This window comes from Actinosynnema sp. NPDC020468, from assembly GCF_040642015.1.
Classification (GTDB): Bacteria; Actinomycetota; Actinomycetes; order Mycobacteriales; family Pseudonocardiaceae; genus Actinosynnema.
Map to the genome: position 1 here is coordinate 57,672 of NZ_JBFAEO010000010.1, position 110,455 is coordinate 168,126.

Here is a 110,455-nt window from a genome sequence, read left to right on the forward strand (position 1 = left end):
TTCGAACCCGCCGAGGACGCGTGCCTGCCCCGGCTCGTGCCGGAGGAGCAGCTCGCGACGGCCGTGGCGATGAACACCGCCCGCTCGTCGCTGGGTCAGATGGTCGGCACCACGGTGGGCGGCATCCTCTACGCGCTGAACCGCTGGCTGCCATTCCTGCTGGACCTGCTGTCGCACTGCGTCGCGTTCGTCGCGCTGCTGTTCCTGCGCGTGCCGCCGGCGCCGCGGCGGGTGGAGCGGCAGCACTTCGTGGTGGAGATCGTCGAGGGCCTGCGCTGGGCGTGGCAGCGCCGCGAGATCCGCGTGACGTCGGCTTGCGCGGTGGTGCTCAACCTCTTCTTCAGCGCGTTCTACCTGGTGGTGCTCGTGCTGGCGAAGAGCCGGGGCATCTCGGCGGCGGAGATCGGCGTGATGGCGTCGATGCTCGGCGTCGGCGGTGTCCTCGGCGCCCTGGTCGCACCCCGGCTGCACCGCGCGATGGGTCCGCACCGCTCCATCGCGGCGGTCTTCTGGGGGTTGACCGCGTTGACCCCGGTGGCCCTGGTCATCGACAACGGCTACCTGATGGGCGGCCTGTTCGCGGCGATGACGTTCCTCGCGCCCACCGCGAACACCACCATCGCCACCCACCAACTCCTCCTGACCCCGGACGAGCTCCGCGGCCGCCTCAGCGGCGTGCTCGCGGTCGTCGTCGGTCTGGCGGGCGCGGTCGGCCCGGCCCTGGGGGGCCTGCTGACCGAATCCCTGTCCCCCGCGCACGCCGTCCTGGTGTGCGCGGCGGGAATCGCACTGGTCACGGCGTACGTCACGGTCAGCCCGACGTTGCGCCACTACGCACGAGAGGACACCCCATGAGGGACGACATCACCTACCAGGTCCTGGTCAACGACGAGGGCCAGTACTCGCTGTGGCCCGCGCACCACGACGTGCCCGCCGGGTGGAGCGCGGACGGGACGACCGGGACCAAGGACGAGTGCTCCGCCCATGTCGACCGCGTGTGGACCGACATGCGGCCCAAGTCCCTCCGCGACGCCATGTCGTAGCGGGGTCGGGCACCCGGCCGCGCCGCCCCGACGGCGCGGCCGGGACTGGTGTCCGGGTGGGCAGCCGTGGTGGGCTGGGGCTGTTTGGTGCGGTTCGGGTGGGCTCGGCGGTGCGGGTGGGCTCGGCGGTGCGGGTGACCGCTTGTCCAATAGAGAAGTAGGTAATAAGGTACTGCTTCACTATGAGTGACCTCGATGAATCCGGACACCTGTACGCACCCGCCGTCCGCGCGGCGATGGCGCACTTCACCCACGACGGCGACACCGGCAGGTTGGAGGCGGCGGCGGCCCTGCGGACGGCCACCGCGGCGGTGGAGCGGTTGCGGGCCAAGGGCGCGCACAGCAGGGGCTTGAGCTCGGGCGCGTTGGACCTGCTCGTCCGGCTCAGCGTGGTGGGCCCCGAGGGGCTGCCGATCGGTGGGCTCGCGGTGATCGCCGGCGTCAGCCCGCGCAACGCCACCGGGCTCGTCGACACGCTCGAGAAGGCCGAGTTGGTGGAGCGGCGGGCCGATCCCGACGACCGGCGGTCGGTGCGGGCGGTCATCACGCGGCTGGGTCGGGGCTGGGTCGACGCGTTCCGCACACCGTCCCAGGTGGCGATGGGCGCGCTGTTCCGCGACTTCACCGACGAGGAGGTCGTGCTGCTGCGGCACCTGTGCCTGAAGCTCGCGGACAACGCCGACGCGCTGCCCGTCCACGGGCGCGACCCCGACTCGCCGCCCGACCGCGGCTAGAGCACGACGTCGCGTCCCGTCGCGCCGGAGCGGAGCAGCGCGCTGCCCACCCGGGCGTTGCGGCGGGACTCGGCGGCGGTGATCCGGGGTTGCGCCCCGGTGCGGACGGCCTCGGCGAAACCGAGCGCCTGCCGTTCGTAGGCGTCGACGGCCGGCAGCACCTCGTCCCGCGCGCCGTCCGGGCCCAGCACGGTCAACCGCGCGTCGTCGGCGTCCCGCGCCCACGCGTCGTGCACCACGATCGTCCCCAGGGTGCCCTGCACCTCGTAGCCCGACCGCGGGCCGTGGTCCAGGCTGTAGTCGAGCACCGCGATCCGACCACCACCGAAGTCCATAGTGGACACGACGCTCGTGTCCACGACGGCGCCGGCCCGGCGGTGCTCGAGCGCGCGCACCGACAGCGGCTCCCGACCGAACAGCCACATCGCCACGTCGAACGCGTAGCAGCCCACGTCCCACGTCGCGCCGCCGCCCAGCGCCGGGTCGAACCTGATGTCGGCGCCGTCCGGCGCGACGAACGCGAACGAGGCGCGGACCAGGCGCGGCGAGCCGATCTCCCCCGACGCGATGATCTCCGCCACCCGCTCCTGCTGCGGGTGGAAGCGGTACCAGAACGCCTCCATGACGGTGCGGGAGCCGGCGGCCGCGTCCACGAGGTCGCAGTCCGCCTCGGTCAGCGCCATCGGCTTCTCGACCAGGACGTGCTTGCCCGCCTCCAGCGCGCGGACGGTCCACGGCACGTGCAGGGAGTTCGGCAGGGTGATGTACACCGCGTCGACGTCCGGGTCGGCGAGCAGCGCGTCGAACCCGTCGTGCGCGCGGGCGCCGAACTCCGCGGCGAGCGCCGACACCACGTCGAGCCGACCCGACCGACCGGCCATCGCGACCACCCGGTTGCCCTCGGCCCGGTGCAGGGCGGGCGACACCCTCGTGCTGATGAACGCCGTCGCACCCAGCACGCCCCACCGCAGTTCGTCCACGCCGGGCAGCCTACGCAGCCCGATCCGGCCGGTCCGGCGCGCTCGGGAGCCGGACGATCCGACCCCTCGCCGAGCGGTTCACGAGCGATCAGCGAGACTTGAGCACATGACCGACGCGCCCGACGACGACAGGACCAGCTTCGCCGACCTCGGGCTTCGCCCCGAGTTGTTGCGGGCGCTCTCCGGACTCGGCTACGAAGAACCCACTCCCATCCAGCGTGAAGCCATCCCCCCGCTCACCGAAGGACGCGACCTGCTCGGCCAGGCGGCCACCGGAACCGGCAAGACCGCCGCCTTCGCGCTGCCCGTCCTCGAACGCATGGCCGACGGCAAGCGGACCGAGAAGGCGCCCTTCGCGCTCGTCCTCGTGCCCACCCGCGAACTGGCCGTGCAGGTGTCCGAGGCCGTCCACCGCTACGGCCGCGAACTGGGCGCCCGGGTGCTCCCGATCTACGGCGGCCAGCCGATCGGGCGACAGCTGCGCGTGCTCGAGCAGGGCGTGGACGTGGTCGTCGCGACGCCCGGCCGGGCCATCGACCACCTCAACCGCGGCACGCTGAGCCTGGACCACCTCAAGATCGTGGTCCTGGACGAGGCGGACGAGATGCTCGACATGGGCTTCGCCGAGGACATCGACGCGATCCTCAACGACGCGCCCGAAGAGCGCCAGACCGTGCTGTTCTCGGCCACCATGCCGCCGCGGATCAACCGGTTGGCCAACCAGCACCTCACCGAGCCGGTGCGGATCACCATCGGCCGCGAGCAGACCGAGCCCGGCGAGGCGCCGCGCGTGCGGCAGAGCGCGTACGTGGTGCCGCGGGCGCACAAGCCCGCCGCGCTGGGTCGCGTGCTCGACGTGGAGGCGCCGACGGCCGCGATCGTGTTCTGCCGGACCCGGGACGAGGTGGACCAGCTCACCGAGACGCTCAACGGGCGCGGGTACCGGGCCGAGTCGCTGCACGGCGGCATCAGCCAGGAGCAGCGGGACCGGGTGATGACCCGGTTGCGCAACGGCACCGCGGACCTGCTCGTGGCGACCGACGTGGCGGCGCGCGGCTTGGACGTGGAGCAGCTCACCCACGTGGTGAACTACAACGTGCCGTCCGCGCCCGAGTCGTACGTGCACCGGATCGGGCGGGTCGGCCGGGCCGGGCGCGAGGGTGTCGCGATCACGCTGGCCGAGCCGCGTGAGCACGGGATGCTCAAGACCATCGAGCGGGTCACCAAGCAGCGGATCCAGGTCGAGAAGGTACCGACGATCGCGGACCTGCGGGCGCGGAAGTTGGAGCTCACCAGGGCGGCGTTGCACGAGAGCCTGCTGGAGGACGAGTTCGAGGGGTTCCGCGTGGTCGTGGAAACCCTGGCCGACGAGTTCGACGTCATGGAGATCGCGTTGGCCGCGGTCAAGCTCGCCCACGAGGCGACCGGGGCGGCGTCGGACGAAGAGGAGATCCCGGAGGTTCAGCCTCGGCCCGAGCGGCGGGACGGGGCGCCTCGGCGGGAGCGGCGGCCTCGTCCGCCGTCGGTCGGGATGACCCGGTTGTTCGTGGGGGCCGGGCGTAGTGCGGGGATTCGGCCTCAGGACCTGGTCGGGGCCATTGCCGGGGAGGCCCGGTTGAACGGGCGGGAGATCGGGGCGATCGAGATCGCCGATCGGTTCTCGTTGGTGGAGGTGCCCGAGGCTTCGGCTACGCAGGTGATCGCCTCGTTGCGGGGGGCGACCATCAAGGGGCGGAAGGTCACCATTCGGCGGGAGCGGGACGATCCTCGTTGATGGGTGTTGCGTGCTCTCGTGAGTGGGTGCTGTTTAGGGCGTAAAAGCGTCCTCGCCGGACGGGCAGCGCCTCCGGGGGTTAGGGCGTCGTGTTCTCCCCGTATGGCCTGCCTGAGGCAACCACATGCGTCAAGGGGGCCGTTGGTGAGATTGGCCGGCGGTAGCGCTGAATGTGCCCCCTTGACACATGCGGTTGGGCTTCGCCCAGGCCATACGGGGAGAACACGAGGCCCCTTGCTGGTCGGGCGCGACCGGGGCGGGGTGCGCCTAGAGTGCTGTGATGGGTGATCCGCTGCACGCTCGGGATGATGTGGTCGAGGCGTTGGCCATGGTCAATCGGGCTGCGCGTCCTTATTTGGACGCGTTGCCGCATTTGTCGGTGCGGGATCGTGGTGCCGAGTACTTGTTGGCGGAGTTGGGTGGGGCGCTTCCCGAGGACGGGGACGGGACTGTTGTCGCCGTTGCCGATTTGCTTCGGGTGGGGACTCGGGCCGGGACTCGGACTTCCGGGCCTCGGTTCTTCCACTTCGTGGTGGGTGGGGCCACTCCTGCCGCTCAGGCTGGGGACTGGGTTGTCTCCCTGCTCGACCAGGCTGGTGGGTTGTGGTTGACCAGTCCCTTTGCCGCTCGGGCCGAGACCGTCGTGTTGGGGTGGCTCAAGGAGCTCGTGGGGTTGCCCTCCTCGTTCGGTGGGGTGTTGACGCCCAGTGCGACGTTCGCCAACCTGACCGGGCTCGCCTGTGCTCGGGAGTGGTGGGCCGGGCGGCACGGGGTGGATGTGACCGCGGACGGGCTGGTCGGGTTGCCTCGGATGCCCGTGTTCTCCAGTGGGTACGTGCACGCCAGTTGTCGGAAGGCGTTGCAGGTTCTGGGGATGGGGCGGGATTGCGTGGTCACGTTCAGTCGGGACGACGCGGGGCGGGTTGATCTTCGGGCGTTGGACCGGGCGTTGGGTGAGGTCGGTGGGCCCGCCGTGGTGATCGCGAACGCGGGTGAGGTCAACGGTGGGGATTTCGACCCCGTGGAGGAGATGGCCGATCTCGCCGAGAAGCACGGGGCGTGGTTGCACGTCGACGGGGCGTTCGGGTTGTTCGCCGCGTTGTCGCCGGAGACCTCGCACCTGACGCGGGGTGTGGAGCGGGCGGACTCGGTGGCGGCGGACGGGCACAAGTGGCTCAACGTGCCCTATGAGAGCGGGTTCGCCTTCGTCAAGGAGCGGGAGCGGTTGGGGCGGGCGTTCGGGGCGTGGAACGCGGCCTACCTGCCCGCGCCGGACGACGAGTTCGTCAACTACAACAACCTCGGGCCCGAGTCGTCGCGGCGGGCTCGGGCGTTGCCGATCTGGGCGACGTTGCGCGCCTACGGGCGGTCCGGGCACCGGGCCATGGTCGAGCGGCACCGGGAGTTGGCGCTGCACCTGGGCGGCATCGTGGAGCGGGCGCCGGAGTTGGAGTTGTTGGCCCCGGTCAACCTGTTCATCGTCTGCTTCCGGTACGCGCCGCCGGGTGTGCCGGAGTCCGAACTGGACGAGGTGAACCGGCGGTTGGGCGCGGCGATCATCGAGGACGCGCGGGTGTACGTCGGCACCACGGTGTACCGGGGGCGGGTCGCGTTGCGGCCGGCCATCGTGAACTGGCAGACCACGCGGGAGGACGTCGAGCTGCTCGCCTCGGTGGTGCGCGAACTCGGGGCGGAGTTGTTGTCGCCGTAGGATCGCGGGCGTGCGCAACGCCATCACCGACGTGCCGGGAGTGCTGGTCGGACACGCGACCCGGGTCGGCTCGGGCGCGTTGACCGGCACCACGGTCGTGCTGTTCCCGCCGGAGACGCTGTCCACTGTGGACGTCCGGGGTGGAGGGCCCGCGACCCGGGACACCGCGGCGCTCGACCCCCGGTACGGCGGGCGGGTGGTGCCGGCGGTCGTGCTGACCGGTGGCAGCGCCTACGGGCTCGCGGCGGCGGACGGGGTGGCGGGCGAGGTCGGCGGGCTGGTGCCGGCGGCGGCGTTGTTCGACCTGGGGCGGGGCGGGGACTTCCGGTGCCGGCCCGACGCCTCCACCGGGGTCGAGGCGGTGCGCAACGCCGGGGTCCACGTGGCGCAGGGCAACGTCGGCGCCGGAACGGGCGCGCTGAACGGGGCGCTCAAAGGCGGCATCGGCACGGCCTCCGCCGACCTCGGGGGTGGGGTGGTGGTCGGCGCGGTGGCGGCGCTCAACGCGGCCGGGTCGAGCGTGGACGTGGCGCTCGGCCTTCCGCACGGCGCGGCGTGGGGGCTGCCGGGCGAGTTCCCGACCCCGCGCGGTGACGACCTGGTGGCCGCGGCGGAACGGCTGCGGCACTACACGCCGCCGTTCAACACGGTGATCGGGGTCGTGGCGACCACCGCGCGGGTGCCGAGCCTGTACGCGGTGGCCGCCGCCGGGCAGGACGGGTTGGGGGTGGCCGTGCGGCCCGCGCACGGGCTCACCGAAGGCGACACGGTGTTCGCCGCGTCCACCGGCACCCACGAGGCCGACCCGGGCGCGGTCGTCGCGGCGGCCCGGGCGGTGTTCGCCCGGGCGTTGGCGCACGCGCTGTTCCACGCCGCGCCGGTGACCACGCCGTGGGGCGCCTTCACCACCTACCGCGAGCTGTACCCGAGGACCGCCGCCGGCTACTTCCGCGAGGGTGGTTCAGACGGGCCGTGACGGGCCCCGGACGCGGTCGCGATGGGGCACGGACACGTAGGCGGCCAGGTTCAGCACGCCGCCGGTGGTGGTGTCCACCTCGCGGGCGAAGGCCGTGACGCCGTCGTCCACCCGGTTCATCAGCCACGCCAGCAGGACCACGACCACGTCGGCCAGGATGCGGACCTGCGGTGGCATCGCCTCGCGGCGGCCCGCGGTCACCGCGCTCGCGAAGTCGGTCATGCCGCGTTCGGTCAGCTCCGGCGGGCCGGTCTCGATCGCGCGGCGCATCGAGTCCACCACCAGCGGCACCAGCGACTGCCACACCGCGGGCCGGGCGGTTTCGCAGATCAGGCCACCGCACAGCGCGGTCGTCCACAGCGCCTCCGGGTCCGACGCGCGCACCGCGCCCACCGCGAGCCGGGGCAACAACTCCGCGCCCAGCGCCCACTCGCCGTGCGCCACGGCGGTTTCCACCGCGTGCCGGTGGTGCTCCAACGCGGCCGGGTGCTCGCGGCGCAGCGTCAGCACGAGGCCGAGGTCCTCGTGCGCGGCGGCCACCTCCGCCGGCACGTGCAGGCGTTCGGCCAGCGCCAGGGCGACCCGGCCGTAGTGCAGCGCCGTCTCGTGGTCGCCGCGGTCGCGGTGGCACCAGCCGAGCAGCCGTACCGCCTCGAGTTCGGCGTGCTCGTCCTTCACCTCCCGGTACAGCTCCAGCGCCTCGACGGCGGCCGAGATCGCGGCGTCCAGGTCGCCCGCGTTCCGGTGCCCGCCCGCCTCGTCCAGCGTGAACCTCGCCTGCCGCGCGCGGTCGCCGAGTTCCGCGGCCAGGTCGTGGCCCTCGGCGGCGTAGCGCACGACGCCCTCGTGGTCGTCGGATCTCCGACTCAAGCCACCCAGCACGTCGATCGCCTCCAGCAGGTCGGACCGGTCACCTCTCACGCGGTACGCGTCGTGCGCCTCGCGCGCCGCCGCGGCGGCCCGCTCCGGCTCGCCCCGCTCGTCCCACAGCCGGGCCACGCGCAGCAGCACGCCCGCGCGGTCCCGACACGCGTCCCCGTACTCCGCGCAGCGCTCCAGGTCGCGCAGGGCGGACACGTGGTCCCCGCGTGCCTCGTGGTGCAGGCCGGTCAGCTCGAAGCGCCGGGCCCACCGCCGGTCGCGCTCGCCGGCGGGCAGGTCCAGGCCGGGCAGCGCCGCGTCGACCCGGTCCACCAGCGCGCCCGGCTCCGGCGCGAGCGCCAACTCCTCGAGCAGCACGTCGACGTAGGCGGCCGAGCCGGTGACGTCGCCGGTCTCGGCGACCGCGCGCAACGCGGCCACGTCCCGGTGCAGCACCTCCGCCAGGCCGTCCGGGCAGTCGCGGGCGGCGGCGGCCAGCAGCGCGCACCCGGCCAGCGCCGCCCCGGGGTCGCCCGCGGGCGCCCGCCTCGGGTCGAGCCGTGCGGTGACCGTGCCGACGTAGACGTACGAGCGGGCGATCCCGCCGGGCGTGCCGGTGCTCACGACGGCGTGCGCGACCGGCTCGCCCTCGGCGGTGAGCCGGTGCACGACGGCGCGGGCGAAGTCGGCGGCGAGGTCGGCCGGGATCGACCACAGCGACCCGACGTAACCGCGCGCGCCGGCCCGCAGGAAGCGGCGGCCGGCGTCCGTCCACGACGGACCGGTGTTGTCGAACACCAGCGCGCGCCGGGTCAGGTCCTCCGGCTCGAACGGCACTTCGTGCTCGGTGAGCAGCAGCAGGTCCACCGGTAGCCGTTCGACGAGCGCGCGGAGCGTCCCGGTGGTCGCGTGCCCGCCGGTGAGCACCACGCGGTGGTGGGCCGGGTCGGCCGCCGGGAAGGCGCCGGTGGCCAGCGCGACGCGGAACCCGGCCGACCGCGGGCCGACCTCGCCGCGCAACTCGGTCAGCACGGTCCGGACCGCCTCGCCCACGACGTGACCGATCGGTTTGCGCGCCCACGTGCGCACGAACGGGTAGGGCAGCCCGGTGGTGAACGCGGTGAGCGCGCGCTCGCCGACCGCCACTACCGCCTCGGCGGGCACCTGCGCGGTCACCACCGCCTCCACCGCGGTGAACGGGTCGTGACCGCCGGTGGACAGGTAGCGCCACAGCGCCTCCACGACGCCGACGCCCTTGACCGCGTCACCGATCGCGCCCGCCGCGGCGGCCACCCGTTCCTGTTCCTCGGCGACCACCCGGCGCACCTCGGTCAGGTCCGGCTTCGGTGTCACGACCAGCCGCGCGCCCCGGTGGTGCGCGTACAGGGCCGCCACCAGCACGTCCACGTCGCCGGTGTCCTCGACCAGCACCGCCTCGGCGCCCGCCGGCACCGGCGGCTCGACCGGCTCGGCGCCCGCCACCACGCGCAGCGCGGACCCGGCGCGCAGAGCGGTGAACAGCGCGGTGGCCGGGTCGAAGTCGGACGGCACCTCCAGCACCCGCGCGCGCTCGCCCGGTCGCAACGCCTCCCACGCGACCGCGGTCAGGTCGGCCGGGTCGACGTCGACCAGCGACACCCGCTCGGCGAGGCCGAGATCCGGCCCGTCGGCCAGGTGCACGGCGCGGCGCGCGCCGAGCGCGGCCAGCAGATCCGCGGTGTCCGCGTCGGTGACGACCGGGGTGAACCGGTCCGCGGGCAGGCACGACAGCACGACGGCGGCGGCGCGGACCTGGTCCGGCCGGCACACCACGACGGTGTCCGCGACCGGCGGGCGGAGGACCTCCAGCACCAGGTCGGACTCGCCGACGGGCAGGTCGACGCACGCTCCGTCGGCCACCACGACCACCCGTTCGGTGCCGGAGACCGTCAGCCGCGCCCCGCCGGGCAGGTCGAACTCGACGCCGTCGGGCGTGACCTCACCGGGCGCCTCGACCGCCAGCAGCCACCGGGCGGGCGCGGGCAGGTCGAACCGGAACCCGAGCACCGCGCCGTCCGGGCGCTGCGCCACGACCGGCTCGCGCGCGTCGACGTCGGCGGTCAGGTGCTCGGCGAGGGCGATCGGCGGCGTGCCGCGCCCGTCGACCAGCACGGCGCGCAGCAGGCCCGCCTCGAAGCGGAACCGGATTCCGTGCGGGGCACCGAGGTCCACTGGCTCACAACCCTTGCAGGAACAGGACTGGGTACGCACCGGGGAGGTGGTGGCCAGCCGAATTTACGCGACCGGAGCCCGTTGTGAAGGCGGTCGTTGCCAAACCGTGGACGAATCCTCGACGCCGGTTCGGGCCGGCGGCGGGTCAGACCGGGCGGGGCTGCCCCGGCTGGTCGACGGAGTCGGACCTGGCGGCCGGGTTCCAGCGCGTGCGACGGTGCCGCCCGGCGCACTGCACCTGGTCCCGGCCGAGGCGTTTGGCCTGGTAGAGGGCGGAGTCGGCGGCGGCGAGCAGACCTTCCAACGTGTCCTCCTCGACGTCGGGCCACACCGCGGCGCCGATGCTCACGGTCAGCCCGCGCACCTGCGCCCCCGCGTCGGTCTCGAACGCGACCTCGTGCACCTGGCGGCGCATCCGCTCGGCGATGGCCACCGCCTCGAGGTGCTCGACCGACGGCAGCAGCACGGCGAACTCCTCGCCGCCGAACCGGCCGAGCGTGTCGCCCCGGCGCACGGCCGAGGCCAGCGCGCCCGCGATGCGCTTGAGCACCGCGTCGCCGACCTGGTGGCCGTGGGTGTCGTTGATGTCCTTGAAGTGGTCCACGTCGATCATGAACAGGCCGACCGAAGCGCCGGCCGGCTGCTGCCGGGTCCGCTGCAACTCGAGCCGGGCCTGGAGGTGCCACGCCTCGGCGTTGAGCAGCCCGGTCTTGGCGTCCGTGCGCGCGGCGAGTTCGAGCTGGTGGATGAGCACGGTGCGGTGCAGCGCGACGGCCGCGACCACCATCGGCACCGCGAAGCCGGGCCACCAGGCGACCGCGAGGGCGACGAAGCAGCCCAGCGCGAGCTGACCGGCTTCCAACAGGTTGTCCGGGCCGCTGCCCAGCGCGTCCTTGACGTTGCGCGGGCGGACCGTGAGCAGGATGACCGTGCCGACGAGCGCGGTGTTGACCGTCCACTGCGCGAGGCCCGCGCCGGTGAGGCCGACCAGGTCCAGCCAACCCTCCGGGCGGTGGTCCTGGAGGTGCCCGCGCAACCCGGTGAGACCGGCGACGGTGTTCGCGGCCAGCGCGGCGAGCACCATCATCGACGTGGTGAACACGCACCGGTGGGGCGGGCGGGAGGCGTCCCAGCGGCCGACGACCCACCAGCGGTGCACGTAGACGAACACGACCAGCGCGACCGCGAGGGTCGGCGGCAGCACGAGCGCGCCCGCCAGGATCCAGATGCTGCACAGGTCGACGTGCGGCAGGTGGCTGTGGTCGCGGCGGATCCGCTCGATCCAGCGGGAGCAGTGCAGGTGCAGCGCCGCGCACCCGGCGAGGACGCCGAAGGCGACCCAGGAGCCGGTGGTGAAGCGCCCCTCGAAGGTGAGCCCGGTGGCGAGCAGGGCCAGCAGGTCCACGGCCAGGACGTAGGCCAGGGCACGGGGCGGCAGGGACCATAGTGCCCAGCGCCGATCACCCGACGACGCTGACCGCGCTCTGCCCATGTTCCCTCGCGCCCTGATCAGACCCGGACCGCACACGCTCCCGGACGGAGCGTCACAGTAATTGTGACCTGGGTGGATGTCAGCCGCTAGCGGGGTGACGCTAACCACCGGAGGTGATCGCTGTGCGCGACAAGATCTGGTGACCACCCTACCGAACGGGTCATTCCGGACGTACGGGGAGGTGTGACGATTATGCGCGACAAGATCTGGTGATCCCCACCCCCGAACCGCCACCGGCGACCACGAGGGAGGTGGGCGGCGTGCGCGACAAGATCTGGTGAGCCGACCCGTCCCGCGACCGTCCGCGACGACGAGGGAGGTGCGCCGCCATGCGCGACAAGATCTGGTGACACCCGCCGACGGCGAGGTGCTCCACAGTGGACGACCAGGCACAGCCGACCCCCGACACGCGGCCGGCGGGCCGCGGCGACCCGACTCCCGCGGCCCCGCCACCGCGACGCCGACGCGCCCGGATCCGGCGCCGCGGTCACCCGCGACCCGCTCGGGCCCGCCCGGTCCACGGCGGCCGGAACGGCCTCACACCTCGGTCCGCCACCACGCCACCGACACCAGCGCGGCCAGCACCACCCCGACCACGCCGGCCACCGCGACGGCCGTGCCGGCGGAACCGACCAGCGTCGCCAGCAGACCACCGCCCGCCACCCCGACACCCTGCGCCGCCACCAGCCCGCTGCGCGCGAACCCGAGCGCCTGCCCGCGGCGTTCGTCCGGCACCAGCCGCACGAACGTGGCGCCCGCCGTGACCTGGTACGCGCTGAACACCCCGCTCACCGCGAGCAGCGCCACGGCGCCCACCAGACCGGGCCGCAGCCAGTACGCGGCCAGGGGCAGCGCGGTCGCCACCGCCAGCAGCCCCAGCAGCCGCACCCGGCGGTCGGTCGGCAACCACCGCAGCAGCACGGCGCCCAGCACCATCCCCGCCGGGTCCGCCGCGAGCAGCAACCCGACACCGGCCACGCCGAACCCGACCTCGGCCGAGAACGGCGCGGCCAGCCCCTCGGGCACCACCGTGAACAGCGCCAACCACCCCAGCGCCACCAGCAGCCGCAACCGCCGGTCCCGCCACACCAGCACGGCGCCGGCCGCGATCCGGGTCCGCGTCCGCTCCCGGCCACCCGCCGCCGGCCGGTGCGCCAGCCCGAACCGCAGCAGCACCGCCGACACCAGGAACGTCGCCGCGTCCGCGGCCAGCGCGCCGGACGTGCCGAGCCACGCCACCGCGAACCCGCCGCCCGCGAACCCGAGCAGCAGCCCGGTCTGGTGGGTGATCAGGTGCGCGGACTGCCCGGCCTCGTACCGGTCGCCCAGCACGGTCGGCAGCAGCGCGCCCTGCGCGGCCGAGAACGGTGCCTCGGCCAGCTGCGCCACCACGAGCAGCGCGGCGACCAGCGGCAGCGGCACGCCCGGCACCGCCATCACGCCCAGCAGCACCGCGCGCACCACGTCCGAGGCGACGAGCACCGCGCGCCGGGGGAACCGGTCGGCCAACCCGGACAGCAGCACGCCGGACACCAGCGCGGGCAGCAACGTCAGCGCGTAGGTCAGGGCCGTCCACGCGGCCGACCCGGTCCGCTGGAACACCAGCACCGACAACGCGACCCGGGCCAACTGGTCCCCGACGGTGGACAGCGCCGCGGCCGCCCACAGCACCCGGAACTCGGGCACGGCGAACGCCGCCCGGAACCCCGTACCCATGCGCCTCCGATGAGCGTCCCGGACCGTGAGCCCGTCACCGTACAAGCAACGCCCGGCTCCGGTAGGCCCGTTCAGCCGCGCAGGAGTGCCACCACTTCGGCCGGTGCCGACTCCAGCGATCCCGCGTCGTAGGGCGGCTTCGGGTCGTACTCCAGCATCAGCTGCACCGCCATCGCCACCTGGTCGCCCCACAGCAGTCCGGCGAGCGTCAGCCCCATGTCGATGCCCGCCGACACGCCCGCGCCGGTGACCACCCGGCCGACCCGCACCACCCGCTCGGTGCTCACCACCGCGCCCAGCCGCGCCAGGTCCTCGCGCGCCGCCCAGTGCGTGGTGGCCTCGACCCCGTCGAGGATGCCCGCGGCGGCGAGCAGCGTGGACCCCGTGCAGACCGACGTGGTCCACGTCGTGGTCGGGTGCACCTCGCGCAACCAGGCCGCGACGACGCCCTCCGCCAGCACACCGGTCCAGTCGCCGCTGCCCGGCACCACGACCACGTCGGCCCGGCGCAGCCGCGCGAACGTGGTGGTGGGCACCAGGGTCAACCCCGCGTCGGTCACCACCGGGTCGAGCGAGGCGGCCACGAAGTGCGCCGTCACGTCGGGCCGGTGCGCCAGCACCTCGTACGGCCCGACCAGGTCGAGCGCCGTCATCCTCGGGTACAGCACGAACGCGATGTCCACAGTGGACTCCCCCTTCACCCGCTACGCCGCACCGGTGGTGCGGAACCTCTCCCGGTACCCGCCGGGCGCGACGCCCAGCACCCTCAGGAACGCCCGCCGCAACGTCTCCGACGACCCGAAACCACAGCGCCGCGCCACCGAGTCCAGCGCCTCGTCACCCGCTTCGAGCAGGGTCGCGGCGGCCTCCACCCGGGCGCGTTCGACGTGCCGCGCGGGCGACGTGCCGACCTTCGCGGTGAACAGCCGGCCGAAGTGCCGGGTGCTCATCGAGGCGTGCCGCGCCATCGTCTCCACGGTCCAGGTCGCGGCGGGGTCGACGGCGATCGCGTCGAGCACCGCGCGCAACCCCACCTCGCGGACCGGCCGGACCGCCGCGCGCACGCTGAACTGGGACTGGCCGCCGGGCCGTTGCAGGAACACGACCATCCACCGGGCGACGAGCCTGGCCAGCGCGGCGTCGTGGTCCCGCTCGACCAGCGCCAGCGCCAGGTCGATGCCCGCCGTGACGCCGGCGGAGGTGACCACCCGGCCGTCGCGCACGAAGATCGCGTCCGGCACCACCTCGACGTCGGGGTGCCGCGCGGCCAACTCCGCGCAGTACGCCCAGTGCGTCGTCGCCCGCACGCCCGCCAGCAGCCCGGCCTCCGCGAGCACGAACGCGCCGGTGCAGACGGACGTGACGCGGCGCGCGTCGGCGGCCAACCGGCGCAGGTTCGCCACCAGCACCTCGTCGCGCGCCGCCGCGAACGAGCCCGTGCCGCCGACCACCACCAGCGTGTCCACCGACCCTTTCACCTCGCGCAGGTCCACGCCCTCCAACCGCACGCCGCTCGCGGTGAACCCGCCGCCCACCCCGGCGACCCGCACCCGGTACCCGCCGCGCAGCCGACGCGCGCCCTCGAACACGTCGACCGGACCCGCCACGTCGGTCAGCGTCGCGTCCGGGTACCCGACGACCAGCACTTCGCGTTCCACACCGCCACCCTCCCGCCGCCACGACGTGGCCGCAACGACGCGGGACCCTCGATTCCGGCCGCGCTACGGTCGACGGGTGCTGAGGATGGAGATCGACGGCGCCGCGCCGGACGCCGAGTCGATGCTGCGCGGCAGGTTGGGCAACTACGGCCACTTCACCGCGATGCAGGTGCGCGGTGGCCGGGTGCGCGGGCCGCACGCGCACCTCGACCGGCTGGCGACCGGCCAGCGCGAGCTGTACGACGCCGAACTCGACCGGGACCTGGTGCGCCGGCACGTCGCGCACGCGCTGGAGGGCATCGCGGACGCGTCGGTGCGCGTGGTGTTCTTCGGCCTCGACGAGCCGCGGCTGATGGTGTCGGTGGACGAGCCCTACACCCGGCTCGACCCGCCCCAGGCGCTCATGCCGGTGGACTACGCGCGGCCTGCCGCGCACCTCAAGCACCTGGGCGGGTTCGGCCAGGTGTGGCACGCGCGCCGGGCCGGGCGGGCCGGGTACGACGACGCGCTGCTCACCACGTCCGACGGCGTGGTGGTGGAGAGCTCCATCGCCAACATCGCGTTCCTGGACGACACGGGCGTCGTGTGGGCGGAGGCCGACTGGCTGCACGGCACGACCATGCGCCTGTTGGAGGAGAACCACCCGTCCCGGCGCGCGGTCGTGCGACTGGCGGACCTGCGCTCCTACCGGGCCGCGTTCCTGGCCAACTCGCGCGGCATCGCGCCGGTGTCGCGGATCGGCGACGTGGAGTTCGCCGTCGACCCGCTCGCCGACGTCCGCGCCGCGTACGACGCGGTGCCCTGGGAGGAGTTCTAGACCGCGGGCGGGCGGTCCTCGTACGGCGTGGACAGCACCACGGTGGTCCGGGTGGACACGTTCGCCACCTCGCGGATCTGCCGGAGCAGCTCCTCCAGCGCGGTCGGCGAGGCCACCCGGACGCGGAGGACGTACGAGGCGTCCCCCGCGACCGAGTAGCACGCCTCGATCTGCGGCAGGTGCTCGAGCCGCTTGGGGTAGTCGTCCGGAGCCGCCGGGTCGATCGGGGTGAGCGAGATGAACGCGGTGAGCGGCAACCCGATCTCGTCGCCGTCCAGCCGCGCGGCGTAGCCCCGCAGGACGCCGCGCTGCTCCAGCCTGCGCACCCGCTGGTGCACGGCCGACACGCTCAGACCCACCCGTTCGGCGAGGTCGGTGAAACTGCACCGGCCGTCGGCGGCCAGCTCGCGCAGGATCGCCCGGTCGATCGGCTCCAGAGTCGTCACGCGGGGAGCACCACCAGCTCGTGAGGTCGGTTGTTGAACGATTCCACGCCCGTCTCGGTCGCGACCACGATGTCCTCGATGCGGGCGCCCCACCGGCCGGGCAGGTAGATGCCCGGCTCGACGCTGAACGCCATGCCCGGCTCCAGCGGCAGGTCGTTGCCCGCGACGATGTAGGGCTCCTCGTGCACGTCGAGCCCGATGCCGTGGCCGGTGCGGTGCACGAAGTACTCGCCGAACCCGGCGTCCGCGATCACCTCGCGCGCGACCGCGTCCACCTCCTCGCAGGTCACCCCGGGGCGGACGGCGTCGACGGCGGCCCGCTGCGCGGCCTGGAGCACCGCGTAGGTCTCCGCCACGTCGGCGTCCTTCGGCTCGCCCAGCACGTAGGTGCGGGTGGAGTCGGAGTTGTAGCCCTCGGCGACCGGGCCGCCGATGTCCACCACGACCACCTCGCCGGCCCCGATCACCCGGTCGGACAGGGCGTGGTGCGGCGACGCGCCGTTCGGGCCGGAGCCGACGACGACGAACGCGACCTCCTCGTGCCCCTCGGCGAGGATGGCGGCGGCGATGTCCGCACCCACCTCGGCCTCGGTGCGCCCGACCTTGAGCCACTCGCCGATCCGGGCGTGCACCCGGTCGATCGCGGCGCCCGCCTTGCGCAGCCCCTCGATCTCGGCCGCGTCCTTGCGCATCCGCAGCTCGCGCAGCACGGGACCGGCCAGCACCTGCTCGCCGCCGATCGCGTCGCGCAGCGCCAGGGTGTGCAGCGCGGCCGTCATGTCCGACACGGCGATCCGGTCGGTGCCCTTCAACGCGCGCTTGACCAGCGCGTACGGGTCCTCGCCGTCCACCCAGGCGGCAACCTCGACACCGAGGTCGTCGGTCGGGATGGCCGCGTAGCCGGGCTGTTCCAGCTTGGGCACCACGAGCACCGGGGTGCCGCCGACGGGCAGCACCAGGCAGGTGAGCCGCTCGTAGGAGGAACCGCCGGCGCCGATCAGGTACCGGAGGTCCGAGCCGGGTGAGATCAACAGGGCGTCCACACCGGCGACGGCGGCCGCGGCGGTGGCCCGGTCCAGCCGCGCGCGGAGCGCGTCCACGTCAAGGGGTCCAACACGGGTCGACATGACCACTGAGCCTAGTCGTGCGGTCGGGCGGAGCGGAGCACCGAGGTGGCGAGCGTGCCGGCACGCTGATGTCGGTGGCTTCTGGCAAGCTTCGCGGCGTGAGTGGCCCACTGGTCCTGATGGACGCCGCAAGCCTGTACTTCCGCGCCTTCTACGCCCTGCCCGAGTCGATGACCGCGCCCGACGGCACACCGGTCAACGCGGTGCGCGGGTTCGTGGACACGATCACCAAGGTCGTCACCGACCGCGGCGCGGGCCGGGTGGTCGCGTGCCTGGACGCGGACTGGCGGCCGGAGTTCCGGGTCAAGGCGCTCCCCTCGTACAAGGCGCACCGCGTCGCGGCCGAGGCCGTCGAGGGCGAGGAGGACGTGCCGGACACGCTCACCCCGCAGGTCCCGATCATCCTCGACGTGCTGGACGCGGTCGGCATCGCCACCGCCGAGGCGGCGGGCTACGAGGCGGACGACGTGATCGGCACGCTGGCCCACCGCGAGGCCACCGACCCGGTCGAGGTGATCACCGGCGACCGCGACCTGTTCCAGGTGGTCCGCGACGAGCCGACCCCGGTGAAGGTGCTGTACCTGGGCCGCGGCTGGGCGAAGGCGGAACTGCTCGGCCCGGCCGAGTTGGCGGTGAAGTACGCGCTGCCGGCGGAGTCCACCGGCGCGGCGTACGCGGGCATGGCGGTGCTGCGCGGCGACCCGTCGGACGGGCTGCCGGGCGTGGCGGGCATCGGCGAGAAGACGGCCGCGAAGCTGCTGACCGAGTTCGGCTCGCTGGAGGCCGTGCTGGCCGCGGTGCACGACGGCCGCGACCGCAAGCTCACCACCCGCAACCGCAAGGCGCTGCTGGAGGCGGCCGACTACCTGGCCGTGGCGCCGACCGTGGTGAACGTGGCGGTCGACGCCCCGATCGTCCAGGACCGCCCGGACCCGGTACCCGCCGCGCCGGTGGACCCGGCCAGGGTCGCCGACCTGACCGCCCGCTGGGGTCTGGGCAGTTCGCTGCCCCGCCTGCTGACGGCCCTGGAGCGCCGCGTCCCCTGACCGACCGACGGGGTCACCCGCCCACGCCGTGCCTCCCCACCAGCAGGTGGGGTCACTCGACCACCCGGCCGAGGAACGCCGTGACCTTGCCCAGGGTCCGGTCGATCAGGTCCTCGAGCGGGAGCGACTCGTGGATCCGGCTGCCGGGCCCGGCGTCCTTCTTGCCGCGCAGGTACAGCGGGCACGCGAGGTCGGCGCAGATGTAGACGCCCACCGAGTTGCCCTGCTGCCCGCTGCGGCCCGCCTTGCGCGCGGTCATCAGCGAGACGCCGTCACCCCGGTGCGTGGTGAGGCACAGCGAGCACATGCTGCGTCGCGTCGCGCCCACGCCCGGCGTCGCCAACCGCAGCGCCACGCCCACGAGCCGACCGGCCACGGGTGCGACCAGGTAGGCGCGCTGCGGCGCGGACGGGTCGCGCCAGCCGAGGAAGTCCAGGTCGTCCCACGGCCGCTCGGCCAGGTCGCCCGGCACGTTCAGCCGTTTCGCCTCGCCCTTGGTGCAGTTGACGAAGGACGCGCGGATGTCCGACTCGGTCAGCGGTTCCATGGGAAGAAGGTGACACCACCGAGCCCACCGGCGCAACTCATTAGCTGCTAGCCTAGGGCTCCTAGGCTGGAGGCGAGATGGTCCGCGAGAAGGTGACCGTCGAACGCCTGACCCGCGCGGCGGCCGAGATGGCCGACGAGGTCGGCTTCGACAACGTGACCGTGTCGGCGCTGGCACGGGCGTTCGGCGTGAAGGACGCGAGCCTGTACTCGCACCTGGGCAACGTGCACGAGCTGCGGGTCCGGGTCGCGGTGCTGGCGCTGACCGAACTCGCGGACCGGGTCGCCGACGCGCTGGCCGGCCGGGCGGGCAAGGACGCCCTGGTCGCGTTCGCCGACGCCTACCGCGACTACGCGAAGGCCCACCCGGGCCGCTACACGGCCCTGCGCGTCGACCTGACCCCGGGCACCCCCGCCACCGCGGCTGCCCGCCGCCACTCGGACCTGACCAGGGCCATCCTGCGCGGCTACCACCTGCCCGAACCGGCCGCCACCGACGCGATCCGCCTCCTGCACAGCACGTTCCACGGCTACGTGACCCTGGAGCAGTCCGGCGGCTTCGGCCACCACCCGCGCGACGCCGACACCTCGTGGTCCCGGGTCCTCGACGTCCTCGACACCGCGCTGCGGCACTGGCCGCCGGACTGAGCCCTCAGAAGAACGTGCCGCTCCACGGGATCTCGGCCGAGCGGAACAGGTCGTCCGCGACCGCGAGCGCGGCCGGGTCCACGACGTCCAGGTGACCGGTCGTGGCCAGCGCCGAGAAGGTCACGTCGCCCAGGTACGCCGCGCTGAGCACCGGCACGTCCACCACCAGCTGCGGTTCGTCGGCGGTGCGCTCGACACCGTCCGCCGTCACCGCGTAGGAGCCCTCGTTCTCCGCCAGGACGCCATCCCGCACGCCCAGCACCACCCGACCGGCACCCTCGTGGACGCGGGCGGACAGCGCGGTCGGCACGTCCAGCAGCCGCAGCCAGGTCTCGTCCTCCACGCCCTCCGTCACCACCGCGCGGCGGTCGACCAGCAGCCACTCCAAGGGCTCGTCCAACGGCCGGCCGGGCGCCACCACCTCGTCCACCAGGTCCACGCCCAGCAGGAACGTCCACAGGTCGGCCCACGCCTCCGGGGTGCTCGCCCACAGGTCGTGCACGGTCATCCGGGTCGGTCGCGAGCCCGGTCCGCCGAACTCGCCCGGCGCCACGCGGTACACCGCGTAGCCGTCGTCGCCGTCCGGACCGCGGCGCACCGCGACCTTCAGCTCCTCGTCGGTGCCCACCTGCCGGCTCAGCGACAGCGCCCACCAGCCGTCCCACCGACCGTTCGTGCCCGGCCGGCCGGGTGACACCCGGTCGAACAGCGACCGGGCCGTCGTGACACCGTCCGCACCCGGCACCAGCCGGATCCGACCCGACGGCGCGAGCCTGGGCCTGGCCTTCGCGCGGTCCACCCGCACCGTCCGGTACCGGGTCGCCACGCCGTAGCCGTACCGGCCGTAGATCGCGGTCTCCGACGCGCGCAGGGTCGCCGCCACGTCGCCGGACTCGACCATCGCGCGCAACTGGGCGCGCTTCAACGCGCTCAGCACCCCGCGCCGCGTCCAGTCCGCGCGCACGCCGACCCGGCTCACCGCCGCCATCGGCACCACCGCGCCGCCCGGCACGGCCAGCGAGGACGGGAACGACATCACGGTGCCCACCAAGTCGTCGTCCACGAACGCGCCCAGCGTGCGGCCGGGCAGGTAGGACGTCGCGGCGAACGCCCACGCCTCGTCCGTCGAGGGTTGGTGGTGGAGGGTTCCCCGGAACAGCGTGTGCGCCGCGCGGTAGTGGGACTCGTCGAGAACGCGGATGTCGTGGTCGGTCACACCCGGCATCCTGCCTCCCGATCGCTCGCCGCGCTAACGAGTTCGGGGGCGAAAGGACGAACAGCCGCCCCCGATCGCCGGGGGCGGCTGTCGCGAACCGGGAGGTCGATCAGCCCGCGGGCTGCCCGACCTCGTACTCACCGTCGGCCGTCTTCACGGTGATCTTGACCTTCTTGTCCTTGCCGGCGACCTTCGCGGTGCACTCGAACGTCGTGTTCGGCTTGACCTCGCGGTCCGCCGGGCACGTCGCGCTCTCCACGTCGGAGATCTTGTAGTCGTCGGTCAGGATCCGCACGACGCCCTTCTGGACCTCGGCGTTGTCGAACACCTTCTTCTTGAGGAACCCGGGCGTGACGAAACCCGTGATGCCGAACGCCGCCACCACCAGCACGACCAGCGCCACGACCACCCAGACCACCGCGCCCGACTTCTTCGCGGGCGGCTGCTGGCCGTACGGGTTGGGTTGGCCGTAGGGGTTCTGGTGCTGCCCGTACGGGTTGGGCTGCTGCCCGTACTGGCCCGGCTGCGGCTGCTGGCCCCACTGCTGGGCCGGATCCGGCTGGCCGTAGGGGTTCTGCTGCGGCGCGGGCTGCTGCTGCTGGGTCGGGTCGTACCCGCCCGGGTACTGCTGGGTGTACTGCTGCGGCTGCGGGGGCTGCTGGCCCCACTGCGGCTGCTGGGGCTGCTGCTGCGACGGATCCGGCTGCCCGTAGGGATTGGGCTGCTGAGCGGGGAAACCACCCGACGGCGTGCCGGGGTACCCACCACCGTAGGGCTGCTGGCCCCACTGCGGCTGCGGGTCGTTCCCTCCGGACGGTCCGTACGGACTGGTCATGCTCGGCCTCCGACGGCTCGTGTCTGGAAAAGGTTCGTTCAAGGCTTGCGGGCGCGATCAAACCACAGGTGTGCCGAGCGTACCCAGCCACCCCGCAAAGCTTTCTCAAACGGTGGCCATGGCCACCACACCGCGCCGCAGGGCGTCCACCGCCTTGCGCGCCGTCGCGCCGACCGGGTCCCCGCCGCCGACCACGTCCCGGATCTGGTCCAGGAAGTCGATCACCTGGCGGCACCACCGGACGAAGTCGCCCGCGCCCAGCTCGGTGCCGTTCTCCTCGGCCGACGACAGCACCTTCTCCAACGACTCGCCGCGCGCCCACCGGTACACCGCCCAGGCGAAACCCGGGTCGGGCTGACGGGTGCGGTCGAGCTTGTGCCTGCGCTCGTCCTCCTCCAGTTCGGCCCACAGCCGCGCGGTCGCCGTCATCGCGTCCGCGACCTTGCCCGGGGGCAGCCGCGACTCGAGCGGACCGTCCCGCCGCGCCTCGTACACCAGCGCCGACACCACCGCCGCCAACTCGGCCGCGTCCAAACCCTTCCACACCCCGTGCCGGAGGCACTCGGCGGCCAGCAGGTCGGACTCGCTGTAGAGCCGGGTCAGCCGGCGACCGTGCTCGGTGACCTCCTCGCCCGGACCGCGCTCCTCCTCGTGCAGGTACCCGCGTTCGCGCAGCAGGCCGCGGATCCGGTCGAACTCCCGGGCCAGCGAGTGCGTGGTGGCCGCGACCTTGCGCTCCAACTGCTCGGTCTCGGCCAGCAGCCGGTGGTACCGCTCGCCCCACCGGGCGTGGTCCTCGCGCTTCTCGCACGCGTGGCACGGGTGCGAGCGAAGCGCCCGCCGCAACGTCGCCAGCTCCGCGTCGTCGTCGGCCGTCGACCGCCGCCTTCGCGCCTGCGGCGCCACGATCCCCGTGTTGCGCACGGTCGACGCCAGGTCCCGCCGCGACTTGGGCGATCGCACGTCGACCTGCTTGGGCAGCCGCACGTGACCCAGCACCTCCACCGGCACCGGGAAGTCCGCCGCGGACAACCGGCCCGACCAGCGGTCCTCGGTCACCACCAGCGGACGGGCCTCGCCCAGCGGCTCCAGGCCGGGGTCGATCACCACGGCCAGGCCGGACCGGCGACCCGACGGCACCGCGATCACGTCGCCCTTGCGCAACCGCTCCAGCGAGGCCGCCGTCTCCGCGCGGGTGGCCGACGAGTTCTGCCGCGCCAGCGCCTTCTCCCGCTCACCGACCCGGCGGCGCAGCGACGCGTACTCCGTGAAGTCGCCGAGGTGGCACGTCATCGCCTCGGCGTACCCGTCCAGCGCCTCGCGGTTGCGCTCGATCCGCCGCGCCAGGCCCACCACCGACCGGTCGGCCTGGAACTGCGCGAACGACTGCTCCAGGATGTCCCGCGCCGCCGCCGCGCCCAGCTGGTGCACCAGGTTGACGGCCATGTTGTAGCCCGGCCGGAACGAGGACCGCAGCGGGTAGGTGCGGGTGGACGCCAGCCCGCCGACCGCCTTCGGGTCGACGCCCGGCTGCCACACGACGACCGCGTGCCCCTCGACGTCGATGCCCCGCCGCCCGGCGCGCCCGGTGAGCTGGGTGTACTCGCCCGGCGTGAGGTCGACGTGCGCCTCGCCGTTGTACTTGACCAGCTTCTCCAGCACGACCGTCCGCGCCGGCATGTTGATGCCCAGCGCCAGCGTCTCGGTCGCGAACACGACCCGCACCAGACCCCGGACGAACAGCTCCTCCACGGTCTCCTTGAACGCGGGCAGCAACCCGGCGTGGTGCGCCGCGATCCCCCGTTCGAGAGCCTCCCGCCACTCCCAGTAGCCGAGCACCATCAGGTCCGCCTGCGGCAGGTCCCGCGTCTTGGACTCGACGACCGCCCGGATCTCGTCGATCTCGTCCGGCGTGGTCAGCCGCAGCCCGGCGCGCACGCACTGGAGCACCGCCGCGTCGCACCCGGCGCGGCTGAACACGAAGTCGATCGCGGGCAGCAGGCCCGCGCCGTCCAGCCGCTGCACGATGTCCACCCGCGACGGCGGCTTGAACCCGGACCCGCGCGGCGGTCGGCCACCGGCGCGGTTGCCCCGACCCCGGCTCCACGGCACGTGGAACCGCTGGAGGTCGTCGGTGTGCCGCAACAACTGCGGGTTGATCCGGTTGTGCCCGTCCGGACCGTCGCCCGCGAACAGGTCGAGCATCCGGCCGCCGGCCATCATGTGCTGCCACAGCGGCACGGGCCGGTGCTCGTCCACGACCACCGTGGTGTCGCCGCGCACCTCCACCAGCCACTCGCCGAACTCCTCGGCGTTGCTGACCGTCGCGGACAGCCCGATCAGCCGCACCGACTCCGGCAGGTGCAGGATGACCTCCTCCCACACCGGCCCGCGGAACCGGTCGGCGAGGTAGTGGATCTCGTCCATCACCACGTACGCGAGGCTGCCCAGCGTGGACGAGCCCGCGTAGAGCATGTTGCGCAGCACCTCGGTCGTCATCACGACCACCGGCGCGCCGCCGTTGACCGACGTGTCGCCGGTCAGCAGGCCGACCTTGTCAGCGCCGTACCGCGCGACGAGGTCCGCGAACTTCTGGTTCGAGAGCGCCTTGATGGGCGTGGTGTAGAAGCACTTGCGACCCTCCGAGAGAGCGAGGTGGACGGCGAACTCGCCGACGACGGTCTTGCCCGCGCCGGTGGGCGCGCACACGAGCACGCCGTGCCCGTCCTCCAGCGCCTCGCAGGCGCGCCGCTGGAACGGGTCGAGCTCGAAGGACAGCACCGAGAGGAAATCGGTCAGCTTGGGCCGGGTGGAGCCGCGGCGGAAGTCCGCGTAGGCGTCGGCCGGGGACCGCGAAGCGCTTGACACCCTTCCAGGCTGTCACATCGGTACGACAAAAGTGGGTCCAAATAGCGCCGGTCGCCCGCGGACCCTAGCCCGACGAGGTCACCGCGAGCAGCGCGCCGGCCTCGCAGGACGCGCCCACGGGCACCTCGCGCATCCGCTCGCCGTCGGCGTAGCCCACCCAGGAGGGCCCGGACAGCCGGACCTCCCGGGCCCGGAACGTGTGCACGGCGGGGTGGTCCACGTGCCTGCCGGTGCGCAACGTGGGCAGCATCCGGACCAGCGCCCGCCGCGGCGCGGCCGCCACCACCGTGACGTCGAACAACCCGTCCGCGACCTCGGCGTCCGGGCACACCGGGATGCCGCCGCCGTAACTGGTCGTGTTGCCGACCGCGACCAACAGCGCGTCCAACTCGAGCACCCGGTCCTCGGTTTCCACCACCAGCCGCTCGGGGCGCAACGCGGCCAGCTCGGCGAGGATCGCCAGGTCGTAGCGCCGCGGCCCGGCCGGCCAGCGCATCGCGTTGGCCCTCTCGTTGACCGCCGAGTCGAACCCCGCGCACAGCACGGTGGCGAACCACCGCCCGTCGTCCAGCCGACCCAGGTCGAACGGCCGCCGGACGCCGGCGCGCAACGCGGCCACCACGTCGTCCACCGACCGCACCCCGAAGGCGCCGGCCAGGTCGTTGCCGGTCCCGGCGGGCACCACGGCCAGCGCGGTCGACGTGCCGGCGCACGCCTGGACACCCAGGTGCGCGCCACCGTCGCCCCCGAGCACGACCAGCACGTCGACACCGTCCGCCACGGCCCGTCGCGCCAGCGCCGCGGTCCCCTCGGCGGAGGGCGCGACGAGCAACTCCAACGAGTCCACGACCTCCCGGAGGCGCGCGGCGACCGTGCCCGCGATCCTGGCGGCACGCCCCTTGCCCGACGTCGGGCAGACCAGCAGTGCCGCTCGGGTCATGTGGCGTCGTCGTAGTTCACGCGCTCGCGCGGCGTCTCGACCGGCCGGGCCTCGGGCCTGGTCACGGTCGGCGGCTCCTCGATCGAGGACGGCGTGTAGTCGAACGGCGCGGCCTCGTCGTCGTCCAGGTCGTCCAGGCCTTCGGCCTTGCGCCGGCGCGCGACGCGCTTGTCGTGCACCCGGGACACCTGGATCGCCAGTTCGAACAGCAGCGTCAGCGCCACGGCCAGCGCCACCATCGAGATCGGGTCGGTGCCGGGCGTCGCGATCGCGGCGAAGATGAACAGCGCGAAGATGATGCCGCGCCGCCACTTGGCCAGCGTCTCGTAGCTCACGATGTTGGCCTGGTTGAGCATCACCACGATCAGCGGCAACTCGAAGCTGACCCCGAAGATGAGCAGCAGGGCGAGCACGAAGTCGATGTAGTCGCCGCCGGAGAGCGCGGTGAGGAACTGGTTGTCACCGAAGCCCACCAGCACCGTGAGCCCCTGGGGCACCACGTAGAACGCCAGCGCCGCGCCGACCGCGAACAGCACCGAGGCGCAACCGACGAACGTGAGCGCGAACCGCCGCTCCCGCGCGTAGAGGCCGGGCGCGATGAAGCGCCAGACCTGGAACAGCCACAGCGGCGCGGTCAGCGCCATGCCCGCCGCCGCGCCCACCTTCAGCTGGATCATGAAGGCTTCGAACGGCTTGGTCTGGAGCAGTTGGCACTCGCCGTTCTGGGTCAACCGGTCGGTGACCGGGATGCCGCAGTACGGCGAGATGACGATCTGGCCCAGGCTCGGCAGACCGAAGAACCTGGTCTGGAACCAGAAGAAGCCGAAGATCGCGCCGATGGCGATGAACAGCATCGCCCACCCCAGCCGGTGCCGGAGGTCGTAGAGGTGGTCCTTCAGCGACATGGTGCCGTCGGGGTTGCCCCGACGGCTCGTCAGCTTGCGGCGCTCCTGGCGCTGCGCCCACCACCGGACGGGAGTAGCCCCCACCGCGCGGACCGTCCTTCGGGCTAGTCGGGACTAGTTCTTGTTCTGGATGTTCTGCGAGGTCTGCTCGATCGGCGGCGCGACCTGCGGCTGCTGCTGGACGGGCTGCTGCACCGGCGGCTGCTGGTACTGCGGCTGCTGGTACTGCTGCTGGGCCGGCGGCAACTGCTGCACGGGCTGCTGCTGCGGCGTGGTGTGCTGCGGCGCCTGCTGGTCGTCCTCGTCGCGCAGGCCCTTGGTCTCGGCCTTGAGGATCTTGGCCGACTTGCCCAGCGAGCGCGCCATGTCGGGCAGCTTCTTCGCGCCGAAGAGCAAAATGATCACCACGGCGATGATGATCAGCTCGGTTGCTCCGAGGTTACCCACGGTGGTCCTCCTGTCTCCCCCGGTCCGTCGATGGTACGCGGGGCTTGCCCTGACGGGCCGGTTGCGGACGCCGTTCGGCGAAGGCGACTCCCAGCGCGGCGGACCGCGCCTTGAGCAGCCCCACGCCGTCGCCGACCTGGTCGCCAACCAGGGTGGTGGCGGCGCGGAAGCGGCGCAAGGCTCCGATGACCCGGAGCGACACCGCCGTGAGCGCGGTCACCCCCACCAGAACCACCACCGCGATCGGCAAGTACGGCACATGCCCACCGTACTTGGCCTATGTGTGGAGAAGGTGATCCGCCCGGCGCAACGCGGCCTCCGCCCGGCGGGCGACCTCGGCCACCAGATCGGCCGGTTGCTCCACGTGGACCTCGCCGCCCAGCCCCAAAAGGAGGCGCACGACCCACGCCGTGTCGGCGTAGCGCATGAGCACCCGCGCGCGCCCCTCGCCGAGCTCGGTGAGCCCGTCCACCGGGTAGTACTCGGCGACCCAGCGGGCGTCCGGTTCGAGCACCAGCACGGCCGTGCGCTGCGACGGATCGGGTTGGAACAATCCCTCGGACGTGTCGGTCGGCGTGGCGTGCGGCGGCGGGCTGGCGGCCTCGGCGAGCACGTCGACCCCGTCGATCCGGTCGAGCCGGAACAACCGCACGTCGTCGGCGGCCCGGCACCAGGCCTCCAGGTACGACCGGCCCTCGACCAGCAGCATCCGCATCGGGTCGACCACCCGATCGGTGACCTCGTCCCGTGACGGCGTGTAGTAGCGCAGCCGCAGCGCCCGGCCCCGGCGCACACCGTCGGACACCGCGTCGCGCACCCGCGCCGTCTCCGGCGCCTCGCGCATGGCGAGCCCGACCGCGACGCCCGCCGGCTGGGCCTGACCCACGGCGGCCTCGATCTTCGCGACCGCCCGCTGCACGGCCGCCTTGTCCGCCACGCCGGGGGTGCCCGCCAGCGCGCGCAGCGCCACGAGCAGCGCCGTCGCCTCGGCCGCGGTCAGCCGGAGCGGCCGGGACATGCCCGCGTCGAACGTGACGGTGACCGTCTCGCCCTCGAAGGACAGGTCGATCAGGTCGCCGGGTCCGTAGCCTGGCAGCCCGCACATCCAGAGCAGCTCGAGGTCCTTGCGCAACTGCTTGGGCGACACCTCGAAGTCCGCGGCCGCCTCCACGATCGGGATGCCCGGCCGGGCGAGCAGGTAGGGCACCAGGGCGAGCAGCCTCGGCAGCCGTTCGGTCGACCCGTTCACGCCCTGACCCCCGTACCGCGCAACGCCCCGAGCAGCTTCTCGCGCACCGTCTTCGCCAACACCTCGGGCTCCAGCACCACGACGTCCGCGCCGAAGCCCGCGATCCAGGTGGCCGCCGAGTCCGGGAACCGCAGGTCGACCTCCAGCACGTCGCCGAGCTCGCCGTCGAACTCCTGCCTGCCGGTGACCCGCGCCCGGCGGCGCAACCCCTGGCCCCGGCCCTGCGCGACCCACAGCTTCGCGGTCGCGGGCGGCTGGTCCGCAGCGGGCTGGCTGCGCGCGACGAAGCTCAGCAGGTCGACCTGCTCGGGCCGCCGCACCTCGCCCGCCCGGCCGGCGGCCCGGACCGCGCCGACGATCCGGGACAGCCGGAAGCAGCGCGGCGCGTTGCGGTCGCGGTCGTGCCCGACGAGGTACCAGCGACCACGCCAGGCCACCACACCCCACGGCTCGACGGTCCGACCGCGCACCTCGACGGGCACCGGGCGGCGGTAGTCGAACTCGACCACGCGACCCTCCTGCACGGCCGCGAGCAGCGGCGGGAACGCCGGTTCGCTGGTGCGCACCTTGGGCTCCACCCCGACGTGCACGTCCTGGTCGACGTCGACGCCCGCCGCCCGCAGCTTGATCAGCGCGCCGTGCGCGGCGCCGGTGAGCTGCGGCGAGTCCCACAGCCGGGCCGCCAGGGCGACGGCCGCGGCCTCGTCGGGCTCCAGGTCGATGTCGCCCAGCTCGTAGTCGCGCCGGGCGATCCGGTATCCGTCGGTGGCGTCGAACGCGCCCGTCCGACCCACCTCCAGCGGCACGCCGAGGTCGCGCAGCTCGGTCTTGTCGCGTTCGAACATGCGGAAGAACGCCTCGTCCGTTGCTGCGTCGGCATAGCCGGGGACGATGACGCGGATGCGCTCGGCGGTCAGGTACTGGCGGGTCGACAGCAGGCACAGCACCAGGTTGACGAGCCGTTCGGCACGTGCGGTGGCCACCCCGAAACCCTAACCCCGAACGAACACCACATGACGCCTCCCCCACCACGAACTCGGGAGAATGGTCCATCCACCCGCGTTCCCGGCGGGTCGGCGCTACCCGCGCTCCTCGGCCAGCATCCCGTCGGGCAGCCCCGGCACCTCGACCCGGTGCCAGATCGGCCGCCAGTCCGGCACCTCGTGGAACCGGCGCAGCTCGCCGACGCCCGAGAGCCAGCCCGCCCAGGCGCTGAACGGCGGCGTGCCCTCGTCGAACCCGCTCTGCACGAAGGTCAGCCGGGTGCCGCCCGCCGAGTCCTCCAGCTCCCAGGTGGACACCATGCCGTGCCAGTCCACGGTCATCGACCGACCGGGCTCGTAGGCCAGCACCTTCGCGGGCTCCGGGTTGTTCTCCAGGCCGCCCATCGCCACCCGGCCGCCGACCCACGCCTCGATGTCGATCTTCGCGCCGAACCACCGCTCGTACACCTCGGGCTCCACCAGCGAGGCGGCCACCGCCGCCGGCGGCGCGGCGATCAGCACGGACCCGCTCATGTCGGCCGTGACGTAGTCGACCTTCGGGGTGAGCGGGCGGCCCTCGACGTGGTCGACCAGGTTCGTCAGCGACAGCGCCCAGAACGTGTACAGCCAGCCGCGCACGTCCTCCTCGCCCACCGCCGCGAGCCACCCCGGGAAGTGGCTCTGCGACAGCGCCACCACGGTGAGGCCGTCCTCCTCGACCCACTCGACCGACACGGTGGTCCGCTCGCCGCCGATCTCCCAGCCGAACCGCAGCGACCGGTCGTCCCGGTGCTCCAGCGTCTGGCGCGGCGCGTCGCCCTGCGGCGTGTGCCGTCCCCAGAACGCGAACTCGCCCTCGGACACCGTCGCGTGCTCGGCCAGCCAGGTCGACACCTCCTCCGCCGAGGCGAAGGCGCGGCGCACCCGGTCGGCGGGCGCGGACGTGCGCACGCGCAACGTCACCGTCTCATTCATCCTGTTCCTCCTGATGTGGGTAGCAGGCCACGGCCAGCCGGAACGCGTCGCCCGACGCGCCCCCGTACCGGCCGAAGAGGTCCTGAAGGGTCGTGCGCAACTCGGCGAAGAACTCGGCCCGCCGCTCGGGGTCCACCCGGATCTCGCCGGACACGCCGAGCGACGGCAGTTCGGGCCGCGTCCGGTCCAGGCCCGCGATGTCCGACTGCACCTGTTCGACCAGGTCGAGCAGGTAGCCCAGGCTCAACTCGTCCTGTGCCCGGCGCAGTCCGAGCCGGCCGACCAGGGCGGGCGACAGCCAGTAGGCCCGTGCCGTCGCCTGGTACACGCCCTCGGTCAGCGCGCGCACCCGGCGCTGGTCGACCTGGGTCGCCAACCCGGCTTCGACCAGCCGTTTCACGTGGTAGTGGACCCGCTGCGGGGTCTGCTCCAGCGCCGCCGCCACCTCGGTGCACGACCGCGGCTCGGCGAGTTGCCGCAGCACCTCGATCCGCTGCGGCTTGAGCAGTGCCTCGGCCTGCTCGATCTGCTCCAGGTAGATGACGTCTCTCATCGCAAAAACCACCTTGAACGTACAAAACTTCTTTGTCAATAGGGCACGCACCGTCCACGCACGACCACTCCGCGCACTAGTCCCTGGTCAGCACCCCGACCCGACCGCGCTCACCGGACGCCCAGCACACCGACGGGCAGTCCACGGTGTCGAAGCCGTCCGTCGACAGCGACCGCCACGTCCGCCCGCCGTCCCGGCTCAGGTCGGTGCCCGCCGTGCCGACCGCCACCACCGACGACCCGAGCCACGCCGCCCCGGACCGGTACCCCGCCGGGCCCTTCGCCGCCCGCCACGACCGACCGCCGTCCGCCGTCAGCGCCAGGTTCGCCACCGCGCCGGTCGGGTCCGCGTAGTCGCCGCCGATCGCGATCCCCCGCCGCGGCGACCGGAACGCCACCGCGAACACGCCCGCCGACGCCGAGCTGAACAGCGGCGTCGACTCGGCCGACCAGTGCCGCCCGCCGTCCCGCGACCGCAGCACGCGCGCCGTGGCGCCGCCGCCGGTCGCGATCCACGCGTCCGCCGGTCCCGCCGTCGCCACGCACTGCCCGCTCGCCGCGAACGAGAACTCGCCCTCCAGCGCGGGCGGGAGGTCCTCGGCCGGCACCTGCCGCCACGTGCGACCGCCGTCCGCGGTGGTCAGCACCCGGAACGCGCCGGCGACCGGGTCGCTCACCGCCAGGCCGCGGAACCGGTCGAAGAACGCCACGCAGTCGTAGAACGCGGCCGGGTCGGTGTTCTGGAACGCGAGCGACCAGGTCCGGCCGCCGTCCGCGGTCCGGTAGATCCGCGAGTCCGCGCCCGGCCCGATGGACAGCACCACGGCGCGCCGCGCGTCGAACGCCTCGACGTCCCGGAAGTCCAGCGCGGTCGTGCCGGGCGGGGCGACGGACGACCACGTGCGTCCGCCGTCCTCGGTCCGCAGCACGGTGCCACCACTGCCGCTCACCCACGCGACCCGGTCGTCTACGGCGGACAGGCCGCGCAACTGCGCGGTGACGCCGGTCGGTTTCAACGCCCAGGAGGGTGACGCCTGGGCGGGCGAGGCCGCGAGCAGGGATCCCAGCACGGCCACAACGACGAGAAGGCTCCTCATGAGGTGTGAGCCTCACGAGGAGCCTTCCCGCGGAACACCGCTAGAGGGAGGAGATCAGGCGCTCCACCCGTTCGTCCACCGCGCGGAACGGGTCCTTGCACAGCACGGTGCGCTGCGCCTGGTCGTTCAGCTTGAGGTGGACCCAGTCGACGGTGAAGTCCCGGCCCGCGGCCTGGGCGGCGGCGATGAAGTCGCCGCGCAGCTTCGCCCGGGTGGTCTGCGGCGGGGTGTCCTTGGCGGCCTCGATCTCGCCGTCGTCGGTCACCCGGTCGACCTGGCCCTTGCGCTGGAGCAGGTCGAAGATGCCGCGGCCCCGCCGGATGTCGTGGTAGGCGAGGTCGAGCTGCGCGATGCGCGGGTTGGACAGGTCCATGTCGTGCTTGGCCTGGTAGCGCTCCATCAGCCGGTGCTTGATGGCCCAGTCGATCTCGCGGTCGATCTTGGACAGGTCCTCCGCCTCGATCGCGTCGAGCGTGCGACCCCACAGCTCGAGCACCCGCTCGGCCATCGGGTCCGGCGCGCGCTTGGCCACGTGCTCCACGGCGCGCTCGTAGTACTCCCGCTGGATGTCCAGCGCGGAGGCCTCCTTGCCGCCCGCGAGGCGCACCGTGCGCCGCCCGGTCAGGTCGTGGCTGATCTCGCGGATCGCGCGGATCGGGTTGTCCAGGCTGAAGTCGCGGAACTGGACGCCCTGCTCGATCATCTCGAGCACCAGGTTGGCGCTGCCCACCTTGAGCAGCGTGGTCACCTCGGACATGTTCGAGTCGCCGACGATGACGTGGAGCCTGCGGTAGCGCTCGGCGTCGGCGTGCGGCTCGTCGCGGGTGTTGATGATGGGCCGCGACCGGGTGGTGGCGCTCGACACGCCCTCCCAGATGTGCTCGGCCCGCTGCGAGAGGCAGAAGACCGCTCCGCGCGGCGTCTGGAGCACCTTGCCCGCGCCGCAGATGAGCTGCCTGGTCACCAGGAACGGCAGCAGGACGTCGGCGATGCGGGAGAACTCGCCCGCCCTCGCGACCAGGTAGTTCTCGTGGCAACCGTAGGAGTTGCCCGCGGAGTCGGTGTTGTTCTTGAACAGGAAGATGTCCCCGCCGATGCCCTCGTCGGCCAGTCGGCGCTCGGCGTCGACCAGGAGGTCTTCCAGGATCCGCTCGCCCGCCTTGTCGTGGGTGACGAGCTGGGCGAGGTCGTCGCACTCCGCCGTGGCGTACTCGGGGTGCGACCCCACGTCCAAGTAGAGCCGTGAGCCGTTGCGCAGGAACACGTTCGAGGAACGGCCCCACGACACGACCCGGCGGAACAGATAACGCGCGACCTCATCCGGGGACAGCCTGCGCTGCCCGTGGAAGGTGCAGGTCACCCCGAACTCAGTCTCAATGCCGAAGATCCGCCGCTGCATCCCTCAACAGTAGGCGCATCCGGAGCTTCGTCCAGTGATCCAATCGGGCGGCGCGTTGTTTTCGCGGATAACGTTCCAGTGTGCTCCGACGAGTGAACGGCGTTGACGAAGCCCTGATGAGGCGGTCGGGCAGACTGCACCCCTCGCCCCTGGACCAGGGCATGAAGCGGTTGTCCAAGATCGCGAACCACAGCGTGCTGTGGTTCCTGGTGGCGGGCGTGCTGGCGACCAGGAAGGGCCGAACCCGGCGGGCCGCGCTGCGCGGTGTGGTCGCGATCGCGGGTGCCAGCACGAGCGCCAACCTGATCGGCAAAACCCTGTTCCCCCGCCGCCGACCTGCGGCGGAGCTGCTCCCGATGGCCCGACGGCTGACCAGGCGACCCACGTCGTCCTCGTTCCCGTCCGGGCACTCCGCGTCGGCCGCGGCGTTCACCACGGCGGTGGCGATGGAGTCGCCGAAGGCCGCGATGGTGATCGCGCCGGTGGCCGCGGCGGTGGCCTACTCGCGGGTGCACACGGGCGTGCACTGGCCGTCCGACGTGGCGGCGGGCGCGCTCGCGGGCGTCGGTGCCGGCCTGCTCACCCGGCGGTGGTGGCCTCTCGGCCGGGACGAGCCCGCGTCGGCGCGCGAGCACGCGTCGCTGGAGGCGCTGGTCGACGGCGAGGGCCTGGTCGTGGTGGTCAACCCGGGTTCGGGCCTGGGCGACGACGACCCGTCGGCGCGGATCTCCGAGGAGTGGCCGAAGGCCGTGGTGGTGGGCATCGACCAGCTCGACACGGTGCTGGAGGAGCACTCGCCGCGCGCGCTGGGCGTCGCCGGCGGTGACGGCTCGGTGGCCGCGGTCGCGTCGCTGGCGGCCACCCACCGGCTGCCGCTCGTGCTGATCCCGGCGGGCACGCTCAACCACTTCGCCCGCGACGTGGGCGTCACCGGGTTGGACGACACCGCCCGGGCGGTCGCGGACGGTGACGGCGTGCTGGTCGACCTGGCCGAGGTGTTCGTGGACGGCGAGGGTCCGCGCTGGTTCGTCAACACCGCGAGCCTGGGCGGCTACCCGGACATGGTCCGGGTGCGTGAACGCCTCCAGGACCGGTTCGGCAAGTGGCCGGCGGCGGCGATCGCGATGGCCAGGGTGCTCGCGACCTCCCGGCCGCTGCGGGTGGAGCTGAACGGCGAGCCGCACGAGGTGTGGATGCTGTTCGTCGGCAACGGCCCGTACCGGCCGAAGGGGTTCGCCCCGACCATGCGCCCGGCGCTGGACGCGGGGCTGATGGACGTGCGCTACATCCGGGCCGACACCCGGCTGTCCCGCTCGCGGTTCTTCCTGGGCGCGCTGCTCGGGTCGCTGCACCGGTCGCGCACGTACCGGCACATGGAGACCAAGCGGCTGCACGTGAAGGTGCACGGCGGACCGGTCGCGATTGCCACGGACGGCGAGGTGGGTCCGAGCGGCACCGACTTCGCCTTCCACGCCCGTCCCGCCGCGCTGGGGATCTACCGGCCGTGACCGTACGACTGCGTTCCCTCCGACCGGGTGACCTCGGCTGGGTGGTGCAACGTCACGGTGTGCGCTACGCCGAGGAGAGCGGCTTCGACCAGACGTTCGAGGCGCTGACCGCCCGCGTGGTGGCGGACTACGTCCGGGACCACGTGCCCGGCGACGACGCGTGGATCGCCGAGCTCGACGGCGAGCCGGTGGGCTCGGTGTTCTGCGTGCGGGTCGACGAGAGCACCGCGAAGCTGCGGCTGCTGCTGGTGGAACCGGCGGCACGCGGCCTGGGCGTCGGACGGGCGCTGGTGGACGAGTGCGTGCGCTCGGCCCGCGCGGCCGGGTACCGGCGGCTGGCGCTGTGGACGGTCGCGGACCAGGTGGCGGCCCGCCGGATCTACCGACGGGCCGGGTTCGTGCGGCTGGACGAGACGCCGCAGCGGCTGTTCGGGCGCGACGTGGTCGGCGAGAACTGGGAGTTGACGCTCTAGCTTCGCCCCGACCGGGGTCGACGGTGTCGAACACCGGCACACCGAGACCGTCGGCCGGCGTTTGCCGGCGTCACGATGGTCGAACGCCGGCATGCCGAGGCCGTCCGCCGAGGTCTGGTGCGTCGCCTACGGCGTCGCGCGGGCGAGCTTCGCGGGCGTGCCGGTGGCGTCCGCGCCAGGCGGCCGGCAGGGCAAGCCGGCCCACCCGGCCCGAGGCCGCGGGCAGCCTCACCGGGCGAGGTACCCGTCCACCGTGGTCAGGAGGCGCCGCCGTCGCGGGCGATCAATCCGTCACGGCAGCCGTACGGGGCGACGTACCGGCCTACCACCGCGGCGTGGTGCCACCGGCCGGGACCCACCGCGATCGTCTGCGAGCCCTGCCGACCGGAGTCCCGGCCCACGACCGTCCCGACCGGAGTGCCGACCCACGACCGTGTCGTGCCCCCGTCCGGCGCACCGAACCGCGACCACGACACAAGGCTCCCGGGGCACACCCCGGGAGCCCGCGTCGTCGTGGACTACTTCTCGTCGTCGTTCGGCGGGAGGTTCACGTCCGTCACCGGCTTCGCCGCCTCCGGCTCGCCCGCGGGCGCGGGCTCGTCGCCGGGGAGCAGCGGGACCAGCGCCGCGCCCAGGATCCGGCGGAACGCGCGGCGGGGGCGGTCGCGTTCGAGCACCGCCACCTCCAGCTTCGCCGAGTCGAGCAGCTCGGGCTTGCCGTTGCCGGTGCTGGTGCTGCCGGCGCTCAGCGCCTTCACCGCCACCTTCACCGCCGCCGCCAGGTCGAGACCCTCCGCGTACGCGTCCTTCAACGCGGTCGCGGTGGCTTCGGCCTGACCACCCATCACGGCGTGCTGCGGCTCCTCCACGATCGAGCCGTCGTAGGTCAGCCGGTAAAGCGTGTCCTGCTCCGGGGTGTGGCCGACCTCGGCCACGCAGATCTCCACCTCCAGCGGCTTGATCTGCTCGGTGAAGATCGAGCCGAGGGTTTGCGCGTACACGTTGGCCAGCGAACGGCCCGTGACGTCGCGCGGGTCGTTCTGGTAGCCGCGGATGTCGGCGAACCGGATGCCCGCCTGCCGCAGGTTCTCGAACTCGCTGTACCGGCCGACGGCCGCGAACCCGATCTTGTCGTAGATCTCCGAGACCTTGTGCAGGGTGCTCGACGGGTTCTCGGCCACGAACAGCACACCGTCGGCGTACCGGAGCACGACGACGCTGCGACCGCGCGCGATGCCCTTGCGGGCGTACTCCGAGCGGTCGCGGAGCACCTGCTCGGGTGAGGCGTACAACGGCATCGTCACGGGTGCGGCTCCTGGGGGACGAGGCGGATGGGGATCGGCACGGCTCAGCCCGCCGGACGGGACCGGCGGCTCTCGACGACGGCTTGCGCCAACGCCTCGGTCCGCTCCTCGGACACGTGCGCCGCGCCCTCGGCCGCGGTGATCGTGACCACGACGGGGTAGATGCGCCGGATGACGTCCGGACCGCCGGTGGCGGAGTCGTCGTCGGCCGCGTCGTACAGCGCCTCGATGGCCGTGCGGGTCGCCGCCTCGGCGTCCGCGTCCGGGTCGTAGAGCTTCTTCAGCGCCGACTTGGCGTACGGCGAGCCGGAGCCCACCGCCTGGTAGCCCAGCGTCTCCTCGAACCGGCCGCCGGTGACGTCGTAGGACACGATCCGCCCCGCTCGGTCCGGGTCGGGCGCGTCGGTGTCGAACCCGGCGAACAGGGGCACGACCGCGAGGCCGGCCAGCGCGGCGTCGAGGTTGCCCTTGATCATCGCGGAGAGCCGGTTCGCCTTGCCGTCCAGGGACAGCGAGACGCCCTCGATCTTCTCGTAGTGCCGGAGTTCGACCGCGTAGAGCCGGACGATCTCGATGGCGATGCCGGCCGTGCCCGCGATGCCCACCGCCGAGTAGTCGTCGGTGATGAACACCTTCTTCATGTCGCGCTGGGCGATCACGTGGCCCATGGTCGCGCGCCGGTCGCCCGCGATCACGACGCCGCCCTTGAACGTCAGCGCGACGATCGTGGTGCCGTGCGGAGCCTGCACCACGGCGCCCTCCGGGAAGTGGCGCGAGGAGGGCAGCAGTTCGGGTGCCTGGGCGCGGAGGAAGTCGGTGAACGACGACGACCCCGGCCTGAGGTAGGCCGGGGGCAGCGACGCGGCCGGGTAGTGCCCGGTCGAGCTGTGGTCCATGTGTTGGTTCGTCTCCTGTCCCGCCGTCGGCCTACTGGCCGCCCTTTTGCACGTACGCGCGGACGAAGTCCTCGGCGTTCTCCTCCAGCACGTCGTCGATCTCGTCGAGGATCGCGTCGACGTCCTCGCCGAGCTTCTCCCGGCGTTCCTGGCCGGCCGCCGCCGCGCCGTCGCCGTTGTCGTCGCCGTCACCGCCGCCTTGGCGCTGAACCTGTTCCTGGGCCATGTCGACCTCCCGGTCCTGGGGTCCTGCCTGCTCAACAGTACCCATGGGGTACGACATTCTGCGCCTGCCACTCGGGGAGAGTTGATCAGCCCCTGGTCAGCGCCTCCACCAGTTGCTCGGCGGTCTCCGAGGCCTCCAGCAGCGCCCCGACGTGCGCCTTCGTCCCGCGCAGCGGCTCCAGGGTGGGGATCCGCACCAGCGACTCGCGGCCCAGGTCGAAGATCACCGAGTCCCACGACGCGGCGGCCACCGACGAGGCGTACCGCTCCAGGCACCGGCCGCGGAAGTACGCCCGGGTGTCCTCCGGCGGCGCGAGCACGGCGGCGCGCACCTCCTCCTCGCTGACCAGCCGCTTCATCGAGCCGCGGGCCACCAGGCGGTTGTACAGGCCCTTGTCCAGCCGCACGTCGGAGTACTGGAGGTCGACCAGCGACAGCCGCGGCGAGCCCCACTGCAACCCGTCACGGCGGCGGTAGCCCTCCAGCAGCCGCAGCTTGGCCACCCAGTCCAGCCGGTCGGCGCACTCGTCCGGGTCGCGGGAGAGCGCGTCCAGGACCTCGCCCCACACCCGCAGCACGTCGCGGTCGCCGTAGCCCTCCTGCTCCACGAACTGCGACGCGCGCTCGTAGTAGGCGTACTGGAGGTCCAAACCGGTGAACTTGCGCCCGCCGGTCAGCTCGACCTTCGTCTTGAGCGTCGGGTCGTGGCTGATCTGGTGCACCGCGCGCACCGGCTCCAGCAGCCGCAGGTCGTCGAACCGGCGGCCGGCCTCGATCATGTCCAGGACCAGCGACGTGGTGCCGACCTTGAGGAACGTCGAGTACTCGGCCAGGTTCGCGTCGCCGATGATCACGTGCAGCCGGCGGTACTTGTCCGCGTCGGCGTGCGGCTCGTCGCGGGTGTTGATGATGCCGCGCTTGAGCGTGGTCTCCAGGCCGACCTCGACCTCGATGTAGTCCGAGCGCTGGGACAGCTGGAACCCGGCCTCCTCGCCGGACGGGCCGAGGCCCACCCGGCCCGAGCCGACCACGACCTGCCGCGACACGAAGAACGGGGTGAGGCCCGCGATCACCGCGGTGAACGGCGTGCTGCGGGCCATCAGGTAGTTCTCGTGCGTGCCGTAGCTCGCGCCCTTGCCGTCCACGTTGTTCTTGTAGAGCTGGAGCCGGGGCTGGCCGGGCACGGTGGCGGCGCGCATCGCGGCCTCCTCCATCACCCGCTCCCCCGCCTTGTCCCAGATCACCGCGTCGCGCGCGTTGGTGACCTCGGGCGCGGAGTACTCGGGGTGCGCGTGGTCGACGTAGAGCCGCGCGCCGTTGGTGAGGATGACGTTGGCCGCGCCCAGGTCCTCCACGTCGCCGTCGCCGCCGGGGTGCCCGCCGGGTGCGCCGAGGTCGAAGCCGCGCGCGTCGCGCAGCGGCGACTCGACCTCGTAGTCCCAGCGGGCGCGCCTGGCCCGGGGTATGTCGGCGGCCGCCGCGTAGGCGAGCACCACCTGTGTCGAGGTCAGCACCGGGTTGGCCGTAGCGTCACCCGGCACCGCGATGCCGTACTCGACCTCGGTTCCCATGATCCGCCGCATACGTCGCAGCCTACGACCTGGCACCGACAAGGTGCCGGGAGCCAGGTCACGTTTCAGCCGGCCGCGAGCCCGGCCGCCGGTCGGATCCGGGAGGCGCCCCTGGCCGGCCCGAACGCCGCGAGCACCGCCAGCGCGACCACACCGGCGCCACCGGCCAACAGCGGCACCAGGGCGCCCGTCGGCCACACCATGACCCCGAACACGCCCAGCGCGAGTTCGGCGTAGAGGAACCCGAACACCCCGCCGCCGAGCACGCCCACCAGCGCCAACAGCACCGCCTCGGCCACCACGCCGCCCTGCACGCCGCCCTTGGTCACGCCCAGCGCGCGCCGCAGCGCCATCTCCTTGCGCCGCTCCTGCACCGAGATCGTCAGCGCCGTGCCGATGCCGGTCACCGCGACCGCGACGGAGAGCCCGAGCAGCACCATCAGCAGCATGATCCCCATGTCGAGGTAGTGCTGCGTCCGCGCCGCCTCGTCCACACCGGTCTTGACCAGCACCGTCGGCGCGGCGGGCAACGCCGCGCGGACACCGGCCTGATACGCCGCCGGGTCGGCGCCCGGCTTGAACGACACCAGCACCGCCGTCGCGGGCGCCAGGGTCGGATCGGCGATCACCGCGTCCGCGTCGTCCAGCAGCGTCTCCGGGAACGTGCCGACGAGCGTGCCCGTGCGGGCGCCGCCGGGCAGCCCGTCCAGCGTCACGGATTCACCCAATCGTGCGTTGAGCCGGGTGATCGCGCGATCGGACAGCAGCACCGTCCCGCTTCGGAAATCCGCTCCGACCGACGCCCGGCCCGCCAGCCACGCGCTCATCGACGCCGGGTCCACGCCGAGCACCGTCGTCGGCCACCGCCGTCCCAGTTCGTCCAACCGGCTGCCCTCCGCGGCGTGCACCACGACGCTGCCCGCCACCTCGGGCCGGTTCACCGCCGACGTCACGTCGCCGCCCAGCGGCCGGTTGCCGGCGTCGGTGACGACCGCGTCGGGTTTCGGCTCGGTCGCGAAGTCGTCCTCCATGCGCTGTGCGGACCCGGCCGTGACGGCGAAGAAGACGACCATCGCGGACGCCAGGATCAGCGGCATCGCCACCGACGCCGACCGCTGCGGCACGCGCCGCACCTCGGCCGCCGCGAGCTTCCACTGCGCGCCGCCGAACCGGCTCGCGACCGAGCCGAAGATCCGTCCCAGCGCGGGCACCACCACCGGCCCCAGCACGCCGAACAACCCGGCCACGCCGGCGATGCCGGAGAACAGCGCCAGGAAGATCGCCGCGATCGACCCGCCGGCCATCAGCGCGAGCCCGGCCAGCACGACCGCCCCGACCACCAGGACCCCGCCGAGGATCCGCCGCCGGCGCACCACCGAGCGGTCCGGGGTTTGGCCCTCGGAGGTGCGCAACGCGGCCAGCGGCGCGACCCGGGTCGCGGCCAACGCCGGTCGCACGGCCGCGAACGTGCTCAGCGACGCGGCGACCACCGCGCCCAGCACCAGTTGCGGCGTCGAGGGCAGGAACGACGGGCTCAACTCGACCGCGCCCATGACCGCGGACATCCCGGTCACGTCGAGCAGCCGCGCCAGCAGCCAGCCGACCGTGCCGCCGAGCAACGAGCCCAGCGCGCCCGCGACCGCGCCGGTCACCAGTGCCTCGACCAGGTTCGCCAGCACCAGCGGACCGCGGAAGGCGCCCAGGCACCGCAGCAGCGCCGTGTGCCGCTGCCGCTGGAGGTAGACCGCGCGGTAGGTCGCCGAGGCGACGAACACGGCGGTCGCCAGCGCCAGGATGCTGAACGGCAGCAGCAGGAGCAGGATCTCCCGGCTCGGCGGCTCGGCGGACACCGACGCGGCCGACCCGACCCGGAAGCTCGGTCCCGCCGCCGCGGCCACCGCGCCGGCGTCGCCGCCCACCACGTGCAGCGACAGGACGGCAGGCGTGCCGCCCAACCTGGCCGCGAGACCCTCGCCGACGACGAGCAGCGGCTCCTCGCCGAGCGACCCGCGCTTCGTGACGCCTCGCACCACGACGTCCATCGGCCTGCCGTCGGCGTCGGCGATCCGCACCGCCGAGCCCGGGCGCAGGCCGCGCTGGTAGGCGGTCACCCGGTCGACCGCGATCTCGCCGTCCGCCGCGGGCGACCGACCGTCGAGGATCGGCACCCGGCGGTACCCGTCCCGGTCGACCTCGACGTCCGCGGTCGCCCGGTCCCGGCCCGCGCGCCCGTCCGCGCCGAGCAGGTCGGCCCGCACCTGCCGGGCGGGCAGCACCTCGGTCACGCCGGGCACCGCCGCGATCCGGTCGACCACGGCCTGGTCCAGCGGCACGGGCTGGTCGAGTTCGGGGAGCGTGCGCACCACCAGGTCGACCTTCGCCGGCACGACCGGTTGGCCGTCCCTGGTCGCCGCGACCATCGCGTCGCTGAGCATCAGGGCGGCCAGCAGGCACGCGACGCCGACGACCAGCGCCACGCCGGGCAGGACCGCCCGACCGGGTCGCTCGCGGAACTCGGCGACCGCGAGCCGCAGGGAAGTGGGCACAACTCCTCCTAGTGACGTGCAACGTCACGAAGGTAGGAAGCGCGGGCGTCGGCACGCGTCGCCCCTCGGTAGCACGGCGGGCTACGACCTGGGGAGGATCTCCGCGTGGAACTCGTGAGCGTGGTGGACGAGCAGGGCACTCCCGCGGGGTCGGCGACCCGGGCCAGGGTGCGCGCCGAGGGCTTGTGGCACGAGTGCGCGGCGATCGTGGTGCGGTCGGTCGACCTCACCCGGTTGTACGTGCACCGGCGCACGGACACGAAGGACGTCTACCCCGGGTTGTACGACCCGACCTGCGGCGGGGTGGTGGCGGCGGGCGAGACCGCGGCCGAGTGCGCCCGCCGGGAGGCCGCCGAGGAGTTGGGCATCCGGGCGGATCCCGAATTCCTCTTCGGAATTCCGTTCGTGGACGGAACCATCCGGTACTGGGCGCACGTTTACCAGGTGCTCTACGACGGCCCGTTCACCCACCAGCCCTCCGAGGTCGCGTGGGGCGGGTGGATGCCGGTCGACGAGGTGCGCACGAGGGTGGAGGACCCGGACTGGCCGGTGGTGCCGGACGGACGGGCGTTGATCCGGGAGTGGTTCCGTTGGGCATGATCTTCGCGATGTCGATCCCCGGCCTGGCCGTGCTGCTGGTGGTCCTGGCCGCCGGCGAGCGGGCGCTGCGCTGGGCGCGTCGCCGCAAGGGGATCCACCAGCCGGTGACCGCCGCCGGCGTGGAGCAGTTCGACACCCTGTTCACCGGCGGCAAGGCGATCGAACTGGACGAACGCCTCTCCCAGTCGATGATGCGCGACGACGAGGAGGAGGGCGCCACCCCGAACAGCCCGGTGAACCTGGACTCGGGCACCATCCGGCTCACCCCGCGCTGACCACCGGGCCGCTCAGTCCCAGGCCAGGGCGGCGCGGGTGGCCCAGTACTCCTCGGGCGGCTCGGCGAGGCCCGCCAGCGCGTCCCGCGGCACCTCCACCGGCGCGAGGTTGGCGCGCAGTTGCGCCACGCCCGCCGCGCCGGACAGCACCACGTCCGCCCACGGCTGCGCCCGCGCGTAGGCCAACGCGACCGCGTCCGGACCGACGCCGTACTGCCGGGCCAACGCCCGCACCCGCTCCGGCGGCCGCACGGCCAACCTGCCGTTGGCCAAGCCCTCCTTGACGAACACCTCCGCGCCGGACTCGTGCGCCTCCGCCAACGCGGGTCCCGCGGACGTCTCCAGCGCGTTCCAGGTGGACTGGACGGCGTCGAACAACCGCCTGCCCTCGACCTCCACCGCCAACCCCCGCCGCACGGCGTCGGCCTGCCGCGGCCCGCTGGTGGAGAACCCGAGGCGCACCCCGGAGTCCCGCAGCCCGGCCAGTGCCGCCAGCAGGTCCGGCGCGTCGAACAACGGGCTGTCGTGGGTCAGCGAGTGCACCTGGTACAGCTCGACCCGCGCGCCCAGCAACTCCCGGGTTTCCCGCCACTGCGCGGTGAACCGGGCGAGCGAGTGCTCCTTGACCTCGTGCACCGGCGCGTCGACCCGCCAGTCCGCCACGTAGGCGTAGCCCCACTTGCTGGAGACGCGCACGTCCTCGCGGTCACCCAGCCACTGGGCCAGGAACTCCTCCGCCCGACCGTAGGAACGGGCCGCGTCCACCCGGCGCACCCCGGCCGCGTAGGCGGCGTCGAGAACCGCGTGGCAGTGGGCGCGCATCGCGTCGACGTCCCGCACGTCGGGCAGCACGCCCTCCCGACCGAGGTTGAGGTACGCGGGCCGCCCCAGCGCGGCGAGCCCCAAGCCGAAGGAAGCCACGCCCGCCACGGTAACCGCCGCCCCGGCCCGCAGCCCGTCCGGTGCCCGACCCCGGACGTGCGTCGGACCCGCTCCCCCGGTGGGAGAACGGGTCCGACGGCCACGGCTACAGGTACTGGCCGGTGTTCGTCGCCGTGTCGATCGCCCGACCCGACTCCTGGTTCTTGCCGGTCACCAGGGTGCGGATGTAGACGATGCGCTCGCCCTTCTTGCCGGAGATGCGAGCCCAGTCGTCCGGGTTGGTCGTGTTCGGGAGGTCCTCGTTCTCCGCGAACTCGTCCACGATCGCGTCGAGCAGGTGCCGCACCGACAGGCCCGGCTGCTTGGTGTCGAGGAGGCTCTTGATGGCCGCCTTCTTGGCCCGGTCCACGATGTTCTGGATCATCGCGCCCGAGTTGAAGTCCCGGAAGTACAGGACCTCCTTGTCACCGTTGGCGTAGGTGACCTCGAGGAAGCGGTTCTCGTCCGTCTCCTCGTACATGCGCTCGACCGTGTGCTGCACCAGACCCTCGATGCACGCCTGCGGGTCCCCGCCGAACTCGGCCAGGTCGTCGGCGTGCAGGGGCAGGTCCGCGGTCAGGTACTTGTTGAAGATGTCCTTCGCGCCCTCGGCGTCCGGACGCTCGATCTTGATCTTCACGTCGAGCCGGCCCGGGCGGAGGATCGCCGGGTCGATCATGTCCTCGCGGTTGGACGCGCCGATCACGATCACGTTCTCCAGGCCCTCGACGCCGTCGATCTCACTGAGGAGCTGGGGGACGATCGTGGTTTCCACGTCCGAGGACACGCCGCTGCCGCGGGTGCGGAAGATCGAGTCCATCTCGTCGAAGAACACGATGACGGGAGTGCCCTCGGAGGCCTTCTCCCGCGCCCGCTGGAAGATCAGCCGGATGTGCCGCTCGGTCTCGCCGACGAACTTGTTGAGCAGCTCCGGACCCTTGATGTTGAGGAAGTAGGACTTGGCCTCGCGGTGGTCCTCGCCACGCGCCTTGGACACCTGCTTGGCCAACGAGTTCGCCACCGCCTTGGCGATGAGCGTCTTGCCGCAGCCGGGAGGGCCGTAGAGCAGCACGCCCTTGGGCGGGCGCAGCTTGTACTCGCGGAACAGGTCGGCGTGCAGGAACGGCAGCTCCACGGCGTCGCGGATCTGCTCGATCTGCCTGCCCAGTCCGCCGATGTCGCTGTAGTGCACGTCCGGGACCTCTTCGAGCACGAGGTCCTCGACCTCGGCCTTGGGCACCCGCTCGTAGGCGAACCCGGCCTTGGAGTCGACCAGCAGCGAGTCGCCCGACTTGAGGGGCGAGTCCAGCAGTGGTTGGGCGAGCCACACGACCCGCTCCTCGTCGGCGTGACCGACGACCAGCGCGCGGGAGACCGAGCCGTCGGCGTCCGACGACTCCAGCACTTCACGAAGCGTGCAGACCTCGCCGGTCCGCTCGAAGTCGCCGCCCTCGACGACCGTCAGCGCCTCGTTCAGGCGGACGGACTGGCCGAGGACCAGGGACGGCGTCTCGACGGCGGGCGAAACGGAGACCCGCATGCGGCGGCCGGAGGTGAACACGTCCACCGTGCCGTCCTCGAAACGCGCCAGGAACACGCCGTAACCGCTGGGTGGCTGGGCCAGGCGGTCCACTTCCTCGCGCAGCGCGAGGAGTTGGCTGCGTGCCTCTCGAAGGGTGTCGATGAGCTTCGTGTTGCGCTCGGTCAGTTGGCTGACGCGTTCCGTCGCCTCGGCCAACCGCTGCTCCAGCAAGCGGACGTGTCGTGGGGATTCCGTCAACTTGCGCCGCAGCAACGCGATCTCGTCCTCGAGGAACCGGATCTGCGCTGTCAACTCACCAGGGTTGTCGCCATTGTTCAGCTCGCCGCCCTCGTCAGGGTGGCTGCCGGGATGACCGTGCTGCATGTCGGCACCCTCCTCCCGTGTTCGTACGACAACGGTACCGGCGATCACCGACAAAAGCCGACACCCTGGGGCTTCCCGCCGAAAACGTGATCACGCATCGGCGCCGTGAAGCCGGGGCGACTGCTCCATCCCGGTGTCCGCCCGAACCACCGGACCGCTACCGTGAGTCCGGGTGGCACGACCACTCGCGTGGTGCGCGAAGTGTGGCCGCAACCTGCGGAAAGAGCCAGGAGAACGTGACATCCGCCCCATCGTCGGATGGGGGGCCGTCCGGCCGGGGCAGGCCCGCCACCAGGCCTGTCCGGCCAACAGCCGAGGTACATCCGGCGACGGCCGGGACAACCCCCGACCACGCCCGTTCCCACAGGGTGGGCGCGGACGACCGGCTTCGAGGGCCGTCGACGCCCGTCCGCACCACCCGTCGCGGTTCCGCCGCGACCCGCTCCTGGGGCCAACCGGGTGGTTTCCGCGATGTCGGCGAGTCGTGTTCCGGACACGTTCCGCGAATTGCGCCGATTTCCGCCGGCGAACTCCGCCAAACGTGACGATCGACCGATTCCGCGGTTCGGGTCAGCCCTTCGACGGGCGGCGCTGCGGTCGCGGCGGGGTGACGCCGTCCGCGAGTCGCCTGGTCGTCAGCAGGAACGCCGTGTGGCCGATCATCCGGTGCTCCGGGCGCACCGCGAGGCCCACCACGTGCCACGGGCGCACCAACGTCTCCCAGGCCTGCGGCTCGGTCCAGTGCTGCTGCTCGCGCAGCGCCTCGGTGACCCTGGACAGCTGCGTCGTCGTCGCCACGTACACCACCAGCACGCCGCCCGGGATCAGGTTCGCCGCCACGGCCGGCAGCACGTCCCACGGCGCCAGCATGTCCAGCACCACCCGGTCCACCTCGCCGGTGTGCTCCACGACGTCGCCGACGGTGAGCGACCAGTTGCCCGGCCGCTCGCCGAAGAACTGGTCCACGTTGCGCAACGCGTGGTCCGCGTGGTCCTGGCGCACCTCGTAGGAGGTGACGCTGCCCTTCTCCCCCACCGCGCGCAGCAGCGAGCAGGTCAGCGCGCCGGAGCCGGCGCCGGCCTCGAGCACCCGCGCGCCGGGGAACACGTCGCCGTACATGACGATCTGCGCGGCGTCCTTGGGGTAGATCACCTGCGCGCCGCGCGGCATCGACAGCACGTAGTCGGCCAGCAGCGGGCGCAGCGCCAGGAACGACGTGCCGCCGACGGAGACGACCACCGACCCCTCGGGCTGACCGATCAACCGGTCGTGCGACAGCGCGCCGCGGTGCGTGTGGTACTCCTTGCCCGGTTCGAGCACGATGGTGTAGTGCCGTCCCTTCGGGTCGGTCAACTGCACCCGGTCACCCGGTTGGAACGGACCACTGGCGGTGCTCACCGCGTCGAACCTCCTGCTTTACCACCTGGACAACAGCGCCGAATGGTCCCACGGGTGTCACTCGTCGCCCTTCCCGGCCTGCGCGAACGAGTGGTACACCGGCCACCCGAGCAGCCACACGACACCCACGACGGTCATGCCGTGCACCTGGCCCCACAACGCGCGCGTGCGTTCCGGATCGCCCACCACGACCGTCACCAGCGCGACCACGCCGCACGAGATCGCCCAGGCCAGTGCGAACCTGCCCCACTCACGCCACTCGTACCGAACCTTGGCCGGACCCGCACGGGGCGGCTTGCGGGGCGGCGGACCGCCCGCGAACCGGTGGGCCACCCACTCGTCGGCCCGGCGCAGCACCCCGTGCCCGAACGCCGCGCTCACGCCCAGGTAGACCGCCGCGAGCCCGTGCGCGGCGGTCGCGGTGCCGCCGGACCGCAGGTCCACCGCGGTCGCGACCAGCAGCACGACGTCCACCAACGGCGCGCACCACAGCAGCACCGCCCCCGGCCCCGGCCGCCGCAACCCGTACCGGGCGGCCAACCCCGCGCCGAGCACGACCCAGAACCCGATCTCGCACGCCACGATCACGACCACCACGGGCCGAGCCTCGACCGGGTGGCCCCGTCCGCGCGTCGTCGGTCGAGGCGGTCCGGGGTCATCACTTCGTAGGACGCCCACCACGACGCCCGTGTGCTGTGATGCGGGACGTGTGGATCCGCGCCCCGCGCCGCGACGTGCTCGTGGCACTCGCCTTCCTCGCGTTCGGATCGCTGGTCGACCTCACCGGCCTGGACGGCGCCCTCGGCCACGACCACGTCGGACCGCTGTGGGCCCGGGAGACGCTGTTGGTGCTCGCGTGCGCCGGCCAGTGCTTCCGGCACCGCGCGCCACTGCCGGCGCTGGCGGTGGTGGTGCCCGCGACCCTGGCGGACCTCGCGTCCGGGCTGAGCACGGGCGTCCTGCTGGTCTTCCTGGACACGCTGTTCGTCGCCACGCTGCACGGACCACGCCCGCTGCACCGGTCGATCGTGGCGGTGGTGGGCGCGGCCACGGTGGGCTCGACGGCGGTGGCCGCGCTCGTGGGCGACTGGCGGTTCTCGATCGCGATGGGCCTCCAGGCGTTCTCGCTGCTCGTGGTGCCCGTGTGGTGGGCGACGAACGTGCGGACCCACCGCGAGGGCGCGGTGCAGGTGGCCCGGATCGCCGAGTTGGACCGGCGGGCGGCGGTGGACGCGGAGCGCACCCGCATCGCCCGCGACCTGCACGACGTGGTGGCGGGTCACCTGTCGGCGATCGCGATCCAGTCCGAGGCCGTGCTGAGCCTGCGCCAGGACGACCCGGAGGCGGTGCGCGCGGTGCTGAGGTCGGTGCGGGAGAACAGCCTGCGGTCGCTGGCCGAGATGCGGACCATGATCGACGTGCTGCGGGCCGACGACGACGTGGACGACCCGGTGGCGGTGCGGCTGGCGGACGTGGACCGGCTGGTGTCCTCCGCGCTCGCGGGCGGCCTCCGCGTGCGGCTGCACGGCGGTGACGTGACCGACCTGCCGGTGGCGGTGGACGTCGCGGCGTACCGGATCGTGCAGGAGGCGTTGACCAATGTGCTCAAGCACGCGCCGGGCGCGGAGACGTCGGTGACGCTGGACCGGCAGCTCAGGCGGCTGGCGGTGGTGGTGCGCAACGGGGTGCGCGGGCACCCGCCGCGCGGTTCGGGGACGGGGCTGGTGAGCATGGCGGAACGCGCGCACGCGGTGGGCGGCGAGTTCAGCGCCGGGCGGGAGGGCGCGGAGTGGGTCGTGCGGGCGGGGTTGCCGGCGTGACGCGCGTGCTGGTGGCCGACGACCACGCGGCGATCCGCGCCGGGCTGGTGATGATCCTGTCCGGCGCGGACGACCTGGAGGTGGTCGGCGAGGCGGGTGACGGCGCGCGGGCCGTGCGGCTGGCCCGCGAGCTGCGGGCGGACGTGGTGCTGATGGACGTCCGGATGCCCGGGATGGACGGTATCGAGGCCACCCGGCAGCTCGCCGGGGTGTGCGAGGTGCTGGTGCTGACGACGTTCGACTTGGACGAGTACGTGCACGGCGCGCTGCGGGCCGGCGCGGCGGGCTTCCTGCTGAAATCGGTCGACGCGCCCGCGCTGGTGGACGCGGTGCGGCGGGTCGCGGCCGGTGACGGTGTGCTCGCGCCGGGCGTGACCCGGCGGTTGATGCGCGAGTTCGCGGCCACCGCTCCCCGGGCGCGGCCGGCGGGTCTGGACACGTTGACCGACCGCGAGGTCGAGGTGCTGCGGTGCCTGGGCGAGGGGTTGTCGAATCACCAGATCGGGCGGCGGCTGCACATCGGCGAGACGACCGTGAAGACGCACGTGTCGCGCGTGCTGACGAAGCTCGACCTCCGGTCGCGGGTCCAGGCGGCGATCCTGGCGCAGGACGCCGGGCTGCTCACCGGCGGTTCAGCGCGGCCTTGAGGTCCTCCCGCCGCAGCACGCCCGCGGGCCTGCCCTCCAGGTCCACGACCAGGTACTCCCACGCGGCGGTGCCGTGCACGCGTTCCACGACCTCGTCGCCGCTCTCGTTCTCCAGCAGCACGGTCTCCGGCCGGATCGGCACCGCGGCCTGCTCGGCGGGCGCGTGCGGCGAGGCGTCGGCGAGCCGGCGGGCGAGGTCGCGGTCCAGCAGTCCGGCGGCCACCCCGTCCGCGCGCACCAGCACCACGCCCCGGCCGGCGGACGCGCTCAACGCGCCCGACACCGGGCTCTCGGCGGGCAGTTGGAGCACCGGGCGCACCAGTTGCGCCAGCGTCAGCCCCTCCGGCCAGGACCGCTTGCGCTCGGCTGCCAGTTCGCCGCGGGCGCCCGCGACCACGAACCACGCCGTCAGCAGGCACACGCCGGAGCGCAGCCAGCGGTCCTCGCTGCCCTCCATCAGGCCCCACAACGCCCACACGACCAGCAACGCGGCCACCACGCCGCCGCCCGCGACCGCGGCCCTGGTGCCCGTCGCGCGCCGGCCCGTGACGGCCCACACGCCGGCGCGCAGGATCCGCCCGCCGTCCAGCGGCAGTCCCGGCAGCAGGTTGAACACGGCCACCGCCGCGTTGGCGAACGCCGTCTGCGCGATCAGCAGCCACACCGCGTCCGGTTGCGGAATCGCGGCGGCGGCCAGCGCGAAGGCGCCCGCGAGGAACACCGACACCACCGGACCGGCCGCGGCGATCAACCCCTCGTGCCCCGGTTTCGCCGGGGTGCGCATCACCTCGGAGACGCCGCCGAGCAGGAACAGCCGCAGCCTGCGCACCGGCAGCCCGAGGCGGAGCGCGACCAGCGTGTGGCCCAGCTCGTGCGCCAGCACGGACAGTCCGAGGAACACCGCGAAGGTCGCCGCCACCAGCACGCCGGTCAGGCCGCCGGTGCCGGGGGCGAGCCTGCCGACCAGCGGCGCGTACAGGGCGACCACCACCGCCGAGCCCAGCCACCAGGACGGCGCGAGCAGCACGGGCACCCCGGCGGCCCGGAACAGCGGCAGTCCGCCCTCCCGGTCGAGCTGCCGTCGCCAACCACCCGTGGTCGTCACGGGCAGAGCCTAGGTCCCGGAGTGTGGGACCGACGTGTTGGATCGCGGCGGGACGATCTTGTCGGTGGTCTTGTCTATGGTTCTGGGCATGGCAGTGCCGACGATCACCGAGCGCCCTGTTCGCAGGCCCGCGCTGTCGCCCTCGCGTGCGGGCGACTTCAAGCAGTGCCCGCTGCTGTACCGCTTCCGGGCGGTCGACCGGCTGCCGGAGAAGCCGACGCGGGCGCAGGTGCGCGGCACCGTGGTGCACGCGGTGCTGGAGGACCTGTTCGCGCTGCCCAAGCAGGAGCGGGTGCCCGAGGCGGCGCGGTCGCTGGTGGGTCCGGCGTGGGCGCGGGTGAAGGCCGAGCGGCCCGAGTTCGCCGACCTGTTCGAGGGCGCGGAGGAGCCCGAGGAGGGCGAGTGGCTGTCGTCGGCCGAGGGGCTGCTGGACGGGTACTTCGGGTTGGAGGACCCGCGCCGGTTCGACCCGGACGCGCGCGAGCTGCTGGTGGAGTGGGAGCTGCCCTCGGGCGTGCTGCTGCGCGGGTACGTCGACCGGGTGGATGTCGCCCCGACGGGTGAAATCCGGGTGGTCGACTACAAGACGGGCGCCGCGCCGCGCGAGGTGGGCGAGGCGAAGGCGCTGTTCCAGATGAAGTTCTACGCGCTGGTGCTGTGGCGGCTGCGCGGTGTGGTGCCGCGGCAGTTGCGGCTGATGTACCTGGCCGACCGGCAGGCGCTGGCGTACACGCCGGACGAGTCGGAGCTGAGCCGGTTCGAGCGGACGCTGGAGGCGATCTGGGACGCGATCCTGCGCGCCGCCAAGTCCGGCGACTTCCGGCCGAACCCGAGCCGGTTGTGCGACTACTGCGACCACAAGGCGCTGTGCCCGGCGTTCGACGGCACCCCGCCGCCCTACCCGGGGTGGCCGGAGCCGGACGCGGGCGTGGAGACGGTGCTGGACCGGGCCGACTAGTGCCGGCGTTCTACCGGCCCTTGGGCGGTGACCGGTTCGCCGCGACCCCGCACACCGCGGGTCCGTGGTCGAGCGAGAGCCAGCACCTCGGGCCGCCGTCGGCGTTGCTGGCGCGCGCGCTCGAGAGGTGCGCGCCGCGGCCGGAGGCGGTGCTGAGCAGGGTGTTGTTCGACGTGCTCGGCCCGGTGCCGGTGGCGGAGCTGTCGGTGTCGGCGCGGGTGGAGCGGCCCGGCCGGTCGGTCGAGTTGCTGTCGGCGGAGTTGGCGCACGAGGGCAGGCCGGTCCTGCGGGCGAGCGCGTGGCGGATCGTCGCCGGCGACTCGGCCGCGGTCGCCACGCCCGACTCGGTGCGCCTGCCGGCACCGGAGGCGTGCGAGGTGATGGAGGTGCCCGGGGGTTGGCGGTACGGGTACCTGTCCGCGATGGAGTGGCGCGTGGTCCGCGGCGGCGTCTTCACGCCCGGTGACGCGACGGTGTGGGCCAGGCCGCTGGTGGCGGTGGTCGAAGACGAGGAGCCGACCGACGTCCAGCGGCTGTTCACCGTGGCGGACTCGGCGAGCGGCGTGTCCAGCCGGGTGGACCTCGCGAAGTGGTACGCGATCAACACCGACCTGACGGTGCACCTGCACCGCCGGCCGACGGGTCCGTGGTTCGCGCTGGAGGCGACGACGGAGGTGGGCGCGGAGGGCGTCGGCGTGGCCGGCAGCGTCCTGCACGACGCGCGGGGTCCGGTGGCGCGCACGGCGCAGTCGCTGTTCGTGCGGGAGCGCGCTAGCGGCTGAGCAGGAGGACGACGGCGGACAGCGTGACCATGGAGAGCGCGGTGGACAGCAGCACCGAGTCCCGGGTCAGGGCGGCGTCCGGCCGGTACTGCCTGGCCAGCACGTAGACGTTCTGCGCGGTCGGCAGCGCGGAGCAGACCACGGCGGCGAGCCGCAGCGGGCCCTGGACGTCGAGCGCCAGGCAGGCCAGGAACGTGACCAGCGGGTGCAGCAGGGTTTTCAGCGCCACCACGACGCCCGCCTCGGCCAGGTTCTCCCGGCGCGGCGCGACGTTCAGGGACAGACCCAGCACCACGAGCGCGGTCGGCACCGCGGCCGCGCCCAGCGCCTCCAGCGGCTTCAGCATCAGCTCGGGCGGGCGCCACCCGAGTGCGGCCAGGACGACGCCCAGCAGCGAGGCCAGGACGATCGGGTTGCGCACCGGCAGCAGCACCAGGGTCCGCAGCGCGCCGCGTTCACCCGAGCCGACCTCCACGGCGGCCAGCACCAGCGGCACCATCACCAGCGGCTGGAACAGCAGCACCGCGACGATGAACGACGAGTCACCGAGCACGCCCACCGCGACCGGGATGCCGAGGTTGCCGGAGTTCACGTAGGAGCCCGCCATCGCGCCGAACACCCGGTCGGGCAGCGGGCGGCGGAACACGCGCCACTCGACCAGCATCCCGATCGTGGCCGTCACCGCGGTGCCGATCACGAACGCGAGCAGGCCGCGGTGGGCGAGTCTGGCCGGGTCGGTGCCGAGCAGCGTGGTGAACAGCAGCGCGGGCATGGCGAGGTAGATCGAGAACCGGCCGAGGACGGTTTCCGCGCGGTCGCCGAGCACGTCCGACCGCGCCGCCGCGAACCCGACCGCGGTCAGCACCCAGATGGGCACGAAACCGGCGAGGACGCCGGACATCAGGCCGACCGGACGCGCCGGACGCCCGCCGCGCGTGGTGCCCGGCGGTCGGGCGTGCCGCCGCGGTCGGTCACAGGTGCTTGTAGACGTCTTCCAGCGTGAGCCCGCGGCCGAGCAGCAGCACCTGCACGCGGTAGAGCAGCTGGGACACCTCTTCGGCGAGGCGGTCGTCGGACTCGTGCTCGGCCGCGATCCAGACCTCGCCCGCCTCCTCCAGCACCTTCTTGCCCTGCGCGTGGACGCCGGCCTCCAGGGCGGCGGCGGTGGCTGACCCCTCAGGGCGGGTTCGTGCGCGTTCGCTCAGCTCGGCGAACAGCTCGTCGAAGGTCTTCACGAGGGTTCATCCTCGCATCCCCCGGAGCGCGCCGACCTCCCGGAGGTCGACTGCAAGATTTCGGGACGCGCAAGCTTGCCTGCCCCGCACTTTTCCGCTACCGTGGACCCATGGACGAACCCATCGGTCTACGCGAACGCAAGAAGCTGGAGACGAGGCAGGCGCTGAGCCTGGCCGCCCTCCGGCTGGCGGTGGAGCGCGGCCTCGACAACGTCCTGGTGGAGGACATCGCGGCCGCGGCCGGGGTGTCACCCCGCACCTTCAACAACTACTTCTCCAGCAAGGCGGAGGCGATCGCGTCCCGGCACTACGACCGGGTGGTCAAGGCGGCGGCCGACCTGCGCGGCAGGCCGTCCGACGAGCCGCTGTGGCCCGCGATCATCGCCGCGACGCTGCGCCAGTTCGCCGAGGAGCAGCCGCCGGACCCGGTCTGGACGGCCGGGGTGCGGATGATGGTCACCGAGCCCGCGCTGGTGGGCGAGTTCCTGCGGACCAACTCGTTGGTCGAGCGCGAGCTGGCGGTGGCGATCGCGGAGCGGATCGCGGCGAGCGGTGACGATTTCTACCCGCGCCTGGTGGCGGCGGCGGTCGGAGCGGCCATCCAGGTCGCGACCGAGCAGTGGCTGCGCACCGATCCGCCGGTGGAGATCGACACGCTGGTCGCCCGTGCGCTGGCCGAGATCTCCGCCGGGCTGCCGGAACCGGAGGTCGCCTGACGATCACCCCACTCCCCCACCCGTTCGAACTCCACCCGTCCGACCTTCACACACCGGTCTCGACCCGCCGCGATCACCGCGCACTGCCCGAGGCCACCCGCTAGTCATCCCGGGGACCGTCCAGGACACCCGGTTCGATCACAGCCGCGCGCGCACCGCGCCGGGAGCCGCTGTCACGCCTTCCCGTCGTGATCCCGTGCTGCCCACCTCAGGGAATTCCTCCCGCCTGCTCGTCAGTCGACGCCTCGGCACACCCGAGGTCTATTCGCCATGTCCACAAGGAGAAAACCCATGCACAGCACCGTCGTCATCGTCGGCGCCGGCCCCAACGGCCTCATGCTCGCCGGCGAGTTGCTCCGCAACGGGGTCGAACCCCTCGTCCTCGACGCCCTGCCCGAGCGGTCCGCCTACCCCAGGGCGAACGGCCTGGTCGGCCAGGTCGTGCAGGCCCTGGACCGCCGGGGTGTCCACGAGCTGATCACCGGCAGCCCGCACCCGCCCTCCCCCGCGTCGTCGTTCCAGTTCGGCGCGCTGCCGCTGGACCTGTCCGGAATGGACGACAACGCGCTGCACCTGTTGCCCGTGCCGCAGCGGAGGTTGTCCGAGGTGCTGGAGAAGCACGGTGGCGTGCGGGTGCACCGCGGCCACCAGGTCACCGACCTCACCCGGGAGGAGGACCACGTGGTCCTGCGGGTGACCGGGCCGGACGGCCCGTACGAGCTGACCGCGGGCTGGGTGGTCGGCGCGGACGGCGGCTCCAGCCTGGTGCGCAAGCGGTCGGGCATCGACTTCCCGGGCGTCACCCAGCACGGCATGGTCACCCGGAGCGGCCAGGTGTGCGTCGACGAGCCGGTCGCGGTGCCGGACTCGGGGCAGCTCCACGTGCCGGGCGTCGGGCTCCTGTGGCCGGGCACGTTCCACCGGACCGAGCGCGGCGTGTTCGTCTTCGGCATGTTCGAACCGGGCGTGTACCGGGTCGCGGCGATCGAGTGGGAGCAGACCGACGAGCCGGACACCACCGAGATGCCCCTGGCCGAGCTGCGCCAGGCCGTGAAGCGGGTGCTCGGCGCGGACCTCCCGATGAGCGAACCCCCGGAGCCGCACCACCCGGCCCTGAGCCGCCGGAGCGAGGGCACGAACTCCCGCATCGCCGACCGCTACCGCCGAGGTCGGGTGCTGCTGCTGGGCGACGCGGCCCACGTCCAGTCCGGCATCGGCGGTCCGGGGTTGAACCTGGGGTTGCAGGACGCGTTGAACCTGGGCTGGAAGCTCGCGGCGGAGGTCAAGGGCTGGGCGCCGGAAGGTCTGCTGGACACCTACGAGTCCGAACGCCGCCCGGTCGGCGAACGCGTGATCACCCACAGCCGGGCCCAGACGGCACTCCTGTCCCCCGGCCCGAACATCACCGCACTCCGCGAAGTCCTCACCGAACTCCTGGCGGACGCCCCGGCCGTCGCCCGCCTGTCCCACCTGCTGTCCGGCGGCGACACCACCTACGACCTGCCCGACACCGGCGCGCTGGTCGGGAAGTGGCTGCCGGACCTGACATTCACCGACCACACCACCGTCACCACGCTGAGCAGGCCCGGCAAACCCCTGCTGCTGCTCCTGGACGACGAGGCAGCGGACGCGCTCACCCCGATCGCCGAACGCTGGTCGGACCGAGTGGAACTACACCGGAAACACCCCACCACACCGCCGCCGGCCGCCGCGCTCCTGGTCCGCCCGGACGGCTACGTGGCCTGGTCCGGCACCTCGCCCACGACGCTGGAGGCGGCGCTGAGGACGTGGTTCGGCGATCCGCTGGACCACAGCACGCTGGGCGAGTGGGACGTCTACGAAACCTACAGGGAGGTGATCAGCTGACCCCTGAGCCCCTCGGAAGCACGCCGATCGGGCGTGGTGATCAGCCGGGCACCGATCGCGCGCCGGGCACAACGGGGTTGGGACTGGTGGTGGCAGCCATGGGCAGGACCGCGTGGCTCCGCGGCAGCAACGTGCCGGTGTGCGAGATGGCCGGCGGCTGACGTCGTCCGCCCTGCGGAGGTTCACCGACCTCCGCGAGGTGTCGCCGGAGGCGTGGGCGGAACTCGAAGCGTTGCGGGCGGGCGAAGCGTCCATCCCTCTATGCCGCGCCTCTGTGCCGCGCCTGCGTGCCCGAGTGGGCGCCGGGTCGCACACCACGAGCCGTGGGTGATCGCGGGTACGGCAACTCCCAGCACGCCGCCCGCCTCACCCTCACCGACGCCGCGTCCCGGCACCGTTCCGGAGCGCCGTGACCAGCAGGGCGACCTGCTCGACCGGTGACCGGCCGCCGACGTGCCGGCCCCTGCCGCGCACCTGCTCGAAGCGATCGGCGCGGCCCACCGGCGCGGTGGGCGGTGGGCGGGGTCAGATCGCGTAGCGGGGGCTCGTGAAGGGCCAGTCGCGGGCGATCCAGGCGGGGACGAAGGCGTCCAGGGCGCGTTCGAGGGCGGTGCCGACGTGGTCGTCCACCACCCACCACGAGATGAGCGCGTCGTCGGCCGGGTCGATGTAGACGCAACCGAGGAGGGCTGTTTCGGCGTTGTCGAAGAGGGCGTAGTTGAACGACTCGTGGGCGTTCTGCTCGCGCTCGTGGCGGGCCAGGTCGGCGCGGTCCTGCTCGTGGGTCATGGTTGCCGGCGGCCAGCCCCACTTCTCGCCGTACAGGGACCACAGGCGGTCGCGGGAGCCCATCACGGCCGGGTGGTCCAGGTCCACGTCGGACTCGCGGATCGGGCGCAGGTGGTGGCCGGTGCCCAGGTCCACTCGGGTCGGGTGGGCGAAGTCGGCGGGGAGCCAGGGCATGGGGCGGATTGTCGATCACGACGTCGTTCGGCGCCAACGAAAATCGGTGGCCCGGCGGGATTGGAGGTGGCCAGACTTGCCCGGTGGGTGACGATCTGGTGTTGCGCGTGGCACAACCCGGGGACTTGGATCGGATCGGCGCGCTGCTGACCGATCGGGGGACGGCCGACGACGCCGTCGACCACCGACTCGTGGTCGAGGACCCCGACGCCGGGTGGGAGCGGTGCGCGGTGGTGGTCGACGGTGATCGGGTGGTGTCCACCTTGACGCTGCTGGACGAGACGCTCCACCTGGGCGGGGTGGAGATCCCGGCCGGGCAGATCGAACTGGTGGCCACCGACCGCGCGTACGAGGGGCGCGGGCTCGTCCGGCGACTCGTGGCGTGGGCTCACGAGCTGTCGGCGCGGCGCGGGCACCTCACCCAGGTGATGCTCGGGATCCCGTACTTCTACCGGCAGTTCGGGTACGGGTACGCGGTGCCGATCTCGGCGACCCGGGCCGTCACCGGGAAGCCGGTCACCGAGGGGCACACGATCCGGCGGGCGACGGTCGCGGACATCCCGGCCATGGCGTCGTTGCAGGCGGGTGAGCAGGAGCGGGCGGATCTGTTCATGCCGCACTCGGCGGGGTTGTGGCGGTGGCTGGTCGAGCGCGCGGGCAGCACCGAGTGGGTGGTCGAGCGGGCCGGCGTGCCGGTGGCCACCGGGCGCACGACGCCTCCCGAGGAGGGGGTGCGGTTGTGCGAGCAGGCGGCGGTGGACGTCGACGCGGCACGGGCGCTGCTCGTGCTGTCCGAGGCGGCCGAGGTGACCGAGCGGCCGGACACGGTGGCGGGTGACGCGGTCGAGCCGTTCCTGGCGCCGGCGGCGGAGCAGGCCGAGTCGTACTACGTGCGGGTGGCCGATCCGGTGGCGTTGTTCGACCGGTTGCGGCCGGTGTTCGGGGCGCGGTTGCGGGACGCGGGGTTCGACGCGGGCGAGGTGCTGGTGTCGTTCTTCCGGTCGCACCTGCGGATGCCGTTCGCGGACGGGGTGGTCGGGCCGGTCGTCGCCGGTGGCCGGATGCAGGGTCCGGGTGCCGAGGGCGGTGCGGGCGTGGCTCCGGACATGGTGGCGGCGCTGCTGTACGGGCCGTGGGGCATGAAGGGGTTGCAGGCGCGGTTCGCCGACGTCTACCCCGGGCCGAAGGCGGACCTGATGTACGCGCTGTTCCCGCCGGTGCGGGCCGACCTGATGACGTTCTACATGCCGTGACCGACCGCCGCGCGTGATCGACTCGGTCACGTGACCGGAGCCGACGCGACCGAGTCGATCAGCCGGGCGGTGGTGTCGGCCGGTCGAGGTTCGTCCTCGAGGTTCGGCTTCGAGGTTCGTCTTCGGGGTTCGGCTTGTTCGGCTTCGGGTGGGCGTGGGTCAGGTGCCGTAGGTGGCGAACTCGAGGCCCAGGGCCGCGCCGGCGAGGATCAGGAGTGCGCCGGCGGCGGTCAGAGTGCGGCGGTAGGTCGGGTCGCTCAGTCGGCGGCGGGCTCGGGAGACCAGGGCGGCGACGATGACCTTGCCGCCGACGAGGGTCAGGTAGAAGCCGAGCAGGAGGGCGATTCCGGACGCGGGCGACTGGCGCCAGGTGGTGACGGTCAGCGGGCCGAGGGCCGTTGCCCACGCCACCCACGGGTGCGGGTTGAGGATGTTGATCAAGGCCGCGCGGTGGAGGGGGATGCGGGGCGCGTCGCCGGACAACGTGGCGGTGCGGGCTTCGCGGATGGTCTGCACGCCGCTCCACACCACGAACACCGCGCCGACGACGCCGATGACGGCCAGGGCTCGGGCCGGGAGTCGGTCCAGCACGAGGAGGGTGATCGCGACCACCACCGAGTCCGACAGCAGCGGGGCGCAGGCGGCCAGGGCGCCGGCGCGCCAGCCCGAGCGCAGGGCCGAGGTCACGACCAGGACCAACAGGGGGCCGGGGCTGATGCTCGCGGCCAACCCGAGGGCCAGCCCCAACCCCAGGGCGTTCACGACGGGCAGACTAGTCGGGTGTCCGACTACGCCCGCGTGCTGGCCGCGCTCCGCCGCGTCCGGGGTTTGAGCCCGTTCTTCGCCCTCGACGTCGGTCGGCCGGACGACGGGTGGCGGGCCGGAACCGAACTGCTCGACGGGCCGGCGCTCGGGGAGACCGTCGGGCGGATCGGCGAGCGGTACCGGGCCGGTGAGGCACGGGTGGCGGCGTCGTTGTTCTTCCTCGGGTACTCGGCGCGGTTGACGTGTCCGGTGGTCGCGGCGCACGCGGTGGGCGAGGCGGTGCCGGACATCCGGCCGGACAACGTGTGGTGGCACTACGGGCCGGAGGGGTTCCGGGTCAGGTTGCGGGAACCGGTGGGTGGGACGGCGACCGTCGCCGAGTCGTTGGCGCCGGTCGTGGCCGCGCTGCGGCGGGTCGTCCCGGTGGCCGAGGGACTGCTGTGGGGCAACGCCGCGTCGTCCATGGCGGGTGCGCTGCGCACGGTCGCGCGCAGCGGTGAGCGGACCGCCGAGGAGTGCGTGGACCTGGGCGAACGGCTGTTGGGCGAGCACCCGTTCGCCGGGTCCGGCGAGTTCGTGCCGTTCCCCGGCGAGGTGGCGTTCCGGCGGCGCAGTTGCTGCCTCTACTACCGCCTCGACGGCGGTGGCACGTGCGGGGACTGCCCGCTTCCGCCGAGGTGAGGTGCGTGACAACTCGTCCGGCCGGTTGTGCGCAGTGGTCCGGGAGATCTACGGTCACCTGCGCCGCAGTGGACGGGAAGCCGGTGTGAATCCGGCGCGGTCCTCGCCACTGTGACCGGGGAGCCGACCCGCCGAGAACGTCACTGGCCGCACGGTGCGGCTGGGAAGACGCGGGCACGGCGTCGATCCGGGAGTCAGGAGACCGGCTGCGGCACGTGTTGTTGTTGACCTTCCACGAGGTATGGAGGAGGCCGTCATGACGAGCCCCGCACTCCCCTTGACCGTTCCCATCCCGAAATGGGCCTACGCGGTGGCGCTCGTCGCGCTGTTCGTCGCGTGGGTCGTCCTCCAGGAGAACGGGATCGCGCTCGGCCAAGCGGCCGAGACCGTCCACGAGTTCTTCCACGACGGGCGCCACGCGCTCGGCGTCCCCTGCCACTAGGGGCTGGGACGCCTTGAGCACTTACAAGAGCTTCCTGCTGCGCGGAATCGCGGCGGGAGGCGTTGCCGGCCTGCTCGCCGGACTCGTCGGTCTGATCGTCGTCGAGGTTCCGATCAAGGCCGCGCTCGCCATCGAGGAGGCGCGCGCGGCGACGGAACCCGCCGAAGAGGCAGGTCACGAGCACGCCGAGATGTTCGGCCGCGGCACCCAGCTGCTCGGTGGCGTGCTCGCCGCCGTGGTCGTCGGCCTGGCCGTCGGCGCGCTGTTCGCGACCGCCTACGCGGGGTCGCGACGCTGGTTCGTCAACCGCACCCCGTTCAGCCGCAGCGTCACCCTGGCGCTGGCCGTGTACGGGGCGGCGGCCGTGCTGCCCGCGATCAAGTACCCGGCGAACCCGCCCGCGGTGGGCAACCCGGACACCGTGGACTACCGCACGGTGCTCTACCTGGGCGTGATCGCGGCCGGTCTGCTGCTGGTGTTCGCGGCGAGCTTCCTCGCCTCGAGGCTGGCACACCTGCCGCAGCCGATCTCGTCCACGATCGTCACGGTGGCCGTGGTGATCGGCGTGGTCCTGATCCTGGTGCTGTTCCCGGCGCCGCCGGATCCGGTGCCCGCCGACATGCCGAGCGACGTGCTGTGGGACTTCCGCGTCGCGTCGCTGTTCGAGACCGCCGCGCTGTGGCTCGGACTCGGCGTGGTGTTCGGCCTCCTGATCGACCCCGCGACGAGGAACGCGCAGGTCAAGCAGGTGTCAACGGTCTAGCAGCCCGGCGAGCGTCGCGCGGTCGACCCCTTCGAGGGTTTCCCGGAACACGCGGCGCTCGCCTTCGGGCACCGGCACGTCGCACGGCACCACGAGCACCGTGCAGCCTGCCGCGACGGCCGAGCGCACGCCGGTGGGCGAGTCCTCCACGGCGACGCAGCGCGTCGGGTCGACGCCCAGCGACCGGGCCGCCCTGAGGTACGGCTCGGGCAGCGGCTTGTTCAGCCCGTCCACCTCGTCGCCGCACACGGTGATGTCGAACAGGTGACGCCCGATCGTGTCCAGGGCGACCTCGGTCAGCCCGCGCTCGGTGGAGGTGACCAGCGCCATCGGGATCCCGGAGTCGCGGACCGCGCGCAACGCCTCGGGGGCGCCCGGCCGCCACGGCAGCCCGGCGCGGAACACCTCCTCGGTGCGGCGCTTGATCCACTCCCCGCCGTCGCGCAGGTCCGCGTCGGTCGGTTCCACGCCGACCTCGGCGAACAGCAGGGTCATGGTCGTCAGCGTGTTGGAGCCGACCATGGCCTGCCTGGTGGCGTGCGACAACGTGCCGCCGAGCTTCTCGGTGAACTCCCGCAGCGGGATGTCCCAGAGCTTCTCCGAGTCCAGCAACGTGCCGTCCATGTCCCACAGCACGGCTTCGAGGCCCACCGCGTCCCCTCCCGATCCGGACGATTCCGCGCGATCGGGCACCAGTCTCCCCTGATCGATCCCGAACCCGGGCACGCGGGCGGCGAAGAACACATCCGCCGAGGGTGAAAACGATGATCGACCGGAAGGTTCGCGCAGTTCGCGGCGGGTGTACCCGGCCCGGCCCCGAGACACGCGCCGACGCGCGCCACGCCTACGGCGTCGGGGGCGCGCCGAGGGTCGTAGTCTGACGCCGTGACCGATCCGGACCAGGCCGCCCAGACACCCTTCGACCCCGCGAAACCGCTCACCAACCCGATCATGGTGGCGGCGTTCGAGGGTTGGAACGATGCGGGCGACGCAGCCAGCACGGCGATCGAGCACCTACAACTCACCTGGGACGCCACGCCGCTGGCCGAGATCGACCCCGACGACTACTACGACTTCCAGGTGACGAGACCGACGGTCCGCATGGTGGACGGAATCACCCGGCGGGTGGAGTTCCCGACCACCCGGCTGTCGGTGTGCCGCCCGCCGGGCTCGTCGACCGACGTCGTGCTGGTGCACGGGATCGAACCGAACATGCGGTGGCGGAAGTTCGCGGCCGAGTTGCTGGAGCACATCGACAACCTGGGCGTCACCACCGTCGTGACCCTGGGCGCGCTGCTGATGGACACCCCGCACACCCGGCCCGTGCCGGTGACCGGCACCGCCTACGACGCGGCGGCGGCCGCGAAGTTCGGGCTGGAGCGGTCCCGCTACGAGGGTCCGACGGGCATCGTGGGCGTGTTCCAGGACCTGTGCGTGCAGGCGGGTGTGCCGGCCATCTCGTTCTGGGCCGCGGTGCCGCACTACGTGTCGCAGCCGCCGTCGCCGAAGGCCACCCTCGCGCTGCTGCACCGCGTGGAGGAGGTGCTCGACGTCGAGGTGCCGCTGGGCGCGCTGCCGGAGCAGGCCGAGGAGTGGGAGCGCACGGTCAGCGAGATGGCTGACGAGGACGAGGACGTGCGCAACTACGTCCGGGCGCTGGAGGAGCGCGGCGACGCGGAGATCGAGATCACCGAGGCCAGCGGCGACGCCATAGCGGCCGAGTTCGAGCGCTACCTGCGCCGCCGCGGCCGGGGACCGGGCCGGGGTCCGACGGGCCTGTAGGCGGCCGCGGCGCGCGTCACACCACCGGATCACGCCGCCGGGGTACCGGAACGCGCCGCGCGCGGGTTCCTCCCGACGGAGGACGACCCGGCGAACCCGGACCACGCGCGCGGGTCCCGGCCTCCGGGGTCCGACCGGCCGCAGGGTCCTCACAGGGGCTCGACGGCGCGCGGGTCCGGCGGGGAAAGCCCCGATCGCACGAGGTCCGGACGGAGAGGCCCGCACGCGCGGAGTCCGGCGGAGCGACTCGGGGCCTGGACGGAGGACCCGGCGGCAGGACACGTGGTCCGGGCAAGGGGACCCGGCAGGGGCGTGGTCCGGACGGAGGTCTCGCGAAGATGTCGGTGGCACGGGGGACGATCGAACCGGGGGCCGGAGGCCACCCCCGACGTCGGATCGCCGTCGCGGCGCTGTACGCGGGTGGCTTCCTCGGGCCGTTCGGCGGCGCGGTCACGTCGTCGGTGCTGCCCGAGATCGGCGGGGACTTCCGGGTGTCGGCCGGGGTGGCCGCCGGATCGTTGACCGCCTACCTGCTGCCGTTCGCGGCGCTCATGGTGGTGTCGGGGGCGTTGGGCGCGCGCTGGGGCGCCCGGCGGACGGTGCTGGTGGCGTACGTGGTGTACGCGCTGGCGTCGGTGCTGTGCGTGGTCGCGTGGACGTTCCCGGTCCTGCTCGCCGGTAGGGCGCTCCAGGGCGCGGCGAACTCGTTCACCACTCCCCTGCTGCTGGCGACCATCGCGGCGGTGACGCCGGCCGAGCGGTTGGGGCGCAGCCTCGGGTTGTTCGCGTCCATGCAGGCGGCCGGGCAGACGACGGCGCCGCTGGTCGGCGGGCTGGCGGCCGAGGTGTCGTGGCGGTGGGCGTTCGCGGGAGCGGCCGTGGTGGCGGTGGGGCTCGCGGTCGGCGGGCTGCCCGCCGACCCGCCGCGCGAACAGCGACCGGGACTGCGGAGCGCGTGGACGTGGCGCACGCTGCGGTTGGCCGGCACCGGGATGGTGGTGTGGGGTTGTCTCGGCGGGTTGTCCTACCTGGTGGCGCTGCGGCTGGGTGACGACTTCGGCCTCACGTCCGGCGAACGCGGGCTGCTGCTGACCGGGTTCGGGGTGGCGGGCATCGCGACCGCGCGGCTCACCGGCTGGTTCGTCGACCACGTCGGTCCGCGCCGGTCGGCCCGGGTCGGCGCGGTGGTGGGCGCGGTGGTGGTGGCGCTGGTGGGCGTGCTGCCGAACCTGGTCGCGGTCGGCGTGCTGTGGGCGGCGGCGGGCGCGTTGTCGCAGGCCGTGGTGGTCGGGTTGAACGCGATCGCGTTGCGCGGCGACACCCCGGGCGGCTCGGTGTCGGTGGTGCAGGCGCTGCGGTTCCTGGGCGCGGCGGTCTCACCGCTCGCGTTCGTGCCGCTCTACCACCTGGACGCGACGGCGGCGTTCCTCGCGCCGGCGGTGGCCACGGCCGTCACCGCGGCGGTGCTGCTCACCCGAAGAGGCCTGCCGACCGGGTGAGGGTCGCCTCCATCGCCCGTCGGGGGTGCCGTCACGCGATGAGCCGGTCCTCGTACTGCACCACGGTGTTCTCGATCCTTGTCGCGAACCCCGTGCGCCGGACGGGGGCGGTTCGGGTGACCGACACGCGTGCGGCGAGCGCAGAGGTTCACTCGAAGCGGTGAAGGCGAACGCTTCCGGGCGTCGACCTGCCGATACTCCCGAGGATGAGCGACGAGTCCTGGAACGCCGAGCCGCACCGCCTCGCCGCGCTGCGCGCGCTGCGGTTGCTCGACACCCCGCGCGAGGAGCGCTTCGACCGGATCACCCGGTTGGCGTGCGACGTGCTGGAGGCGCCGATCGCGCTGGTCACCCTGGTGGACGAGGACCGGCAGTGGTTCAAGTCGTGCGTCGGGCTGACCGCGACCGAAACGCCGCGCAGCGTCTCGGTGTGCTCGTTCGCGATCCGCCAGGACGACGTGTTCGAGGTGCCCGACCTGGCCGCGGACACCCGGTTCCGGGAGTTCCCGGCGGTGCGCGACGAGCGGTTGCGGTTCTACGCGGGTCAGCCGATCAGCGCGCCGTCGGGGCAGCACATCGGCACCCTGTGCGTCATCGACCGCCGGCCGCGCGAGCTGGACGAGCGGCAGCGGCGGTGGTTGGCCGACCTCGGCGCGTGGGTCGAGTTGGAGTGCGCGGTCGTGCAGGCGGCGCTCGCGGCACGGGACGTGGAGCAGGCCAAGCACGACTTCGTCGCCCTGGTCAGCCACGAGCTGCGGACGCCGCTGACCTCGGTGCACGGGTCGCTGGAGCTGTTGGCGACGGGCCGGTTCGGCGCGCTGGAGGAGCAGGCCGAGAAGCTGGTGTCGATCGCGGTGCACAACACCGACCGGCTGGTGCGGTTGGCGAACGACGTGCTGGACCTGTCGAAGGTGCAGAGCGGTCGGCTGCTGCTGTGCCCGACGCCGGTGGAGCTGGACCTGGTGGTGCGCGACGCGGTGGACGCGGTCGAGGGCACGGCCGGGTTGAGCGACGTGCCGCTGGTCGCCCGGTGCGATCCGACGCGGGTGCGGGGTGACGCCGACCGGTTGGTGCAGGTGGTGACGAACCTGCTGGCCAACGCGGTGAAGGTGTCCGGCCCGGGCTCGCCGGTGGAGGTGCGGTGCGGGGTGCGCGGCGCGATGGCGTGGGTGGACGTGGAGGACCACGGCGGTGGCGTGCCCGCCGATCAGGTGGACCGGATCTTCGAGCCGTTCGTGCAGCTGGGCCCGGGTGGCGCGGGGCTCGGGTTGGCCATCACGCGGGGCATCGTGGAGGCGCACGGCGGCGCGGTGGCGGTCAGCTCCCGGCCGGGCGAGGGCAGCACGTTCACCGTCACGCTGCCGGTCGCCGGACCCGCGGTCGACCGACCGTGGTGGTGAGCGCGAGGACGCCGGCGGCCAGGATCACCGCCGCCTGGCCGTCGAGCAGCGCGGACAGTCCGACCACCGGCGTGAGCACGCCCGCCAGGGTCATGCCGAGTGCCTGACCGCCGTCGAACAGGCTCAGGAACGTGGCCGACACCCGGCCTCGGGTGTCGTCCTCGGTGTGCAGTTGGAGGATCGACGCCAGGCCCGCGCCCGCCATCACGCCCGGCGCGCCGACCAGTGCGAACGCGCCGAGGAAGAAGGCGAACCCGGTGGTGGGCGCGTTCCAGATGACGCCGGACACCAGTGCGAGCGCCACCACCGCCCAGCCGAACACCGCGCCGGGTTCCCACCGGCGGACCAGTGCGCCCACCAGCAGCCCGCCGACGAGACCACCGACCGCCTGCACCCCGCGCAGCAGCCCGACCTCGGCCGCGTCCCCGCCGAGCCGTTCGGCGACGAACACCACGAACAGCACCACGAACATGCCCTGCCCGATCGCCATGCCGCCGACCACGCCGACCATCGGGCGCAGCGGACCCCGGATCGCGCGCACGCCGTCCAGCCAGGCCCGCCACGGCGTCGGTCCGGGGTCGCGCGGCTCGTCCCGGGTGCCGACGAACGCCAGCAGCAGCGCGGCGACCAGGAACGACGCGACGTCGGCGACGACCACGCCGGTCAAGCCGGTCCAGCCCGGCACGAGGCCGCCCAGCGACGCGCCGACGAGCCGGGCGAGGGTGCCGCCCACCCCGACCAGGCCGTTGGCGGCGGTGATCTCGGACCGCGGCACGAGGGTCGGCAGCAGCGCGTTCTCGGCCGGTTCGAAGAGCGCGGCGAGGGCGGCGTGCACCGCGGTGACCACGTTGAGCACCACGAGGTCGCCGGTCAGCAGGGGAAGCAGGGTGGCCGCCTGCGCGAGGCTCACCACGATCATCAGCGCGCGACGGTCGTACCGGTCGGCGAGCACGCCCGCGAGCGGGGACAGCGCGAGGCCGGGCAGCAGCGCCACCACGAACGTGGTCGCGGTGGCGGCCGGCGAGCCGGTGCGCTGGTAGACGTACACGGGCAGCGCGACGAGCAGCGCCCAGTCGCCCAGCTCGGAGACGAACCCGGCGAGCCACAGCCGGCGGAACGGTGCGTGCCGCAGCGGGCCGGTCACCGGGGGAACGCCCGGATGCCGATGTGCGCGGGCACGGCGCCCTCGGGCACGTCCGCGCGCAGCGGCACCAGGTAGGGGCGCAGGATGTCGTCGATCATGCCGAGCAGGCCGGTGAGCTCCTCGGCGGTGACGTTGACCGTGTAGCCGTGCATGCCCGCCGCCTCGACCCACTCGTCGGGCAGCGCGTGCCGGCGGTCGAGGAAGCGCTGGGCGAGCCGGTTTTCCTCGTTGAGCCCCAGCACGGCGAGGGCGTCCTGCTGGGCGCGCACGGCGGGGTCGTCGTCAAAGGAGCCGATCTCGTAGCCGATGTCGGTGGCGCGCCACGGCCGGTCCCGACCGCCGGTGCCCTCGACCCGCGCCACGAACCCGAACCGGGCGAGTTGGCGCAGGTGCCAGCTCAGGTTGGACGCCGTGGAGCCGACGGCCTCGGCGCACTCGCTGGCGGTTCGCGGCCCGACCGCGATCAGGTGGTTGAGCAGGGACACGCGCAGCGGGTGCGCCAACGCCTTGAGCGCTTCGGCGTCGGTGATCCGTCGGGGCTGGGGAAGGTCCACAGCCCCGACGGTACATCTGAAAGCATTCTTTCGAAAGTTCTCTTTCAGCCGAGGTCGCGCCGGCGGAACCCGACGAACCCGGCCACCCCCAACGCCAGGGCCACCGCGGTCAGCAGCACCAGCGGGGTGGCGGTGAGGTCCGCTCCGGGCACCTTGGGGATGTGCGTGAACGGCGACAGGTCGAGCGCCCACCGGTCCAACCCGAGCACCGGGCCCAGCTGGCCGAGCACCAGGAACATCACCAGGAACGCCCAGCTCACCGCCGTCACCCGGGGGAACAGCCCGAACAGCGCGAGCGCGATGCCCGCGACCACCCAGGCGGCGGGCAACTGCGCCAGCGCCGCGCCGACGAGCCGGGGCACCTGGCCCGCGTCACCGGTTTGCAGGCCGTGCACGAGGCCCGCGCCCAGCCCGGCGGCGGCCAGCACGACCGCGGTGCCGACGACGGCGAACACCGCGTGGCTCGCGAGCCAGCGCGTCCGCGTCACGGGCGTGGCCAGCACCGGCTCGACGCGCAGGTCGGTCTCCTCCGAGCGCGCCTTGAGCAGGGCCGTGACCACGTAGATCGAGCTGAACAGGCCGATGATCCCCAGGATCGAGGCGAGGTAGACGTCCACCAGCTTCCCCGCGCCGCCCATCGCGGTGATGATCTTCGCCAGCGACGCGTTCGAGCCCAGCATGTCCTCGACGCCCCGCGCGACCGCGCCGTACACCGCGCCCAGCACGAACATCGCGACCGTCCAGCCCACGACCATGCCCCGCTGCAACCGCCAGGCCAGGCCGAACGCGCCGGCCAGCGATCCGGACGCACGCGCCGGCCCGAGCCGGGTGGCCAGCAGGCCGGCGCCGATGTCGCGCCGGGTCGCGAGCACCGCACCCGAGGCCACCAGCAGCGCCGTCAGCGCCACCGGGAGCAGCAGCACCCACCAGCGGTCGCCCGCGAACGGCCGGCCCTGCTCGAACCAGCCGAGCGGCGACAACCAGGTCAGCCACTGCGGACCGCGGTCGCCCGCCGCGTCACCGACCGCGCGCAGCAGGTAGGCGAGCCCGAGCACGCCGCCGGAGAGCGAGTTGGCCGTGCGGGAGCTCTCGGACAGCTGGGCGGTCACCGCGCCGACGCCCGCGAACACCCAGCCCACGCCGGTGAACCCGAGGCCGAACGCGAACGCGCCCGCCGCCTGCTGGTCCAGCCCGATCAACCCGCCCGCGACCGCGAGGCCGATCACCACGTCGGCCGCGAGCACCACCAGCACGGCGGCGGCGAGGGACGCGTGCCGGCCGACCACGGCGGAGCCGACCAGTTCGAGCCGACCGGCCTCCTCCTCCGCGCGGGTGTGCCTGACCACCAGGAACATGCTCATCAGGCCGATGAGCAGCGCGCCGAACACGCCCCAACGCCACGCCAGCACGCCGCCGATGGTCGACGGGTCGTGGAGCGGCCCGAGCATGGCCAGGAACGCCGGGTTGCCGTCGGCCGTGGCGGTCAGCTCCCGCCGCGCCTCCACGGTGCCGTACAGCGTCTTCAGCCCCGAACCGGTGGACAGCGTGACGCCGACCAGCGCCACGAACCAGATCGGCAGCAGCAGGCGGTCGCGCCGCAGCGCCAGCCGGACCAGCGCGCCGGTGCCGGTCAGCGCGCTCATGACGACACCGTCGGCAGCTCGTCCTCGTAGTGGCGCAGGAACAGCTCCTCGAGCGTGGGCGGCTGACTGGTCAGCGTGCGCACGCCGGACTCGACCAGGCCGCGCAGCGCGCCGTCCAGGTGGTCGGTGTCGACCTCGAACCGCACCCGGTTGCCGTCGACCTTGAGGTCGTGCACGCCGGGCAGCGACGCGAGCCCGTTCGGCGGGCCGACGAGTTCGGCGGACACGCTGGTGCGAGTCAGGTGGCGCAGGTCGGCGAGCGTGCCGGTTTCCACCGCGCGGCCGTTGCGGATGATGCTGACGCGGTCGCACAGCGCCTCGACCTCGGCCAGGATGTGGCTCGACAGCAGCACGGTCCGCTCGCCGCGCAGCTCGTGCACGCACTCCTGGAACACCGCCTCCATCAACGGGTCCAGGCCCGAGGTCGGCTCGTCCAGGATGAGCAGCTCGACGTCGGAGGCGAGGGCGGCGACCAGGGCGACCTTCTGCCGGTTGCCCTTGGAGTAGGTGCGACCCTTCTTGCGCGGGTCCAGCTCGAAGCGCTCCAGCAGGTCCTTGCGCCGCGTCTCGTCCAGTCCCCCGCGCAGCCTGCCCAGCAGGTCGATCACCTCGCCGCCGGTGAGGTTGGGCCACAGGCTCACGTCGCCGGGCACGTAGGCGAGCCGGCGGTGCAGGGCGGCGGTGTCGCGCCACGGGTCGCCGCCGAGCAGCTCGGCGGTGCCGCCGTCGGCGCGGAGCAGACCCAGCAGAACCCGGATGGTGGTCGACTTGCCGGCGCCGTTGGGGCCGAGGAAGCCGTGCACCTCGCCGGTGCGGACGGTCAGGTCGAGACCGTCCAGCGCGCGCGTCGGGCCGAAATTCTTCACCAGGCCCGACACGGATATCGCATCAGTCATGGTTCGCAAACTACAGTGTCTTCACAAACTCGTGAAGTTAAGGAAGCGTATAAACTGCCACCCGATCGAAACCCCCGAAGGGATGATGCGGCGGTGACCCAGGTGGGCAAACGTGACGACCAGGCCGTGCAGCGGTTCATCGAGCGGTTCGCCGCCGCGTTCGTCGAGGCGGGCATGGCCCGCATGCCGGCCCGGGTGTTCGCCGGTCTCCTGGCCACCGACTCCGGCACGCTGACCGCCGCCGAACTCGCCGACCTGCTCCAGGTCTCCCCCGCCGCGATCTCCGGCGCGGTCCGCTACCTGACCCAGGTGAGCATGGTGAGCCGTGAACGCGAGGCGGGCTCACGTCGTGACGTGTACCGGGTGTACGACGACGTCTGGTACGAGGTCGTGTTCCGCCGCGAGCAGGCGCTGGCCCGCTGGGAAGCTCCGCTCCGCGAGGGCATGAATGCCCTCGGGGCCGACTCCGCCGCAGGTCGGCGCATCTCCGAAACGCTCGAGTTCTTCGAGTTCCTGCACCGCGAGATGCCCGCGATGCTGGACCGCTGGCGGGTCTACCGGGCCGAGCGCTTCGGCTCCTGATCGATCACGGGCGCAACGCTCCTACCGCACGATTACGACTAACGGGGCTGTTCGGACATCCGTTTTGTCCCGACGATGCAGGTGACCAGGTCGCAACACCGCGTTCGCGCGAACGTCTCCACCCCTGCGAGCCCGTACCGCCCGGCGCACCCGCCGACGCGGTCGGGCCACCCTGCCCGAGGGAGAACCCTGACATGGGAGACGCCCGAACCACCTCCAGACTGGCCGCGCTCGGTCTCGCCGCCGTGTCGGCCACCGCGCTGGCCTTCGGCACGGCCGGCACCGCGCACGCGGAGGCCGACGTGCTCGGGGCCGAACGCGCCGACGCCATCCCCGGCTCGTACGTGGTCGCGTTACGCGACTCGGCCTCGCCCCGCGCGCTGTCCGCGACGACCGCGGCCACGCTCGTCGCGAAGTACGGCGGCGAGGTCCGCCGGACCTGGCAGCACGCGCTGAACGGCTTCCACGCCTCGCTGTCGGCCACCCAGGCCCGCCGGCTCGCCGCGGACCCGCGCGTGCAGTTCGTGCAGGCCGACCTGCCGGTCACCATCGCCGGCACCCAGAACAACCCGCCGTCCTGGGGTGAGGACCGCGTCGACCAGCGCGACCTGCCGTTGGACTCCAAGTACAACTACGGCACCACGGCGTCCAACGTCCACGCCTACATCGTGGACACCGGCATCCGGACGACGCACCAGGACTTCGGCGGGCGCGCCACCTGGGGCACCAACACGGTGGACAGCAACAACACCGACTGCCACGGCCACGGCACGCACGTCTCGGGCACCGTCGGCGGCACGTCCTACGGCCTGGCCAAGGAGGTGAAGCTGGTCGCCGTCAAGGTGCTCAACTGCGCGGGCTCCGGCTCCACGTCCGCGGTCGTCAGCGGCGTCAACTGGGTCGCGCAGAACGCGATCAAGCCCGCCGTGGCGAACATGAGCCTCGGCGGCAGCGCGGACACCGCGACGGACACCGCCGTGCGCAACGCGATCGCGGCGGGTGTCACGTTCGCGGTCGCGTCGGGCAACTCCAACACGAACGCGTGCAGTTCCTCGCCCGCCCGGGTGACCGAGGCGATCACGGTGAACGCGTCGACCAACACCGACGCCCGCGCGTCGTTCTCCAACTACGGCACGTGCACCGACATCTTCGCGCCGGGGCAGAACATCGTGTCGTCCTGGAACACCAACGACACGGCCACCAACACCATCTCGGGCACCTCGATGGCCAGCCCGCACGTCGCGGGCGCGGTGGCGCTCTACCTCGCGGACAACCCCAGCGCGTCGCCGGCCGCGGTGGCCACCGCGCTGATCGGCGCGTCCACCCCGAACAAGATCACCAACCCGGGCACCGGCTCGCCGAACAAGCTGCTGTTCACCGGCGGCGTGGTGCCGGCGGGTCCGACGGCGACCAACCCGGGCAACCAGACCGGCACCGTCGGCACGCCGGCGAGCCTCCAGCTGGCGGCGACCGGCGGCACCACCCCGTACACCTGGGCGTTCACCGGTCTCCCGGCCGGGCTGAGCGGCAGCACGTCGGGCCTGGTGTCCGGCACGCCGACGACCGCGGGCACCTCCTCGGTCACCGCGACGGTCACCGACGCGGCGGCCAAGTCGTCCGCCGTCACGTTCTCGTGGGTGATCACCAAGCCGGACGGCGGCTGCTCGCCGGTCACCAACGACACCGACGTGGCGATCGGCGACAACTCCGACGTGGACAGCCAGATCACGCTGACCTGCGCCGGGAACGCCTCCGCCACCACCGCGGTGACCGTCGACATCGCGCACACCTACGTCGGCGACCTGATCGTCGACCTGGTGGCGCCCGACGGCACGGTCTACAACCTGCACAACCGGGCGGGCGGCAGCTCGGACGACCTCAAGAAGACCTACACCGTCGACGCCTCGTCCGAGGTCGCGGCGGGCACGTGGAAGCTCCGGGTCCGCGACCAGGCGCTCCTGGACACCGGAACGCTCAACAGCTGGACGTTGGGCGCGTGAGCGAGCGGGGCCGTCCCGGCGACCGGGGCGGCCCCTCCCGTCCTACAGCTCGACGCCCAACAGCGAGTCCACCGCCGCGCGGAACAGCGTCGGCGCGGACTGCTCGGTGCCACCGGTCGACAAGGCCTCGGCGGCCCACGCGTCCAGCGCGGCGAGCGCCGACGGCGTGTCCAGGTCGTCGCCCAGGTGGTCGCGCAGCCGGGCCACGGTCGCCTCGGCGGACTGCGCGGCCGGCAGTGCCGCAGCACGCCGCCAGGTCGCCAACCGCTGCTTCGCCCCCGCCAGCAGCTCGTCGGTGTACGCGCGGTCGGACCGGTAGTGCCCGGCGAACAGGGCGAGCCGGATCGCGCCCGGGTCCACCTTCTCCGCGCGCAGCTTGGACACGAAGACCAGGTTGCCGCGCGACTTCGACATCTTCTCGCCGTCGAGGCCGATCATGCCGCTGTGCACGTAGTGCCGGGCGAACGGGTGCTCGCCGGTCTGCGCCTCGGCGTGCGCCGCGCTGTACTCGTGGTGCGGGAAGATCAGGTCCGACCCGCCGCCCTGCACGTCGAAGCCGCTGCCCAGCCGGTTGAGCGCGATCGCGCTGCACTCGATGTGCCAGCCGGGACGACCCTCGCCGAGCTCCGAGGGCCACGAGGGCTCGCCCGGACGGGCCATCCGCCACAGCAGCGCGTCGAGCGGGTGCCGCTTGCCCGCGCGGTCCGGGTCGCCGCCGCGCTCGGCGAAGAAGCCGAGCATCGTCTCGGTCGAGTAGTTCGACTCGTAGCCGAACCGGCCCGTGGCGTCCTTGTCGAAGTACACGTCGGGGTACTCCGGGTCGTCCACCCGGTACGCGACGCCGGCCGCGATGAGCTTCGCGATCGACTCCACGATCTCCGGGATGGCCTCGACGGCGCCGATGAACTGGCGCGGCGGCAGCACGCGCAGCGCCACCATGTCCTCGCGGAACAGCGCCGTCTCGCGCATCGCCAGGACCACCCAGTCGTCCTGGTCGCGCGCGGCGCGCTCCAGCAGCGGGTCGTCCACATCGGTCACGTTCTGCACGTAGTGCACCTCGTGGCCGTTGTCCAGCCACACCCGGTGGACGAGGTCGAACGCGAGGTACGTCGCCGCGTGCCCGAGATGGGTGGCGTCATAGGGCGTGATGCCGCAGACGTACATCCCGGCCGTCGGCCCCGGCGCGGTCGGGCGGACCTCGCCGGTGGCGGTGTCGAACAGCCTCAGAGGACGGGGCTGACCCGCGACCCGCGGGACTGGGGTGGATGACCAGCTCTGCATGGCTCCGACGATAACTCGCCGGTTCAAGGATCCGTCCGCCCACCGGGATGACGAGGACCACCGCCCCGAACGGCGGAAAGCGGGAATAGCCGGGTCGGTCGGCACCCGCCGGTGCGCCCGGGAGGATTCGGCACGTGCTTCGGTCGGGTGACCGGAGCACGTGCCGGTCCGGTCGCGCGGTACCGGTCACCGCCTCCGGTTGCGCAGGTAGTCGCCCACCACCGCCGCGCCGAGCCCGTCCACGTCCGGCGCCACGACCCGGCCGCCGCTGCGCCGCGCCACCAGGTCCACGAAGCTCGCGAGCCGCGGGTCGTCGCCCAGCCGGAACACCGTCACCGACGCGCCGAGCCTGGCCAGCCCGTCCACCTCGGCGACCGTGCGCGCGACCGTCTCCGGCAGCGGCGGGTAGTGGAACTCGGCGGTGCCGTCCGGCTCCAGGTGCGCGGTCGGCTCGCCGTCGGTCACGACCAGCACCACCGGCTGCGCGTCCGGGTGCCGGCGCAGGTGCCTGCCCGCGAGCAGCAGCGCGTGGTGCAGGTTCGTGCCCTGCTCCCACACCCCGTCCAACGCGGTCAGGTGGCCGATGTCGACCGCCTCGGCGTGCCGGCCGAACGTGATCAGCTGGAGCGCGTCGGTGCGGAACCTCGTCCGGATCAGGTGGTGCAGCGCCAGCGCGGTGCGCTTCATCGGCACCCACCGGCCGTCCTGGACCATCGACCACGACGTGTCGACGCACAGCGCCACCGCCGCCCGGGACCGCTGCTCGGTTTCGCTGACCTCGACGTCGGCCACGTCCAGCGCCACCGGGCCGCCCGCGGACCGCAGCACCGCGTTGGTCACCGTCCGCGGCACGTTCCACGGCTCGGTGTCGCCGAACCGCCACGGTCGGGTGCTGCCGATCGGCTCACCCGCCGCGCCCGCGCGGTCGTTGTCCCGCGCGCCCTGCGCCCGGACGCTGTCGATCACCCCGCGCAGCGCGGTCTCGCCCAGTCGCCGCAACGCCTTCGGGGTCAGCCGCAGCGTGCCGTCGGGCGCCTTCTCCAGCAGGTTCTGCTCGCGCAGCTGCCGTTCCAGCTCGGCGAGCCGGCGCGCGTCGACGCCCGCCTCGCCGCCCAACTGGCGGATCAGCGCCTCCAAGTCGATGTCCTCGAGCCGCGCGCCGGGGTAGGACTGCGCGAGCTGCTCGGCCAGCGCGTCCAGCTCGGCCAGGTCCGCCATCGCCTGCGCGCCCTCGCCGAGCCCGAGCGGCTGGTTGCCGCGGAACCGGGCGCTGCCCGACCAGTCCTCGCCCGGCCGCAGCCCCTGCAACAGCCCGTCCAGAGTGGACAGCTGCGCGCCGATGCCCGAGTCGCCGAACGCCTGCCTGCTCAACGACGCCAGCTCCTGGCGCTGCTCCTCGGTCATCGAGTTCAGCATCCGCTGCGCGGCGGCGGACCGGGCGGCCAGCGCGTCGACCAGCTCGTCGGTGTCGCGCGGGTTCTCCGGGAAGAACTCGCCGTGCTCGCGCATGAACTCGCGGAACGCCTCCGCCGTGTCCTCGCCGCGGGCGTGGCGCGCCAGCAGGTCGGTCAGGTCGGACAGCATCCGGCGGATCCGCTCGACGTCGGCGCCGTCCACGTTCTCCATGGCCTGCTTCATGCCCTGGAACCGCTGGTCGAGCAACTCCTTGCCGAGCAGGTCCTCGATCCGGCGGTAGGACTCGCGGGCCTGCGCGGACCGCCAGTCGTAGTTCGCCAGCTCCCGCACGGCGCCCGCGGTGCCCTGCGGCAACGCGTCCAGCTGCGCCTCGCGGAACCGCGCCTCGTCGTCCGGGTCCGGGAACAGCTCGCGGCGCTCGGCCGCCAGCGCCTCCTCCAGCAGTCGGCGGATCTCCTGGAGCGACCCGTCGAGCCGGTGCCGGCGCTGGATCGCGGCCCGGCGCTGCCACAGCCGCGCGGTCAGGTCGTCCAGGCCGGTCGTGCCGGGCAGGCCGCGGCGCAGCAGCTCGCGCAGCGCGCTGTCCGGCGAGGCGCCCTCCATGACCTCCCGGCCGAGCTCGTCCATGGCCGCGCGCAGGTCGGTCGGCGGCGCGAGCGGGTCCGGGCCGTCGACGTAGCGGTCGTAGCGGTAACCGCTCATCCGTACACCGAGCGGTCGTCCTCGCCGTCCTTGGCCAACTGGCGGGTCAGGTACAGCGACTCCAGCGCGAACTCGACGGCGGAGGCGATGCGCCCCACCGGGTCGGTCGGTCCCGCGCCGACCCTGGCCGCGACCTCGTGCAGCACCGGCAGTTCCGGAAGCGCGGCCAGCAGGTCGCCCGCGTGCACCCGTTCGCCGGTGGCCACCGGGTGCCCGTCGGACACGACCTCGGCCAGCGACCGCAGGTTCAACCCGGCGAACGTGGACCGCGCGGTGTCCGCGATCGCCCGGCGCAGCAGGTGGGTCAGCACCTCCTGCTCGCGACCCTCCTCACCGGCCTCGAACTCCAGCTTGCCGCGCAGCACCTGCGGCACGCTCTCCAGGTCGACGGGTCGGGCGATGGCCGGGGTTTCCCCGACCAGCGCGCTGCGCCGCAACGCCGACGCGGCCACCGTCTCGGCCGCCGCCACCGCGAACCGGGCCGACACGCCCGAGCGCTGGTCGATCGACGAGGACTCGCGCAGGTGCCGGACGAACCGCGCCACGACCTCCAGCAGGTGGTCGCCCACCTCGGCGACCAGCTCGGCCTCCTGGCGGACCAGGTCGACCTCGGCCTGCACCTCCAGCGGGTAGTGGGTGCGGATCTCGGCGCCGAACCGGTCCTTGAGCGGGGTGATGATCCGGCCGCGGTTGGTGTAGTCCTCGGGGTTCGCGGTCGCGACGAGCAGCACGTCCAGCGGCAGCCGCAGCGTGTAGCCGCGGATCTGGATGTCGCGCTCCTCCATCACGTTGAGCAGCGACACCTGGATGCGCTCGGCCAGGTCGGGCAGCTCGTTGACGGCGATGATCCCGCGGTGCGACCGGGGCAGCAGGCCGTAGTGGATCGTCTCCGGGTCGCCGAGGCTGCGGCCCTGGGCGACCTTGACCGGGTCGACGTCGCCGACCAGGTCGCCGACGCTGGTGTCGGGGGTGGCGAGCTTCTCGGAGAACCGCTCGTCGCGGTGCCGCCACGCGACGGGCAGGTCGTCGCCGAGTTCCGCGGCGCGGCGCTTGGACTCGGGCGTGATGGGGTCGAGCGGGTGTTCGCCGAGTTCGGCGCCCGCGATGACGGGCGTCCACTCGTCCAGCAGGCCGACGAGGGTGCGCAGCAGGCGGGTTTTGCCCTGACCGCGTTCGCCGAGCAGCACCACGTCGTGGCCGGCCAGGATGGCGCGTTCGAGCTGGGGCAGCACGGTGCGGTCGAAACCGACGATGCCGGGCCACGGGTCGCGCTTCCCGCGGAGCGCGGCGAGCAGGTTGTCCCGCAGTTCGGCCTTGACGCTGCGCGGCGCGTGGCCGGCCGCGCGCAGTCCGCCCGCGGTGGTGGGGAGTCCAGAGGTCACCCTTCGACGCTACGCACGAATGCCGCGTCGGTCGACGTGGAGCGACTCCAGCCCGCACCACCGGGGCGGGCCGGGAACGAACCCGATCCGGGCGGAAAAAAATTCGATCGGGTGGTTTGGCCCCTGGCGGACCCGGGAATCACAGGGTCGGCGTGTTCGGGAATGGCGGCCCGGCGCGGTGGGTGACGGGCGGGCGGGGACATCGGGGTCCCCGCCCGCCCACCTCGTTCCGGGGTCCGATCCGGGGCGACCGACCGACGCGGGTGCGGGCCGACGGCACCCGGTCGCGGACCACACCAGGGCGCCCGGTGGGCGTGCGCCGGCCGAATCGACCGCGGACGTTCGGCGGAGTACGCCGTTCCGCCCTCATCGGGATCGACCGCGGCCCTGCACCATTCGGCGACATGGGTTCCCGTGTGGCCGCACGGAGGATTGGCGCACCGCCACCACGTGCCCGGCACGTCACCCTTCCGGAGGCTGTGCCGGGTGGACCTCACGCCGAGGCTTGTCCTGACGCCCGCGGTGGGCTCACGCTCGAAGTCGACACGACGTCCCACCGCCGGGTGAGAGGGCGATCACGCCCTCATTGGATCGGCGCCGCGCCCCCACCCGGTCGACCGGGCGCGGCGCCGCCGACGCGTCGCGCACCGCGCTAGTGGCGGCCCGCCTCCTGGTCGGACAGCACCCGCACCGCCTCGTCCACCGCCGCCAGCCTGGCCCGCCGCACCGCGTCCGACAACGGGCGCAGCGCCTCGTCCCTGGCCGCGGTGGCCGACGCCGAGATCGCGCCGCCCGGCGCGTCCGAGGCCGCCACCTGGAGGATCGCGCCGACCTCGGCGGCGCGTTGCAGCACCCGCAGCGACCGCGGCGGCATGCCGGCGGGCCACGACAGGCGCTGGTGCTCGGCCGAGAGGTCCGCGATCTCCTTGCGCACGTTCGGCCGGTGCCGCGCCACGTCCAGCGTCACGAGCGCCGTCGCCGCCTCGCGCATCGCCGACTGGAGCCCGTGCTCGGCCTCGCCGATCGGCAGGTGCTCGGCGGGCGTGACCGACGGCAGGTCGAACACCGTCCACCGCAGCACGCCGTCCGCCACCAGCTTCGGCACCAGCCCGACGCCCGCGTCCGGCAGCACGACGGCCTGGCCCGCGCGCAACGCGTACTGGCTCAGCAACCCCTGACCGCCCAACCCGCGCACGTCGCCCGCCACGGGCAGCACGAGCCGCGCCGTGGTGACCGACGCGCGGCGCAGGGAGGCGAGCAGGAGGGCCGGGCCGACGGGGCGTTCGTCCGGGCCGGGCAGGTCGAGGGCGGTGGCCGTGCCGTCGTCGTCGGCGACCACCTCGTGCAGCTCGGCCCACACACCCAGGGCATCGAGGACGTCGTCCGCCGCGGCCGCGCCGTGCAGCCAAGCCGACGTCCAGACGACCAGCGTCACACTCGCACAGGACACGCTCGACAAGGGTACGCGCGGTCAGGCGGCCGGTCCGACGTGCTCCGCCAGAAGCGCGCGGAACCGGTCGACGGCCTCGGTGCCGGCGAACGCCCGGTGCGGCACCGCGTACATCCCGGAGTCGGGCGTGCGCAGCACGAACGTGCGTCCGCTCTCGGTCCACCCCGGCAGTTCCGCCCAGCTCAGCTCGCTGCGCGCGGCGTTGCCGACGGACATCCGCAGCGAGTGGGCGTCGGCCGTGCCGGCGACCGCCTTGGCCGCGAGCGGGTGGTTGTGGAAGTTCACCGCGGTGCCCACCGGCACCAGTGCGATGATGATCACAGCCAGCACCAGCCCGAAGACGCCGGCGACGGTCATGCCCAGCACCAGCACCACGACGCCCAGGGCGGCGAGCACCAGGCCGAACCACGGCGCCCACCGGTACAGCGGCACGGCGGTGCGCAGCGCGACGCGCCAGTCGGCCGGGTGCGGCGACCAGGCGAAGTCCACGCTCACCGCCGCCTGGCCGGTTCGCAGCACAGCGGTGCGCAGGGCGCGCCGTTCAGCGTGCAGCCCGCGACCGGGAACGCGGAGAGCTTGCGCGGCGCGGCGCCGGACGTGTGCTCGGCGACGAGTTCGGCGACCAGCCGGGCGAACCGGGGGTCGGCGTTGGGCGTCGCGGCCCGGGCGAACCCCAGGCCCAGCTCCTCGGCGCGCTCCCGGGCCTCGGTGTCGAGGTCCCACACCACCTCGAGGTGGTCGCTGACGAACCCGATCGGGCACACCACGACGTTCGCCACGCCCTTGTCCCGCAACAGGTCCACGTGGTCCACCACGTCCGGCTCCAGCCACGGGATCTGCGGCGGGCCGGACCGGGACTGCCACACCACGTCGTACTCGGCGACGCCGACCGCCGCGGCGACCAGCCGGGACGCCTCCGCGATCTGCCGGGAGTACCGGTGGCCGCCCTCCTCGGGCGGTCCGGCGGCCTTGTCCGCGGCCACCGGCACCGAGTGCGCGGTGAACACCAGCCGGTAGTCGGCGAACCCGGCCGCCGCCGCGCGCACCGAGTCCGCGAAGGACTCCACGAACAGCGGGTGGTCGAAGAACTGCCGCAGCTTCACCAGTTCCGGCGCGTCCGGCACCGCGGCGCGGGCGCGCAGGACGTCCTCGTCGTACTGCCGGCACGCGGAGTAGCCGCCGTAGGCGGAGGTCGGGAACACCAGCGCCCGGCGCACCCCGTCGGCCTTCATGGTGGCCAGGGTGTCCTCGACCATCGGGTGCCAGTTGCGGTTGCCGAAGTAGATCGGCAGGTCCACCAGCGGCTCGACGGCGGCGATGGCGGCGCGGTTGAGGGCGTTGATCGGCGAAACCCCGCCGAAGTGCCGGTAGTGCTGCTCGACCTCGTCCAGCCGTTCGGGCGGCACACCACGTCCGCGGGTCACGTTCTCCAGGAACGGTCGGACGTCGTCGGGTCCTTCGGGTCCGCCGAACGACAGCCAGAGCAGCGCGTCGTAACTCACCCGGACATCCTCGCCCTGCCCGGGAAGGGCCGCACAACCGGGTCGGCGTGATCGCGCGCACGCCGACCCGGTCGGACGCGTCCTACAGACCCAGGAAGTGCACGCCGCCGTCGACGAACACCATCGAGCCGGTGGTGGCCGGGAACCAGTCGGACAGCAGGCCGCACACGGACTTCGCGACCGGGGTCGGGTCGTCCACGTTCCAGCCGAGCGGCGCCTTGTCGCCCCACATGGCCTCCAGCTCCGAGAAGCCGGGGATGGACTTGGCGGCCATCGTGCGCACCGGGCCGGCCGACACCAGGTTGACCCGGATGCCCTCCGGACCGAGGTCGCGCGCCAGGTACCGGTTGATCGACTCGAACGCCGCCTTCGCCGGGCCCATCCAGTTGTAGGCGGGCCACACCTGGCGGGCGTCGAAGTCCAGGCCCACCACGGACGAGCCGCGGGTCAGCAGCGGCAGCAGCGCGCCGACGAGCGACTTGTACGAGTACGCCGAGACGTGCAGGGCGGTGGCCACGTCCTCCCACGGCGCGTCCATGAACGGCGCGCCCAGGCAGCTGGGCGGCGCGTAGCCGATCGCGTGCACGACGCCGTCGAGGCCGTCGACGTGCTCGCGGACCCGGTCGGCCAGCGTGTCCAGGTGTTCCTGGTTCTGCACGTCGAGCTCGATCACCGGCGCGGGCTGGGGCAGCCGCTTGGCGATCCGCTCCACGAGGCTCATCCGGCCGAACCCGGTGAGCACGACCTGCGCGCCCTGCTCCTGCGCGACCTTGGCGATGTGGAAGCCGATGGACGCGTCCGTGATCACACCGGTGACCAGCAGCCGCTTGCCTTCGAGCAGACCCGACACGAAAGTTCCTCCGAGATAAGGGGGTTGGTGAAGTCAGTGGCCCATGCCGAGGCCGCCGTCGACCGGCAGCACCGCGCCGGTGATGTAGGCGGCGGCGTCGGAGGCCAGGAACGTGACGGCGGCGGCGATCTCCTCGGTGGTGCCGTACCGGCCGGACGGCACCTGGGCGAGGATCTGCTTCTTGCGGTCCTCGGGCAGCGCGTCGGTCATGTCCGTGGTGATGAACCCGGGCGCGACGACGTTCGCGGTGATGTTGCGGGTGCCGAGTTCGCGGGCGATCGACCGGGCGACGCCCACCAGGCCCGCCTTGCTGGCCGCGTAGTTGACCTGGCCCGCGCCGCCGGTGAGGCCGACGACCGAGGAGATGAACACGATCCGGCCGTAGCGCTTGCGCAGCATGCCCTTGGACGCCCGCTGGGCGACCCGGAACGCGCCGGTGAGGTTGGCGTCGACGACGCGGGAGAACTGCTCGTCGGTCATCCGCAGCAGCAGGGTGTCGTCGGTGATGCCGGCGTTCGCCACGACCACCTCGACCGGCCCGTGCGCGGCCTCGACCTCGGTGAACGCGGCGTCCACCTCGGCCGCGCTCGTCACGTCGCACTTCACGCCGAACAGGCCGTCGGGCGCGCCCGAGCCGCGATGTGTCACCGCGACCTTGTCGCCCTGCGCGGCGAACGCACGGGCGATCGCCAGGCCGATTCCCCGGTTGCCGCCGGTGACCAGTACGGACCTCGACACGCGTACTCCCATCGCTGCTGGTTGATGCGGGGCGAGGCTATCCCGTACCCCCGGGTACCCCCTCACTGGCCGGTCCTGGATCACAATCTGTCGGGTGACCGGATTCGAGGAGCAGCTCAGGGCGGCCGTGGACGGCGACGTGCTGACCGACCCGACCAGCCGAGCGCTGTACGCGAGCGACGCGTCCAACTACCGGCACGTGCCGTCGGTGGTGGTCAGGCCCCGCTCGCTCGACGGCGTGCTCGCGGCCGTGGCGCTGGCCGCGGAGCACGACGTGCCGATCACGAACCGGGGTGCCGGGACGAGCATCGCGGGCAACGCCACCGGGCGCGGGCTCGTGCTCGACTTCTCCCGCCATCTCGACCGGGTGATCTCGATTGACCCGGTCGAGCGACTGGCCGTGGTGCAGCCCGGTGTCGTGCTCGACCGGCTGAACGACGCCGCCCGCCCGCACGGGCTGGTCTTCGGGCCGGACCCGTCGACGCACTCGCGCTGCACGATCGGCGGCATGCTCGGCAACGACGCGTGCGGCTCGCACTCGGTGGCCTGGGGCAAAACCAGCGACAACGTGCGCGACCTCGACGTGCTGCTGGTCGACGGCAGGCGGTTCGCGACGAGCGCGCCGCCGCCGCTGGACCTGCCGGAGGTGGACCCGGCGTGGTTCCCCGCGCTGGACCGCCGGGTGTCGGGGTACCGGCTGGACGCGCTGCCGGACCTGACCCGGGCGCTGGTCGGCTCCGAGGGCACCTGCGCGACCGTGCTGGGCGCGACGCTGGAGCTGGTCGAGGCGCCGGAGCGCCGGGTGCTGGCCGTGCTGGGGTTCGACGGCGCGTACGACGCGGCGGACCGGGCCGCGGAGCTGCGCGAGTTGCCCGTGCTGACCATCGAGGGCGTGGACGCGGCCCTCGCCCGGGCGGCCGGCGACTCGCGGCTGCTGCTGCCGCGCGGGGTCAGCTGGCTGTTCGTGGAAACCGCCGACGAGGCGACCGCGCACCGGGCGGCCGCGCTCGCGCCGCACTCGGCCGTGGTCACCGACCCGGCCCGGCAGCGCGCGCTGTGGCGGGTGCGCGAGGACGGCGCCGGGCTGATGACCCGGATGGCCGACGGCGGCGAGGCGTGGTCGGGCTGGGAGGACGCGGCCGTGCCGCCCGCGCGGCTGGGCGCCTACCTGCGCGAGTTCGACGTGCTGCTGGCCGGGCACGGTCGGCGCGGCGTCACCTACGGGCACTTCGGCGAGGGTTGCGTGCACGTCCGGATCGACTTCGACCTGCGGCGCGGCTACCGGTCGTTCCTGGAGGACGCGGCGGACCTGGTGGTGGCGCACGGCGGGTCGCTGTCCGGCGAGCACGGCGACGGCCAGGCCCGCTCCGAGCTGCTGCCCCGGATGTACCCGCCGGCCGCGATGCGCGCGTTCGGCCGGTTCAAGGCCGCGTTCGACCCGGAGAACCGGATGAACCCGGGTCGGATCGTCGCGCCCGCGAAGCTGGACGCGGACCTGCGGGTGCTGGTCGCTCCCCCGCTGATCCCGACGCGCGCGACGCTCGCGCTGCGCGCCGACCGGGGCGACCTGGCGGCGGCGACCCGGCGGTGCGTGGGCGTCGGCAAGTGCCTGAACACCTCCGGCGGCGTGATGTGCCCGAGCTACCGGGTGACCCGCGAGGAGAAGCACTCGACGCGCGGACGGGCGCACCTGCTGTTCGAGATGCTCGCGGGCGACCTGGTCGAGGACGGTTGGCGCTCGACCGAGGTGCGCGACGCGCTCGACCTGTGCCTGGGGTGCAAGGGCTGCAAGCGGGACTGCCCGGTGGACGTGGACATGGCGTCGTACAAGGTCGAGTTCCTGCACCGGCACTACCGGTGGCGCCCGAGGCCGCTCGCGCACTACTCGATGGGGTGGCTGCCGCTGTGGCTCCGGCTGCGGCTGGTGAACCGGTTCTCCGCGCGGTTCGCCCGGTTCGCCGGTGTCACACCGGAACGGCCGCTGCCGACGCCGACGCGGTCGTTCCAGGCCCGGTTCGCGGGCGGCGCGGAGGGTGAGCGGGTGGTGCTGTTCCCGGACACCTTCACCAACCACTTCGAACCGGGCGTCGGCCTGGACGCGGCGGCCGTGCTGGGGCACGTCGGGCAGGGCGTCGAGGTGCCGGCGAAGGCGGTGTGCTGCGGGCTCACCTGGTACTCGACGGGTCAGCTGTCGATGGCCCGGCGGGTGCTGCGGCGGACCGCGAGGGTGCTGCGGCCGTGGACCGAGGCCGGGGTGCCGGTGGTCGGGCTGGAGCCGAGTTGCACGGCGTTCCTGCGGTCGGACGCGCTGGAGGTCGCGGGCGACGACCCGGACGTGCGTCGGCTCGCGCGGTCGACCCGGACCTTCGCCGAGCACGTCTCGCCGCTGCTGGACCCGTTGCCGGACAACGGTTCCGCGGTCGTGCAGCCGCACTGCCACGGGTACGCCGAGCACGGCACGGCGGCGGACCGGGAGCTGCTCGCCCAGGCCGGTGTCGACGCGCGGCTGCTGGAGGGCTGCTGCGGGTTGGCCGGGAACTTCGGCTTCGAGAAGGGCCACCACGAGGTGTCGGTGGCGGTCGGCGAGCAGGTGCTGCTGCCGGCCGTGCGCGCGGCGGACGAGGACACCGCGATCGTGGCCGACGGCTTCAGCTGCCGGACCCAGGTGCGCCACGGCTCCACGCGCGAGCCGGTGCACACGGCGACGCTGCTGGCCAGGGCGCTGGGACTGCGGCGGTAGCGGGGGACGGCGCCGCCCCCCGCCGTCCGGTCAGCGCGGCAGCCGGTCGAAGATCCACTCCGACAGCTCGCGGGTGATCGCGGTGTGCGCGGTGTTGCCCTCCGACGACACCAGGAACTCGTCGAGCTCGCTGGTCGCGGGGTCCAGCTCGTCCACCGGGCCGAGGTGGTCCGGGTCGGCGATCGCGACCGCGCTGCCGGTGGGCACGAAGTTGACCGTGCGGTGGGCGATGGTGACCTTGCCGGTCGCCTTCAGCTTGTCGCCCGCGATGCCGAACGTGTCGAGCGTGCCGCCGGACGCGCCGTCCAGCTCGGGCAGGTTCTCGGTGGTGATCTCGCGGTCCTGGAACAGGCCCTTGAGCCGGGCCACCTTGACCGTGCCGGCCGCCTGGGTGCGCAGGTCGGTGTCGGTGAACCAGCCCGTTTCCACGGTCAGCGCGGACTCGCCCGCCGGCACGCCGTTGCCCGCGCCGGTGCCGACGCCGTTGGCCACGCCGATCAGCCTCGGGACCCGCGGCCAGTTGCCGACGGCCTCCAGCGCCTCGAGGAACGCGCCGCGCAGCGGGTCCGGGCGGACCTCGCCGTCGACCGACTCGACGTGCCGCCACAGCAGCTGGCGGGAGGCGTCGCTGTTGATCTGGTCACCCAGCGCGGGCACCGAGGTCAGGAAGTGCGCCAGGTTCTGCAACGCGATCGGCACCCACGCGCCGCGGTGCGGGCTGTCGTAGGACACGTACACGGCGGTCTCGTGGTCGAACTCCTGGCGCTCCAGGGCGGCCAGCGCGTACCGGGTGACGAGGCCGCCCATGCTGAAGCCGCCGACGGTCAGCCGCGCCTCGCCGACGCGCTCGGCGATGGCACGCCGGATCACCTGCTGCACGAAGAGGGCGTTGTCCAGGATCGACGCGCTGCGCTCCTTGTAGCCGACCAGCACGAGGTCGTGGCCGCGGTCGCGCAGTTCGCTGACGAACGCGTAGTCGCCGCGCTCCAGGCCGTCGTAGAGGCCGTCGAGGCTGCTCGGGCCGGAGTTGAAGCCGTCCGAGAGGATCACCGGCCTGGCGAGGCCGAACTTCGGGTTCGCGAGGTAGACCCACGCCCAGCCGCCGTCGAACTCCCAGGTGTGGTCGGGGTTCGGCGCGGGCTCGGGTGCGGGCGGGTTCGGGTTCAGGAACCCGAAGGGTTCGATGACCGGCTGGTCCTGTTCGGACATGGTGGCGCGCTCCTCGCTCGTGATCACTCACCACCAGCCTGGTCAGTCGGGGCGCGCACGGGGAACCGCGGTCATGCGTCCAGGCGGACGGCTCGACCCGGTCGGGGCAGCGGTACCCACCCGACGTGAACCCCGTTCGTCGGTTCGGGCAGACCTTTCGCCAGAACCGCTCACCGGTACAGCCGCCGCGGGATGCGGGCCGGTGCCCGGGCTCGCGATGTCCGGGTGGCCGGCGCGGGTGCGCGGCTCGCGATGTCCGGGCGCGCGGCGGGCGAGGGCGAGGCGCGCGGGCGGTGCCCGGGCGGGCGGTGTCCCGGCTTGCAGTGTCCCGACTCGCGACATCGAGACCCGCAGCATCCCGACTCGCAGCATCCCGGCTCACGGCATCCTGGCTCGCGGTGTCCCGGCTCGCGGCATCGAGACCCGCGGCATCTCGACTCGTGTCGTCCCGACTCGCGGCATCCCGGCCCGCGGCATCCCGGCTCCCGGCCTGCGGGATCGAGACCCACGGCGTCCCAGCGGGCGGCGCGGGCTCGCGGTGTCCGCCTCGCGGTCCGGGCGCGCGGCGCGCGGGCCTAGGCTGGGGTGGTGAGCAGCACTGACGAGGTGATCGCGGCGTTGGGCGACCCGGCCACGCCGCCGGAGGAGAAGTACCGGCTCTACACCGACCTCCAGGCCGCCGCGCTGGCGGGCGACGCGGAGGCGGGTGTCGCGGTTCGCTGGCTGCGCCTGGACCGCAGCGACCGCACCGGGTGCGACGTGCGCGAGGACGACGCGTGAGGTGCCCGTGCGGCTACGGCGAGGCCTACGACGAGTGCTGCGGTCGCTACCACGCGGGCACCGCCGCCCCGACCGCCGAAGCCCTCATGCGCTCCCGCTTCACCGCGTTCGCCCGCTCCGACGAGCCGTACCTGCTCGCCACGTGGCACCCCTCGACCCGGCCGCCCTCGCTCGACCTGGACCCCGACCAGCGCTGGCTGCACCTGGAGGTCCTGGGCGCCACCGGCGGCTCGCCCCTGCACACCGACGCCACGGTGGAGTTCCGCGCCCACTACCGGTACCGGGGCGTCCGGGACTCGCTGCACGAGAACAGCCGCTTCGTCCGCGAGGACGGTCGCTGGCTCTACGTCGCCCCGGTGTGACGCCGGAACCGCCCGGGCGCTAGGGCTTGCGCACCGACGCGAGCAGGTTCCCGGCCACGTCCCGGAGCTTGGTGTTGTGCCGCTGCGACTCCTCGACCAACCGGGAGAACGCCTCGGCCGCGCTGATCCCGTGGGCGGCCATCAGCACGCCCTTCGCCTGGTCGATCTCGGCCCGCGACCCGAGCGCCCGCTCCAGGTGCGCGATCAACGCCCGGGACCGCTCGTTGCGCCGGAACCCGGTGATCGCGGTCGACGCGGCTGTGGTGAACAGCCGCAGCAGCGCCTCGTCGAACGGGTCGAACGCGCTCTCGTCGGTGCTGAACAGGTTGAGCGCGCCCAGCACCTGCTCCTCGATGACGATCGGCGCCGACAGATAGGCCCGCACGCCGACGCCCTCCGCGGCCCGCGCGAAGTCGGGCCACCGCTCCCGGCCCTCCCGCACCGTCGCCCGCACCGGTCGCAACGTCCGCGCGGCCTCCAGGCACGGCCCGTCACCGGCCGCGTACTGGTCCTGGTCGATCACGACCACCCGCCGATCGGTCGCGCCGGCGGTTTCGGCGCTGCCGTCGGGGTGCACCACCGTGACGCTGATGTCCTCGGCGTCCGGGATGACCTTGGACGCCGACTCCGCCAACTGCTGGAGCGCGTCGGACAGCGACAGGTCGTCGGCCAGCACGCCGGCGAGTTCTTCCAGCGCCTCGCTGGCCTCGTCCAGCTGGCTGGTGGGCAGGTGGTCCTCGATGCTCACCTGCATTGTGTACACCGAGGAGGCCATAATCGCCGCAACCTGAAAGGGGGTTCGTCGTGCGCGTGCTGCTGGTCGAGGACGACGACGGCGTCGCCGACGCCCTCGTGGCCGCGCTGGCGGCGGGCGGCCACCTCCCGCACCGGGTCGCGCGGGGCGCGGACGCGCTGCTCGCCCACCGCGACTTCGACCTCCTCCTGCTGGACCTCGGCCTGCCCGACCTGGACGGCCTCGACGTGCTGCGCAAGGTGCGGAAGATCGCCGGGGTGCCCGTGCTGGTGCTGACCGCGCGCGGCGACGAGCGGTCGACCGTGCGGGCGCTGCGCCTCGGCGCGGACGACTACCTCGTCAAACCGGTGCGGTCGGGCGAGTTGCTGGCCCGGATGGACGCCGTCGCGCGCCGGGTCGCCCGCGTCGGTCCGACCGACCGGGTGGTGCGCGTCGGCGACGTCGAGGTGGACCTCCAAGCCCGCCGGGTGGTCGTCGGCGACCGGGAGATCCCGTTGACCACCAAGGAGTTCGACGTGCTCGCGGTGCTCGTCACGCGGGCCGGCACGGCGGTCAGCAGGCAGCAGGTGATGGACGAGGTGTGGGGTGACGCGTACCTCGCGGTGTCCCGCTCGCTCGACGTCCACCTGGCCGGGGTGCGCGCCAAGCTGGGCCGGCCGGGGCTGCTGACCACGATCCGCGGTTTCGGCTACCGGTTCGAGGGCGGCTGAGTGCGCCGCCGGCTCCTGGTGGTGCTGCTGCTCTTCTCCGCCGCGGCGGTGACCGCGTTCGCCGCGCCGCTGCTGTCCGCGTCCGCCGCCGAGCGCACCCAGCGGTTCGTGCTGAGCCGCACCGCCGACCTCGACCGGTTCGCCGTGCTGGCGCAGCAGGCCGGCGCGACGGGCGACCGGGCGGCCCTGGTGGACGAGGTGACGGCGTACGTCGCGCTGTACGGCGAGCCCGTCGTGGTGGTCGACGCACGGCGACAACCCTTGGCACAGGCCGGTTTCGCCGCCGACGCGCCGGAACTCGCCGACGCCTTGGACGCCGCGCTGCGCAACGGGCCGACGCCCGCCGTGCCGACCGTGACACCGTGGTCGTCCGGCGCGGTGGTGTTCGCCCGACCGGTCGGCACCGGCACGACGGTGGCGGGCGCGGTCGTGCTGCGGGCGTCGGTCGACCGCGCGGCGGCGGACGTGGCGACGAGCTGGCTGTGGGTGCTGGGCGGCGCGCTCGCGGCCGCGCTGGCGTCGGTCGCGCTGGTGCTCGCGGTGACGCGCTGGTTGCTGAAACCGTTGGCGGAGTTGGCCGACGGGGTGCGCGCGGTCGCGGCGGGCGAACGGCGGGCGCACGTGGCGGGCAGCAGCGGACCACCCGAGCTGCGGGAGTTGTCCGAGCTGTTCAACCGGATGTCCGACGCCGTGACCGAGGCCGCCGACCAGCAGCGCCGGCTCATCGCGGACACCTCGCACCAGCTGCGCAACCCGCTGGCCGCGCTGCGCCTGCGGATGGACGGCCTGCACGACCGGGTCGCGCCGTCCGGGCAGCGCGCCTACCTCGCCGGCGTCGCCGAGGTCGACCGGCTGGAGTCGTTGCTGGACGGGCTGTTGGCGCTCGCGACGGCGGAGAGCACGGCCACCGAGGTGGCGGCGGGCGGGCGTGAGCCGGAACTGGCGGACCTGGGCGCGGTGGCCGTGGAACGGGCCGACTTCTGGCAGGTGCCGACACCCGTCGTGCCGGCGCTCGCGGTGCTCGTGCGCTGCCCGGAGGGCGACCTGGCGCAGGTGCTCGACGTGGTGCTGGACAACGCGGTCAAGCACGGTGGCGCGGTGCGGGTCGAGGTGGGCGCGGACCGGACGGCCGGTGTCGGCTGGGTCCGGGTCGCCGACGACGGGCCCGGTCTGCCACCGGACCAGCTGGCGCTGGCCACCACCCGGTTCTGGCGGGGCCGGACCGACCAGCCGGGCACCGGGCTCGGCCTCGCCATCGCGGACTCGGTGACCCGGGCCAGGGGTGGTGCACTGCGACTGTCCACTGAGGACGGACTGGTGGTGCGGGTGGAACTGCCGCTGGAGCCGCCGCTGTGAACCGCCGGAGCCTCCTGCTCGCGCTGCTCGCCGCCGGCTGCACGTCCGGTGGCGCGGAAGTGACCATCGCGGCCGGCGAGAAGGGCGGCCTGTACTACGACTTCGCCACGCTGCTCGCCGCCCGCCTCGAGACCGCCCGGGTGGTCGAGACCGCGGGCAGCCTCGCGAACCTGGACCTGCTCCGCTCGGGCGCGGTCACGCTGGCCCTGACCCTGGCCGACGCCGCGCACACCGCCGACGACCTGCTGTGCCTCGGCCGGGTCTACGAGAACTACCTGCAACTCGTGGTCCGCGCCGACGACCCGGCCCGCACACCCGCCGACCTCGCCGGCCGCGTGGTGTCCCTGGGCGCGTCGGGCTCCGGCGCGTCGCTGTCCGGCGAACGCCTGCTGACCGCGTTGCGCCCGACCGTGCCGGTCACCGTCGAGCACCTGCGCCTGGCCGACGCCGCGGACGCCCTCGCCCACCACCGGATCGACGCCCTGCTCTGGTCCGGCGGCGTGCCGACACCGACCCTGGCCCGCCTCCCGGCCGTCCGCCTGCTCCCCCTGGCCGACCTGGTGCCGACCCTGCGCGCCGCGCACGGCTCGGTCTACGACCAGGTCCCGGTGCCCGCCGGGGTGTACGGCGCGCCGCGCGAGGTGCCGACCATCGGCGTCGCGAACCTCCTGGCGTGCCGTCCCGACCTCACCGACGCCACCGCCGCGGCGATCACCACGACCCTGGTCTCCCGGGCCGCCGACCTGGTGCCGGAGCAGGCGCTGGGCACCCAGTTCCTGGACGTCCGCAGCCTCATCGGCACCGTCGGCGTCCCGCTGCACCCGGGAGCCGCGCGCACGTACCGGGACCTGCACGGCTAGGCGTTCTCGCGGTACGCCCGGCGCAACCAGTCGACCGTGTCCGACCCGACGTCGTCCGCGCTCCCGATCCCGACCCGCCAGGTGATCGTGTCGTCGCCCAGCGGCCCGGCCTGCTCCAGCACGCCGGGCGCCACCACGTCCGCCAGCCGCAACCCCAGGTCGACGCGGGCCCGCGTGGTGGCCCGGACCAGCGCGAACGTCCGGCGCGGCGACACCAGCGAGACGTGCGTCCGCCGGGCCCGGACGTGCATCGGACCGAGCAGCGCCGCCTCCGCGAGCAGCCGGTCCAGGATCGGGCGCAGTTCCGGGCGGTCGGCGTACTGGGCGTCCACGAGGTCGTCGCCGCACGCGTCCAGGGACGTCGGGTCGCCGAAGCGCTCCATCACCAGCAGCAGCTGCGGGTAGCCGGTGACACCCCGGTCACCAAGCCACGCCCGCAGCTCGTGCTCGTCGCCGATGCCGGAGTCGAGGACGCGCCGGTTCCACTCCGGCACGCCCTCGCCCGTCTCGCGGCGCAGCGCGGCGGCCGACCAGTCGGCCATCCCCCGCCAGTCCGGCACCTCGGGCATGGCCGACATCCTGCCCGGTCAGGGCACGCGCTGCCCGAGGAGCAACGCGCCGCCGATGGCGACCATGGCCACCAGCGTGCCCAGGACGAGCCACGGCTTGGACGCGTCCGCCTGCTTCTTCTCGTAGCCGATCTGCTCGCCGAGCGTGTCGTACACCCGGCGCAGCTCCTCGGCGCTCGCCGCCTTGAAGAACTCGCCGCCGGACAGCTTCGCGATCTCCCGCATCGAGTCGTCGTCCACCGGCACGTCCTGCCGCCGGCCCTCGATCTCGACCACGCCGTCCTCGGTGCCGAACGAGATCGTGGAGATCGGGATGCCCGCCTTCTTGGCGTCCTCGGCCGCGTCGAACGCCTTGCGCGTGCCGACGGTCTCCTTGCCGTCGGTCATCAGCACGATCCGGGCGGGCGGCGGACCGTCCGCGCCGCTGACGACCTTGCCGAACGAGTCGATCGACGCCAGCGCCGCCACGATCGCGTCACCGGTCGCGGTCGACTGGGCGAGCTTGAGCCCGTCGATGCTCTGCGTCACCGCGCCCCGGTCGGTGGTCGGCGCGACCAGCACGGTGGCCGAACCGGCGAACGAGATCAACCCCAGGTTGATGCCGGGGGTCAACCCCTCGGCGAACGACTTCGCGGCGGTCTGCGCGGCCTCCAGCCGGGACGGCTTCACGTCCGTGGCCTTCATCGACAGCGACACGTCGACCACCAGCATCACGGTCGCGCGGTTGCGCGGGACCTTCTGCTCGGCCGTCGGACCCGCGAGCGCCACGGTCAGCAGGATGAACGCCACCATCAGCAGCGCCACCGGCACGTGCCGCCACCAGCGCTGCCGCTTGGGCGCGACCTTCTCCAGCAGCGGCAGGTTCGCGAACCGCAGCGTCCGCCTCCGCAGCACCCGCTGCACCACCACGTACGCCGCGGCCAGCGCCGCGACCGCCAGCAGCAGCAGGAACCACCACGGCGCGGTGAACCCCGAGAGGCTCATGCCACCCCTCCCGACCAGCGACGCTTGCGTGCGACCACGAACCGCACGGTGTCCGCGATCCAGTCCGCGTCCGTGCGCAGCACCAGGTGCCCGGCGCCCGCCTGGCGCAGGCCCTTGGCCACCCCGGCGCGGTGCTCGGCCGCCGCGGCGGCGAACTCCCGGCGCAGCAGCGGCGACGCGACGACCTCGCGCTGCCGCCCCGTCTCCGGGTCGGCCAGCACGACGGTGCCCACCTCGGGCAGGTCGATGTCCCGGGGGTCGACCACCTCGATCGCGACCAGGTCGTGCCGCGCGGACAGCGCCTTGACCGGCCGCTGCCACTCGCCGCCGCCCAGGAAGTCCGAGATCACCACGACCAGCCCGCGCCGGCGCGGCGGGCGGCGCAACTGCTCCACCACCTCGGCCAGCGAGCCGCGGGTGCCCTCGGGCGCGCGGGGGGTTTCGGCGACCTTGCGGATCAACCCGCGCGCGTGCGCGAGCCCGCCGCGGGCCGGCACCCGGACCAGCTGCTCGCCGGTCGACACCAGCGCGCCGATCCGGTTGCCGCCGCCCCGGGTCAGGTGCACCACGGCCGCGGTCGCCGCGACGACCAGGTCGCGCTTCTCGCACACGGCGGTGCCGAAGTCCAGCGACGGCGACAGGTCGATCGCGAGCCAGGTCTCCAGCTCGCGGTCGGCGACGGTCTCCCGGATGTGCGGCACGGTCGTGCGCGCGGTGACGGCCCAGTCCATCCGGCGCACGTCGTCACCGGGCTGGTAGGGCCGCGCCTCGCCCGGCTCGGTGCCCGGGCCCGGCACGAGGCCGAGGTGGTTGCCCTGGAGCAACCCGTCGAGCCGCCGCCGGACGTCGAGCTCGAGCGTGCGCAGGGCGGCCTCCATGCGACCGCCGTGCAGGACCGGTGGCGCCCAGGACGGGCGCTCGGCGGTGTCCTCGGAGTCGTTCGGCGAGGTCACGGCCTACCCGCGGGCTGCGGCGTCGCCGGCCGGGCCGACACCTGCGGCAGCGGCACGGTCTGGAGCACGCGCGTGATGATGTGGTCCAGCGGCACGCCGTCGGCCAGCGCGTCGTAGGACAGCACGAGCCGGTGCCGCAGCACGTCCGGCACCACGTCCACGACGTCCTGCGGCAGCACGTAGTCGCGGCCGCGGACCAGCGCGAGGGCGCGGGCGGCGGCGATGATGCCGAGGCTCGCGCGGGGCGAGGCGCCGTAGGCGACCCAGCCGGCCACGTCGGTGAGCTGGTGCTCCTTCGGCGCGCGGGTCGCGATCACCAGCCGCACCACGTAGTCGACCAGCGCGTGGTGCACGAACACCCGGGAGGCCACGCCCTGGAGGCGGACCAGCTCGTCCGGGCCGAGCACCTGCGCGGGCACCGGCGGCTCGACGCCCATCCGGTAGACGATCTCCCGCTCCTCCTCGGCCGTCGGGTACTCGACCTGGATCTTGAACAGGAAGCGGTCGCGCTGCGCCTCGGGCAGCGGGTAGACGCCCTCGTTCTCGATCGGGTTCTGGGTCGCCAGCACCAGGAACGGGTCGGGCATCGGGAAGGTCTTGCCGCCGATCGACACGTGCCGCTCGGCCATGACCTCCAGCATCGCGCTCTGCACCTTGGCGGGCGCGCGGTTGATCTCGTCGGCGAGCACGAAGTTCGCGACGACCGGACCCAGCTCGACGTCGAAGGTTTCGCTGCCCTGCCGGTAGATGCGCGTGCCGAGGATGTCGGCGGGCACCAGGTCGGGGGTGAACTGGACGCGCGAGAACGAGCCGCCGACCACGTTCGCGAAGGTTTCCACGGCGAGCGTCTTGGCCACGCCGGGCACACCCTCGAGCAGCAGGTGGCCCTTCGCGAGCAGACCGACGAGCATCCGCTCGACCAGCCGGTCCTGACCGACGATCACCCGCTTGACCTCGAACACGGTGCGTTCGAGCAGCTGGGCGTCACGAGCCGGCGTGTTGGGCGCCTCGGCGGCGGGCTCGGACAAGAGTCCTCCTAGACAGGGTTGTGCGACGGTTGCCAAGTCTTCCCTGTCGGCGGTATGGCTCTTGTAAAGGGCCTCACGGTGTGTCGCGCAGGTCCGCGGGCGTGTCCACGTCCCGCGCCTCACCGCCCTGAGCAGGCACGGGAGTCGCGTCCAGCGGCCCGAGCAGGGACCGCATCGAGGCACCCGCCGGGTCGGCGGGCAGGGCGGCGCGCAACCGCGGGACCGACCACGCGCCCGTCAGCCACTGTGGACGCCCGCGCTCGTCGACGAGCACCGCGTCACCCCCGACGGCGAGCAGCCTCTCCACCGTCGCGGCGGTCACCCACGGCTGGTCCACCGCGAGCACCACGACCCGGTCGGCGACCACCGACGCCAACCCCGCGGCCAACCCGGCGAGCGGTCCGCCGCCGGGCGGCTCCTCCCGGGCCCACACCACGCGCGGCGCCGACACCCAGGGCCGGCGCGGCCCGACCACCACGACCCGCCCGGCGCCCGCGACCGCGGCGAGCGCCCGCGCCAGCAATGGCGTCCCGCCCACCACGACCGCCGCCTTGTCGACCTCGCCGAGCCGGCTGCCGCGACCGCCCGCGAGCACCACCGCGTCCCAAGTCCCGTCCACCGCGCCGACTTTAGGGGCGCGGGCGCCCGCACAAGGCGTTCGTACGGGCACCCGCCGGGCGGCGGTGGTCGGAGGTGGCCGTCGACGCTCCGATGTGGACGGACCCGGGAGGCGACGAGCGACCGGGGTCGAATCTAGGGCCGCGCGACGGCCGCGTCGCCACCCCGTCGGGCGGTACGACGCTCACGGACGAGTGATCACAGCATCCGGGTCGCGTACGGCATGATCCCGCTGTACCGGACCGGCGCGACGCGCACCGCCGAGCCCGAGTAGGGCGCCTCGAGCATCATCCCGTCGCCGAGGTAGAGCGCGACGTGCGTGCCGCCGCCCGGTCCCCAGAACAGCATGTCGCCGCGCTGGGCCTGGGCCAGCGGCACCTGTTCGCCCGCCGTGTACTGGTAACCGCTGTAGTGCGGCAGGTACACGCCCGCCGCCACGAACGCGTACATCATCAGCCCGGAGCAGTCGAAGCCCACGGTGTAGTAGTCGCCGTAGGAGTCGCCGACGCCGAAGTCCCGGATGCCGACCGTCGGACCCTCGTAGTTGCCGCCGCCCCACGAGTACCGCACGCCCATCTGCGCGGACGCCCGGGAGATCACCGCCTCCACCCCGCCCGCGGCCGGCGGCGCGACCGGCCGGCTCACCGGAGCGGTGGTCCCCGTCGACGTCACCGGCGGCGGGACCACCACGGCGGCGGCTGCCGCGGCAGCGGCGGCGGCAGCAGCGGCAGCCGCGGCCTCGTCCTCCTGGCGCTTGTCCTCGGACCACTGGTCGTACTGGGCGCGCTGCGCCTCCAGCCCCTCGACCGAGCCCTGCGCCGCGGCCAACTCGCCCTCGACGCGGGACTTGTCCTCCTGGAGCGCGGCGGCCTGGCCCGCCTGGGCCTGCTGCGCCTGCACGGCCGTGGCCTGCGCGGCGTCGGCGTCCTTCTGCGCCTGCGCGGCCGCGTCCTCCTTCTGGTTCGCCACGTCCAGCGCGGCGCGGGCGGCGGAGTCCTTGTTCGCCTTCTCGCCGCGGGCCCGCTCGACCTCGTCCATCGCGTACAGGCTCGACCCGCTGACCGCCTCCAGCAGCTGCGCGCGGGCGAGCAGGTCCTCGGGGCTGTCCGCGCCGAAGTACGCCGACACCGAGCCGATCACGCTGCCCTGCTGGTAGCTGGCGGCGGCGAACTCGTCCAGCGCGACCCGGGAGGTTTCCACGTCCTTGCCGGCGGCGTCCGCCTCGACGGCCGCCGAGTCGGCGTCCTGCCTGGCCTTGCTCGCGGCGTCCCGGGCGGTCTGGAGGTCGACCCTGGCCTTGTTGGCGAGCTCCATCTTGAACTCGACGTCGTCCTGGAGCTGCTGGAGCTTCGCCTGCGCCTCGGTCAGCTGGCCGGTCAGCTCGCCGACCCGCGCGGCCTTGGCGTCGACCTGCTGGTGACCGGCGCTGAGGTCGTCGTCGCTGGGGTTCGGCGGTGGCGGCGGCACGGCGAGCGCCGAGGAGGACAGGCCGAGAACGGCCACCAGCGCGAGTGCGGTCGACACCGACCACCGGCCCATGTCGCAGCCCTCCACCCGGTCCAGCCGCATGCCCCGAATGGCGTGCGTCGACCGAAGCGTGCCACTCCTGCCTCGGTGTTTCCACTCGAAACGGGAGCAACTTGTGCCACATGCGTCACTCGAACGGGCGGCGGGGCGACGGTCAGAACGTGTCGAGGACGAACCTCCGGCGCAGCGGCTGCGGGTTGCGGGCCGGGTCCGCGGCGTGCGCCAGGAAGGCGACGAGCGCCGGGTCGGCCACCGGCACGGGCTGCTTGAACACCACCCAGCTCACCTGCTCGGCGAAGTCCGGCGTGGTCAGCGAGCCCTCGTAGCGGTAGAAGGCCTGCCGCTCGGGCAGCAGGGACCGCAGGTCGAGCACCTCCGGCGGCTCGGCGGGCGGACCGGCGACCGCCGCGCACTCCAGGAACACCGCGACCGTGCACACCTCCAGCACGTCGGCCGCCCGCACGTGCACGGCGTGCAGCTCCGCGGTGTGCCGGGAGCCCTCCACCCAGTGCTCGCTCGGCCGGTGGAAGTGCACGTTGTCCAACCGGAACGACCGGTCCTCCAGGTCGAGCCACTGCTCGACGACCGGCCGGAAGCGCCTGCCGCCCGGCGGCCCGTCGACCGCGAACCGCTGCCGCCCCTCGACCCAGCCGAGCTTGAGGCGGCGGCGCAGGTCGGGCGTCGACACCGCGCCGCGCAGGTTGACCGGCGACTGCTGCTCCACCACCCGGTCAGGCTCCCACCGCGGGCCGCCCACCGGCGGGTGAACCGGCCGCACCACGGGGTGATCACCAGGTGCTCGGGTCGCCCCAGGTCCGGACAGGACGGTCCGAAGGGGACGAAGGCACCGCCACCAGCGCCGGCAGCGTGTCCTCGACCGGACCCCGCACCACCTCGGCGACCGCGTCGAACGGCGTCGGCTCCCCGTTGCACACCACGACGACCGCACCGGCCCGGGCGGCGAGCGCGACCAGTCCGGCGGCCGGTTCGACGCCCAGCGACGTGCCGGCCACCAGCAGCAGGTCGCAGTCCAGCACCGCGGTCCGGGCCGACCGCAGCACGGCCGGGTCCAGCGGCTCGCCGAACGCGACCGTCGACGGCCGGAGCACGCCGCCGCACGCGCCGCAGTCCGGCGAGGGCGGGAACGCGCCGCGCCGCCCGCAGGACAGGCACACCACCTCGCGCACCGACCCGTGCAGCTCCACCACACCCGTGGTGCCGGCCCGCTGGTGCAGCCCGTCCACGTTCTGGGTGAGCACCGACCGCAGCCGCCCGGACCGCTGGAGGTCGGTCAGCGCCCGGTGCGCGGGGTTGGGCTCGGCGGCGAGCATCGCGGTCCACGCGCGCCACGCGTCCGCGCGGAGCCGCTCGTCGGCCAGGTAGGCGGCGAGGTCGAAGGCCCGGCGCAGCGCGGCGGAGCCGAAGTCGGGCAGGCCGGAGGCGGTCGACACCCCCGCGCCGGTGAGGGCGGTGACGCGCCGTGCCGCGGCCATCGCGTCCCGTGCGGTCATCGGCCAACCGTGCCACAGGGCGCCGCCGGAGGGGGTGCGAGCATGGCCGGGTGCGCGGGACAGCGGTGGGAGCGGTGCTCGGAGTTATCGGTTCGGTCACGGCGGGGGTGGGCGCGTTCCTGCCCTGGTTGCGCTCCGGATCGGTCAACCGGAGCAGTTACCAGGTACTAGCGCTGCGTGATTTCGCCGGGTTGGACGGGGTGACGGGCGAACTCGTTCGGGGTATTTGGATCGGTCTGTTGCCACTCGCTGTGCTCAGCGTGGTGCTGTTCATGCTGCGAATTCGCCGGATCGGGGCCTGTTTGGCCCTGTTGTTTGGCACGATCGCGGGAACGGTGGCGGCCCTTGCCGCCGTCCAAGGGGGCGACGAGGGAGCGCTGGTCGGGATCAGCCTGACCGGACCGGTCGTCACCCTCGCCGGCGCCGTGGCGGTGATCGTGGGGGCGATCACCGTGCTCACCGCCGGAACCCGCAGAGCTGTCAGCAGTCCAGGAGGAGCACCGTGAGCTACCCGGGTGGCGACGGGGGCCAATGGCCACCGCAGAACAACCCTTACGGCCAGCAGCCCCAGCAGGGCGGATGGCAGCAGCAACCCCAGCAGGGCCAGGGCGGGTACCCCCAGCAGCCGCAGCCCGGTTACGGCCAGCAGCCCGGCTACGGGCAGCAGCAGCCGGGGTACGGCCAGCCGCAGCCCGGCTACCAGCAGCCCGGCTTCCCTCAGACCGGTCCCCAGGGCTTCCAGCAGCCGGGTTACGGCCAGCAGCCCGGGTACGGCCAGCCCGGCTACGGCCAGCAGCCGTTCGGCTACGGCGGCGAGCCCCCGAAGAAGAAGCGCACCGGCGTGGTCGTCACGGCCATCGTCGTCGTGGTGCTGCTCGCGGCGGGCACGGTCGGCACGATCTGGGCGCTGCGCAGCTCCAGCGTGGCCGCGGGCTCGGAGAACCCGACCACCGCGGCGAACAACCTGCTGAGCTCCATCGGCAGCGGTGACGTCCTGGGCGTCATGGAGACGCTGGCGCCCGCCGAGGCGGCGCTGAGCAAGGACTACACCGAGGCCACCGTCAGCGAGGCCAAGCGGCTCGAGATCCTGAAGAAGGACGCGGACCCGAACAAGGTCAGCGGCGTCCAGATCAAGAGCGAGGGCATCAAGTTCGACGAGGCCGCCGCCGAGAAGGTCAACGACCACCTGACGATCAACAAGGTGATCGAGGGCAAGATCACCGTCACCTCGGACGTCAAGCAGATCCCGCTGACCGACAAGCTGGTCAAGGCGCTCGGCGCGCAGCTCGACCAGGAGTCCAAGACCGAAACGCTGGACTTCGCCAAGGAGAAGGACAACCGCAAGGGCAAGCCGATCGGCATCGCCACCGTCAAGGTGGGCGACGACTGGTACCCCTCGCTGTTCTACACGCTGGCGAACGCCGCCCTGGAGGAGGAGAACCTCAAGTGGCCGGCCCAGGGCATCGCGCCGGCGGGCGCGGACTCCGCCGAGGGCGCCGCGAAGGGCATCGTCGAGGCCGCGCTGGCCGGTGACATCACCAAGGTCATCGCGCTGCTGCCGCCCGACGAGATGGGCGTGCTCCAGGACCTCGGCCCGGTGATCGTGGACGGCGTGGGCCGGGTGCCCGCGACCGGCGCGAAGCTGGTCGAGCTGGAGACCGACTCGAAGGACGTCACCGGCGGCGTGCAGCTGACGGTGAAGAAGCTGGTGCTGGAGATCAAGGGCGAGCGCGGCGAGATCACCCGGCAGGGCGACTGCTACACCGCGAAGGCCGACGGTCAGACCCAGGAGCTGTGCGCGGACGACATCGCCAAGCTGGTGAAGCAGCAGGGTGGGCGCGACGTGCCGGAGGCCGCGATCGACGTGATCTCCCGGGTCGGCGCGCAGGTGCTCAAGGACGGCATCGGCGTGGTCGCGACCAAGGTCGACGGCAAGTGGTACGTCAGCCCGATCCGCAGCTACAGCGAGATCGTGCTGACCCTGATGCGCGGCTTGCAGCCCAAGGACATCGATGAGCTGCTGAAGGCCGTCAAGTAGCACCCCGGTTCGACGCGAGGGCCCCTGTCACGACCGTGGCAGGGGCCCTTGCGCGTGCGGCAGCGGGATGACAGCGCGATGGCAGCGGGCGGCTCCACAGTGGGGGCATGGACACGCAGGTGCTGATCATCGGGGCCGGGCCCACCGGCCTGACCCTCGCCGTCGACCTCGCCCGCCGCGGCGTGCCGTTCCGGATCGTGGACCGGTCGCCGACGCCGTTCGCCGGGTCGCGCGGCAAGGGGTTGCAGCCGCGCAGCCTGGAGGTGCTGGACGACTTCGGCGTGGTGGAGGAGGTCCTGGCGCACGGCCGGTTCCACCTCCGGTTCCGGGGCTACCGGGGCACCGAGGTCCTGGGCGAGTGGGACATGCACGAGGGCCGCGTGCCGACGCCGCACGTGCCGTACGCCAGCTCGTTGATCATCCCGCAGTTCGCGGTGGAGCGGGTGCTCCGGGACCGGCTCGCGGACCTCGGCGGCAAGGTCGAGTTCGGGGTGGCGCTGGAGGACTTCACCCAGGACGACGAGGGTGTGACCGCGGTGCTCGACGGCGTGCGGGTCCGCGCCGCGCACCTGGTCGGCTGCGACGGCGGTCGGAGCCTGGTGCGCAAGCGGCTCGGGGTCGGGTTCGCGGGCGAGACCTGGGACGACCACCGGATGCTCCTCGGCGACGTGCGGCTGGAGGGCCTCGACCGCGAGTTCTGGCACATCTGGCCGGAGCCGAGGGAGCGCATGCTGGCGCTGTGCCCGTTGCCGGGCACCGACCTCCACCAGTTCCAGGCCGTGGCCGGTCCGGACGCGGAGGAGCCGACCCTGGAGACGTTCCGCCGGCTGGTGCTGGAGCGGACCGGGTCGACCGACATCGTGGTGCGCGAGGCGACGTGGACGTCGCTGTACCGGGCCAACGTGCGGATGGTGGACCGGTACCGGGTCGGCCGGGTGTTCCTCGCGGGCGACGCGGCGCACGTGCACTCGCCGGCCGGCGGGCAGGGCATGAACACCGGCATCCAGGACGCCTACAACCTGGGCTGGAAGCTGGCGGCGGCGCTCGGCGGCGCGCCCGATTCGCTGCTGGACACCTACGAGTCCGAACGACTTCCGATCGCGGCGTGGCTGCTGGGCGTGACCACCCGCCTGCACGGCCGCTTCGTGGAGCCGGGCAGGCGGGACGAGGAAACCCTGCAACTGGGCCTGAACTACCGCGGCGGCCCGCTCGCACCGGCCGACGACGCGCCCGGCGTGCGCCCGGGCGACCGGGCCCCGGACGCCCCGTGCGCGGAGGACGGCGTGCCGACGCGGGTGTTCGACGTGCTGCGCGGCCCGGACTTCGCGGCGTTCGGCGTCGACGTGCCGGAGGGGAGGATCGGGTCGGTCCGGGTGCGCTCGCTGACCGACCCGGAGGGCCACGTGGCGTCCGGCTACGGCATTGAGCCGGGCACCCTGGTCCTCGTCCGCCCGGACGGCCACGTGGCCGCGATCGGCACGCCCGAGGACCTCGCGACCTGGCTCGACACCGCCCTGGGCTGAGCCGGGACACCGCAGCACGACGACGGTGGTGGGTGCGGTCGGGGCCGAGGTGATCGGGGGGTGACGTCGGCCGCGGCGGTCGTGCCGGCGCGGCCCGCGGCGAACATCCCACGGCCGCGTCCCCGACCGGCCGTCCCGCGCGCTCGGGTCCGGCCCAGGACATCGCGGGCACGCCGGGCACCGGGCCCCGGCGAACACCCGACAACCGCACCGCCCCCGGCCGACTACACGGGTGTGCCCCGGTCGGCCGACAGCGCGTCCTGGCCCGGCACCTCGTCACCCGGGGCTGCGGCCCACGCGGCGGTGGCGGCGACTCCGGGGTCGGCGAGGGCGAGCACTCCCCTGGCCTCGGTGGCCTTCGTCAAGGCCTCCCGGGCCGCGGCGCGGTCGCCCGTCGCGCGGTGATGGGTGGCGTAGGCCTCCCACACCATGGCGCGGGCCGGGCCGTCCGGGGTGGATTCGGCCAGGGCCACCGCCCGTCGGTGGCCCGCCTCGGCCTCCGGGCCGGTCGACACCGCAGCCAGTCCACTGTGGACGGTGGCGAGGAACTGGGCGGCGGCGTCCGGTGGCGCGAGGGTCAGCGCCTCGTGGAAGCGGGTCGTGGCGGTCGTCGGGTCGCCGGAACGGGCGGCGAGTTCGGCCCACGCGAGCGCCACCCTGGCTCTCTCCATGGGATCCGCGCGGCGGTCGGCGATCTCGCGCGCCCTGGCCAGCGCCGCCGCCGCGCCCGCGAAGTCGCCGGTGCGCGCCCGGAGCCTGCCGACCCGCACCACCAGGGTCAGCGGCACCAGCACGTCCTCCAGGCCGCCGAGGCCCTCCGCGTGGTCGCGGGCCGCGTTCAGGTGGTCGAGCGCCTCGGCGGCGGCGCCCCGGTTCTCCAGCACGGTCGACAGGCACGCGTGGCAGAACACCAGGGCCCACCGGTCGCCGACCCGGGCGAACCCGGCCAGCGCCGCGCGGTAGTGGCGTTCGGCGTCGGCGGCACGGCCGGTGCTCATCTCGAACGCCACCAGCCCGTGCAGGACCTCGCCCGCCGCGCGCAGCCACGGGTCGTCGGCGGCGGCCAGCCGGTCGGCGGACCGCGCCACGGTCGCCGAACCCCAGACCGCGCCCGCCAGCGCCAGCAGCACGGCGGGGTGCGCGGTGTCCCACAACCCGTCGGTCACCTCGCCGCGCGCGAGCAGCCGGGACAGCGGGTCGGACGCGACGGGGTCGACCACCCGCGCCCACGCGCGCGCGTCCTCGATCCGACCCCGGATCACCAGCCACCACCACGTGCGGGCGATCAGCAGCCGCAGCGCCCGCGCGCCGTCGCCGATCGCCGCGAACCGGGCGAGCGCGGCGTCCAGGTTCGCGTGCTCGGCGTCGAACACCGCGATCCAGGTCAGCTGGTCCGGCCCGCGCAGCCCGGGTTCGGCGGTTTCGGCCAGCTCGAGGAAGTAGGTGGCGTGCGCGTCGACGGCGCCGGGCGCGGGTTTGCCCGACGCGTACTCGCGGACCGTCTCCAGCAGCACGTAGCGCGCCGACCGGTTCACCACCAACGACTTGTCCACCAAGGAGGACAGCAGGTCCAGCGCCTCCCACCGGTCGACGCCCGCGACCGCGGCCACCGCGTCCGCCGTCGCGCCGCCCGCGAACACCGCGAGCACGGCCAGCAGCCGGCGCTCCGCCCCGGACAGCAACCCCCAACTCCAGTCGAGGACCGCGCGCAGCGTCCGGTGCCTGGCCGCGCCGGACCGGGCACCGCGGTCGAGCAGCCGCAGGCGTTCGCCGACCAGCTCGGCGAGCTGGGCGGTGGTCATCGCGCGCAGCCGGGCGGCGGCCAGCTCCAGCGCGAGCGGGATGCCGTCGAGCGCCCGGCAGACCAGGCGCACGTCGTCGTCCACCGCGAAGTCCGGCCGCACCGCGCGGGCCCGTGCCGCGAACAGCTCCACCGCCGCGCCGTCGGGGTCCAGCGGCTCCAGCCGGTGCAGGGACTCACCGGGCACGCCGAGGGGTTCGCGGCTGGTGGCGAGCACCCGCACGTGCGGCGCGACCGGCAACAGCCTGGCCACCAGCGCGGCCACCTGGTCCACCACCTGCTCGCAGTTGTCCAGCACCAGCAGGCACCGCGCGCCGCGCAGCGACTCCACCGGGTCGCCCGCCGCCCGTTCGCCCAGCGCCGTCGCGCCGGGGTCGTGCGGACCCAGCGCCAGCAGCACGGCCGCCGCCGGGTCGTCCACGGTGGACTCCAGCCCCACCCACACCACCGGATCGGCGCCCGCCGCGGCCACCGCCTGCGCCAACCGCGTCTTGCCCACCCCGCCGAACCCGGCCACGGTCACCAGCCGCGACCCGGCGAGCAGGTCCGCGACCCGGGCCAGGTCGGCCACCCGGCCGACCAGGTCGGTCGCCGGCACCGGCACCCTGGCCGGGCGCGGCTCGGCCGGCGGGTCCTCGCGCAACGCGACCAGGTGGGCCTCGCGCAGCGCGGGACCGGGGTCGACGCCGAGTTCGTCGGCCAGGTGCGCGCGCACGCGGTCGTAGGCGGCCAGGGCGTCGGCCCGCCTGCCCCGCGCGTACAGGGTGCGGACCAACCTGGCGTGCAGCCCTTCGCGCGCGGGGTGCTCGGCGCACAGCCGGCGCAGTTCGGCGAGGTCGGTGACCGACGCCTCGACCGCGGTCAACCGCAGGTCCTCCCAGCGCGCCGCGACCCCGGGCGTGTCCTGGAACGCCGGTCCGCGCCACAGCGCGAGCGCCGCCGCGTACTCGTGCCGGGCGCACAACCCGGCGAACTCGGCCGCGTCCACCTCGGCGGTCAGCAGGTAGCCGGTCGGGTGCGAGGCGACGGTGCCCGCGCCGATCGCCCGCCGCAGCCGTGACACCAGCGAGTGCAGCGCGGCGCCCGCGTCGACGGGCGGGTCGTCCGGCCACAGCGCGTCGACCAGCCGGTCGAACGGCACCACGTGCCCGGCGTCCTGGGCCAACCGGCTCAGCAGCACCCGGAGCCGGCGGCCGCGCACCTCGACGGCCGCGCCGTCGACGTCGGTGACCAGCAGCGGACCCAGCACGGCCACCCGCATCGCGTCACCCCCCGCGCGGTCCCAGCGTCCGGGCGACCAGGGTAGCCGCGACCACCAGCAGCACCGCGCAGCCACCGGACAGCGCGATCTTCCCCCACACGTCGCCGCGCCCGTCGCCGAGCGCGCCCAGCACCATGCCGACCGGCGGCACGCGACCCAGCACGTACCCGAGCACCACCAGCGCGAGCGCGGCCAGCGCCGACCACCCGGGCTGCGGGACCACCGGCCGCGAGCACAGCACGCCGACTCCGACACCCGCGAGCCCGCACACCAGGAGGCCGGCGAAACCCTGGCCCACCACCTCCGGCGGGTACGGCCGGGACTGGGTCACGAGCGGCACCAGCGTCGCGATCACCGCCACGCCCAGCACCCCCGCGGCCGCCAGCAGCGTCACGGCGGACTGGGTGCGGCCCCACCCGCCGGAGGCGACCACCGTGATCGACCGGCGCACCGGGTCCTCGGCGGTGGCGATCACCACGGTCAGCCACACGCCCACCGGGTAGACCAGGGCGCACGTGCCGGAGTACGCGCCGAGCGCGGGGCCGGCGTCGCTCGAGTACAGCATCCCGAGCACCGCGCCGAACAGCAGCAGCGGCGGCAGGAAGCGCTGGGTGCGCAGCACGTCGGACAGCAGGTAGCGCACCAGGGCCGTCACGAGCGCACGCTCCGCACCGAGCAGCCCAGCCGCAGCGCCTCGGCCAGCACCGCGTCGCTGTGTCCGGACCGCACCTCCACCCGCGCCCCGGCGCCGACCTCGCGCGCCTCGAACACCCCGTCCAACGCGCTGAGCAGCGCCAACGACTCCCCCACCCGGTCGAGCTCGATCACCACGCCCACCGACCCCGTCGTGCCGAGGCCCAGCACCCGCGAGCCGGGCAGGTCGTGCCCGTGGTGGTCGGTCAGCAGCACGGCCGCCTCGGTGGCGACCAGCAGTTCGCCCAGCACCGCGCCCGCCGCCGCGTCCAGGCCGGACCACGGCTCGTCCAGCACCAGCAGGTCGGTGGCGTGCAGCGCCATCGCGATGGCGACCTTCTGGGTGTTGCCCTTGGACAACGTCGCCATCGGCGCGTGCTCGTCGCCGACGAACCCCAGCGCGTCCACCAGGTCCCACCTCAGGGGGACGCCGCGGACGCCGGCCAGGTGCCGCAGGTAGTCGCGGGCCGGCATCTTCACCCCGGAGGGGAACCTCTCGGGCAGGTAGCCGATCGACGGCGGCCGCTCGACCCGGCCGGCGGTCGGCGCGGTCACCCCGGCGGCGATCCGCAGCAGCGTGGACTTGCCGGACCCGTTCCCGCCCGTCGCGACGACCACCTCGCCGGGCTCCACGGTCAGGTCGACCTCGTGCAGCACCCACGGCCCGCGCCCGTAGCGCTTACCGATTCGATCAAGACGCACCACGGGTGTGATGATGCCCGGAACCTGGTGGGGTCGGGTTGAAGCCGAATACAGGACGCGCGTACTGTTTGGGTCGAGAGCGCGCCGCACCGGCGGGTGCGGAAGACTCACCAGTAGTTCCCAAACCGACTTACGCGCGTCACCAGATGGAGCAATACGTGACTGCACCAGCGAGCAAAGACAGCTTCGGCGCCCGCGGCACGCTCACGGTCGGCGACGCCTCCTACGAGGTGTTCCGCCTGAGCGCGGTCGAGGGTGCGGAGCGCCTTCCGTACAGCCTGAAGATCCTGCTGGAGAACCTGCTCCGCACCGAGGACGGCGCGAACATCACCGCCGACCACGTGCGCGCGCTCGGCGCGTGGGATCCCGCCGCCGAGCCCGACACGGAGATCCAGTTCACCCCGGCCCGCGTCGTCATGCAGGACTTCACGGGTGTGCCCTGCGTGGTCGACCTGGCCACCATGCGTGAAGCCGTCACCCAGCTGGGTGGCGACCCCACGAAGGTCAACCCGCTCGCGCCGGCCGAGCTGGTCATCGACCACTCGGTCATCGCCGACATCTTCGGCCGCCCGGACGCGTTCGAGCTGAACGTGGACCTGGAGTACGAGCGCAACCGGGAGCGCTACCAGTTCCTGCGCTGGGGCCAGACGGCGTTCGACGAGTTCAAGGTCGTCCCGCCGGGCACCGGCATCGTGCACCAGGTCAACATCGAGCACCTCGCGCGCGTCGTGATGGTCCGCGGTGGCCAGGCGTACCCGGACACCCTCGTGGGCACCGACTCGCACACCACCATGGTCAACGGCATCGGCGTGCTCGGCTGGGGCGTCGGCGGCATCGAGGCCGAGGCCGCGATGCTCGGCCAGCCCGTGTCGATGCTGATCCCGCGCGTGGTCGGCTTCAAGCTGCACGGCGAGCTGCCCGCCGGCGCGACCGCCACCGACCTGGTGCTCACCATCACCGAGATGCTGCGCAAGCAGGGCGTCGTCGGCAAGTTCGTGGAGTTCTACGGCTCGGGCGTCGGCGCGGTACCGCTGGCCAACCGCGCCACCATCGGCAACATGTCGCCGGAGTTCGGCTCGACCTGCGCGATCTTCCCGATCGACGGCGAGACGATCGACTACCTGAAGCTGACCGGCCGCTCGGCCGAGCAGCTGGCGCTGGTCGAGGCCTACGCCAAGGAGCAGGGCCTCTGGCACGACGCCGACCACGAGCCGGTGTACTCCGAGACGCTGGAGCTGGACCTGTCGACGGTCGTCCCGTCGATCGCGGGCCCCAAGCGCCCGCAGGACCGCATCGAGCTGGTCAACGCCAAGGAAGCCTTCCGCCAGGCGCTGGGCGCGTACGTGTCCACGGCCGACGACAACGAGAAGTCCGCCGTCGACGAGGCCGTGGACGAGACGTTCCCGGCCAGCGACCCGACCGCGGTGTCCAACGGCGACGCAGGCGGCGCGCCGCGCGTGTTCCACTCGGCCGCCGAGGGCGCCGACGGCCGGCCGTCCAACCCGGTCAAGGTGACGCTGGACGGCGCCGAGTTCGAGCTGGACCACGGCGCGGTCGCGATCGCCGCGATCACCTCGTGCACCAACACGTCGAACCCGTCGGTGATGATCGGCGCGGCGCTGCTCGCGAAGAAGGCCGTGGAGAAGGGCCTGGAGCGCAAGCCGTGGGTCAAGACGACCCTCGCGCCCGGCTCCAAGGTCGTCATGGACTACTACGAGCGCGCCGGCCTCATGCCGTACCTGGAGAAGCTGGGCTTCCACCTGGTCGGCTACGGCTGCACCACGTGCATCGGCAACTCGGGTCCGCTCCAGGACGAGATCTCGGCCGGCATCGGCCACGGCGACCTCGCCGCGGTGTCGGTGCTGTCGGGCAACCGGAACTTCGAGGGCCGGATCAACCCCGACATCAAGATGAACTACCTGGCGTCCCCGCCGCTCGTGGTGGCCTACGCGCTGGCCGGCTCCATGGACAAGGACATCACCACCGAGCCGCTGGGCACCGACCAGAACGGCGAGCCGGTGTACCTGGCCGACATCTGGCCCTCCCCGGCCGAGGTGTCCGAGGTCGTCGCGGCGTCCATCTCGCCGGAGGGCTTCGCCAAGGGCTACAAGGACGTCTTCGCGGGCGACCAGCGCTGGCAGTCGCTGCCCACGCCGACCGGCAAGACGTTCGAGTGGGCGTCGGACTCCACCTACGTGCGCAAGCCCCCGTACTTCGAGGGCATGGAGATGGAGCCCAAGCCGGTCACCGAGATCGGCGGCGCGCGCGTGCTGGCGCTGCTGGGCGACTCGGTCACCACGGACCACATCTCCCCCGCCGGTTCGATCAAGGCCGACTCGCCCGCGGGCAGGTACCTCACCGAGCACGGCGTGGACCGCAAGGACTTCAACTCCTACGGGTCCCGGCGCGGCAACCACGAGGTGATGATCCGCGGCACGTTCGCGAACATCCGCCTGCGCAACCTGCTGCTCGCCGACGAGGACAACGGCCAGGGCGTCCAGGGTGGCTTCACCCGCGACTTCCTCGCCGAGGGCGCGCCGCAGACCACCATCTACGACGCGTCGGTGACCTACGCCGAGGCGGGCGTGCCGCTGGTCGTCCTGGCGGGCAAGGAGTACGGCTCCGGTTCGTCCCGCGACTGGGCCGCCAAGGGCACCTCGCTGCTGGGCGTGCGCGCCGTCATCGCCGAGTCGTTCGAGCGCATCCACCGCTCGAACCTGATCGGCATGGGCGTCCTCCCGCTCCAGTTCCCGGCCGGCGAGACCGCCGCGTCGCTGGGTCTGGACGGCACCGAGACCTTCGACTTCACCGGCATCACCGAGCTGAACAACGGCTCCGTGCCGCGCACGGTCAAGGTGGTGGCGACGAAGGCGGACGGCTCGGCCGCGGAGTTCGACGCGGTGGTCCGCATCGACACCCCGGGCGAGGCCGACTACTACCGCAACGGCGGCATCATGCAGTACGTGCTGCGCAAGATGGTCCGCAGCTAGTCCGCTCGCGTCGAAGGGGCCGTCCACCTCGGTGGGCGGCCCCTTCGCGTCACGGGGTCGAACCCGGGATCAGCGGTCCAGCAACGGGATCAGCTGCTCCTCCTCGTACTCCAGGTGGGACTCCAGGTCGGCGATGAGGCGATCGACGTCGGCCCGCACCCGTGCGGTGTCGGCCTCCGGTCGCGTCACGGCGGCCTGGAGTTCCACCACGAGCTCCGCGATCCGCTCGTGCTCCTCGTGCAACCGCGCCATCACCGGCGCCAGTTCCGGGTACCGCTCGGACAGGGCGGGGAACATGCCCTGCTCCTCGCTGTCGTGGTGGAACCTCAAGCCCTGGCACGCCGTCACGCAGTTGATCCTCAGCTGGGCGTGCAGGGTCGGACCCGCGGTCGCGACCTCGCGGCGCAGCGTGGCGAGTTCACGGCGGAACGCGTCGTGGATCAGCTTCAGGCCCTCGCCGAACGACCGCGCGTTCGGCGGGCCGCCGACCGTCTGGCGCAGCGCGACCACCGGGATCACCCGCGTGGTGGCGGCCTCGTACCCGCCCCAGCCCTCGCCGGTCTCCTTGATGCGGGACCACGCCTCGTCGCGCTCCGCGCGGGGCAGGGCAACGGCTTCCGCCTGGTAGGTGAACACGCCGTCCTCGACCGTGACGGTCGGGTTCGCCACGGCGTTGTGGTACCACGCCGGGTGCTTCGGGCCGCCACCCGCCGAGCCGACCACGAGAGTCCGCCCCTCGCCGTCGGCGAAGTACACCAACGGCACCGTGTGGGGCTTGCCGGAGCGCGCGCCGGTCGTGGTCAGCAGGAGCAGGCGGGCATCCTCGAAGTAGCCGCCGACCTTGCCGCCGTTGGCGCGGAACTCGTCGATCACCTGCTGGTTGAAGTTCACGTACGTCTCCTGTAATCGGGCACAGCGAAAAGGGCTGGGGTTACAGGAGAAGGAGGGCGGGCCTCGGCCCGGCCCGGCGCTCACGCGCGGGCCGGATCACCCGTCTGCTTGTGGCCCGAAGGGGCCGACCCGGCAGTCACGTCGCCGACTGTAGCCACAAATCCACGATCGGGCCAACCTCGATAAGGTGCCCGCCGGGGGTGGGGACCGTGAAGCCGTTGTGGCTGCCGTTGGTGTTGGCGGGACTGCTCGGATCGTTGTGGGAGTACGGACCGCCGATCGCGATCGCGGCGTTGGTGGTGGTCGTCGCGCACTGGCGGAGCCTGCGGCTGGGCGCGGGCGCGCTGGCCTACGCCTTCGCGGTGCTGCTCGGCGGTCCGGGGTTCGAGGTGGTGGTGGCGGTGGCCGCCGCGCTCGTGCTCGTCGCCCACGACCTGCACGCGCGCCGACCCGGCGTGTGGTTCCCGCTGTTCGCGGTGGGCGTCGGGCTGATCGTGACCACGTTCCAGCACACCGGCTTCGGCCCGCTGCCGTGGTGGTACGAGACCGAGGTGACGCTGGACGACTACCAGATCACCCAGCACCTGGGCTCGGTCGGCATCGGCGTGGCCAGGGTGGACGAGCCGGACCTGGCGCTCACCGCGACCCCCGGCGTGGCCGGTCTCGTCGTCTCGGTGGTCGTCGCGCTCGGCCTCGGCCTCTGGGCGCACCAGGCGCGCAGCCTGACCGTCGCGCTGACCGCGGCCTGCTACCTCGCCGCCGCCTGGTACCTCACGACGACCGCCGCCGGCCCGCCGGAGGACGCGCAGTTCCTGGCACCGGACGGGTTCCACGTCCTGGACCGGGATGACGACCGCCGGCCGGAGGTCGTGCTGCTGGCGGGCGCGGCCGTCGCGTTCGTCC

At 73.4% G+C, this 110,455-nt stretch carries 102 protein-coding genes and 1 riboswitch (1 of these 103 running past the window's edge); of the genes, 39 read left to right on the top strand and 63 right to left on the bottom strand.

Annotated features, from left to right (window positions below):
* The 3 genes from AB0G50_RS10210 to AB0G50_RS10220 all read left to right on the top strand — a co-directional run.
* Positions 1-855 carry the 3' portion of an MFS transporter gene (locus AB0G50_RS10210; protein ID WP_360104765.1) on the top strand. It extends 354 nt beyond the left edge of the window, so the window shows 855 of its 1,209 coding nt (coding positions 355-1,209); its start codon lies off the left edge, out of view; its stop codon occupies positions 853-855.
* The gene (locus AB0G50_RS10215; protein WP_360104768.1) at positions 852-1,043 is read left to right on the top strand and encodes an MbtH family NRPS accessory protein; all 192 of its coding nucleotides are present in this window, start codon (positions 852-854) and stop codon (positions 1,041-1,043) included. Before AB0G50_RS10210 ends, AB0G50_RS10215 begins: the two co-directional genes overlap by 4 nt.
* Before the next feature lie 182 nt (positions 1,044-1,225).
* The gene (locus AB0G50_RS10220; RefSeq protein WP_360104771.1) at positions 1,226-1,777 is read left to right on the top strand and encodes a MarR family transcriptional regulator; all 552 of its coding nucleotides are present in this window, start codon (positions 1,226-1,228) and stop codon (positions 1,775-1,777) included.
* Here the strand turns inward: AB0G50_RS10220 and AB0G50_RS10225 are convergent.
* Complete coding sequence (locus AB0G50_RS10225; protein ID WP_360104774.1) at positions 1,774-2,757, bottom strand: Gfo/Idh/MocA family oxidoreductase; 984 nt, start codon at positions 2,755-2,757, stop codon at positions 1,774-1,776. The genes AB0G50_RS10220 and AB0G50_RS10225 overlap by 4 nt on opposite strands.
* A gap of 106 nt (positions 2,758-2,863) precedes the next feature.
* On the opposite strand from AB0G50_RS10225, the gene AB0G50_RS10230 reads away from it, so the two are divergent.
* The 3 genes from AB0G50_RS10230 to AB0G50_RS10240 all read left to right on the top strand — a co-directional run bounded on the left by AB0G50_RS10230 (position 2,864) and on the right by AB0G50_RS10240 (position 7,218).
* Positions 2,864-4,531: a DEAD/DEAH box helicase gene (locus AB0G50_RS10230; RefSeq protein ID WP_360104777.1), complete on the top strand. Its 1,668-nt coding sequence runs from the start codon at positions 2,864-2,866 to the stop codon at positions 4,529-4,531.
* A 328-nt stretch (positions 4,532-4,859) separates the two neighbouring features.
* Complete coding sequence (locus AB0G50_RS10235; protein ID WP_360105058.1) at positions 4,860-6,242, top strand: pyridoxal-dependent decarboxylase; 1,383 nt, start codon at positions 4,860-4,862, stop codon at positions 6,240-6,242.
* Between the two features lie 10 nt (positions 6,243-6,252).
* Entirely contained in the window at positions 6,253-7,218 is a 966-nt protein-coding gene (locus AB0G50_RS10240; protein ID WP_360104780.1) for a P1 family peptidase, read from the top strand.
* On the opposite strand, the gene AB0G50_RS10245 is transcribed toward AB0G50_RS10240, so the two are convergent.
* From AB0G50_RS10245 to AB0G50_RS10265, 5 genes are all read right to left on the bottom strand, one after another.
* A complete protein-coding gene (locus AB0G50_RS10245; RefSeq protein WP_360104783.1) occupies positions 7,204-10,290 on the bottom strand; it encodes a tetratricopeptide repeat protein in 3,087 nt (1,028 codons plus the stop codon). The genes AB0G50_RS10240 and AB0G50_RS10245 overlap by 15 nt on opposite strands.
* A 145-nt stretch (positions 10,291-10,435) precedes the next feature.
* Positions 10,436-11,695: a GGDEF domain-containing protein gene (locus tag AB0G50_RS10250; RefSeq protein ID WP_360104786.1), complete on the bottom strand. Its 1,260-nt coding sequence runs from the start codon at positions 11,693-11,695 to the stop codon at positions 10,436-10,438.
* Between the two features lie 624 nt (positions 11,696-12,319).
* Positions 12,320-13,498 (bottom strand): MFS transporter, encoded by a 1,179-nt coding sequence (locus tag AB0G50_RS10255; RefSeq protein WP_360104788.1) that lies wholly within the window; start codon positions 13,496-13,498, stop codon positions 12,320-12,322.
* A 71-nt stretch (positions 13,499-13,569) separates the two neighbouring features.
* Positions 13,570-14,181: a DJ-1/PfpI family protein gene (locus AB0G50_RS10260; RefSeq protein WP_360104791.1), complete on the bottom strand. Its 612-nt coding sequence runs from the start codon at positions 14,179-14,181 to the stop codon at positions 13,570-13,572.
* Between the two features lie 21 nt (positions 14,182-14,202).
* Entirely contained in the window at positions 14,203-15,156 is a 954-nt protein-coding gene (locus AB0G50_RS10265) for a DJ-1/PfpI family protein (RefSeq protein WP_360104794.1), read from the bottom strand.
* 85 nt (positions 15,157-15,241) lie between these two features.
* Between AB0G50_RS10265 and AB0G50_RS10270 the strand changes: the two genes are divergently transcribed.
* Positions 15,242-15,973, top strand: coding sequence for an aminotransferase class IV (locus AB0G50_RS10270; RefSeq protein ID WP_360105061.1), 732 nt, complete (start codon positions 15,242-15,244; stop codon positions 15,971-15,973).
* Here the strand turns inward: AB0G50_RS10270 and AB0G50_RS10275 are convergent.
* Both AB0G50_RS10275 and AB0G50_RS10280 read right to left on the bottom strand, forming a co-directional pair.
* Positions 15,970-16,419: an Lrp/AsnC family transcriptional regulator gene (locus AB0G50_RS10275; protein ID WP_360104797.1), complete on the bottom strand. Its 450-nt coding sequence runs from the start codon at positions 16,417-16,419 to the stop codon at positions 15,970-15,972. The two genes, AB0G50_RS10270 and AB0G50_RS10275, sit on opposite strands and share 4 nt — an antisense overlap.
* Entirely contained in the window at positions 16,416-17,546 is a 1,131-nt protein-coding gene (locus tag AB0G50_RS10280) for a Xaa-Pro peptidase family protein (RefSeq protein ID WP_360104800.1), read from the bottom strand. Before AB0G50_RS10280 ends, AB0G50_RS10275 begins: the two co-directional genes overlap by 4 nt.
* A gap of 98 nt (positions 17,547-17,644) precedes the next feature.
* Here AB0G50_RS10280 and AB0G50_RS10285 point away from each other — a divergent pair, with 98 nt between their 5' ends.
* Positions 17,645-18,592, top strand: a complete 948-nt coding sequence (locus tag AB0G50_RS10285; protein WP_360104803.1) for a 5'-3' exonuclease — start codon at positions 17,645-17,647, stop codon at positions 18,590-18,592.
* Positions 18,593-18,644: 52 nt separating this feature from the next.
* On the opposite strand, the gene AB0G50_RS10290 is transcribed toward AB0G50_RS10285, so the two are convergent.
* Positions 18,645-19,139, bottom strand: a complete 495-nt coding sequence (locus AB0G50_RS10290) for an FBP domain-containing protein (protein ID WP_360104806.1) — start codon at positions 19,137-19,139, stop codon at positions 18,645-18,647.
* Between the two features lie 77 nt (positions 19,140-19,216).
* Here AB0G50_RS10290 and AB0G50_RS10295 point away from each other — a divergent pair, with 77 nt between their 5' ends.
* Entirely contained in the window at positions 19,217-19,786 is a 570-nt protein-coding gene (locus AB0G50_RS10295; RefSeq protein ID WP_360104809.1) for a TetR/AcrR family transcriptional regulator, read from the top strand.
* A 4-nt stretch (positions 19,787-19,790) separates the two neighbouring features.
* On the opposite strand, the gene AB0G50_RS10300 is transcribed toward AB0G50_RS10295, so the two are convergent.
* The 13 genes from AB0G50_RS10300 to pafA form a co-directional block, all read right to left on the bottom strand.
* Positions 19,791-21,002: a GNAT family N-acetyltransferase gene (locus AB0G50_RS10300; RefSeq protein ID WP_360104812.1), complete on the bottom strand. Its 1,212-nt coding sequence runs from the start codon at positions 21,000-21,002 to the stop codon at positions 19,791-19,793.
* A 109-nt stretch (positions 21,003-21,111) separates the two neighbouring features.
* Positions 21,112-21,837, bottom strand: a complete 726-nt coding sequence (locus AB0G50_RS10305) for a DUF4333 domain-containing protein (protein ID WP_360104815.1) — start codon at positions 21,835-21,837, stop codon at positions 21,112-21,114.
* Positions 21,838-21,942: 105 nt separating this feature from the next.
* Positions 21,943-24,705, bottom strand: coding sequence for a DEAD/DEAH box helicase (locus tag AB0G50_RS10310; protein ID WP_360104818.1), 2,763 nt, complete (start codon positions 24,703-24,705; stop codon positions 21,943-21,945).
* A 64-nt stretch (positions 24,706-24,769) separates the two neighbouring features.
* Complete coding sequence (locus AB0G50_RS10315; protein ID WP_360104821.1) at positions 24,770-25,645, bottom strand: YegS/Rv2252/BmrU family lipid kinase; 876 nt, start codon at positions 25,643-25,645, stop codon at positions 24,770-24,772.
* Positions 25,642-26,550, bottom strand: a complete 909-nt coding sequence (gene tatC / locus AB0G50_RS10320) for a twin-arginine translocase subunit TatC (RefSeq protein ID WP_360105064.1) — start codon at positions 26,548-26,550, stop codon at positions 25,642-25,644. The genes AB0G50_RS10315 and tatC overlap by 4 nt, the downstream gene beginning before the upstream one ends.
* Before the next feature lie 114 nt (positions 26,551-26,664).
* The gene (tatA, locus tag AB0G50_RS10325; protein WP_360104824.1) at positions 26,665-26,997 is read right to left on the bottom strand and encodes a Sec-independent protein translocase subunit TatA; all 333 of its coding nucleotides are present in this window, start codon (positions 26,995-26,997) and stop codon (positions 26,665-26,667) included.
* Complete coding sequence (locus AB0G50_RS10330; protein WP_360104827.1) at positions 26,990-27,256, bottom strand: bacteriophage holin; 267 nt, start codon at positions 27,254-27,256, stop codon at positions 26,990-26,992. Before AB0G50_RS10330 ends, tatA begins: the two co-directional genes overlap by 8 nt.
* A gap of 18 nt (positions 27,257-27,274) precedes the next feature.
* Positions 27,275-28,246, bottom strand: coding sequence for a WYL domain-containing protein (locus AB0G50_RS10335; RefSeq protein ID WP_360104830.1), 972 nt, complete (start codon positions 28,244-28,246; stop codon positions 27,275-27,277).
* Positions 28,243-29,229 carry a WYL domain-containing protein gene (locus AB0G50_RS10340; protein ID WP_360104833.1) on the bottom strand — a complete coding sequence of 329 codons (987 nt, stop codon included), beginning with the start codon at positions 29,227-29,229 and terminating at the stop codon, positions 28,243-28,245. Before AB0G50_RS10340 ends, AB0G50_RS10335 begins: the two co-directional genes overlap by 4 nt.
* Positions 29,230-29,325: 96 nt before the next feature.
* Positions 29,326-30,204 (bottom strand): SRPBCC family protein, encoded by an 879-nt coding sequence (locus AB0G50_RS10345; protein WP_360104836.1) that lies wholly within the window; start codon positions 30,202-30,204, stop codon positions 29,326-29,328.
* Entirely contained in the window at positions 30,197-30,757 is a 561-nt protein-coding gene (locus AB0G50_RS10350) for a helix-turn-helix domain-containing protein (protein WP_360104839.1), read from the bottom strand. Before AB0G50_RS10350 ends, AB0G50_RS10345 begins: the two co-directional genes overlap by 8 nt.
* A gap of 76 nt (positions 30,758-30,833) precedes the next feature.
* Complete coding sequence (locus tag AB0G50_RS10355) at positions 30,834-31,853, bottom strand: oxidoreductase (RefSeq protein ID WP_360104842.1); 1,020 nt, start codon at positions 31,851-31,853, stop codon at positions 30,834-30,836.
* Between the two features lie 40 nt (positions 31,854-31,893).
* Positions 31,894-33,252 carry a Pup--protein ligase gene (pafA, locus tag AB0G50_RS10360; protein WP_360104845.1) on the bottom strand — a complete coding sequence of 453 codons (1,359 nt, stop codon included), beginning with the start codon at positions 33,250-33,252 and terminating at the stop codon, positions 31,894-31,896.
* Between the two features lie 80 nt (positions 33,253-33,332).
* Between pafA and AB0G50_RS10365 the strand changes: the two genes are divergently transcribed.
* Both AB0G50_RS10365 and AB0G50_RS10370 read left to right on the top strand, forming a co-directional pair.
* Positions 33,333-34,760: a phosphatase PAP2 family protein gene (locus AB0G50_RS10365; protein WP_360104848.1), complete on the top strand. Its 1,428-nt coding sequence runs from the start codon at positions 33,333-33,335 to the stop codon at positions 34,758-34,760.
* A complete protein-coding gene (locus AB0G50_RS10370; RefSeq protein ID WP_360104851.1) occupies positions 34,757-35,233 on the top strand; it encodes a GNAT family N-acetyltransferase in 477 nt (158 codons plus the stop codon). Before AB0G50_RS10365 ends, AB0G50_RS10370 begins: the two co-directional genes overlap by 4 nt.
* Before the next feature lie 518 nt (positions 35,234-35,751).
* Here AB0G50_RS10370 and prcA read toward each other — a convergent pair.
* The 5 genes from prcA to AB0G50_RS10395 form a co-directional block, all read right to left on the bottom strand.
* On the bottom strand, positions 35,752-36,537 hold the full coding sequence (gene prcA, locus AB0G50_RS10375) for a proteasome subunit alpha (RefSeq protein WP_360104854.1): 786 nt from the start codon (positions 36,535-36,537) through the stop codon (positions 35,752-35,754).
* Between the two features lie 44 nt (positions 36,538-36,581).
* Positions 36,582-37,433: a proteasome subunit beta gene (gene prcB / locus AB0G50_RS10380; protein WP_360104857.1), complete on the bottom strand. Its 852-nt coding sequence runs from the start codon at positions 37,431-37,433 to the stop codon at positions 36,582-36,584.
* Between the two features lie 31 nt (positions 37,434-37,464).
* Positions 37,465-37,659 carry a ubiquitin-like protein Pup gene (locus AB0G50_RS10385; protein WP_360105067.1) on the bottom strand — a complete coding sequence of 65 codons (195 nt, stop codon included), beginning with the start codon at positions 37,657-37,659 and terminating at the stop codon, positions 37,465-37,467.
* Between the two features lie 85 nt (positions 37,660-37,744).
* Positions 37,745-39,241 carry a depupylase/deamidase Dop gene (dop, locus tag AB0G50_RS10390; RefSeq protein ID WP_360104860.1) on the bottom strand — a complete coding sequence of 499 codons (1,497 nt, stop codon included), beginning with the start codon at positions 39,239-39,241 and terminating at the stop codon, positions 37,745-37,747.
* Between the two features lie 53 nt (positions 39,242-39,294).
* Positions 39,295-41,775, bottom strand: coding sequence for an FtsX-like permease family protein (locus AB0G50_RS10395; RefSeq protein WP_360104863.1), 2,481 nt, complete (start codon positions 41,773-41,775; stop codon positions 39,295-39,297).
* A gap of 105 nt (positions 41,776-41,880) precedes the next feature.
* On the opposite strand from AB0G50_RS10395, the gene AB0G50_RS10400 reads away from it, so the two are divergent.
* Complete coding sequence (locus AB0G50_RS10400) at positions 41,881-42,375, top strand: NUDIX domain-containing protein (RefSeq protein WP_360104866.1); 495 nt, start codon at positions 41,881-41,883, stop codon at positions 42,373-42,375.
* Between the two features lie 8 nt (positions 42,376-42,383).
* Positions 42,384-42,650, top strand: a complete 267-nt coding sequence (locus tag AB0G50_RS10405; protein ID WP_360104869.1) for a DUF6191 domain-containing protein — start codon at positions 42,384-42,386, stop codon at positions 42,648-42,650.
* A 12-nt stretch (positions 42,651-42,662) separates the two neighbouring features.
* Here the strand turns inward: AB0G50_RS10405 and AB0G50_RS10410 are convergent, their stop codons facing one another.
* The 4 genes from AB0G50_RS10410 to AB0G50_RS10425 all read right to left on the bottom strand — a co-directional run bounded on the left by AB0G50_RS10410 (position 42,663) and on the right by AB0G50_RS10425 (position 47,472).
* On the bottom strand, positions 42,663-43,571 hold the full coding sequence (locus AB0G50_RS10410) for an aldo/keto reductase (RefSeq protein WP_360104872.1): 909 nt from the start codon (positions 43,569-43,571) through the stop codon (positions 42,663-42,665).
* 106 nt (positions 43,572-43,677) lie between these two features.
* Positions 43,678-45,477, bottom strand: a complete 1,800-nt coding sequence (arc, locus tag AB0G50_RS10415) for a proteasome ATPase (RefSeq protein ID WP_360104875.1) — start codon at positions 45,475-45,477, stop codon at positions 43,678-43,680.
* Positions 45,478-46,047: 570 nt separating this feature from the next.
* On the bottom strand, positions 46,048-46,875 hold the full coding sequence (locus AB0G50_RS10420; RefSeq protein WP_360104878.1) for a tRNA (adenine-N1)-methyltransferase: 828 nt from the start codon (positions 46,873-46,875) through the stop codon (positions 46,048-46,050).
* A gap of 57 nt (positions 46,876-46,932) precedes the next feature.
* The gene (locus AB0G50_RS10425; protein WP_360104881.1) at positions 46,933-47,472 is read right to left on the bottom strand and encodes a hypothetical protein; all 540 of its coding nucleotides are present in this window, start codon (positions 47,470-47,472) and stop codon (positions 46,933-46,935) included.
* Positions 47,473-47,573: 101 nt separating this feature from the next.
* Here AB0G50_RS10425 and AB0G50_RS10430 point away from each other — a divergent pair, with 101 nt between their 5' ends.
* Both AB0G50_RS10430 and AB0G50_RS10435 read left to right on the top strand, forming a co-directional pair.
* Positions 47,574-48,695 carry a histidine kinase gene (locus AB0G50_RS10430; RefSeq protein ID WP_360104884.1) on the top strand — a complete coding sequence of 374 codons (1,122 nt, stop codon included), beginning with the start codon at positions 47,574-47,576 and terminating at the stop codon, positions 48,693-48,695.
* Positions 48,692-49,342, top strand: a complete 651-nt coding sequence (locus AB0G50_RS10435; RefSeq protein WP_360104887.1) for a response regulator transcription factor — start codon at positions 48,692-48,694, stop codon at positions 49,340-49,342. Before AB0G50_RS10430 ends, AB0G50_RS10435 begins: the two co-directional genes overlap by 4 nt.
* Here AB0G50_RS10435 and AB0G50_RS10440 read toward each other — a convergent pair.
* Positions 49,317-50,447, bottom strand: a complete 1,131-nt coding sequence (locus AB0G50_RS10440; protein WP_360104890.1) for a site-2 protease family protein — start codon at positions 50,445-50,447, stop codon at positions 49,317-49,319. The two genes, AB0G50_RS10435 and AB0G50_RS10440, sit on opposite strands and share 26 nt — an antisense overlap.
* A gap of 88 nt (positions 50,448-50,535) precedes the next feature.
* Between AB0G50_RS10440 and AB0G50_RS10445 the strand changes: the two genes are divergently transcribed.
* Together AB0G50_RS10445 and AB0G50_RS10450 are read left to right on the top strand one after the other, a co-directional pair.
* Positions 50,536-51,405, top strand: coding sequence for a RecB family exonuclease (locus tag AB0G50_RS10445; RefSeq protein ID WP_360104893.1), 870 nt, complete (start codon positions 50,536-50,538; stop codon positions 51,403-51,405).
* Complete coding sequence (locus AB0G50_RS10450; protein ID WP_360104896.1) at positions 51,405-52,187, top strand: thioesterase family protein; 783 nt, start codon at positions 51,405-51,407, stop codon at positions 52,185-52,187. The genes AB0G50_RS10445 and AB0G50_RS10450 overlap by 1 nt, the downstream gene beginning before the upstream one ends.
* Here AB0G50_RS10450 and AB0G50_RS10455 read toward each other — a convergent pair.
* Positions 52,177-53,088: an AEC family transporter gene (locus tag AB0G50_RS10455; RefSeq protein ID WP_360104899.1), complete on the bottom strand. Its 912-nt coding sequence runs from the start codon at positions 53,086-53,088 to the stop codon at positions 52,177-52,179. The genes AB0G50_RS10450 and AB0G50_RS10455 overlap by 11 nt on opposite strands.
* A gap of 70 nt (positions 53,089-53,158) precedes the next feature.
* On the bottom strand, positions 53,159-53,422 hold the full coding sequence (locus AB0G50_RS10460; RefSeq protein WP_360104902.1) for a phosphoribosyl-ATP diphosphatase: 264 nt from the start codon (positions 53,420-53,422) through the stop codon (positions 53,159-53,161).
* 110 nt (positions 53,423-53,532) lie between these two features.
* Here AB0G50_RS10460 and AB0G50_RS10465 point away from each other — a divergent pair, with 110 nt between their 5' ends.
* Together AB0G50_RS10465 and AB0G50_RS10470 are read left to right on the top strand one after the other, a co-directional pair.
* Positions 53,533-54,138: a TetR family transcriptional regulator gene (locus tag AB0G50_RS10465; protein WP_360104905.1), complete on the top strand. Its 606-nt coding sequence runs from the start codon at positions 53,533-53,535 to the stop codon at positions 54,136-54,138.
* Between the two features lie 291 nt (positions 54,139-54,429).
* Positions 54,430-56,004 carry an FAD-dependent monooxygenase gene (locus tag AB0G50_RS10470; protein ID WP_360104908.1) on the top strand — a complete coding sequence of 525 codons (1,575 nt, stop codon included), beginning with the start codon at positions 54,430-54,432 and terminating at the stop codon, positions 56,002-56,004.
* A 525-nt stretch (positions 56,005-56,529) separates the two neighbouring features.
* Here the strand turns inward: AB0G50_RS10470 and AB0G50_RS10475 are convergent.
* A complete protein-coding gene (locus AB0G50_RS10475) occupies positions 56,530-56,967 on the bottom strand; it encodes a GNAT family N-acetyltransferase (protein ID WP_360104911.1) in 438 nt (145 codons plus the stop codon).
* 83 nt (positions 56,968-57,050) lie between these two features.
* Here AB0G50_RS10475 and AB0G50_RS10480 point away from each other — a divergent pair, with 83 nt between their 5' ends.
* The gene (locus AB0G50_RS10480; RefSeq protein WP_360104914.1) at positions 57,051-58,220 is read left to right on the top strand and encodes a GNAT family N-acetyltransferase; all 1,170 of its coding nucleotides are present in this window, start codon (positions 57,051-57,053) and stop codon (positions 58,218-58,220) included.
* A 159-nt stretch (positions 58,221-58,379) separates the two neighbouring features.
* Here the strand turns inward: AB0G50_RS10480 and AB0G50_RS10485 are convergent, their stop codons facing one another.
* On the bottom strand, positions 58,380-58,982 hold the full coding sequence (locus AB0G50_RS10485; RefSeq protein ID WP_360104917.1) for a LysE family transporter: 603 nt from the start codon (positions 58,980-58,982) through the stop codon (positions 58,380-58,382).
* Positions 58,983-59,000: 18 nt separating this feature from the next.
* Between AB0G50_RS10485 and AB0G50_RS10490 the strand changes: the two genes are divergently transcribed.
* The 3 genes from AB0G50_RS10490 (at position 59,001) to AB0G50_RS10500 (ending at position 60,871) form a co-directional block, all read left to right on the top strand.
* Complete coding sequence (locus AB0G50_RS10490) at positions 59,001-59,666, top strand: (2Fe-2S)-binding protein (RefSeq protein ID WP_360104920.1); 666 nt, start codon at positions 59,001-59,003, stop codon at positions 59,664-59,666.
* A gap of 34 nt (positions 59,667-59,700) precedes the next feature.
* A riboswitch (cobalamin riboswitch) is annotated at positions 59,701-59,892 on the top strand.
* A 30-nt stretch (positions 59,893-59,922) separates the two neighbouring features.
* Positions 59,923-60,108: a CbtB-domain containing protein gene (locus AB0G50_RS10495; RefSeq protein ID WP_360104923.1), complete on the top strand. Its 186-nt coding sequence runs from the start codon at positions 59,923-59,925 to the stop codon at positions 60,106-60,108.
* Between the two features lie 13 nt (positions 60,109-60,121).
* Complete coding sequence (locus tag AB0G50_RS10500) at positions 60,122-60,871, top strand: CbtA family protein (protein WP_360104926.1); 750 nt, start codon at positions 60,122-60,124, stop codon at positions 60,869-60,871.
* Here the strand turns inward: AB0G50_RS10500 and AB0G50_RS10505 are convergent.
* Complete coding sequence (locus AB0G50_RS10505) at positions 60,860-61,522, bottom strand: HAD family phosphatase (RefSeq protein WP_360104929.1); 663 nt, start codon at positions 61,520-61,522, stop codon at positions 60,860-60,862. The two genes, AB0G50_RS10500 and AB0G50_RS10505, sit on opposite strands and share 12 nt — an antisense overlap.
* A 234-nt stretch (positions 61,523-61,756) precedes the next feature.
* Here AB0G50_RS10505 and AB0G50_RS10510 point away from each other — a divergent pair, with 234 nt between their 5' ends.
* The 3 genes from AB0G50_RS10510 (at position 61,757) to AB0G50_RS10520 (ending at position 65,552) form a co-directional block, all read left to right on the top strand.
* The gene (locus AB0G50_RS10510; RefSeq protein WP_360104932.1) at positions 61,757-62,653 is read left to right on the top strand and encodes a PAC2 family protein; all 897 of its coding nucleotides are present in this window, start codon (positions 61,757-61,759) and stop codon (positions 62,651-62,653) included.
* 338 nt (positions 62,654-62,991) lie between these two features.
* On the top strand, positions 62,992-64,152 hold the full coding sequence (locus AB0G50_RS10515) for an MFS transporter (protein WP_360104935.1): 1,161 nt from the start codon (positions 62,992-62,994) through the stop codon (positions 64,150-64,152).
* Between the two features lie 206 nt (positions 64,153-64,358).
* Positions 64,359-65,552, top strand: coding sequence for a GAF domain-containing sensor histidine kinase (locus AB0G50_RS10520; protein WP_360104938.1), 1,194 nt, complete (start codon positions 64,359-64,361; stop codon positions 65,550-65,552).
* Here the strand turns inward: AB0G50_RS10520 and AB0G50_RS10525 are convergent.
* From AB0G50_RS10525 to AB0G50_RS10540, 4 genes are read right to left on the bottom strand one after another with little or no spacing between them, the layout of a single operon-like run.
* Positions 65,506-66,696, bottom strand: coding sequence for an MFS transporter (locus AB0G50_RS10525; protein ID WP_360104941.1), 1,191 nt, complete (start codon positions 66,694-66,696; stop codon positions 65,506-65,508). The genes AB0G50_RS10520 and AB0G50_RS10525 overlap by 47 nt on opposite strands.
* Positions 66,693-67,250 carry a helix-turn-helix domain-containing protein gene (locus tag AB0G50_RS10530; protein WP_360104944.1) on the bottom strand — a complete coding sequence of 186 codons (558 nt, stop codon included), beginning with the start codon at positions 67,248-67,250 and terminating at the stop codon, positions 66,693-66,695. The genes AB0G50_RS10525 and AB0G50_RS10530 overlap by 4 nt, the downstream gene beginning before the upstream one ends.
* Before the next feature lie 44 nt (positions 67,251-67,294).
* Positions 67,295-68,893: an ABC transporter permease gene (locus tag AB0G50_RS10535; RefSeq protein WP_360104947.1), complete on the bottom strand. Its 1,599-nt coding sequence runs from the start codon at positions 68,891-68,893 to the stop codon at positions 67,295-67,297.
* Positions 68,890-69,789 (bottom strand): ABC transporter ATP-binding protein, encoded by a 900-nt coding sequence (locus tag AB0G50_RS10540; protein ID WP_360104950.1) that lies wholly within the window; start codon positions 69,787-69,789, stop codon positions 68,890-68,892. Before AB0G50_RS10540 ends, AB0G50_RS10535 begins: the two co-directional genes overlap by 4 nt.
* A gap of 102 nt (positions 69,790-69,891) precedes the next feature.
* Between AB0G50_RS10540 and AB0G50_RS10545 the strand changes: the two genes are divergently transcribed.
* Both AB0G50_RS10545 and AB0G50_RS10550 read left to right on the top strand, forming a co-directional pair.
* Positions 69,892-70,371 carry a MarR family transcriptional regulator gene (locus AB0G50_RS10545; protein WP_360104953.1) on the top strand — a complete coding sequence of 160 codons (480 nt, stop codon included), beginning with the start codon at positions 69,892-69,894 and terminating at the stop codon, positions 70,369-70,371.
* Between the two features lie 194 nt (positions 70,372-70,565).
* Positions 70,566-72,371, top strand: coding sequence for a S8 family serine peptidase (locus AB0G50_RS10550; RefSeq protein WP_360104956.1), 1,806 nt, complete (start codon positions 70,566-70,568; stop codon positions 72,369-72,371).
* Between the two features lie 42 nt (positions 72,372-72,413).
* On the opposite strand, the gene mshC is transcribed toward AB0G50_RS10550, so the two are convergent.
* From mshC to AB0G50_RS10590, 8 genes are all read right to left on the bottom strand, one after another.
* Complete coding sequence (gene mshC / locus AB0G50_RS10555; protein ID WP_360104958.1) at positions 72,414-73,652, bottom strand: cysteine--1-D-myo-inosityl 2-amino-2-deoxy-alpha-D-glucopyranoside ligase; 1,239 nt, start codon at positions 73,650-73,652, stop codon at positions 72,414-72,416.
* Positions 73,653-73,838: 186 nt separating this feature from the next.
* Positions 73,839-75,770: a VWA domain-containing protein gene (locus tag AB0G50_RS10560; RefSeq protein WP_360104961.1), complete on the bottom strand. Its 1,932-nt coding sequence runs from the start codon at positions 75,768-75,770 to the stop codon at positions 73,839-73,841.
* Positions 75,767-77,152 (bottom strand): sigma 54-interacting transcriptional regulator, encoded by a 1,386-nt coding sequence (locus AB0G50_RS10565; RefSeq protein WP_360104963.1) that lies wholly within the window; start codon positions 77,150-77,152, stop codon positions 75,767-75,769. Before AB0G50_RS10565 ends, AB0G50_RS10560 begins: the two co-directional genes overlap by 4 nt.
* Before the next feature lie 652 nt (positions 77,153-77,804).
* Positions 77,805-78,602, bottom strand: coding sequence for a hypothetical protein (locus AB0G50_RS10570; RefSeq protein ID WP_360104966.1), 798 nt, complete (start codon positions 78,600-78,602; stop codon positions 77,805-77,807).
* 21 nt (positions 78,603-78,623) lie between these two features.
* Positions 78,624-79,121 carry a YcxB family protein gene (locus AB0G50_RS10575; RefSeq protein WP_360104969.1) on the bottom strand — a complete coding sequence of 166 codons (498 nt, stop codon included), beginning with the start codon at positions 79,119-79,121 and terminating at the stop codon, positions 78,624-78,626.
* Positions 79,094-80,104, bottom strand: a complete 1,011-nt coding sequence (locus AB0G50_RS10580; protein WP_360104972.1) for a ferrochelatase — start codon at positions 80,102-80,104, stop codon at positions 79,094-79,096. Before AB0G50_RS10580 ends, AB0G50_RS10575 begins: the two co-directional genes overlap by 28 nt.
* Positions 80,105-80,186: 82 nt before the next feature.
* Entirely contained in the window at positions 80,187-80,954 is a 768-nt protein-coding gene (fabI, locus tag AB0G50_RS10585) for an enoyl-ACP reductase FabI (RefSeq protein WP_360104975.1), read from the bottom strand.
* 33 nt (positions 80,955-80,987) lie between these two features.
* Positions 80,988-81,692, bottom strand: a complete 705-nt coding sequence (locus AB0G50_RS10590; protein ID WP_360104978.1) for a beta-ketoacyl-ACP reductase — start codon at positions 81,690-81,692, stop codon at positions 80,988-80,990.
* Between the two features lie 94 nt (positions 81,693-81,786).
* Between AB0G50_RS10590 and AB0G50_RS10595 the strand changes: the two genes are divergently transcribed.
* Positions 81,787-84,432 carry an FAD-binding and (Fe-S)-binding domain-containing protein gene (locus AB0G50_RS10595; protein WP_360104981.1) on the top strand — a complete coding sequence of 882 codons (2,646 nt, stop codon included), beginning with the start codon at positions 81,787-81,789 and terminating at the stop codon, positions 84,430-84,432.
* 30 nt (positions 84,433-84,462) lie between these two features.
* On the opposite strand, the gene AB0G50_RS10600 is transcribed toward AB0G50_RS10595, so the two are convergent.
* Positions 84,463-85,668: a hypothetical protein gene (locus tag AB0G50_RS10600; protein ID WP_360104984.1), complete on the bottom strand. Its 1,206-nt coding sequence runs from the start codon at positions 85,666-85,668 to the stop codon at positions 84,463-84,465.
* Between the two features lie 561 nt (positions 85,669-86,229).
* Between AB0G50_RS10600 and AB0G50_RS10605 the strand changes: the two genes are divergently transcribed.
* Together AB0G50_RS10605 and AB0G50_RS10610 are read left to right on the top strand one after the other, a co-directional pair.
* Positions 86,230-86,421, top strand: a complete 192-nt coding sequence (locus AB0G50_RS10605; RefSeq protein WP_360104987.1) for a hypothetical protein — start codon at positions 86,230-86,232, stop codon at positions 86,419-86,421.
* Entirely contained in the window at positions 86,418-86,783 is a 366-nt protein-coding gene (locus AB0G50_RS10610) for a YchJ family metal-binding protein (RefSeq protein ID WP_360104990.1), read from the top strand. The genes AB0G50_RS10605 and AB0G50_RS10610 overlap by 4 nt, the downstream gene beginning before the upstream one ends.
* A gap of 19 nt (positions 86,784-86,802) precedes the next feature.
* On the opposite strand, the gene AB0G50_RS10615 is transcribed toward AB0G50_RS10610, so the two are convergent.
* Positions 86,803-87,537, bottom strand: a complete 735-nt coding sequence (locus AB0G50_RS10615; protein ID WP_360104993.1) for a GAF and ANTAR domain-containing protein — start codon at positions 87,535-87,537, stop codon at positions 86,803-86,805.
* Positions 87,538-87,587: 50 nt separating this feature from the next.
* Here AB0G50_RS10615 and AB0G50_RS10620 point away from each other — a divergent pair, with 50 nt between their 5' ends.
* Genes AB0G50_RS10620 through AB0G50_RS10630 form a run of 3 tightly spaced genes read left to right on the top strand, consistent with a single transcriptional unit; the run spans position 87,588 to position 90,463 of the window.
* Complete coding sequence (locus AB0G50_RS10620; protein WP_360104996.1) at positions 87,588-88,247, top strand: response regulator transcription factor; 660 nt, start codon at positions 87,588-87,590, stop codon at positions 88,245-88,247.
* Positions 88,248-89,603, top strand: a complete 1,356-nt coding sequence (locus AB0G50_RS10625) for a HAMP domain-containing sensor histidine kinase (RefSeq protein ID WP_360104999.1) — start codon at positions 88,248-88,250, stop codon at positions 89,601-89,603.
* Positions 89,600-90,463: a TAXI family TRAP transporter solute-binding subunit gene (locus AB0G50_RS10630; RefSeq protein WP_360105002.1), complete on the top strand. Its 864-nt coding sequence runs from the start codon at positions 89,600-89,602 to the stop codon at positions 90,461-90,463. The genes AB0G50_RS10625 and AB0G50_RS10630 overlap by 4 nt, the downstream gene beginning before the upstream one ends.
* Here the strand turns inward: AB0G50_RS10630 and AB0G50_RS10635 are convergent.
* The 8 genes from AB0G50_RS10635 to AB0G50_RS10670 all read right to left on the bottom strand — a co-directional run bounded on the left by AB0G50_RS10635 (position 90,460) and on the right by AB0G50_RS10670 (position 97,653).
* Complete coding sequence (locus tag AB0G50_RS10635) at positions 90,460-91,032, bottom strand: DUF5655 domain-containing protein (RefSeq protein WP_360105005.1); 573 nt, start codon at positions 91,030-91,032, stop codon at positions 90,460-90,462. The genes AB0G50_RS10630 and AB0G50_RS10635 overlap by 4 nt on opposite strands.
* 18 nt (positions 91,033-91,050) lie before the next feature.
* Entirely contained in the window at positions 91,051-92,016 is a 966-nt protein-coding gene (locus AB0G50_RS10640) for a VWA domain-containing protein (RefSeq protein ID WP_360105008.1), read from the bottom strand.
* On the bottom strand, positions 92,013-92,894 hold the full coding sequence (locus AB0G50_RS10645; RefSeq protein WP_360105070.1) for a DUF58 domain-containing protein: 882 nt from the start codon (positions 92,892-92,894) through the stop codon (positions 92,013-92,015). Before AB0G50_RS10645 ends, AB0G50_RS10640 begins: the two co-directional genes overlap by 4 nt.
* 71 nt (positions 92,895-92,965) lie before the next feature.
* Positions 92,966-93,997, bottom strand: coding sequence for an AAA family ATPase (locus tag AB0G50_RS10650; protein ID WP_360105011.1), 1,032 nt, complete (start codon positions 93,995-93,997; stop codon positions 92,966-92,968).
* Between the two features lie 73 nt (positions 93,998-94,070).
* Positions 94,071-94,616, bottom strand: coding sequence for an NTP transferase domain-containing protein (locus tag AB0G50_RS10655; protein ID WP_360105014.1), 546 nt, complete (start codon positions 94,614-94,616; stop codon positions 94,071-94,073).
* Positions 94,617-94,813: 197 nt separating this feature from the next.
* Complete coding sequence (locus AB0G50_RS10660; RefSeq protein WP_360105017.1) at positions 94,814-96,184, bottom strand: NlpC/P60 family protein; 1,371 nt, start codon at positions 96,182-96,184, stop codon at positions 94,814-94,816.
* Between the two features lie 112 nt (positions 96,185-96,296).
* Positions 96,297-96,869 carry a carbonic anhydrase family protein gene (locus tag AB0G50_RS10665; RefSeq protein ID WP_360105020.1) on the bottom strand — a complete coding sequence of 191 codons (573 nt, stop codon included), beginning with the start codon at positions 96,867-96,869 and terminating at the stop codon, positions 96,297-96,299.
* A gap of 61 nt (positions 96,870-96,930) precedes the next feature.
* Positions 96,931-97,653 carry a Sir2 family NAD-dependent protein deacetylase gene (locus AB0G50_RS10670; RefSeq protein ID WP_360105023.1) on the bottom strand — a complete coding sequence of 241 codons (723 nt, stop codon included), beginning with the start codon at positions 97,651-97,653 and terminating at the stop codon, positions 96,931-96,933.
* A 74-nt stretch (positions 97,654-97,727) separates the two neighbouring features.
* Here AB0G50_RS10670 and AB0G50_RS10675 point away from each other — a divergent pair, with 74 nt between their 5' ends.
* The 3 genes from AB0G50_RS10675 (at position 97,728) to AB0G50_RS10685 (ending at position 101,214) form a co-directional block, all read left to right on the top strand.
* The gene (locus AB0G50_RS10675; protein ID WP_360105025.1) at positions 97,728-98,159 is read left to right on the top strand and encodes a hypothetical protein; all 432 of its coding nucleotides are present in this window, start codon (positions 97,728-97,730) and stop codon (positions 98,157-98,159) included.
* Complete coding sequence (locus tag AB0G50_RS10680) at positions 98,156-99,691, top strand: flagellar basal body protein FliL (RefSeq protein WP_360105028.1); 1,536 nt, start codon at positions 98,156-98,158, stop codon at positions 99,689-99,691. Before AB0G50_RS10675 ends, AB0G50_RS10680 begins: the two co-directional genes overlap by 4 nt.
* A 107-nt stretch (positions 99,692-99,798) precedes the next feature.
* Positions 99,799-101,214 (top strand): FAD-dependent oxidoreductase, encoded by a 1,416-nt coding sequence (locus tag AB0G50_RS10685; RefSeq protein WP_360105031.1) that lies wholly within the window; start codon positions 99,799-99,801, stop codon positions 101,212-101,214.
* Positions 101,215-101,438: 224 nt separating this feature from the next.
* Here AB0G50_RS10685 and AB0G50_RS10690 read toward each other — a convergent pair whose 3' ends face one another.
* Genes AB0G50_RS10690 through AB0G50_RS10700 form a run of 3 tightly spaced genes read right to left on the bottom strand, consistent with a single transcriptional unit; the run spans position 101,439 to position 105,674 of the window.
* A complete protein-coding gene (locus tag AB0G50_RS10690; RefSeq protein WP_360105034.1) occupies positions 101,439-104,276 on the bottom strand; it encodes a BTAD domain-containing putative transcriptional regulator in 2,838 nt (945 codons plus the stop codon).
* A 4-nt stretch (positions 104,277-104,280) separates the two neighbouring features.
* Entirely contained in the window at positions 104,281-104,931 is a 651-nt protein-coding gene (locus AB0G50_RS10695; RefSeq protein WP_360105037.1) for a hypothetical protein, read from the bottom strand.
* Complete coding sequence (locus AB0G50_RS10700; protein ID WP_360105040.1) at positions 104,928-105,674, bottom strand: ATP-binding cassette domain-containing protein; 747 nt, start codon at positions 105,672-105,674, stop codon at positions 104,928-104,930. Before AB0G50_RS10700 ends, AB0G50_RS10695 begins: the two co-directional genes overlap by 4 nt.
* Before the next feature lie 155 nt (positions 105,675-105,829).
* On the opposite strand from AB0G50_RS10700, the gene AB0G50_RS10705 reads away from it, so the two are divergent.
* Positions 105,830-108,661 carry an aconitate hydratase gene (locus tag AB0G50_RS10705; RefSeq protein ID WP_360105043.1) on the top strand — a complete coding sequence of 944 codons (2,832 nt, stop codon included), beginning with the start codon at positions 105,830-105,832 and terminating at the stop codon, positions 108,659-108,661.
* A 69-nt stretch (positions 108,662-108,730) separates the two neighbouring features.
* Here AB0G50_RS10705 and AB0G50_RS10710 read toward each other — a convergent pair whose 3' ends face one another.
* Entirely contained in the window at positions 108,731-109,552 is an 822-nt protein-coding gene (locus AB0G50_RS10710; protein ID WP_360105046.1) for a nitroreductase/quinone reductase family protein, read from the bottom strand.
* A gap of 209 nt (positions 109,553-109,761) precedes the next feature.
* Between AB0G50_RS10710 and AB0G50_RS10715 the strand changes: the two genes are divergently transcribed.
* Positions 109,762-110,455: hypothetical protein (locus AB0G50_RS10715; RefSeq protein ID WP_360105049.1), on the top strand; the 694-nt coding region annotated here is incomplete at its 3' end.

Excerpts from the sequence above, each read along its gene's own strand:
- AB0G50_RS10235 (WP_360105058.1), top strand. The coding sequence starts at position 4,860 with ATGGTCAATCGGGCTGCGCGTCCTTATTTGGACGCGTTGCCGCATTTG.
- AB0G50_RS10560 (WP_360104961.1), bottom strand. The coding sequence starts at position 75,770 with ATGAGCGGTTACCGCTACGACCGCTACGTCGACGGCCCGGACCCGCTC.
- AB0G50_RS10345 (WP_360104836.1), bottom strand. The coding sequence starts at position 30,204 with ATGAATGAGACGGTGACGTTGCGCGTGCGCACGTCCGCGCCCGCCGAC.
- AB0G50_RS10690 (WP_360105034.1), bottom strand. The coding sequence starts at position 104,276 with ATGCGGGTGGCCGTGCTGGGTCCGCTGCTGGTCACCGACGTCGACGGC.
- AB0G50_RS10660 (WP_360105017.1), bottom strand. The coding sequence starts at position 96,184 with ATGCGGCTGGACCGGGTGGAGGGCTGCGACATGGGCCGGTGGTCGGTG.
- dop (WP_360104860.1), bottom strand. The coding sequence starts at position 39,241 with ATGCGGCGGATCATGGGAACCGAGGTCGAGTACGGCATCGCGGTGCCG.
- arc (WP_360104875.1), bottom strand. The coding sequence starts at position 45,477 with ATGCAGCACGGTCATCCCGGCAGCCACCCTGACGAGGGCGGCGAGCTG.
- AB0G50_RS10430 (WP_360104884.1), top strand. The coding sequence starts at position 47,574 with ATGCGGGACGTGTGGATCCGCGCCCCGCGCCGCGACGTGCTCGTGGCA.
- AB0G50_RS10255 (WP_360104788.1), bottom strand. The coding sequence starts at position 13,498 with ATGGGTACGGGGTTCCGGGCGGCGTTCGCCGTGCCCGAGTTCCGGGTG.
- AB0G50_RS10615 (WP_360104993.1), bottom strand. The coding sequence starts at position 87,537 with ATGCAGGTGAGCATCGAGGACCACCTGCCCACCAGCCAGCTGGACGAG.
- AB0G50_RS10535 (WP_360104947.1), bottom strand. The coding sequence starts at position 68,893 with ATGAGCGCGCTGACCGGCACCGGCGCGCTGGTCCGGCTGGCGCTGCGG.
- AB0G50_RS10355 (WP_360104842.1), bottom strand. The coding sequence starts at position 31,853 with ATGAGGAGCCTTCTCGTCGTTGTGGCCGTGCTGGGATCCCTGCTCGCG.
- AB0G50_RS10470 (WP_360104908.1), top strand. The coding sequence starts at position 54,430 with ATGCACAGCACCGTCGTCATCGTCGGCGCCGGCCCCAACGGCCTCATG.
- AB0G50_RS10405 (WP_360104869.1), top strand. The coding sequence starts at position 42,384 with ATGTCGATCCCCGGCCTGGCCGTGCTGCTGGTGGTCCTGGCCGCCGGC.
- prcB (WP_360104857.1), bottom strand. The coding sequence starts at position 37,433 with ATGGACCACAGCTCGACCGGGCACTACCCGGCCGCGTCGCTGCCCCCG.
- AB0G50_RS10550 (WP_360104956.1), top strand. The coding sequence starts at position 70,566 with ATGGGAGACGCCCGAACCACCTCCAGACTGGCCGCGCTCGGTCTCGCC.
- mshC (WP_360104958.1), bottom strand. The coding sequence starts at position 73,652 with ATGCAGAGCTGGTCATCCACCCCAGTCCCGCGGGTCGCGGGTCAGCCC.
- AB0G50_RS10295 (WP_360104809.1), top strand. The coding sequence starts at position 19,217 with ATGGTCCGCGAGAAGGTGACCGTCGAACGCCTGACCCGCGCGGCGGCC.
- AB0G50_RS10305 (WP_360104815.1), bottom strand. The coding sequence starts at position 21,837 with ATGACCAGTCCGTACGGACCGTCCGGAGGGAACGACCCGCAGCCGCAG.
- AB0G50_RS10540 (WP_360104950.1), bottom strand. The coding sequence starts at position 69,789 with ATGACTGATGCGATATCCGTGTCGGGCCTGGTGAAGAATTTCGGCCCG.
- AB0G50_RS10645 (WP_360105070.1), bottom strand. The coding sequence starts at position 92,894 with ATGGAGGCCGCCCTGCGCACGCTCGAGCTCGACGTCCGGCGGCGGCTC.
- AB0G50_RS10640 (WP_360105008.1), bottom strand. The coding sequence starts at position 92,016 with ATGAGCCTCTCGGGGTTCACCGCGCCGTGGTGGTTCCTGCTGCTGCTG.
- AB0G50_RS10670 (WP_360105023.1), bottom strand. The coding sequence starts at position 97,653 with ATGACCGCACGGGACGCGATGGCCGCGGCACGGCGCGTCACCGCCCTC.
- AB0G50_RS10385 (WP_360105067.1), bottom strand. The coding sequence starts at position 37,659 with ATGGCCCAGGAACAGGTTCAGCGCCAAGGCGGCGGTGACGGCGACGAC.
- AB0G50_RS10445 (WP_360104893.1), top strand. The coding sequence starts at position 50,536 with ATGGCAGTGCCGACGATCACCGAGCGCCCTGTTCGCAGGCCCGCGCTG.
- AB0G50_RS10230 (WP_360104777.1), top strand. The coding sequence starts at position 2,864 with ATGACCGACGCGCCCGACGACGACAGGACCAGCTTCGCCGACCTCGGG.
- AB0G50_RS10220 (WP_360104771.1), top strand. The coding sequence starts at position 1,226 with ATGAGTGACCTCGATGAATCCGGACACCTGTACGCACCCGCCGTCCGC.
- AB0G50_RS10270 (WP_360105061.1), top strand. The coding sequence starts at position 15,242 with ATGGAGATCGACGGCGCCGCGCCGGACGCCGAGTCGATGCTGCGCGGC.
- AB0G50_RS10290 (WP_360104806.1), bottom strand. The coding sequence starts at position 19,139 with ATGGAACCGCTGACCGAGTCGGACATCCGCGCGTCCTTCGTCAACTGC.
- AB0G50_RS10520 (WP_360104938.1), top strand. The coding sequence starts at position 64,359 with ATGAGCGACGAGTCCTGGAACGCCGAGCCGCACCGCCTCGCCGCGCTG.
- AB0G50_RS10475 (WP_360104911.1), bottom strand. The coding sequence starts at position 56,967 with ATGCCCTGGCTCCCCGCCGACTTCGCCCACCCGACCCGAGTGGACCTG.
- AB0G50_RS10495 (WP_360104923.1), top strand. The coding sequence starts at position 59,923 with ATGACGAGCCCCGCACTCCCCTTGACCGTTCCCATCCCGAAATGGGCC.
- AB0G50_RS10465 (WP_360104905.1), top strand. The coding sequence starts at position 53,533 with ATGGACGAACCCATCGGTCTACGCGAACGCAAGAAGCTGGAGACGAGG.
- pafA (WP_360104845.1), bottom strand. The coding sequence starts at position 33,252 with ATGCAGCGGCGGATCTTCGGCATTGAGACTGAGTTCGGGGTGACCTGC.
- AB0G50_RS10280 (WP_360104800.1), bottom strand. The coding sequence starts at position 17,546 with ATGTCGACCCGTGTTGGACCCCTTGACGTGGACGCGCTCCGCGCGCGG.
- AB0G50_RS10685 (WP_360105031.1), top strand. The coding sequence starts at position 99,799 with ATGGACACGCAGGTGCTGATCATCGGGGCCGGGCCCACCGGCCTGACC.
- AB0G50_RS10350 (WP_360104839.1), bottom strand. The coding sequence starts at position 30,757 with ATGAGAGACGTCATCTACCTGGAGCAGATCGAGCAGGCCGAGGCACTG.
- AB0G50_RS10315 (WP_360104821.1), bottom strand. The coding sequence starts at position 25,645 with ATGACCCGAGCGGCACTGCTGGTCTGCCCGACGTCGGGCAAGGGGCGT.
- AB0G50_RS10455 (WP_360104899.1), bottom strand. The coding sequence starts at position 53,088 with ATGTCCGGCGTCCTCGCCGGTTTCGTGCCCATCTGGGTGCTGACCGCG.
- AB0G50_RS10515 (WP_360104935.1), top strand. The coding sequence starts at position 62,992 with ATGTCGGTGGCACGGGGGACGATCGAACCGGGGGCCGGAGGCCACCCC.
- AB0G50_RS10635 (WP_360105005.1), bottom strand. The coding sequence starts at position 91,032 with ATGCCCGAGGTGCCGGACTGGCGGGGGATGGCCGACTGGTCGGCCGCC.
- AB0G50_RS10215 (WP_360104768.1), top strand. The coding sequence starts at position 852 with ATGAGGGACGACATCACCTACCAGGTCCTGGTCAACGACGAGGGCCAG.
- tatC (WP_360105064.1), bottom strand. The coding sequence starts at position 26,550 with ATGTCGCTGAAGGACCACCTCTACGACCTCCGGCACCGGCTGGGGTGG.